The sequence below is a fragment of the Massilia sp. Dwa41.01b genome (genome assembly GCF_014171775.1).
GTDB lineage: Bacteria > Pseudomonadota > Gammaproteobacteria > Burkholderiales > Burkholderiaceae_D > Telluria.
Genome location: NZ_CP050454.1, coordinates 2,224,150 through 2,335,748 on the forward strand (window position 1 = coordinate 2,224,150; position 111,599 = coordinate 2,335,748).

The following is a 111,599-nucleotide window of genomic DNA, read 5'->3' on the forward strand; positions in this document are numbered from 1 at the left end:
GAGGTCCGCGCACGCTGAAGCACGCACATTGCGCACGGTACGTTAGGCGAATCGCGCGGTCCTCCGTTACACTACGCCTGTCAAGCTGTCAATCCAACCACGGTGCCGGCCGGTCCGGCGCTTAAAAAAGAATTCAAGAAAACGATTTGAAGCAACCTACTCATACCATTCCTAGCCGCGAGGAAATCCTCGGCGTGTTTCGTGATGCAGGCGCACCGCTCGACGCAGCAGCGCTTGCCCGTGCCCTGCAAGTCAAGCCGGCTGCCCAGGAAGTCCTGGGCCGGCGCCTGAACGCGATGGAGCGCGATGGCCAGATCCGCACCAACGGCAACGGCCTCTATATGCTGGCCGACCAGTCCGGTTTCATCGCCGGCAAGATCGCCGCGCACCGCGACGGTTTCGGCTTCGTCATTCCGGATGAACCAGGCGACGACCTGTTCTTGAACGACAAGGAAATGCAGAAGGTACTGCATGGCGACCGCGTCCTCGCGAAGATCGTCGGCACCGACCGCCGCGGCCGTCCGGAAGGCACCATCGTCGAAGTCGTCGAACGTGCCAATACCCACATCATCGGCCGCCTGCTCAACGAAGGCGGCGTCTGGATCGTCTCGCCCGAAGACCAGCGCATGAGCCAGGACATCCTGGTCGCCGGTTCCCCGGGCAAGGCGCGCGCCGGGCAGGTGGTGAGCGTCGAGCTGATCGAACAGCCGGCGCGTTTCCAGCAGCCGACCGGCCGCATCGTCGAAGTCCTCGGCGAACTGGACGACCCGGGCATGGAAATCGAAATCGCCGTGCGCAAGTTCGGTGTGCCGCATGTATTCTCGCCAGCCGCACTGAAGCAGGCGGGCAAGCTGCCGAGCGAAGTACGCGATGCCGACCTGGTCGACCGCGTCGACCTGCGCGATGTGCCGCTTGTCACCATCGACGGCGAAGACGCGCGCGACTTCGACGATGCCGTCTACTGCGAACCGGTCAAGGTCGGCGCCGAGGATGGCTTCCGCCTGCTGGTCGCCATCGCCGACGTCAGCCATTACGTGAAACCGAACGATGCGCTCGATGCGGACGCGATCGAGCGCAGCACCTCGGTGTATTTCCCGCGCCGGGTGATCCCGATGCTGCCGGAAAAGCTCTCGAACGGCCTGTGCTCGCTGAACCCGGCCGTCGACCGCCTCTGCCTGGTCTGCGACATGGTCGTGACCAGCGCCGGCGAAGTCACCGCCTACCAGTTCTATCCGGCCGTGATGCACTCGGCCGCGCGCCTGACCTATAACCAGGTGGCCGAAGTGCTGGCCGACCGCCACGGCGAGGAAGCCGCACGCCGTCCGGCCATCGTGCCGCACCTCTTGAACCTGAACGCGGCCTTCCACGCGCTCTTGAAAGCGCGCCACGAGCGCGGCGCCATCGATTTCGAAACGACGGAAACCTATATCGTCTGCAATGCGATGGGCAAGATCGAGAAGATCATCCCGCGCACCCGCAACGACGCGCACCGCCTGATCGAGGAATGCATGCTGGCCGCGAACGTCTGCGCCGCCGACCTCCTGATCCGCCACAAGCATCCGGGCACCTTCCGCATCCACGGCACCCCGACCGAGGAAAAGCTGAACCAGCTGCGCACCTTCCTGCGCCAGGCCGGCCTGAACCTCGGCGGCGGCACCAAGCCGACCGCGGGCGACTACGCCGCCGTCATGCGCGAGATCAAGGACCGTCCGGACGCGGCACTGCTGCAGACCATGCTGCTGCGCTCGATGCAGCAGGCCGTCTACAGCCCCGACAACGTCGGCCACTTCGGCCTGGCCTACGAGGCCTATGCCCACTTCACCAGCCCGATCCGCCGCTACCCGGACCTGCTGACCCACCGCGCCATCAAGGCCATCCTGCTGGGCCGCAGGTACGAGCCGAAAGGCATCGACGTCTCGAAGCTCAACACCACCGTCTCGAACGCCGTGCGCAAGCAGGCCGCGAAAGACAAGGCGGAAGGCAAGTCGAAGGAAGAGAAAGACCTGACCATCTGGGACGCGCTGGGCGTGCACTGCTCGGCCAACGAGCGCCGCGCCGACGAAGCTTCGCGCGACGTCGAGAACTGGCTCAAGTGCTTCTACATGCAGGACAAGCTGGGCGAATCGTTCACCGGTGTCATCGCCGGCGTCACCACCTTCGGCATCTTCGTGCAGCTCGACGAACTGTATGTCGAAGGCCTGGTGCACATCACCGGCCTGGGCCAGGATTATTTCCAGTACGACGAAGCGCGCCACCTGCTGCGCGGCGAACGCACCGGCAGGACTTTCGGCCTGACCGACCGCGTGACCGTGCAGGTCGCGAAAGTCGACCTCGAAGCACGCAAGATCGACCTGGTGCTGGCGGAGGAGGGAGCTGCCGCACCGGCGCAGCCGCAAGGACAGCAGAGCCAGCAGGACGGGCAGAATGCACGCGCCGACGGCGGCCGCGGCAACCGCGGCGGTAACGGGAACGCCAGCAACGGCGGGCGCGGCGGACAGCAGAAGCAGGAAGGCAATCGCGATGGCGGCCGCGAAGGCGGCGGCAAGCGTTCGCGCCGCAACCGCAGGAATGGCGGCGCCGCCAACCTGTCGACGCCTGGCCACCTCGACGAGCCGGCGGTCGACACGCTCGCACTGACCGCCGTGGCGGTGCCGCAGCCGCAGGTCGACGAAGCCGATCCGGACCAGCCGTCCGCGAAACCATCGCGCCGTGCCCGCAAGAACGCCGCGGCCGCGCGCCGCCGTGAGGAAGCGGAGACGGAATCGGCCGCGCAGGCAGCCGCAGCGGTCGTGGCCGCGGAGCCGGTTGCCACACCGGCGGCCGACGCACCCCGCCGCAGGGAGCAAGCCATCGCGCAAGGGACGCAAGAGCGCAACAGCTGATGCCGCCGCGTCGCGCCAGCGCGATGCCGAGGCCGCGGACGAGCCGGCGCCCCAGCCGGCCGCCGAGCCAGCACCTGCACCGGCAGCCGTCGCGGAAACGCCGCCGGCCGTCAAGCGTGCGCGCCGTACCAAGGGCGCGCAGGCTGCCGAGGACAGCGTTCCAGGCCCGGTGCCAGCTGCCGCGCCGGCAGCACCTGCGCTTGCCGAACCGGCAGCGGACACGCCAGCGGCCAAGCCGCGCCGAGCCCGTGCGGACAAGGCCGCCTCTCCAGCGTCGGAGGCCCCGGCAAAGAAGAGCACCGCAACAAAGAGCGCCGCGACCAGGACGCCTGCAGTCAAGACCGCGGCGACGAAGAGCACCGCAGCCAAGAGCACCGCAGCGAAGAGCACCGCAGCGAAGAGCACCGAAACCAGGAGCGCCGCCACCAAGAGCGCCGCCACCAAACCCGCCGCGAAGAAGTCGGTCGCGGCAGGCAGCACCACCTCCAAAACGAAGAAGAAGTAAGGCATGAAGAATAAAATGATTTTCGGCTTCCACGCGGTGACCTCGCGGCTGCGCCACGAGGCCCAATCGGTGGAAGAGATCTTTGTCGACGCCGAGCGCAACGACGCCCGCATGAAGGCCCTGATCGCGAACGCGAAAGAGGCCGGCGTGCGCGTCATGCCGGTCGACGCCGCCCGTCTCGACAAGATCGTCGGCACCCGCCGCCACCGGGGCGTGATCGCCTTTGCCAGCCAGCTGGCGCTGGCGCGCAACCTCGACGAGCTGCTCGATGCCATCGACGGCCCGCCGCTGCTGCTCATCCTCGACGGCATCACCGACCCGCACAACCTGGGCGCCTGCCTGCGCGTGGCCGACGGCGTTGGCGCGCATGCGGTCATCGTGCCGAAGGACCGCGCGGTTGGCCTGAACGCCACCGCGGCGAAGGTCGCCAGCGGCGCCGCCGAGACGGTTCCCTACATCACGGTGACGAACCTGGCGCGCACCATGCGCGACCTGAAGGACCGCGGCATCTGGCTGATCGGCACCTCCGACGATGCCGACAAGGGCCTCTACGAAGCCGACTTCACCGGCCCGACCGCGCTCGTCATGGGTTCCGAAGGCGAGGGCATGCGCCGCCTCACCCGCGAAACCTGCGATTTACTGGTGTCCATCCCGATGTTTGGCTCGGTCGAGAGCCTGAACGTGTCGGTGGCGTCGGGCGTCTGCCTGTACGAGGCACGCCGCCAGCGCGGAGCCTGAACGGGCTTGCGGAACCGGACCTTCCCGCGAGGTCCGATGCCTCCGGCAAATGGGCTGTCCGATTCTGTCGGCAGCCCATTTTTCGTTTTGGCGCCGTGAACATGGCATGCGGCCGTGCAAAATGTGGCCGGCACGCTACAGCCTGCTCATGCATGGCAAGTGTTGCGTAGGTGCAATTTGTGCCGCTGCCAGCGACGGATAATGGGTGCGCCTTGCCCCCCATTCCGACCCCGCTGGAGGAAACATGACTTCGCCTTGCTATCGCCCTTCAGGCCGCGTGCCGGCAGTGGCGTATCCGATCGCCTTCATCGTCTCCAGCGCACTGCTTCCGTTTGCGTGGCTGTACGCATGGCTGATCATCCATGCGCCTGTCGTCATCAAGGTGTTCATCGCCTTCGGCATGTCGTTCGCGATCGGCTGGCTGGTGAAATTCCTTGTTGCGCAGGGCAAGGTGCGCAATCCGGCCTGGGCCAGCCGCGCCGGCACCGTCCTGGGCCTGGCAGGCTGGTACCTCGGGTGGTGCGCGTGGGGAGCGCTGACGATGTGCGCACTCGGCCGGGAGGAGCTGGGCGTGATCGCCGGCCAGATATTCGTGAAGCTCGCCACGCAGCCGTGGTTGCTGTTCCGGCTTGCAGCCGACACTGTCCCCACCGGCACGACGAACCTGTCGGGCTGGCCGCTCAGCGGCATCTGGCTGGCCGGCGTCTGGCTGCTCGAACTTGCCATCCACCTGATGCTCCCGCCCTTGTTGGCACGCATGCGCGCGGAGGAGCCGTTCTGCGAAGCGACGAACGCCTGGGCCGAAAGAATCTTGGTCCGGCGCAGGTTCCATCCCGTCGACGCCGCCCGGACCTCGGCCTGGCTGGAAGCCGATCCCCAGGCCATCCGTGCCGTCCTGAGCCCGTCAGCGGCGGATGGGACCAAGAGCCACGCCGAGGTGATTCTTTACCGCGGCGGCGGGCTTGACGCCCATGTCTCGGTCACCAACGTGCATGTCAGTCTTGGCGAGAAAGGCCAGGTGAACAAACGGCGCGAAGCCGTGGTCGAGTACCTGCGCCTGCCGCACACGAACGTCGATGCGCTGGTCGGGGAGTTGCTTGGCCAGGCGCTGGGCGAGTTGGGCAGCGAAGCCGCTGCGGCACTGCCGGTAGCCCCGGGGCTTGCTGCTGCGCTCGCGCACCTGGAAGCGGGACGGCATGCCGAGGCAAGCGAGGCGGCGCTGCCGCATGTGGCCTCCGGCGATGTCGCCGTGCGCTCGGATGCGCGCAGGATCTGCGCGCTGGCCTGCTCGCGCCTCGGTCACTGGACGAGCGCGGCCCGCCATTTCGAGTCCCTGTTCGACGAGGAGCCGAGCGCCCACAATGCCCTGCAGCTGGCGACCACGACGGTCATGGCGGGCAGCTTGCAGGATGGCCTGGAGTGGATCGAGCAGGCCCTGGCGATCAATGCGCAATCCGGCGAATTGCCGCGCATGACGCTGCTGACGAGTTTCGTCACCGCCTTGAAACAGGCCGGACGCGCGGCTGAGGCGATGCCCTACGTCGACCAGATCCGCCTGGCCTACACCGAGCTCGGTTCGACCGACCCGACCGTCCTTTACGCGCGCTCGATGCCCTTCTTCAGCGCCTTCCTGGCCAACAGCCTCGGTTTCGTGCGCGCCGCGCTCGGGCCGGAGCAGGGCAGGCGCTGGTATGCCCACATGCTGCCGAGCCTGGACGCGGCCGGCAGGGCAGAGCTGGACGCATGGCTGGCCAGCGAATTCGGCCCGGCGCTCAGCCAGGCCTGAGGACTGCGGCGGCGACGGGCGGCCGCACCGACCCACGCTTGCCCGGGAGGCCGGTGGCGCGCCGAATCGCCGGCGTCGAAATCGGTCCTGTCCAAGCGGCCCCGCGGCGGATAAGCTACCATTGCCGCTGTTTTCATTCTGTCCTCATTATGTTTTACTCGTTGCGCGAAGATATCAACAGCATCATCGAACGCGACCCGGCCGCCCGCAACGGCTGGGAAGTGCTCACCTGCTATCCCGGCCTGCATGCGATCGTCCTGCACCGCTGGGCACACGCATGCTGGCGCATGAACCTGAAATGGCTGGGACGCTTCCTGTCCTACCTGGCGCGCGTCGTTACCGGCATCGAAATCCACCCGGGCGCCACCATCGGCCGGCGCGTCTTCATCGACCACGGCTTCGGCGTCGTCATCGGCGAGACCGCCGTCGTCGGCGACGACTGCACCATCTACCAGGGCGTGACCCTGGGCGGCACGACGCTCACCGCCGGCACCAAGCGCCACCCGACGCTCGAGCGCGGCGTGATCGTCGGCGCCGGCGCCCCGGTGCTGGGCGCCTTCACGGTGGGCGAATTCGCCAAGATCGGCTCGAATGCCGTCGTCGTGAAACCCCTGCCGGCCGGCGCCACCGCGGTGGGCAACCCGGCCCACATCATCCGCAAGGAAGACCAGTCGAGGAGTGCACGCATGTTCGCCGCCTATGGTGTCACGCCCAACGGCGACGATCCGCTCTCGAAAGCCCTGCGCGGCCTGATCGACCACGTCGCGCGCCAGGACGAGCAGCTCGAACGCCTGACGGCCACCATCCAGGCCGCCGGCATCGCCTGTCCGAACATGCGCGAGGGTGATAAACTCGATTCCGCCGAACTGAACCGGCTGGTCGACTGAGGAAATCCATGACTGACGAATCCATGAGCGCGGCGGCGGGCGATGCCGCCAATGCCGCCAATGCCGGCGCGAACGTGCTGGACCCATTCGAGATCCGCGTGCTCGCGGTGCTGGCCGAGAAAGAGGCGCTCACGCCCGACAACTATCCGATGACGCTCAACGCCATCGTCAACGGCTGCAACCAGCTTTCCAGCCGCGATCCGGTCATGCAGCTGGGCGAAGATACCGTGCAGGACACGCTGCAGCGCCTGACCGAGCGGCGCCTGGTGAACGCCGTGAGCGCGGCCGGCGCGCGCGTCATCAAGTACGAGCACCGCATGCGCATCAAGTGGACGCTCGAGCAGGACAAGGTGGCGGTACTCACCGTGCTGATGCTGCGCGGCCTGCAGACGGCCGGCGAAATCCGCACCCGCAGCGGGCGCCTGCACGAATTCAGGACGGTGGCCGAGGTCGAGGCCACGCTGCAGTTTTTGATCGACAAATACCCGCCGCTCGTGGCCAGGCTCGAGCGCGCCCCGGCACCAAGGAATCGCGCTATGGCCAGCTGCTCGGCGGCGAAATCTCCGCCGCGCGCGACGACTCCGCCTTTGGCGCCGCGGCGCCTGCTGCTGCGCCCGGCAGCCGCATCGGCCAGCTGGAAGCAGAAGTCGCCGGGCTGCGCGGTGAAATCGCCGAGCTCAAGGCACAGTTCGAAGCCTTCCGCCAGCAGTTCCAGTAAGCGGCGCTCCCCGCGTCAGCGCCCGGGGCGCTTGTCGGCCGCGGCCATCACCTTCTCGACGGCGGCGATCACGAGTTCCGGTTCTTCGAGCTCGATATTGTGGCCGCTGCGCGCCGTCAGCACTTGCGAGCCGTCGCTGAACTGGCGCAGGAAGTTTGCGTGCAGGCCCTGCTTGATCGCCACCGCTTGCGGGGCCTGGACGAAGAACTCGGGCTTCTCGGTCTGCTGCACCGAGGTCAGCACCACGGTCGGCACGTCCGGCAGCTTGCCTGCCAGCGCCAGCTTGCCGCTATCGAGCACGGGCTGCAGCAACCTCAATTCCGCCTGAAACCTGGCCGGGACAATGGCTGCGAACTGGCGGTCGTCGTTTGCGGCGCGTTCCGCGTCGAGCTTGCGCAAGGCTGGATTCAATCCCTCGTCGCTCGGGTCGACCAGCACCATGCCCGCCACCTGCTCCGGATGGCGCGCGGCGTAGCTGCGCACCAGCAGGCCGCCGTAGGAGTGGCCGACGAGGATGAAGGGCGGCGCCAGCTTCGCCGCTGCGACCAGCTGTTCCAGTTCCACGCTGTTCTGTTCGATGGTGCGCGGTTCCGGCCGCGCCTCCGAGCCGCCATGGCCGGCGCGCGAATAGGTGAAGACGCGCGCCTTGCCGGCCAGCGCAGGCGCCACCTTGCGCCAGGCGCGCAGGTCGGTGCCGAAGCCGGATTCGAAGATCACGGTGTAGCGGCCGCTGCCCGCGGTGGCGACCTGCGCCTGGTAGCTGGCGCCTGCCGCGGCGACCTGCTGGCTTGACGTCGGCAGCGCCGCCGGCGGCGTGGTCTGGGCCTGCGCCATGCAGGAGCACAAGGCCAGGACGCAAAAGCCTGCGATGCATGAATGTCATATCGTCTCGATTGTGTAGGAGGGGAGAGCGGCGGGAGCGCGGCGAGTCGCCGCGGTCCGCCAGGTGCCCCCACCGGATGGGCGGGGGCGGGAAGCGCATCGCCGGGATGTGCGCGGGGAAGATCAGCCTTCGTCGCGCCAGCGGCGCAGGCGAATCGCACCGGCGATCATCGCCACCCCTGCCACCACGCCCGCCCACAGGTCCGGCTGGGCCAGGGTCTTCCAGGAGTAGGCCAGGATGCCCAGCATGTCCGCGCCATGGTCGCCGCGCGGCAGTGCCGAACCCGCGTCCATCAGCCAGGTGCCCGGCACCAGTCCGAACAGGCAGATCTCGATGACCTGGTCCACCAGCCAGTCGGCGTTGATGGTGGTGCCGGAATACATGCCCAGCAGGTAGTCGAGCCACTTGAGCAGGACCGCCGTCATCAGCGGCACGCCGACCGCCCACAGGAACACCTTCGACTTCGCCCAGCTCGACACCAGCATCAGCCAGCCGGCAGTCGGCAGCGCCCACAGCACGTAGACAGGCACCATCGCCACCAGGTACAGCGGCGTCAGGTAGAGCTTGGGGTTGGTCAGCACGGCGCCGAACAGGTGCAGGCCGTGGTAGCTCGCCGCCAGGCCGGCCAGCAGCAGGATCACGAGCGAGGTCACGACCGCGATGCCGATGCTGATCAGGGGCGCCGCCACCAGCACCGTGGCCAGTTTCGACAGCACGGTCTGGGTGTCCGATATCGGCAGCGACTTCCAGAACAGGATGCTGCGGTCGCGCCGGTCGTCGTAGAGCGCGGCCAGGCAGTAGAAGAAGGCGACCACCGGCAGCACCACCAGGATCGGGGCGCCGACCGCGACGTAATTGCCCGCGGCCGTGTCCGCGATCTGCTCGCGCACGACGGACGTGATGGCCTCGCCGGCGTGCGACCCGTGCACCTTCGCATTGCCAATGGAAATGGTGACGTCGTCCCCGGCCATCTTGCCGCTGGCGATGCCGTAGCCGACGACACCGCCGATCAGCACCACCATGATGATGGCGGCGATGAGCGGCGCCCAGACGAAGCCGCCCTTGTGCTCCCAGAACTCGCGGCGGAGCAGCCATTTCATCGTATTCATGCGTAGGTTCCTTTCATCGTTGCCACAAACAGGTCGGCCACGCTCGGGTTGCGGGTCTCGCCCAGGGCTGCCAGCTGGGCGCGCGACACGCCGCCGGCACGTGCCGAATCGAACAGCATCACCGACTTGCCGAACACGGTGCGCTGGTCCAGCGGCTGCAAGGCGTTGGCGGCGGTGACCTTGTCGGCGGCGACCATCACTTCCACATAGCGCTCGCCGACTTCGTCCATCGAAGCGGCCAGCACGATCTTGCCGTCGCGGATGAAGAGCAGGTCGGTCAGGATGTGCTCGACTTCTTCCACCTGGTGGGTGGTGATGACGATGGTCTTGTTCTCGTCAAAATAGTCCTCGAGCAAGTTCTGGTAGAACTGCTTGCGGTAGATGATGTCCAGTCCAAGCGTCGGTTCGTCGAGCACGAGGAGCTTGGCGTCGATGGCCATGACGAGCGCCAGGTGCAGCTGCACGATCATGCCCTTCGACATTTCCTTGACCTTCATGGTCGGGGTCAGGCGGGTGTTGGCGATATAGCGTTCGGCGCGGGCGCGGTCGAAGCGCGGATGCACGCCGGCCACGAAGTCGATCGCATCCATCACCCGCAGCCAGCGCGGCAGGATGGCCACGTCGGCGATGAAGCAGACGTCCTGCATCAGGGCGTCGCGCTGGGTGCGCGGGTCCAGTCCCATCACCGACAGTTCGCCGTCGAAGGGCACCAGGCCCAGCGCCGCCTTCAGGGTGGTGGTCTTGCCGGAACCGTTGGGGCCGATCAGGCCGACGATGCGCCCGGCCGGGATCTCGAAGTCGATGTTGTCGATGGCGGTGCGCTTGCCGTAGCGCTTGGACAGGCCGCGGGCGGAAATGACGGCGCTCATGCCGATCCTCCCGGCTGCGCAGTGTGCAGCAACTGTTCGATGTTCAGGCCCAGCAGGCGGATGCGTTCCACCATGGCCGGCCATTCTTCGCGCAGGAAGCGCTCGCGTTCGCTTGCAAGCAGTTTCTCGCTCGCTCCTTCAGTGACATACATGCCTATCCCCCTTCGTTTTTCTACTAGGTTTTCGTCCACCAATTCCTGGTATGCCTTGGATACGGTGATCGGGTTCAGTTGGTACTCGGCCGCGACCTGGCGAACCGAGGGCAGGGCGTCGCCTGCCTTCAGGACGCCGTCGAGCATCATGCCGATGACGCGGTCCTTGAGCTGGCGGTAAATGGGTGCGTTGTCGTTCCAGCCGATATTCATCGCCGGTCCTCCTGTCGTCTCGTCCTTGCGGCGTGTAAGCGCATCGCTGTCTCCTGTGGTGGGTATCGCTGTGGTGTTGTAGTGAACTATAACAGCGCCACTCTTTACAGCAGCCGCAACGCGACGAACTGCAGGAAAACGGACATGGACGGTCGAAATTCGCTGCCGGGACGAAACGCAAGCGCTCCTGACAACGCTTTCAATGTCTTGCATCAGGACTCGATCATGTTCCGGATAACAACAAGCCATTATGGTCGATTTTTCCACTGGAAAACTCACCAAGGATTGCATGCCCCGTACAGCGCGCAAATGGCAGCTCATCAATAGAAATATTCAATCGATTTTGCGCGCACGATTGGACACACATTTGTCATTTTTATATTTCTCTTTTACTATTTTTTCCAGTAGGAACAGCGCACGTTGCGCCGTCCGGAAAGCGGAGAAAAGAATGATCATGAAGCGAACAATGAAGCCCATCGAATTTGCAGTCGCCACGGTACTGCTCGGCCTGTTGGGTGGTTGCGGCGGTGGTGGTGGTGGTGGTGGTGGCGGTGGTGGTGGCGGTACGACCCCGCCACCACCGGTCGCGACCGACTTCACCCTGGGCGGTACCGTCAGCGGCCTCGGCCAGGGCGCCAGCGTGACCCTGGCCAACGGCGGCGAGACCCTGCCGGGCCTCGCCAACGGTATATTCACCTTCCCCACCAAGCTCAAGGCTGGCGCCACGTACAACGTCACGGCGACGCCGCCGGCCGGCTACACCTGCAAGGTCAGCAACGGCGCGGGCACGATGGGCAGCGCCAACAACACCTCGACCGCGGTTGCCTGCGCACCGGTGCAGCTGGCCGGCGCCATCACCGCCCTGCAGGAACCGCAGGGTGTGACCGGCGACGCCAATGGCAACCTGTACGTCGTCGACGGCGGCCCGAACGCGGTCCTGAAGATTGCGCCTAACGGCACCGTGACCACGCTGGCCGGCGGCACCGCCAAGCCTGGCTACGCCGACGGTCCGGGCGCCACCGCGCGCTTCCGCTTCCGCCTCGGCAGCGACGTGCTGGTCGATCCGCAAGGCACCCTGTTCGTCTCCGACGAGTGCAACGGCATGATCCGCAAGATCGCCGCCGACGGCACCGTGTCGACCCTGGCCGGTTCCGGCACGACCCTGTGCAACAACGTCAACCCGGGCGCCATCGGCACCGGCAGCGCCGACGGTGTCGGTACCGCCGCCAAGTTCGAGCGTCCGAACCGCATGGTGTCCGACGGCGCCGGCGGCGTGATCGTGATCGATTCGCTGGCCCGCGCCTCGGTGCGCCTGGTGAACGCGAACGGCACCGTGACCACCCGTAGCTGGCCTGTTCCGGTCGGCCTGAACGCTGCTCCGACCTTCTATGCGCTGGCACGCGGCCTGGACGGCACGCTGTACTTCTCCGACTTTGAAAGCCGCATCTGGAAAGACGTCGGCGGCACCCTGCAACTGTTCGCGGGCGGCGCGGTCGGCATCGGCTCGCAGGACGGTACCGGCGCCGGCGCGCGCTTCTCCGCCATCACCGACATGGTGGTCGCGCCAACCGGCGACCTGTACGTCGGCGACTTCGCGATGGTGCGCAAGGTGACCACGGCCGGGGTCGTCACGACCGTTGCCGGCAGCCCGACGCGCGGCTTCGCCGACGGCCAGGGCACGGCCGCACGCTTCAGCTCGATCCGTTCGATCGGCCTGGACGGCGCCAACCTGATCGTGGTCGACAATGACCAGAACAACCTGCGCCGCGTAGGCATGGACGGCACCGTGACGACCCTGTCGGCAACCCCGGCACTGCGCGGCTCGCAGGACGGCACCGGCGCGGCAGCCCGCTTCAACTGGCACACCTCGCTGGCAGCAGACACGGTCGGCAACGTCTACATGGTCGACAGCATCACCCACGTCGTGCGCAAGACGACGCCGGACGGTGTCGTGAGCACCATCGCCGGCAAGTCGGGCGTGGCAGGCGGCGCGGATGGCGCGGCGGCTAGCGCCACCTTCAACAGCCCGCGTGCCATCGCGGCAGGCAGGACGGCTCGCTGTGGGTGGCCCAGGCGACGGGCCTGCGCCGTATCCTGAACGGCACGGTCAGCACCGTCGACCCGGCCATCTCGGCAACCAATGTCGCGGTCGACCCGGACGGCAACGCCATCGTCGTCTCGAACGGCCTGGTGCAGCGCGTGACCCCGCTTGGTGCCAAAACCGTGCTGGCAACCGCGGCGCAGGTGGCGACCCTGGTCGGCCAGCCGACCGTCAACTTCGCGCCGCAGGCCGTGGCCGTGAACGCCGCCGGCGACGTCTTCGTCTCCGACACCGGCACCGTGGCTGTCTACCGCATCACCAAGGCTGGCGTGCTGAGCGTGTTCGCCGGCACCCCGCTGAACGAAAAGGGCGATGTCGACGGTCCGGTGGGTACGGGCACGCTGGGCTTCTACGAGGTCGAATACATGACCATCGACGAAGCGGGCAACCTCTACCTGAGCGGCCAGGGCAGCGTGCGCAAGATCAGCCCGGCCGGCGTGCTGTCGACGCCTGACTACGGCTGGGGCAAGACGGTCATCGGTGCCGTCGCCTACTCGGGCGGCAAGCTGTACGGCATGACCCGCTACGCGCTGCTGCAGTCCTACCTGCCGTAATCCTGCAGGGTAAGTAGTCCGGCCTTCGGGGGAGTGGCGTGCAGGCGCCGCTCCCCCGAAGGTTTTTTTTCGCCTGTAGCGCCGGTTTTGATCGGGCGAGCGCAGGCGGCGCCAGGGCCGCTGGCTGCCGGGCTCGCTTTACCGCAAGTCTTGCTCGGGTGGTCTAGAGGGGCGTGCCGTCGACGGCGCGGCGGGTGATGGCGCCGTCGATCCCGACCGCGATCCAGCCGCCGCGCGCCGGGGTGGCGTCGCTCTCCCAGTCGGGCAGCACGTAGCGGCGACGGCTGCCGTGCAGGTGCAGGGCAGGGCGGTGGGTGTGGCCATGGATCAGCACATCGGCGCCGGTGGTGGCGAACACCGTCTCGATCGCTTCAGGCGTGACGTCCATGATGTCGTAGGACTTGGTGGTATGGGCTTCGCGGCTGCCTTCGCGCAGGCCGGCGATGATGGTCTTGCGCTGGGCCAGCGGCATGGCCAGGAACTGCGCCTGCCATGCTCGATTGCGCACCATCTTGCGAAACTCCATGTAGTTCGCGTCCAGCGTGCATTCGGCGTCGCCGTGCACGAGGGCGATGCGCTGGCCTTTGACCTCGACCACGTGCGGCTCGGCCAGCAGCGTCAAGCCCGCGGCCCGTGCAAAATCCGCGCCGACCAGGAAGTCGCGGTTGCCGGCCATCCAGTAGAGTTCGACGCCGGCGTCGGCGAGCGTACGCAGCGCCGCCACCACGCGGGCGTGGAAGGGCGTATCGAGGTCGTCGTCGCCGGCCCAGTATTCGAAGATGTCGCCCAGCAGGTAGAGCTGGCGGGTGTGCGCCGCGTGTTCGTGGAGGAAGCTGAAGAAAGCATCCGCGGTCGCGGCATGCGATTCCTGCAGGTGCAGGTCGGAGATGAAGAGCGCAAGCGTGCGCGCGGGAGTGGACATCGTGGTTCGGCTCCCGCGCGTGCGTGGTTTTACTGTACGACTTCGATTTTCTCGATGATCACCGGTTCGGCCGGCACGTCGGAGTGCATGCCCGAACGCGAGGTCTTGATATTGTTGATCTCGTCGACGACTTCAAGGCCCGAGGTGACCTTGCCGAACACGGCATAGCCCCAGCCGTCCTGGCCCGGGTAGTTCAGGAAGTCGTTGTTCTTGGTGTTGATGAAGAACTGGGCCGATGCCGAGTGCGGCGCCGAGGTGCGGGCCATGGCGATCGTGTACTTGTCGTTCTTCAGGCCGTTCTTGCCTTCGTTCTCGACGGTCGCGTCGGTCGGTTTCTGCTTCATGCCCGGCTCGAAGCCGCCGCCCTGGATCATGAAGTCCTTGATCACGCGGTGGAAGATCGTGTTGCTGAAGTGACCCTTGTTCACGTAGTCCAGGAAGTTGGCAACGGTCTTCGGTGCCTTCTCGGCGTCCAGTTCGACGGTGATGTTGCCCTTGTTGGTGGTCATGAGTACGGAGGTCATTGGGTGTCCTTTTTTGTTGGGATGCGAAATGTGCAACCGTTATTTTACAAGCTTATCGCCAGTGAGGATGGTCGCGGACCGAATCACGATCGGCGTCACCGGCACGTCCTGCATGCCGCGCATGTCGTCGGTGACCACATTCTTGATCTTGTCGACCGTCTCCTGGCCCTTCACCACGCGCCCGAACACGGTGTAACCGTGACCGTCCTGGCCCGGGTAATCGAGGCCGGCATTATCGTTGACGTTGATGAAGAATTGCGAGGTGGCCGAGTTCGGGTCGTTGGTGCGCGCCATCGCCACCGTGTAGGGCTTGTTCGACAGGCCGTTCTTCGCTTCGCTCGGGATGGCTTTCCTCACGCCGGGCTTGTCGACCAGCTTCTCGGTGTAGCCGCCGCCCTGGATCATGAAGTCGTTAATGACGCGGTGGAAGACCGTGCCCTTGTAGAAGCCCGACTTCACGTATTGCAGGAAATTGGCTGTGCTCTTGGGCGCCTTCTCCTGGTCGAGTTCGAGCACGATCTCGCCCATCGTCGTCTTGATCGACACCTGCGGGTGATCGGCCGCCAGGGCGGTGCCGCCCAGGCTGAAGGCACATGCCGCGGCGGCAACATAGGTCAGGAAGGAGCGGCGAATCTGTTTTTGTGCATGCATGGTGCATCTCCTTGGTGGACGTGGCGCAATGCCGTGTCAAGTCTTTTACAGAAAAATAAACCTGAGCCATATGCGGCCAGTCCGGATTTTATCAATGCTATACTTTGTCCAGAACGTCCCATTCTATCAAATAAGAACAACACAGAGGGTCAGGCGATCTCGACGCAAAGATGACTTTCCGGTGCCCGTCCATGCGGCGTAGCGCCTGTCTTCCGTATTGCTATGGGCGTCCGATCCCCTCTCGATTCATCACCACCAATGAGCCAATTAAAGATCTATAACACGCTGGCGCGCGAGAAGCAGGTTTTCGTCCCAATGCAGGCCGGCAAGGTCGGCATGTATGTCTGCGGCATGACCGTCTACGACTACTGCCACGTCGGCCACGCGCGCATGATGATGGCCTTCGACGTCATCTATCGCTGGCTCATGGAATCCGGGTACGAGGTCAAGTACGTGCGCAACATCACGGACATCGAGGACAAGATCATCAAGCGCGCCGCGGAAAACGGCGAAACCATGTCCTCGCTGGTGAACCGCTTCATCCAGTACATGGACGAAGACCTCGCCACGCTGAACATGCTGCCGGCAAGCATCGTGCCGCGTGCCACCGAGCACGTGCCGGGCATGCTGTCGATCATCGAGAAGCTCGAGGCCAAGGGCCTGGCCTACCGCAGCGACGATGGCGACGTGAACTACGCCGTGCGCCAGTTCGAAGGCTACGGCAAGCTGTCGGGCAAGTCGCTCGACGACCTGCGCGCCGGCGAGCGCGTCGACGTCAACACCGGCAAGCGCGATCCGCTCGACTTCGTCCTCTGGAAAGCGGCCAAGGAATCCGAGCCTGACGAAGCGAAATGGGATTCGAAGTGGGGCCGCGGCCGTCCGGGCTGGCACATCGAATGCTCGGCCATGTCCTGCGCCCACCTGGGCGAGCAGTTCGACATCCACGGCGGCGGCCAGGACCTGCAGTTCCCGCACCACGAAAACGAGATCGCCCAGAGCGAAGGCGCCTTCGGCAAGCCGATGGTGAACTACTGGGTCCACAATGGGTTCGTGCGCGTCGATAACGAGAAGATGTCCAAGTCCCTGGGCAACTTCTTCACCATCCGCGACGTCCTCAAGAAATACGACCCGGAAGTGGTGCGCTTCTTCATCGTGCGCTCGCACTACCGCAGCCCGCTGAACTATTCCGACGCCCACATCGACGACGCCAAGGGTGCGCTGACGCGCCTGTACACGGCGCTGGCCGCCGTCGACCTCGGCGACGAGCAGGTGCAGGTGGATTGGGACGAGGCGCATGCCGCGCGTTTCCGCGACGCGATGAACGACGACTTCAACACGCCGCTGGCCGTGGCCGAAATGTTCGACCTGGCCAGCGAAGTCAACCGCAGCAAATCGCTCGCCGCGGCGCGCCAGCTCAAAGCCCTGGCCGGCGTGCTCGGCCTGCTGTACCGCGCGCCGCAGGATTTCCTGCGCGGCGGCAGCGGTGATGGCGGCATGGATGCAAGCGCGATCGACGACCTGATCGCCCAGCGCGCCGCCGCCAAGAAGGCACGCAGCTTTGCCGAGGCCGACCGCATCCGCGCCGAGCTGACGGCGGCCGGCATCATCCTCGAAGACAAGCCGGATGGAACGACGGGTTGGCGTCGCGCATGATGGCAGCGGAAAAGGACAACGGCGGCGCAGCCGGGGACGACGCGCCCGGCCTCGAAGTGCCCGCCTACTGGGCCGAGGCCAGGCTGAACTGATGCGGCGCGACCGCATCATGAAGCGCCTCATCCCCCAGTTCGGCGACATGCACCTGAAAGGGCATCCCGACCCGTTCACCACGCTGGCACGCTCGATCGTCGGCCAGCAGGTCACGCCAAAGGCGGCCGATGCCGCCTGGACCAAGCTCAACGCGGCCCTGCCCAAGTTGACGCCCAGCGGCGTGATCAAGCTGGGCGCCGAGCAGCTGGGCGCCTGCGGCCTCTCGAAACGCAAGACCGAATACATCCTCGACCTGGCCGACCATTTCAAGGCCAAGCGGGTGCACGCCAACCTCTGGTCCGAAATGGACGACGAGGCGGTGATCGCCGAGCTGGTCCGCATTCGCGGCATCACGCGCTGGACAGCCGAGATGTTTTTGATATTTAATCTGTTGAGGCCCAATGTCCTGCCGCTCGACGACGCAGGCTTGATCCAGGGCATCAGCCAGAATTATTTCTCCGGTGAGCCGGTCTCGCGCAGCGATGCACGCGAGGTCGCGGCGAACTGGGAACCCTGGCGCACCGTCGCGACCTGGTACCTGTGGCGCAGCCTCGACCCGGCCGCCGCGACCGCCACGGCGTCCACCGGCACCGCCGGTACGGTAGAATAACGCCTGATCGCCGCAGGCTGCCGCACGCCGCGGCCACAGAACAACCCGGAGGTACAATGACTAAAACAACTTTCCTCAGCTTCGAGCAGCCTATTGCCGAGCTCGATTCGAAGATCGAAGAACTGCGTTTCGTCCAGGACGATTCGGCCGTCGACATCTCGGAAGAAATCGACCGCCTGGCCAAGAAGAGCCAGCAGCTCACCAAGGACATCTACGCCAAGCTGACGCCCTGGCAAGTCTCGCAGATCGCGCGCCACCCCCAGCGTCCGTACACGATGGACTACGTGAACGAGATCTTCACCGACTTCCATGAACTGCGCGGCGACCGCAGCTTCGCCGACGACCAGTCCATCGTCGGCGGCCTGGCACGCTTCAACGGCCAGGCCTGCATGGTCATCGGCCACCAGAAGGGCCGCGACACGAAAGAGCGCGCGATGCGCAACTTCGGCATGCCCCGTCCGGAAGGCTACCGCAAGGCCATGCGCCTGATGAAGCTCGCCGAAAAGTTCAACCTGCCGATCTTCACCTTTGTCGACACCCCGGGCGCTTTCCCAGGCATCGATGCCGAAGAGCGCGGCCAGTCCGAAGCCATCGGCCACAACCTGTACGTCATGGCCGAACTGAAAGTGCCGCTGATCGCCACCATCATCGGTGAAGGCGGCTCCGGCGGCGCGCTGGCGATTGCCGTGGGCGACGCCGTCCTGATGCTGCAGTACGCCACCTACTCGGTCATCTCGCCGGAAGGCTGCGCCTCGATCCTGTGGAAGACCTCGGAGCGTGCATCCGACGCCGCCGACGCCCTCGGCCTGACGGCGCACCGCCTGAAAGCCATCGGCCTGATCGACAAGATCATCAACGAACCGCTCGGCGGCGCCCACCGCGATCCGAAAGGCATGGCGCAGATGCTCAAGCGCGCGCTGGCCGATACCCTGCGCCAGTTCCACGGCATGAAGACCCGCGACCTGCTCGAAGCCCGTCACCAGAAGCTGATGGCCTACGGCAAGTTCAAGGAAACGACGCCGAGCGAAGAGTAAGCGGTAGCAGCCGTACCGAGAAAGTCGTAACGCGTGAGTCGTCCCCAAGCCGGGTCCGTCCCGGCCACCTTCGCGCGCGCCCTCGCGGCGCTGCGCGCGCAATCCTCTCCTTCCTCCATTGCGGTAGTGCAGCGGCGGCCTCGATTCGATGGTCCTGCTGCGGCTGGCCGCCGATTGGTGCCGCGAGCAGGGCGTCGCGCTGCACGTCTTCCACGTTCACCACGGCCTGAGCCCGAACGCCGATGCCTGGCTCGGCCACGTCGAGTCCGGCGCGGCGGCGCTGGCCTCGCCTGCGACCATCGCCGGGTGACGGTGGAGAAGGGCGGCGCCGGCGTCGAAGCCGCGGCGCGCAAGCTGCGCTACCGCGCGCTCGGCGAGATGTGCGCGGCGCACGGCGCCACCGTGCTGCTGACCGCGCATCACCTCGACGACCAGGCCGAGACCGTGCTGCTGCAACTGCTGCGCGGCTCCGGGCCGGCAGGCCTGTCGGGCATGGACGGCGCCAATGCCGCCCCGAGCTGCTCGGCAATCCTGACCTCATCATGGCGCGTCCGCTGCTGCCGCACGCGCGCCCGAGCTCGAAGCCTGTGGACGCCAGCAGGGATTATCTGGGTCGAGGACGAATCGAACCTGGATGCGCGCTACGCCCGCAACGCCTTGCGCCACACCGTGATGCCGGCGCTGGCGCTGGCCTTTCCGGGCTTTCAAGCCCGCTTTGCCCGTAGCGCGGCGCATGCGCAGTCGGCCCAGCGCCTGCTGGACGAGCTCGCCGCCAGGACCTGGTCACCTGCCTGATCGATGACGCGCTCGACGTCGCCCGGCTGCGCGCCATGAGCATCGACCGCGTCCATAACCTGCTGCGCCACTGGTTCAAGCAGCGCGCGCTGGCGATGCCCTCGACCGCATGGCTGGAAGAGATGGTGACGCAGCTGTTGGAAGCGCGCGAGGACGCCCAGCTGCTTGTGACCCATCCGACCTGCCACATCCGGCGCTACCGCGAGCGCCTGTACATCACCCCGAAACTGCCGGCGCTGGCCGGCATGCGCGACCCCGACGACGAGGGCGTCATCGAGAAGCTGGGCGAATCGTTTGTCTGGCGCGGCGAAGCCCGGCTGGCGTTTCCAGCTATGGCGGCGTGCTGCACTTCGAGCCTGCCGGGCAGGGTTTCGAGGCAGCCTGGCTGCGCAGCCAGCGGCTCGTCATCGACTTCCGCAAGGGCGGCGAGCGCCTCAAGCTTGCCGCCAACCGGCCGACGCGCAGCCTGAAGGCGCATTACCAGGCCTGCGACGTGCCAGCCTGGAGCGTATGCGCCTGCCCATCGTCAGCAGCGGACCGGACCTGCTGTACGCGGCCGGCCTCGGCATGGATTGCCGCCATTTCGGCGCGCCAGGCTTAGCGCTGATCGCTCTGCGCTGGGAATCAAGCGAGGCTTGAGGTCCGCCGGCAGCGGGCGTTCGCCCCGCCGCACCGCCACATTGTTGCGGATCGGGAGCCACTCCCGCGCACGCTCGTGCCCGCTAATATCCGAATAGTTTCTATGCGAAAAACGTATTACCTTATTTTCGTTTCGTATAGCTTTTGGAATTTCCTCTCTTGTGATTTTGCGATGCAACATGTTATTGTAGTTGCTCCCTTTTGATCTTCTACAAGCTGGAAAACATCCTGTTATGGCTTTAATTGTCCACAAATACGGTGGTACGTCGATGGGCTCGACGGACCGTATCAAGAACGTTGCGGCCCGCGTCGCCAAGTGGCATGACGCCGGATACAAGATCGTCGTGGTGCCCTCGGCAATGTCGGGCGAAACGAATCGCCTGATCGGCCTGGCGAAGGAAATCATGGCCGAGCCGGACCCGCGCGAACTGGACATGATCGCCTCCACCGGCGAGCAGGTGTCGGTAGGCCTGCTGGCGATGGCGCTGCTGGCCATCGGCAAGGATGCCGTGTCCTATACCGGCTGGCAGGTCGGCATCCGCACCGATTCGTCGTTTACGAAAGCGCGCATCCAGTCGATCGACGACTCGCGCGTGCGCGCCGATCTCGATGCCGGCAAGATCGTCATCATCACCGGTTTCCAGGGCGTGGATGAGCAGGGCAATATCTCGACGCTGGGCCGCGGCGGTTCGGACACCTCGGCCGTGGCAATCGCCGCCGCGCTGAAAGCCGACGAGTGCCTGATCTACACCGACGTCGATGGCGTGTACACGACCGACCCGCGCATCGTGGACGAAGCGCGCCGGCTGGAAAAGATCACTTTTGAAGAAATGCTGGAACTGGCTTCGCTTGGCTCGAAAGTGCTGCAGACTCGCTCGGTCGAGTTCGCGGGGAACTATCAGGTACCGACACGCGTGCTGTCGTCCCTGACCGACCCGCACATGCCGCTGCAAGAAGAAGCCAACTCCGGCACCCTGATTTCGTTTGAGGAAGAAACCAACATGGAACAAGCCGTCATCTCCGGTATCGCCAACCACCGTGATGAAGCCAAGATCACCGTCATGGGCGTGCCGGACAAGCCAGGCGTCGCCTTTCACATCCTGGGCCCGGTATCGGACGCCAACATCGAAGTGGACATGATCATCCAGAACCAGTCGGTCGACGGCAAGACCGACTTCACCTTCACGGTCTCGCGCAACGACTACCAGCGCGCCATGTCGGTGCTCGAAGCCCAGCGCGAACAGCTCGGCTACACCCGCCTGGTCGGCGACGCGAAAGTGTCGAAGGTCTCGGCCGTCGGCGTGGGCATGCGCAGCCATGTCGGCGTCGCCTCGGAAATGTTCCGCACGCTGGCGGAAGAGGGCATCAACATCATGATGATCTCGACTTCCGAGATCAAGATTTCGGTGCTGATCGACGAGAAATACATGGAACTGGCCGTACGCGCCCTGCATAAAGCGTTTGGCCTGGAGAAAGCTTAACTTTTTCCCATATTTTCCGCCGTGCGCCTTGACCAATCCGGCACCGGCGATTAAGATGCTTGCACTCAGCGCTAGCGCAGTCTGCTGGAGTTGATTGGAGACGTGGCCGAGTGGCCGAAGGCACATCCCTGCTAAGGATGCATATGGCTTATACCCGTATCGTGGGTTCGAATCCCACCGTCTCCGCCAGAGTTTCAAAGATAAAAGCCACCGCAAGGTGGCTTTTTTCTTTCCTGCGGCAGTTATTCTACCCGCCAGCCTCATTCCTTCACCGGCGCCCCCAGCGGCAAATAGCCCTCGAGCTGCCTGGTCGAGAAATCGCGCAGGCACACACGGCCGCAACTGGTCGAGGCCTCGTAAGCCCGGATCGAGCCGTTTCCCGTCGGGCTGAGCGAGACGAACAGTCGCACGTGGCTGCCAGGCTTGTTCATCGCATCTCCGGGCCTGAGTTCCGCGTAGGAGGGAAGTGGGCGGGCTACTTCCTTCAGGCGTGCCGTCGTACGGCGTTTGACATTCCAGGTCTGCGAGACAAAGCCCGAGCAGTCGACCCCGGCGGCGCGGCGGTCGACGCAGTCGCCCTTCCTGCACGTACAGATATTGCCCCCTGCATAGCCCTCGGCGGTGCGCTGCATGAACGCGGCGATTGTGATGTAGCCGCCCCAGTTGTAGGGGATACCGGTAACGCGCTTGCCCAGCTGGCCCTCGAGGTAGGCCGGCCTCAACCAGCGCTTGCCGCGGGCGGGTACGCAGGCGGAGACGGCGTCTGGCCGGTAGTTGGCGGAAGTGACCTGCCACTGCGCGGTGCGGTAGGCTTCCGCGGTCGACAGGATGGCGGCGCGGGTCAGGCCGGCGCCGGTCGACTCCCTGGGCCCGGTCGCGCTCGCGGGCGTCACCGCTCGAGCGGATTGGACCCTGCTGGGCGGCGATGCGCCGTATCGTTTCCTCCTGGCGCCGTGCGAACTGCGCGTGCGGGAAGGGGTTGAGCGACCACAGCCGCGTGCGATCGGGGTGCGATTCCATGAAGTACAGCGTGCCCGTGCGCGACAGGGCCAGGTAGCGGTTTGGCACGAGCTCGAGGAATTCGTCGGGAACGTCGTAGCCGCCGTCGAAGCTGCCGTCGCGTGCATAGCGCAATACCCACACCTTCGCCCGGCCCACGCCTTGCTGCTGCGCGAACTGCTCGGCACGCACATAAAAGCGTCCATCCTCATCCGTCCCCAGCAGGGCAACCGAGCCCAGCAGAGCGGGCGCAATGGCGATGGGCAGGCGCGTCATGCGTGGCGGCTCCCCCCTGCGCACTTCCACGCGCACTTTGCCGTCGTCGCCGCGCACGGTGCGGTATTCATCCGGTTGGCCCTCGCCTGACGCGGCGCGCAGCCAGCGCCCGGTGCCGGGTGTGCCGCCGCTGTTTTCCGGGGTGCCGTCGGTCTCGCCGATGCTGTCCTCCAGACCGCGCCGTTCGCCTCGAACATGGCGGTGGCGGCGGCCGCGGGCGCGGAGCTCGCTTCCGTCGACGCTCGGTCGAGCAGCTTGCCGGCGCCCGTGTCGCTGCCCACATACACGGGCTTGTCTTCCAGCACGTACACGGCCCGCCCCTGGCGGACGATGTCTTGCGCCAGGCTGTGTGGACGCAGCGGCGCGGCCAGTTCGGCCTTGCCCGTGGGCGAGACGCGCAGGACGCGGGCGTTGACTGCGTCCAGATCAACACGCCCTCGTTCCCGGACTCGACCAGGCCGGTCGGGCCGACCGCCGGCGCCTCCGGCGTGTGCTGGGTAATGCCCAGCTGCTGCGCACCGCTGCCGCGCGGGAGGTCTTGATCACCGTGCCGCGCGGGTCGCCGGTTGTCGGTGCCGCGGCCGGGGCCGCGCGCGTCGCCAAGGCAGAGCAGGGCGGACAGGAGCCACAGTGAACGGTTCAGTTGGCTTTTCAGGATGATGTTCAGACAATTCATTTGTCGAGCTCCTCGAGTACTTGCTGCATCCGTTTGACATCGACCGCCGTGTTGTAGAACTTCTCGCCCGCAGTCAGGCGCCGGGTGTATTCGCTCATGGTGATATTCGGGAAGCCCTTCACCTGTACACCGACGACGCGGCCGCTCGCGTCGAACAGGGGCGATCCGGAGCTGCCGCCCGCGGTATGGCAGGTATGCCGCAGGTTCGCGGCCGTCGCTTTGTTGTCCACGGCCTGGCAGTCGCGCGACAGCATCATCGGCAGGCCGCCGGGGTGATGGATGAGCTCGACCTTGACGGGCAGGGCCGCATTGACGTCGGCGAAGCGTGCCACGGGCCGCCCGGCCAGCAGGGGCAGGTCGGCAGGGGCGACCCTGAGCACGGTGATGTCCGGTGTCTTGTAGGTTTTCGCATCCAGGCAGCGCAGCGTCACTGGCGGCCTGGTGTCGCTCAGGTAATCGAGCAGGATGTCGACGTCGGCGCACGACTTTCCGCTGCGGCTGAACGCGGACGACGCTTCGATGCAGTGGTGGTTGGTCATGATCTTGCCCGGCGCCACCAGGAAACCAGTGCAGGAAGACATGTCGGAGGTGAACAGGAGCTTGACCACGCCCCGTGCGCGCTGCTGGGCCGGCGCCGCTTTATCCAAGTCGGCAATGCTGGCCCAGGGCTGGTCGACGGCGCCGATCGACAGCGGCCGCGGATCCCTGCCGCTGTCGGTGAAATAGTCGGACAAGGTGAGCCGCAGCGCGCGCGGCCGCGCCGGCGCTTCGACATATGCGCTGACCTCGCTTGCCTGGAAGCGCATGGTGACCAGCGGCCGCTCGGGATCCACGTCCAGCAAGGACAGGCGTTGCAGTTCATTGCCGGCTTCGTCGCGCACTACGATGAATGCGGTCTCCTTGCGGGGATTGCGCAAGCTTGTGAACTTCAGCCGGATGAAGCTGGCGTCGTTTGCCTTGATGGGCGCGCTGCGCCACCACACGGTGCCGCCGTAGTCGCTGTAGGTGGCCGTCAGACCGAGCGGATGGCGCTGTTCGAAGCTCGGTTCGCGGCCGCTCGCCGTCGTGACAGTCGAGGCCAGCATGAACAGGCAGAGCAGCGCGGCAAGGGTTCTTTTCATGGCAGGAGGTCTCCATCGCAGCCTTTGGTGAAGGAACAAGCCGTGTAGTCCTCGACATCGGCTACGGCCACCTTGGGCAGGCCGGTGAACGAAATGTAGGTGTCGCTGAACATCGCTGCGCTGTAGCGCTTGAGGACCTTGTTCTTGCGCACCACAACCCAGAAGCGCTGCTCTCCGTTCGGCAGCCTGGTGGCCTGCAGGCGCTTCACGTCGCGCATGACCAGCGACAGGCCGTTGACCGTGTTGCCCTGTTCGTCGAGGGCATAGGAAATGTTCACCGAGGTGCTCGGGCTGGCGTCGCCACGCAGTATGCAATTGCCCCTCGGGCAGGTGCCGGGACGCAGGCGCAGCACATCCTGGCTGAAATCGAGTGCCCTGGCAAAGTCGATCCGGCCAAAGCGCATCTTGCTCTCGAGCCCGTCGATGAAGGTGGATGTGAAGAGGATCCGGTGCTTGATCCGCCTGGCGTCGATCTTGGCCGTATCGCGCTCGACGCGCTCGAACAGGAGGGCCGCCAGGGCGGACACGTAGGGCGCGGCGAACGAGGTGCCGGCGTAGCGGGCGTAGCCGCCCCCGAACACGGCGCCGGTGGTATCGCCCACCGCCGCGACGTCGAACTGGATGCCGGAATTGGAAGAGCCGAGCAGCCTGCGCCCGCCGGCATCGAGAGCAACGACACTGATGACCGCATTCGCACCCTCGCCCTCGTTCGACCAGCATGCCGGTATGACCCGGCATGCGACGCCCTGTTTGTTGAAGTCGGTTCCTTCGTTGCCCGCCGCGGCCACGAACACGACCCGGTGGCCATAGCCTTCGACCGGCGAGATCACATGGGCCAGCTGGGTCTTGATGCCGTCCTCCTTCGCTTCATAGGCCTGGCTGATATTGACGACGCGCACGTCAGGCATGCCGATCTTGTCGGCCTCGGTCACGAACAGGTCCTTGTTGAGGTTATCCCCCACATGCTCGACCTGCCAGATCACGGCATCGGGCGCGGCACCGACGACGAAAGGCGGCGTGCTCTTGCCGACGATCAGGCTCGAGACAAAGGTCGCGTGATCGAAGGCGTCGCTCAGAAAATTGCGCAAGCTGCCGCACGTGGGCGAGGACGGTACCTTGCCCATTTTCGATACATCGATCGGCAGGGGCGTGTAGAGGACGATGGCGCTCTGGCCGCCGCGCTTGAACACACAGTGCGCTTTGTCGGCATAGCCATCCCAGACCCCGACGCCAAGGGGCTTATTTGGCATCACGCGCTGCGGGCCGCGCACGTAGTTCATTACCTGCAAGGGGTTGGGCGCAGGGCCCGCGCCGCTGCCGCTGCCGCTGGGCGCGCGGACGGCGGGGCACTCTGCTGCTTCAGGTGGATGGGCACGGTGGCGCGCATGTCGGAGCTCAAGCCGGACAAGCCGTTGCGCGCGCGAATGGCGTCGACGACAGTGTTGAAGACGTTTTCGATTTCCTTGCGTCTGGCGGGGTTGTCGCGGATGTGGATCTGGATCGACTTCGCCGGGAGCATCATGGTGGTCACGCCGTCCCGCAGTTCCGGCTTGCCGCCGGGATTGAGCCGTTCGATGACGCGCTTGCACCGGGCATCGAAGACGTCGCATCCGCGCAGGTCCCTGGTGACCTTCAGGGGAATGTTGTCGAGCTCGGGGTTCGCGACCACGCGCTTGCCGGCCAGGTAGGACTTGATCGGCACCTCGGGCAGGCAGATGATGTAGCGTGGCAGGCTGGCGTCGTCGCAGCTGAACTCCTCCGGCGAGACCGTGGTCGACCAGGGCAGCTTCTGCATGCGCCAGCTTGCCCGGCCCTTGACGACGGAACAGATGTGGCCGTTGCGCCTGCACAGCGATAGGCTCAACAGGTCGGTGACGACGCCTTTGGGCCAGCCGAGTTCAGCCTCGATGAGTTCGGCGGGATTCTTCGCCGACTTGTTGAGGAAAGCCTCCATGCGCAACAGGCCGCGGTCCACCAGTGCGCCGGTCACTTCCGCGGTGTTCTGCTCGAGGTTGCCACCCTCGAAACGCAGGTTCAGGCGATCGTCGTCGTGGGACGGACCCTGGGCCAGGGCGCCCAGCTGCAGCACAACCGGGGCGAGGGCGGCGCAGGCCCGGCGCCAGCCGCCTCCACCGAACCCGGAACGACGCGTCGACATACGAGCCACCTCGCCGTTGGCCGTTAACGATGGACCTTGATGGAAATGCTGCCGCCGGCCACGGGCCGGTCCGGGGAACGGAAGGCAGGCCGCCGCCGTTGCGTTCCGGCGTTTCTTCGGTTCCCGAACCGGCACCGCCTGCGCCGGCATTGCGCAGGCTGGCCACGAGTGCCGCCAGCTTCGCCTCGCCGCGCTCGACGATCGGCGCCAGTACGCGCTTGATCCGGTCCCTGTCTTCCGGCGACAGCGGCTTGAGCTTGCCATCGCTGCCGACGAACAGCGCCAGCCCCTGCAGGTTCTTCGCCAGCAGCGCCTGCTCCGCCGGGGTGGGTGCGCCCAACACCAGCCAGTAGATCAGGGCGACCTGTTCGGTTGTCACGGTCGGCTCGCCGATGGCACGGGCGATTGCAAAGCGGTCGGCGGCCGACAGCAGTTCCTCGCCCGTGGTCGAGGCGACAAACCTGGCGGTGCCGACCGACTCGTTGACCAGGCGGCGGATCGTTTGTACCTCGCACAGCTTGTCGTAGTCGCGCAGGATGCCGACCGCCGCGCCATAGCTCATCGCCGTCACCGGCGGCATGGCCGCGCGATAGGTAGTTTGGGCACCCTCGACCAGGTCCTGGATGCCGCTGATGTCGGGCGAAAACAGGAACACGTCCGCATAGGATTCGGTCGAGGCGCTGCCAAACGAGAACATGCTGGACGTAATCGCAATCGCCTTTGCGGAGACCCCGGTCACGCCTTGCAGGCCCGCGACCAGGCCGCCGGTCAGGCCCAGCTCCTTGCGGCCGAAGGCATAGCGCTGCGCGGCCAGGCCAAGGTTGCGGAAATACGCCTTGCACCCGATATCGGCCATGGCCATGCCGGTCTCGATGAAATTGCGCACGACGGTCGCATCCGAACGAGCCGCCTGCGGGGCGGACAGCGCCGCGTTGATGTCTTTCAGGGAGCTGTCGAAGGAGCGCTGCAGTTCGGCCACGGTGCTGGCCGAGATCGTTTCCGCCGGAGGCTGGATCGATGCGCACCCGGGCAAGAACATGAGGGGAAATCCGAACAGGATGGAACAAACGAACCGGTCGCCACGGAGTTTCATCACGCTTCCTTTGCCTCTGGTTGCGTTTCCCGGCTGGCGCCGGGGGCGCAACGCAGCTTGAGCCATCGATGCCGCACTGGCGCTGCTGGCAGGCCGAAGCGGTCCCACAGTCTGTATGCAGTCGAACTGGAAGTACTGGATGCGAAATCCAGTCTAATGTAAATACGGTAAAATTGTAGGACTGCGCCGACAAAATTTCGTCAAGATGTTGTTATTTCGACGTCACTGCCGGTCGCTCCCAAGGACTGCCGGGCGCGGGCGCTGGGAACGGCAAAGGCGCCGGAGATGTACAGGAAGGGCGCGAGCTCAGCGCGGACGGTGCTGGCGCCCGCTCGTCCGCATGCGGCTGGCGCGCCCCGGCAACGGGCGCGCCTGGGCCACCGCGAGATCGGTGGTCAGGCGGTGCAGCGACAGCAGATCGGCGCAGGCGGCCATCGCTGTGCGGCCGAGTTCGGCATCGCCGGCCTCGACGCGGGTTTCGATCGCGTGCAGCGCGCCGAGCAGGAAGGCGTTGTCGGCGCGCCGCGCCTGCAGGCAGTCCAGGCCCAGCATCTCGATAACGGCTTCCTCATGCGCCAGCTCGGCCTCGATGATGGCGACCACCCCCGCGAAGCCGCGCACGAATGCCGCCTCCGGTTGCTGGAAGAGCCCGTGCAGGCGCGCGAACAGCAGCTTGCGTGCACGGCGCAAGGCATGGGCGGCGACATGGGGCGCCGCGGGCATGTGCGGCGAAGGCATCTGGCAGACATGAACCGGCGTGGATCGGAAAGTTTGCGTCGGTCGGTGCAGGCACCTTTGATCTAGATCAAAGGTGCCTGTCGCCAGCAGCGCTCGCCCGCGTGTTCAGGCAAGCGTGGGCGCATCGCGAAACGGGCGCGCATCGATGGGGATGTCGATCAGGAAGGTGGTGCCGCGCTCGCGCGCACTGTCGAGCGCGATGCTGCCGCCATGGCTCTCGGCCACGCCGCGCACATATGGCAGGCCGATGCCCCAGCCTTTCTGCTCGCCGGCCCGGGCCGACTGGGCACGGCGGAACATCTGGAAAATCGATTCCTGGTCCTCGACCGGAATCGGGTTGCCTTCATTGTGGACCGACAGCAGCAGGCGCTCGTCGACGGACCGGACCCTGATGCGGATGGTGGTTCCCGGACTGCCGTATTTCACCGCATTGCCGACCATGTTCTCGAGCGCGCGCTTGAGCGCCGGGCGCGACCACCAGCCGAGCACCGGTTCGCCGTCCGTTTCGATGTGGTGATCGCGGGTGAGGGCGGCATCGCGGCACACTTCGCTCACGACCTCGCCGATGTCGAAGCGTGTCAGCTCCAGCTCGGGGCGTCCGTTACCGTGGAACAGCATCGAGTCGAGCAATTCGCGGATCAGGCCATCGGCGCGCCGGATGTTGCTCAGTACCTTGTCGGCGAATTCGCTGGTCCGCGCGGGGTCGGCGTTGCGTACGATGAGTTCGGCGGCCAGCGCGGCGGCATTGAGCGGATTGCGCAGGTCGTGCGTCAGCGCCGCGAGGAAGCGCTCGCGCAGGGCGCTGTGCACCGGGTGAAGGCGTTGACCGCATCCTGATGCCGCCATCGATCGCGTGGTGGATGGCCGCGGTTTCCCTGAGCGTCAGCGTGGCGCCGTCCTCCTGCAGCACCTCGAGGATGACACTGCGCAGGATCTGGTATTCGCCGATCAGCGCCTCGTGGTCGTAGGCGGACAGGCGTGCGCGCTCGCCGCCATGTTCGGCCGCGATCGTGGCGCCCGCCACCGCGTCCGCGCGCGGATAGCCGGGCGTCACCGCCTCGCAGATGTTGTCGTAGAAGGCCGGCAGCGTATCGACCAGTACCGGATGGCGCAGCGCATCGGCTTCCCCGATGGCGGCGCGCACGCGCTCTTCCCAGCGGGCGAACACCCGGTCGCGCAGTGCGAGCATGCGGCGGGAAGTGGGAGCAAGGTCTTGCTGGTCGGGTTTCTGGTCGCTGGCGAAAGTCATCGATTGGGCAGGACGCCGCCACCTTGCCGGTGGCGCATCTGTTTGATAATTATTGGAAAATTTACCACGGTGCGGCCGGAAGGCGGCGCCCGCCCTGCAGTGTGCGCCCGCCATGGGCAAGCAGCGGGGCCATGCCGGTGCCGGCAGGTACGCATGCCGGGATCGGGACGTGCATTCTTGCTGCTTGTCAACGCCAAGGGCCGGCCGCGATGGGAGCATGGATTTCGGTCCCGGACGCGTGGAGGAGAAATGGATGAGCTGCTACGGTATTTCGAGGAGGAGCTCGGCGTGTTTGGCGGCTACGCGCGCGAGTTCCGCAAGCGCTTCCCGAAGCCGGCAAGCGACCTGCACCTGGCCGGCGAAAGCTACGAAGACCCGAGCGTCGCGCGCCTGATCCAGTCGGTGGCGCTCCTGAGCGCGCGCATTCACAAGCGCCTCGACGACGACTACCCGAAGTTCACCGAGTCGCTGCTCGAGAGCCTGTATCCCCATTACCTGCGCCCGTTGCCCTCCTATTCGGTGGCGCAGCTGCTGGCCCCTGGCGCGGACGCTTTCTCGCTCATCGCGCGGGGAACTTCGCTGCGCAGTCATCCGGTGGGGGGCACGGTCTGCCAGTTCCGTACCGTCTATCCGGTGCTGGCGGGCCCGCTGCGCATCGTGCAGGCGTCCTTCAGCGTCCATGGTGGCGCGGCCGGGGCGCGTCTGCCTCGTGGCGCGAACGCCTTCATCGCCGTCGGCTTCGAGATGAAAGGTTCGCTGCGCGAACTGTGCGCGCGCGGCCTGGCGCCGATACGCGTGTTCGTCGAGGGCGACCCGTCGCTGCGCGCGGTCCTGGTCGACACCCTGTGCATGCGCGCCAGCCAGGCCTGGGTGCAAGGCGCGGACGGGCCATGGCTGGCGCTCGATGCGGTACCGCTGCGGCTGGCGGGGTTCGGCCAGGACGAGGCACTGCTGCCATTGCCGCAGCGCTCGCATCCGGCCTTCGGCCTGCTGACCGAATACTTCAGCTATCCCGAAAAATTCAACTTCATCGACATCGACCTGGAACAGGCGGCGCACCTGCTGGCGCCCGGCTGCACGCGCTTCACCGTGCACCTGGCGCTGTCCGGACTGCCCCTCGATTCCGACGCGGCGCGCATGCTGTCGGCGCTGTCGCCTGCCAACCTGCTGCTGGGCTGCACGCCGGTGGTGAACCTGTTCCGCAAGGGCGGCGACCCGATCCAGCTGTCGCATACGCGCGCCGAGTACCCGCTGGCGGCCGATGCGGCGCACGCGGCAGCCTTCGACATCCACAGCATCGACCGGGTTTCCCGGTGCGCGAACTGCGCGGCGCCAGCATCACGACCGAGTTTGCGCCGCTCTACGCGCTGCGCCATGGCCAGGGAGGCGATCACGGCCACTTCTGGGTCGCCCGGCGCGACGAGGCGCTGGCCGGGGTCAGTCCCGGCCACGAGATGCGCCTGGCCCTGCTGGACGCGGATTTCAATCCGGGCGATGCGGCCGGCGCCACCATATCGACCGAGCTGACCTGTACCAACCGCGACCTGCCTTCACAGCTGGCCCACGGCCTGCCCGGCGGCGACCTGGTGGCCGAGGCCGCCTCGGGCAGCCTGCCGCTGCGCCTGTTGCGCAGGCCGACGCCGAGCTACCGTTTCGGCAGCGGCCACGGCGCGCACTGGCGCCTGATTGCCCACCTGTCGCTGAACCACGCGGGCTTGAGCACGGCGAGCCTGCCGGAGCTGCAGCGCATGCTCGCGCTCTACGACCTGGCCCGCTCGCCCGTCGCACGCCGGCAGATCGCCGGCATCGGGGCACTGGAACACGGCACCGTGCGCGCCTGGTTGCCTACCCGTCCCGTGGCATCACTGATGCCGGGCGTGGGGATCCGCATGCGCGTCGACGAACGCGCTTTCGTGGGCAGCGGCCTGTACGTGTTTGCCCAGGTAATGGACCGCTATTTCGGCCTGAACCGGCAGCTGAACTGTTTCAGCCGGCTCCAGATCGTCTCGAGCCAGACTGGAGAGGAGATCCTCGCATGCGCCCCGCGCACCGGCGAAACGCTGCGGCCGTGATCGAGCGCCTGCTCGCCGCGCCCCACGAGTTCGAATTCGTGCAGGCCGTGCGCGTGCTGCTGGCCTGGCTGGCGCGGCAAGGCGTGGCGCCCGAGGCCGCCTTGCGCGAGCACCTGCGCTTCGAAAACAGCCTGCGCCTGGGGCTTTCCGCCGGCGCAGATCGAGGCCCCCGGTATGCGAGTCCGGGACCAGCCTCGTTGGTGTGGACGATGCTGGCGAGCCGGCGCCGCCGCGCCTGCGCATGACGCCTGCCTTCATGGGCCTGCTGGGCACCTGGGGGCAGCCTGCCGGCCCATGTAACCGAGCGCATCGCTGCCTGGCAGGCCGGGCACGATGACGAGGCGCCGCGCGCCTTTCTCGACATGCTGTCGGGGCGCATGCTGGCGCTCTTTACGAGGCCTGGTTCAAGCATCGCATCGAACTGGCGCCTGCGGGCGGCGCGGAGCGCCTGCGGCCCTTGCTGCTGGCACTGGCGGGATTCCCGGACGACAGCCGCGCCCTGGCCGGCAGCGTGCCCGCGCCGGAGGCCGGTGAGGTCGCCGCGCCCGCGGTACCCGCCGACCTGGTGGCGCACTTCGCCGGCCTGCTGCAGGGACGCCCCGTGTCGGGTGTGGTGCTCGAGCGGGTGCTGGCGAGTTACTTCGGGGTCGCCATCGCACTCGAGGAAGCCGTGGGCCACTGGAGCCGACTGCTGCCGGCGGAACAAAGCGCTGGGGACACACGCGCTGCTGGGCCAGGACACCGCGCTCGGCGAGCGCAGCTGGCGTCCCGACCTGCGCGCGCGCCTGCGCATCGGCCCCTTGCGGCGTGCCGCATTCGAGCGCTTCCTGCCCAGCGGCGAGTCGGCCGCGACGCTGCGGGCGATCCTGCGGGTGCTGGCGCCGCCTTGCGTCGAATTCGAAGTGCAGCTGGTGCTGTGCCGGAGCAGCGTCGGCCCCAGCTTCCTTGGCGCTGGCGGGGACGCGCCGCGTCTCGGCCGCGACAGCTTCCTCCTCACCGGCGCGGTGGCCTGCGACCGCGCCGACATGCGCTACGTCATCGCGCCGATGGCCGCGCTCGCGCCCTGAGCGGACGGCAGCAAGGCAGCAGGGCCGCCCGGTGAAGCGGCGGCCCCGCTATCGGCCACCGTGCCGGCGGCCATGGCGCTACTGCCCCTACTTCAGGATCAGGTTCGCAAAGTTGATCGACTCGCCGATGAAGGCGACCGCACATCCTTCCGCCGGATACTCGAAGTCGAAAGCGACCTTGCCCGCGGTGTCCACGCCGATCAGCTTGGTGACGGTTCGGCCGGCGGCGACCGAGTAGGTGACGAGGAAGTGGCCGGGCGCGCTTTCATAGACGCTCGAACAGATGTCGGAAAAAATCGCCGGTGTCGGCGAATAGGCCCAGGTCTCGGCGGCCGTGCGCGCCGTTTCATCGATGGTGTAGCGCGAAGGCGTGCTGTAGTCGCGCGTGACGCCCGGCGCGGTACCCGGCGGCTGGTTGGCGCTGCCCAGCCCGTTATTGAACAGCAGCAGCTCGCCGTTCGATGCCATCGACAGCGCGTGCTGCCCGACCGGCGGCTTGCCCGCCTTGAGCTTGAGCGCCAGTGCGCGTAGCGAAGGGTAGTCGACATACCAGTGCTTGCTGGTGTCGCCCAGCAGCCACTTGATGCGCCCGCTGGCGTAATCGAGCTTGACGACGAAGTTTTCGCGGCTGGAGATCAGGAGCGAATCGTCGGCCGGGACATAGACCGCCGAATTCATGTGGAACCAGTCGACGCCGTCGCGCACGAAATTCGACGGATCGTCGCCGCCGGCCTGCATGGTCGAACGGAAGATGGCGTTCAGGTCCCATTCCTTCAGTACCTCGCCGCCCGGGCCGACCTCGGCCAGGATGGACTCGATCTTCCGAATGCCGCCATCCTGCGCGTCGACTTCGGCGAGAAGCCCAAACTTGCCCAGCGCGAGGTCGTGGTGGAAGTTGGTATAGCGCGCGGATGCGAGCCGGGCGGAGGTGTAGGTGCCGTCGAGCCTCAAGCGGAAGAGCTCGGGCGCCGTCTGGCTACCGACGTAGAAGGAATCGGGCTTGAACACCGAGCTCAGGGAGTCGCCCGCGCGCGCGCCGAGCCAGCGCAGGTTGCCGTCGGTGTCGAGCACGGCTGGCGTGGCGAGGCCGTTCTGCAGCATCATGTAGTCGAAGCCAGGCACGGCTGTCGCGCTGCGCGCGGTGCGCACCTGGGGTGTACTGTAGCGCGCCCCCGGTCCCGTGTACGCGGGCGTGGCCACCGCCACCTGCAGGGCGTGGGTGGAATTGTCGTGGAAGGTGGCGGTGATGGAAACGGCGTTCTGGTACCCGGCGTACAGGCCGAACACGGCAAAGGCGAGCCGCTTGTCCGCCGGGCGCCAGGCGCCGTTGCGTTCGAGCCAGGCGCGGGTGTAGGTGACGGCGACCGGCTTCGAGAACGTTCCCGGCTTGGGCGCCACGGTGAATGCAATCCGGTCGAGGTCGTCGAAGTCCTTCATTTTCAGGGCGACGTTGGCGATGAACGGTGTCGGGCCGGCGCTTTGTTCGGCAAGGCCGACTTCGGCCTCTTCGGCCTGGTCTTCATCGAACTTGCTGCAGGCGCTGGCCAGCAGGCAGGCGCCCAAGACCATACAATGGCGCAAATGATGGCGAATAACGGGCTTCATGCATCCTCCAGGTTGACGGCATACGGATGGGTTATCTCTTCGATTTCCGCGGCCTGGCCGCGTTCCCCTGGCCGGCTCGCGATAGCGAATGGCGCAAGAAACCCGGCTGTCTGGCTTGACCTTCCCATCGTGGGAAGGACCAGGCTGGATGGATCGCAAGGAGATTACCTATGGAAAACAACACCCACCAGCATGAGGCTGCCCCTGCGGCAAGCTTTGATATTTCCGGCATGACATGCGCTTCATGTGTCGCGCGTGTCGAAAAAGCCCTGCGCGCGCTGCCGGGCGTGACCGACGCTGCCGTCAACCTGGCGACCGAACGCGCGACCGTGCGTGGCAGCGCCGCACCCGAGGCCGTCCTCGCGGCCGTACGCGCGGCCGGCTACGACGCCACGCCCGCGCCGGCACGCGGTGCTCCTCCGGCCGCAACGGGAGCGGCCGCACCGGTCCGCCATGCTGTTGCGCGGTGGTGGCCCGTCGCCGCGAGCGCGCTGCTGACCCTGCCGCTGCTGCTGCCGATGCTGGGCGGCCTGCTCGACCTCGAGTGGAGCCTGCCCGGCATCCTCCAATGGCTGCTGGCCACGCCTGTGCAGTTCTGGCTGGGCGCGCGTTTCTACCGCGCCGGCTGGAAGGCACTGCGTGCCGGCAGCGGCAACATGGACCTGCTGGTGGCGCTGGGCACCAGCGCCGCGTACGGGCTGTCGGTCTACCTGCTGCTGGCCGATCCACATCCCGGCCATGGCGCCCCGCACCTGTATTTCGAGTCCTCCGCTGTCGTCATCACGCTCGTCCTGCTCGGCAAGTGGCTGGAACGCCGCGCCAAGGGCCAGACGGTCGAGGCCATCCGCGCGCTCGAGGCGCTGCGCCCGCTCCAGGCGATCGTGCGGCGTCCGGGCGGCGACGAGCCCGTTCCCATCGACGCGCTGCGCGTAGGCGACCGGTTGGTGGTGCCCCCGGGCGCCCGGATTGCCGCCGACGGCCGCGTGCTCGAAGGCCGCAGCGCCGTCGACGAGTCGCTGCTGACCGGCGAAAGCCTGCCAGTGCCGAAGGCGCCCGGCGACAAGGTAGCGGGCGGCGCGATCAATGCCGACGGCGTGCTGCTGGTCGAGGTGGGCGCCGTCGGTGCCGATACCATGCTGGCGCGGATCATCCGCCAGGTCGAGGATGCCCAGGCGGTCAAGGCGCCGGTGCAGCGCCTGGTGGACCGCGTCAGCGCGGTGTTCGTCCCCATCGTGCTGCTGGTCTCGCTCGTAGCCTTCCTCGGCTGGGGCATGGCCACCGGCGACTGGCAGGCGGCGCTGCTGCACGCGGTGGCGGTGCAGGTGATTGCCTGTCCCTGTGCGCTCGGGCTGGCCACGCCGACCGCGATCATGGTCGGCACCGGCGCCGCCGCCCGCCACGGCATCCTGATCCGCGATGCCGAAGCGCTCGAGCTGGCGCACGCGGTGGACACGGTGGTGTTCGACAAGACCGGCACCTTGACCAGGGGGCGGCCGCGCGTGCTCGCCCTCGAAGGCGACGACTCCGCGCGCCTGCTGGCGCTGGCCTGGGCCGTGCAGCGCCACAGCGAGCATCCGCTGGCGCAGGCGGTGACCGAGCATGCACGCGCGGCGGGTGCGGCATCGCCCGACGCGCTTGAGGCGCAGGCGCTGCCGGGGCGCGGGGTGCGGGCGGAAGTCGAGGGCGCGACCGTCTGGCTGGGCAGCGAACGCCTGATGACCGAGTTGGGCGCGGCGACCGATGGCCTGCGCGATAGCGCCCGCCGGCACGAAGAACTCGGCCGCAGCGTGTCCTGGCTCGCGCGCGCGGGACGCCACCGGCAAGGCCGGCGTGCTGGGCCTCATCGCCTTTGGCGACGAGATCAGGGAAGGTGCCGCGCAGGCGGTATCGAGCCTGCAGGCAAGGGGTGTGCGCGTCATCATGCTAACGGGCGACAATGAGGGCGCGGCGCGCGCGGTGGCGGAGGCGCTCGGCATCACGCACTACCAGGCCGGCGTGCTGCCGGAAGAGAAAGCCGAGGCGGTGCGTGCGGCAATGATGCGCGGAGCGACCGTCGCCATGGTCGGCGACGGCATCAACGATGCACCGGCGCTCGCCGCGGCCCATGTCGGCATCGCCATGGGTGGGCTGGACGTGGCCATGCACACGGCCGGCATCACGCTGATGCGTCCCGATCCACGCCTCGTGATGGACGCCATTGTGATGTCGCAGCAGACCTACCGCAAGATCCGCCAGAACCTGGGCTGGGCCTTTGCCTACAATGTCGTCGGCATCCCGCTGGCGGCCTTTGGCCTGCTCAACCCGATGCTGGCCGGCGCCGCCATGGCATTCAGTTCGGTCAGCGTCGTGAGCAACGCCTTGCTGCTGCGCCGCTGGCGCCCGGCCGCCGTCCAGCTACCAGTCACCACGGGGGCCGAAGCGCCCCAAACCAAAGGAGAACAGAGCATGTATGAACTGACCGTCGAAGGCATGAGCTGCGGCCACTGCGTGAGCCGCGTGACGAAAACCGTGCAGGAGATCGACAGCGGGGCGCAGGTCGCGGTCGACCTGCAATCGAAGAAGGTACGCATCGACAGCGCGGCCGACCTGGAGCGCATCGCGGCGGCGATCGACGCGGCCGGCTATCCAGTGACGGCGCGCTCGGCGGCGTAGGGTGGACGGCTCCGTGGTACTGCATGCGCACCTGTACCGGAAGAGCCGTCCACGCGTTCAACACCGGTAAGCAGGCCGCGCGACTCCCGTCACCCGTGGCTGTGCTTCACAGGCTTGCGTACTGACACCGCGCCAGTCGGGGCGGCCTGGCCGTTTCCAGGCGCTTGCGGCGCCGGCGGCAGTTCCCCGGTCCACTCGCGCGCGACGGTCCCGGCGGGATGCTGGTACCAGCCCGGGTCGCGGTAGTCTCCGCGCGCCAGGCCCTGGCGCACCTTCAGCGTCGTGAACATCCCGCCCATTTCCAGGTTGCCGAAGGGCCCGCGCCCGCTCATCATCGGCAGCGTGTTTTCCGGCAGCGGCATCTTCATGTCGCCCATCGAGCCGCCTTTTTCGCCCATCACCATGTAGCCCGGGATCAGGTCGTTGATCTTCTTCGCCACGCCGCGGTGGTCGACGCCGATCAGGTTCGGCACGTCGTGCCCCATGGCGTTCATCGTGTGGTGCGACTTGTGGCAGTGGAAGGCCCAGTCGCCCGGGTTGTCGGCCACGAACTCGATGGCGCGCATCTGGCCGACACCGATGTCCACGCTCACCTCCGGCCAGCGCGCCTCGGGCCGCACCCAGCCGCCGTCGGTGCCGGCGACCTCGAAGCGGTGCCCGTGCAGGTGGATCGGGTGGTTCGTCATCGTCAGGTTGCCGACGCGGATGCGGACCCGCTCGCCCAAAGTGGCCACGAGCGGGTCGATGCCGGGGAAGACACGGCTGTTGAAGGTCCACAGGTTAAAGTCGAGCATGGTGTTGGTGCGTGGCGTGTAGCTGCCCGGCTCGATGTCGTAGGCGCCCAGCAGCATCACGTAATCGCGCCCGACCGCATGCTGGCGGATGTCCTTCGGATGCGTGACCCAGAAACCCATCATCCCCATTGCCATCTGCTGCATTTCATCCGCATGCGGGTGGTACATGAAGGTGCCGGCATGGCGCGCGACGAATTCGTAGACGAAGGTCTTGCCGGGTGCGATGCCGGGCTGGGTGAGACCGGTAACCCCATCCATCCCGCAGGGCAGGATCTGGCCATGCCAGTGGATGCTGGTGTGCTCGGGCAGCTTGTTGGTAACAAAAATGCGCACCCGGTCGCCCTCGACCACTTCGATCGTCGGGCCCGGGCTCTGGCCGTTGTAGCCCCACAGGTTGGCCTGCATGCCGGGTGCGAGTTCGCGCACGACGGGTTCGGCCACCAGGTGGAATTCCTTGACGCCGTCCTTCATGCGCCAGGGCAGGGTCCAGCCGTTGAGGGTGACGACCGGGTTGTAGGGACGGCCATTGGGCGGCGCCAGCGGCGCGGCGGTGGCGCCGGACGCCTGGGTCGGGGCTTCCGGCAGCGTGGCGGCGCCGGCCTTGCTGACCTGGGCGGCGCCCACCAGCGCGGCGGCGCCGCCGAGGAATGTGCGACGTGATGTCATTGTGCGTGTTCCTTGTCGTGCGAATGTTGGGTGGTCGGGGCGGCAGGCGCAGGCGGGGCAGCCATCGCCGGCCCGAGCGGCCCGCCGAGCGCCTCCTCGAGGTCGGCCTCGGCGCGCCAGTAGCCCTCCAGCGCACCGATGTAGGCGTTGACGGCGCCGGCCTGCTCGCGTGCATCGGCCAGCAGTTCGAATGTACTGGCGAGCATGCCGTTATAGCGCAGCAGGGTCTCGTGCGAGATCTGCTTCCTGAGCGGCAGGACGGCGTCGCGGTAGTGGCGCGCCAGGTCCCAGGCGGCGCGATAGCCCGGTAGCGCTCGCGCGCCTGGCTGCGCGCCCTCACCGCGGTGTCGGCGACCTGGCGCAGCGACTGCATGTAGAGGGCTTCGGCCCGCGCCACGCGTGCGCCGCCCCAGTCGAACAGCGGCAGTTCCAGCGCGATCTCGTAGCCGCGTGCGCGTGGCTCGCCGGTTTCGCGTTTGGTCTCGACGCCCAAGTCGAGCACGTTCACGAAGCGCGTGGTGCGCGTCAAGCCCAGGCTGGCGGCCAGGCTGGCGCTTGCCTCGCGCGCGGCCTGCACGTCGAGCCGGCGTGACAGTGCCAGGCGCTCGGGTTCCGGGGATCGAGCGGCGCCGCCGGCAGGTCGGGCAGGCGCTCGGGCAGGGTGAAGGAGGTGTCCTGACCCCACATGCCCAGCTGCCGCGTCAGCGCTTCGCGCGCGGCGACGGCTTCCCTGGCGGGCGGGTCAGGCTCGCGCTGGCTTCGGCATAGAACACCTGCTCGCGCGCTTCGTCGAGTTGACTGGCATTGCCGGAGCGTGCCATCCGCCCCATCAGCTCGGCACTGGCGTCGGCCGCGGCATTCACCCGGCGCGCATAGTCTTCTTCGCTGGCGCGCGGCCACCGCCTCGACCCAGGCGCGCCGGGTTTCATAGGCGTGTTTTTCGATTTCCAGGCCGACCGCCAGCTTGGCTTCCTCGAAGCGCCGCCTTTCCATGCGCGTCGACAGCGGCAGGGTCAATGCCTCCAGCAGGCCAAAGCTGAGCGAGCGTTCGATGTCGACGACCCCGCCGCCAGCCAGGCGCTTGAACCCGAAGGAGGGATTCTGCAGCCGCGCCGCCTGCGCCAGCTCGGCCTGGGCGATGCCGACCTTCCAGTAGCTCGCCTGCAGGCCCGGATGGTTCAGGAGGGCGATGCGCACGGCGGCATCCTGGTCGAGCGGCCGTGCCAGCAGTGCCCGCACCGTGTCGGCCACTTGCCGCTCGTCGGCCGGGTTGCGCGCCAGGACCGGCTGCAGGTTGGCGCGCGTGCGCGCGGCGTCGGCAACGGTGTCGAAGCCGCCGTCGGGCGTCACGCTGGCGCAGCCGGCCAGCAGCAGGGCGCCGACGAGCGTGGAAAGCGCCGCGCGCGTCACGGCTGCGCTCCATGGGCATGTGCGCCGCCAGCGGCCGGCGAGCATGTCGACGCGCTCGCCATGTCTTTGCCAGCGCAGCAGCCGGACTGGCAGCAATCGGGCTTGCAGCAACCGTCTGCGCAGCATCCGTTCGAAGCGCCGGCAGCTTGACCAGCCATGCACGATGGCGGTGCGGCCGCGTTCAGGGCCGCCAGTACTTCAACTGGCCCGGCCTTCTTGCAGCAGCCACCGCAGGAAGCAGCTTCGTGCGCGGCGGCCATGCGATGGGCCGCATGCGGATCGGGAGTGACGTTTGGTGCGGCCGCGCCGGCCATCCCCTTGCAGCAGGCGCAGCCGCCATGCGCCGCGCCGCTTCCATGCATGGCGTGCGTGCGATGGCCGGCGTGCGGCTCGGCTGCCGCGACCGGAAGAGCGGGGGCAGCCCCGTGTGCGGTATGGGGATCCGGGGAGGGGCCAGCAGCATGGCCGGCGTGCGGGTCGGGAGCGGCTGCCGAACCGTGTCCGGCATGCCCGGGGGCGGACGCCGGAGCCGGCGCAGCGGCGCCGTGGCCGGCGTGGGCATCGCCGTGACCCGCGCCGCCCATGGTCAGCATCATCGAATTCGTGGCCCCGACGATGCGGTTCTGTTCGCGCCAGCCGCGATCCGGGCTGGCGGCGGCTGCGGCAGGTGCGCGGTAGCGGGCGGCGTCGACGTAGCGGACGGCGGGGACCTGGGCGTCGGCCGCGGCGGCTGGAATCGACGGCTGGGCGGGTGCGGCGTGGGCAGCGGCCGCCAGCAGGCAGGGCGCGGCCACGCGGAAAAGCGTGCGTGCGAAAGTCATGACATCCTCGTGTGAGACGATTGGTACGGCCGCGCGTGCGCTGACAGCGCAGCCACGGGCGGAGCGAACGGCAGGAGAATCAGGCGACGGGGAGGCGGGGAGGTCGTTCGGGCAGGGCCAGGTCGACCGAAGGCACGTCGCCGTCGGCGAAGGGCACCGTCCAGGCCGGCGGCGCGTGCACCGCGAGCGCCGGCAGGGGAGCCGGGACAATGGCGGCGCCGATCGAGCAGGCCGCGCAGGCGCTGCACTTGCCGGCGCCATGATGGGTGCCGGCAGCGTCGTCGTGCATGGCGGCCATGGCGGCGTGATCCATGCCAGTGGCCATTGCCTGCATGTGCTCCGCATGCGCATCGCCGTGCGGGGCGGCAGCGGCAACCGTACGCGCCCGTGGCCCGCTGCGCAGCCGAGCATGGCCGCCGAGGCGAAGCCCGGAAAGGGCAGCGCCAGCAGGACGAGCCAGACGATCAGTGTACGCAGGGTGGTGTTCACCGGATTATTCTAGCACGCGCCGGCAAAGCGAAACCCGGCGGTTGCCAGCGTCAATACGGGCTGTTACTATCTTGCTTTTTAGATAATCCGCATTCGGAAAGAAGCGAGGACGCCCGCATGGCCTGGATTGCCCAGCTCTTGTTTCCGCGCCGCAGGAGAAACCGGCGCGAGCTGGCCGCGCGGGCCATGGAAGTGGTCGCGCGGGTGCTGTTCGACGTCGGCGTCGACCGTTTTCGCAAGGGTTCCCTGCTGGTCGACGCCGAATTCCGCGTGCGTTTCGTCAGCGGCGACGTCCCCGGGCCCGTCCTTGCCGCCGTCCAGGTCGCCAGCCTGGCACAGGCGCGCGCGCTGCCTCTTGAGCTCGACCGGTCGCCGCTGGGCGCGGCGCTGCTGAAACGGCGCGTGGCGCTGGTGGTGCAGGAGTGGCTGGGCTGCGTGCTGGCCCAGTCCGCCGAGCTGCGCGCGCTGCCGGCGCGGCGTCAGCCGGTGCTTCTGCGGAAGGCCGCGGCCTCGAAATAGACCCGGCTGATCGCGGGGTCGAAGGCGGCCACCGTCGCCTGCAGGCGCTCGATCGCCACGTCCACCTCGTCGATGCGCATGCCGCGCCGGAAGCGCACGGCGGCCGTCAGCAGCACGTCGTCCGGCCCCAGCTGCATCGTCATCAGCTGGCCGACCTTCTCGATGTCGGGGTCTGCAGCGAACAATTCCTTCAGTTTCCCGGTCTGCTCCACGCCCACGCTTTCGCCCACCAGCAGGCCGCCCGTCTGGCGTGCCAGCGTGAAGGCCGCGCCCACCAGCAGCAGGCCGATCAGGATCGAGGCGATCGGGTCGATGGTGGGATTGGCCAGCAGTTGGCCAAGCAGGATGCCGCCGGCCGCCACGACGATGCCGAGCAGGGCCGCCGTGTCTTCGATGAAGACCGTAAACACCGAGGCATCCTTGCTGGCCTTCACGGTCTGCCACAGCGTGGTGCCCGGCTGGCGGCTGCTGTTCAGTGCGCGCCTCGACACGTTCCAGCTGTATCCTTCGAACACGAAGGCCACGCCCAGCACGACATAGTTCCAGAACGGGTCGCCCGCCGGCGCCGGTTCGCGCAGGCTGTGGATGCCGTGGTAGATCGACAGGCCGCCGCCAAGCGAGAAGACCGACAGCGCCACGATCAGGGCCCAGAAATACACGGCCTTGCCGTAGCCGAAGGGGTGGCGCGCATCGGGCTTGCGGGCGGCGACCTTTTCGCCCACGAGCAGCAGCAGTTCGTTGCCGGTGTCGACCGCCGAGTGGATGCCTTCGGCCAGCATCGCCGCGCTGCCGGTCAGGGCGGCGACGACGAATTTGGCGGTGGCGATGCCGAGGTTGGCGACGATGGCGGCGTAGATCACCTTGCGGCTGTCGCCCGCGGGCGGCGTTTCCTTGTTTGCGGTCATGGATGAGCGGGGAGGTTCGGTTGAAGCCTAGTCTAGCCAATTCGCGGTTCTCGACGAGCGCGGCTGGAAATGACGATCGCGTCCGGGATAGCTGCGCGGTTCGCTCGTCCTCCGGCACAGCAGGCATGGCGGGGGCGGCATGAGCGTACGCAACCTGAACCGCCTGCTGGCGCCGCGTTCGGTGGCGCTCATCGGTGCTTCCGAGCAGCCGGGCAGCCTGGGCGCGACCCTGCTGCGCAACCTGGTCGCCGGCGGCTTCAAGGGCGGCATCCACCCGGTCAATCCGAAGTACACGGAGCTCGGCGGCCTGCCCGCGGTGGCAAGCGTCGCCGAACTGGACACGGCGCCGGACCTGGCCGTGATCTGCACGCCCCCGCCACGGTGCCGGGCATCATCCGCCAGCTGGGCGAAAAGGGCACGCGCGCGGCCGTCGTGCTCAGCGCTGGCCTGGCGGAAGCGCGCGACGAGCGCGGGCGCTCGCTCAAGCAGGTGATGCTCGACGCCGCCAACCCCTACCTGCTGCGTATCCTGGGCCCGAACAGTGCCGGCCTGCTCACGCCCGGCCTGGGCCTGAACGCGAGCGTGGCGCACAGCGGCGCGCTCGCCGGGCGCATCGCTTTCGTGTCCCAATCAGGCGCCCTGATGACCGGGGTGCTCGACTGGGCGCGCTCGCGCGGCATCGGCTTTTCGCACTTCATCGCGCTGGGCGACTCGAGCGACGTCGACCTTGGCGACGTGCTCGATTACCTGGCCAGCGACGGCGCCACAAGCTCCATCCTGCTGTACGTCGAAAACCTGCGCTACGCGCGCAAGTTCATGTCGGCGGCGCGCGCCGCGGCGCGCAGCAAACCCACCGTGGTGCTCAAGGCCGGGCGGGTGAACGGGGGCGTACGCGCCGCCGCCAGCGAGAGCGGGGCGCTGGCCGGCATGGATGACGTCTTCGACGCCGCCATCCGCCGCGCCGGCATGCTGCGCGTGCCCACCACCGAGGGCCTGTTCGCGGCCGCCGAAACCCTGGCCCACGCCAGGCCCTTGTACGGCGAGCGCCTGGCCATCGTCGCCAACGGCGCGGGCCCGGGCGTGCTGGCGCGCGACGCCCTCGTCTGCGGCGGCGGCAGCGCCGCCGTGTTCGCGCCCGAGACGGCCGAACGCCTGGCCGCGTTGGTCCCGGCGGGCGCGGCGCCTGCCAACCCGCTGAACCTGCACGGCGGGGCCGAGCCGGAGCGCTACCGCCAGGTGCTCGAAGTATTGCTGCGCGACCCCGGGCTCGATGCGGTACTGGTGATCCATGCCCCCACCGCCACGGTCGACAGCGCCGACGTCGCCGACGCCATCGCCCCCGTTGCCCGCGCTGCCTCGCGCAACGTGCTCTCGTGCTGGCTGGGAGGCGACTCGGTGGCACCGGCACGCGCGATCGCCTCGCAGGCCGGCATGCCGACCTATGCCACGCCCGAGGATGCCGTCGCCGGCTTCCTGCAGATCGTCCACTACCGCCAGAACCAGAACCTCCTGATGCAGGTGCCGCCCTCGGTGCCCAGCGCCCTGGCGGCCGAGCGCAGCACGGCGCGGGCACTGGTGCGCGAAGCCCTGGCGAGCGGGCGCCACCTGCTGTCCGATCCCGAGACCAAGGCCATCCTGCGCCTCTACGGCATGGCGCTGGTGGAGACCCGGCCCGCGTCCAGCGTCGAGGAGGCGGTGCTGGCCGCCCGCGGCATCGGCTTTCCGTCGCCGTCAAAATCCTGTCGCCGGACGTGATGCACAAGTCCGATGTGGGGGGCGTGGCGCTCGACCTCGATTCCGAGGAAGCCGTGCGCGCCGCCGCGGGACGGGTGCGCAGGCGCCTGGCCGAGCTGCGCCCGGATGCGCGCTTCGAGGGTTTTTCTGTGCAGGCGATGGCGCGCCGCCCGGAAGGCCACGAGCTCATTTTGGGTGCCGCACTCGACCCCGTCTTCGGTCCGGTCATCCTGTTCGGCCAGGGCGGCATTGCCGTGCAGGTGGCGAACGACCATGCGGTGGCCTTGCCGCCGCTGAACGCGGTGCTGGCGCGCGACATGGTCGAGCGTACCCGCGTGGCGCGCCTTCTGGCCGGCTACCGCAACCGCCCGCCGGCCGACATGGACGCCATCCTGGCCGCGCTGGTGCAGGTGTCGCGGCTGGTGGCCGACATTCCGGAAATCGTCGAACTCGACATCAATCCGCTGCTGGTCGACGCCAGGGGCGCCATCGTGCTCGACGCGCGCATGCGCCTGGCGATGGCCGACCGCTCCGGCAGCACCCTCGACCGGCTGGCAATCCGCCCTTATCCGCGCGAGCTGGAGGAAACCATCGCCTGGGACGGCGGCAAGCTGCTGCTGCGTCCCGTGCGTCCCGAGGACGGGCCGGCCCACCTGCGTTTTTTCGACGCGCTCACGCCCGACGACGTGCGCTACCGGATGTTCGTGCGCATTCGCGAGCTCCAGCCCTCGCAGCTGGCGCGCTTTACCCAGATCGACTACGACCGCGAGATGGCCTTCATCGCCACCCGTCCGGGACCCGACGGCCTGCCCGAGACGCTGGGCGTGGGAAGGGTGGTGGCGGACCCCGACAATATCAGCGCCGAGTTCGCGGTGACGGTGCGCTCGGACCTGAAAGGCCTGGGGCTGGGACGGATCCTGATGGAGAAGCTGATCGCCTATTGCCGCTCGCGCGGCACCCGCGAAATCGTCGGCGAAGCGCTGCCGCAGAATAACCGCATCATCGGGCTGGTGAAGAAGCTCGGCTTCCAGGTGATGCCGGCGGGGGAAGAGGGCGTGCGTTCGTTCAAGCTGACTTTGTAATGAAAGAACATTTCATTGGTGGCCGGGGGATGAAATAATGTTTCGCTCTCGTAGGGTGGGCTCCGCCCACGCGGAAACATCGGTTGAAAGATGGGAACGGGGCCGCGAGCTAGCAGAGGCTGCATCCGCGTGGGGCATTGAAGCCGGGGGGGGGCTTGAATGCGAAGCCCACCCTACGGGAGGGCGCGGGCTGTTGGAACACGACCGCAGCCACATCAACGCCGGAAGCGCACGTCCTCGGTCACCACCTTCATCTCGCCCTTGGGCTTCTTGGGCTTTTTCGGCTTCTTGACGACCTGGCCGCTGGCGTTCGTTTCGGGCACGCGGTGGTCGGGCTCGAAACCGGCTTCCTCGACGCGTTTCAAGGTCTGCCCCGTCAGCAGCTCGATGGCGGCCAGCTGCTGCACCTCGTCGGCGCAGACCAGCGAGACCGCTTCGCCGGAAGCGCCGGCTCGGCCCGTGCGACCCGAGCGGTGGACGTAATCCTCGGCCACGATCGGCAGGTCGACGTTGACCACCACCGGCAGGTCGTCGATGTCGAGGCCGCGCGCGGCGACGTCGGTGGCGACGAGCACCTTCACTTCGCCCGCCTTGAAGCGCTCGAGCGCGCGCAGGCGTGCCGGCTGCGGCTTGTCGCCGTGGATGGAATCGGCGGCGATGCGCTTCGCCTGCAGCAGCTCGACAAGTTCGTCGACACCGCGGCGCGTCTTGACGAAGGCCAGCACCTGGCTCCAGCCATGTTGTTTGAGCAGGTGCAGGAAGAGCTCGGGTTTCCGCTTCTTGTCGACCGGCACCGCCCACTGCCTGATCGCCTTGACCGTGGTGTTGCGCGGCGCCGTCTCGATGCTGACCGGATCAAGCAGCAGCTTTCCCGCCAGCGCGCGGATGGCATCGGAAAAAGTAGCGGAGAACAGCAGCGTCTGACGGGCCTTGGGCAGCGCCGCCAGCACCTGGTCGAGCTCGCGCGAGAAGCCGAGGTCGAGCATGCGGTCGGCCTCGTCCAGCACCAGCATGCGTGTGCTGCCGAACTTGAGCGCGTTCTGGCGATACAGGTCGAGCAGGCGGCCGGGCGTGGCCACCAGCAGGTCGACGCCCTTGCGCAGGCGCATCATCTGCGGATTGATGCTGACGCCGCCGTAGGCCACCATGGTCCGCAGCGGCAGGGCACCGCCATAGGCCTTGAAACTGTCGTGCACCTGTTCGGCCAGTTCGCGCGTGGGCACCAGCACCGGGCGCGCGCCGAGTTGCTGGCGAGCGGGTCGCCTTCCATGGTCAGGCGCTGCAGCAGCGGCAGGGCGAAGCCGGCGGTCTTGCCAGTGCCGGTCTGGGCCGCGGCCATGACGTCGCGCCCGGTCCAGCACGGCGGGGATGGCCTGGGCCTGGACCGCGGTCGGGTTCTTGTAGTTGAGCGATTCGAGGGTGCGGACGATCTGGTCGATCAGGCCGAGCGAGGCAAACGACATGGAAACCTTGGAGCAAATTGAACAGCCGACAGTGTAGCCTGCCGTGCGCGTGCGAGCACGGTTTCCAGCACGCGCGCCTGGGCACACGACGGTCGCAAGCGCCCAGGTTCACAGATATGTCTGGCGTGCGCGGCGCCACGTGCATGCCTGGCGCACGTAGGGCGGCCGGCGGCGCTGTCCTTAGAGCCTATCCCGGTAGTCCGGAGTCGCTGCTGGCGCGCCTGACAAACGCGTGCTGCGTTGCTCGTCGTTGCATGGCCAGCCATGCGGCCTCCTCGCGCCTTGCCCGCGCTTGCCATGCATCGCCACCAGCTTTCCCCGGACTACCGGGATAGGCTCTTAGAAATCGACGAACGAAGCAAGCACGCAGCCCGTGATCGGCTTGACCGGTTCCTGGCGCCCCTGGCAGCCACCGATGACGAGACAGGCGAGGGCGATGGCGCCCCAGCGCAGGACAGGTTTCATGACGCTTCCTCCTCCGACTTCATGATAGCGCGCCCCGTGCGCCACGCAAGCGCCGCACGTCAGAAGCGGTAGGACAGGCTGGCCCGCAATACCGGATAGACCTTGTAGTCCGATACGTCGCCGGCCAGGCGCGCCTGTTCCTCGGCAACGTCGCTCGCCAGGCGCTGGCATACGGCGGTCGCCACCGTGCAGTTGAGGCTGCGCAGGCTGACGCGCGCCGAGCCACGGTAATAGGCGCCCAGGTCGCCGCCGAAGCTCCAGCCGCGCTCGTCGCTCAAGGCATTGCCCCAGCCGATGCCGAGGTAGGGCGCGGCCTTGCGGAAGTCCACCTTGCCGACCAGGATGCCGACTTCGGCGATGTTGTACTGGGTGCCGTTGAGGCGGAAGGTCGACAGGCCGTTCGGCTCGGCAACGGCGTCGAAGCGCGTATTGTTATAGATGACGCCGCCCGTGAGCCGGAAGCTGCTGCCGGCGCGCGGATACCAGTCGAGCAGGGCGTCGACCGTCTGCAGCTTGCCGTCGAGGTCGTACTCGAGCTGGCCGGAACTGCGGGTGAAGTCGTGCTTGAAGTAGTTGACGCCGAGCCGGCCATTGAGCGAGGAGGCCAGCGGAAAGCTCAGGTGGGCGCCGACGCCGGTGCTGCCGGCATCGAGGCTGGCCCCGACCTGGGCCGCGGCGGGCGTGGCGGCCATGAGGCAGGCCAGCATTGCAGGAATGAACGGATGTTTCATGAAGACCCTCGTCGCATGACATGTCGTTGGGGTGATTCTAGCGGCGACCCTGTCGTAAGCGCACCACTGCGCCTATTCCGCGCGACAAGTCGACGCGCCAAGTCGGCGCGCCAAGTCGGCGCAACAAGTTGTAAATGTGTGTTGCAGCGAACAAAGTTTTTACTTTGGGCCTGATACAGTACGCCTTACATGACAACGAGAGGACCTTTCATGAAATCCCCACTTCGCTTCCTTCTTGGCGCCGCCTTGCTGGCTGCAGCCGCCACGCCGGCCCTGGCCCAGACCAATGTCAGCATCAGTATCGGCCAGCCCGGCTTCTACGGCCGCCTGGACATCGGCGACTTCGGCCAGCCACCGGTCGTCTACACCCAGCAGCCGGTGGTCGTGGTGCGCGAAGTGCGCCACGTGCGCGCCGAGCCGATCTACCTGCGCGTGCCGCCCGGCCACCGCAAGAACTGGTCGCGCTACTGCGGCCGCTATGGCGCCTGCGCGCGCCCGGTGATGTTCGTGCGCGACGACTGGTACACCAACACCTATGCGCCGCGCTATCGCGAGCGTCACCACGGCTACCGCGAGCCGGTGCGCGAAGTGCGGGAAGTCCGCGAAGTGCATTATGTCGAACACGATCGCCATGACAGGCACGACAAGCACGACAAGCACGACAAGCATGACAAGCACGGCGGCGGCCACGGCCATGGCAACGGTCACGGCCGCGGCCATTAAGTAGGCAGCCCGTCCCTGCGTCCGCGCCCACGCCGGCGCGGATTTTCCTCCGGGTGTACACTTGCCATATCGCCAATGTGCTGGCATTGCCGGCGGGCGCAACGGACGGAGGATGGCTTGCAAAGCGAAATCGTGATCGTCGGAGGCGGGGCGGGCGGACTGGAACTGGCCTGTAAACTGGGACGCAAGCTCGGTCCCTCGAAGGTGATGCTGGTGGACTGCCGGCTCTACCACATCTGGAAGCCTTCGCTGCACGAGGTGGCGGCCGGCACGCTCGACATCCACCAGGAGGGCCTCTCCTACCAGATGCTGGCCCACGATAACGGATTTACCTTTGTCTACGGCCCGATGACGGCGCTCGACGGTGCCGCGCGCAGCATCACCGTGGGCGCCGTGCGCGCCGCCGATGGCGAAGACGTGCTGCACGAGCGCCGGATTGCATTCACTTCCCTGGTGATCGCCGTCGGCAGCACCTCGAACTACTTCGGCGTGCCGGGCGCACGCGAACACACCATTTCCCTGAACGCCACCGAAGACGCCGAGCGCTTCCGCCTGCGTCTCCTGCGCCTGATGGCCGTGGCCGAGCAGGCGCGCGAGGAACGCGAGCGCGCTGGCGGCGGACAGGACGACGCCCCGCTCGACATCGTCATCATCGGCGGCGGCGCCACCGGCGTCGAACTGGCGGCCGAATTGCGGGAAGCATCGGGCGTGTACGCCACCTACGGCTTCACGCGCCTGCAGGTGCAGCGCGACGTGCGCATCACCCTGCTCGAGGGCGCACCGCATCCCTGGCGCCGCTGCCCGAACGGGTCTCGAGCGCTGCCCTGAAGCTGCTGGGCGAACGCGGCATCAAGGTCGTGAACGACTGCCGCGTCACGGCCATCGAGCCCGATCGCGTGCTGGACAATGCCGGCAACGTCTATCCAGCCAGCCTGTGCGTGTGGGCTGCCGGCATCCGCGCCCCGGAGCTGCTGGGTTCGCTCGGCCTGCCGACCAACAAGGGCGGCCAGATCGAGGTCGACACCCACCTGCGCGTGCCGGGTCCGCCCGGGCATCTACGCTTTCGGGGATTGTGCCGCCTGCATCGATGCGGAGGGCAAGCCGGTGCCACCGCGCGCCCAGGCCGCGCACCAGCAGGCCGACTACCTGGCCGACGGTTTCCTGCGCCGCGCCGCCGGCAAGCCACCCGGGGACCTTCCCTACCGCTACCGCGACTACGGCTCCCCTGGTTTCGCTGGGCAAGACGACCAGCGTCGGCAACCTGATGGGTTCGCTGCGCGGGGCAAGCTGGTTTGTCGAAGGGATGATGGCGCGCCTGATGTACACCAGCCTGCACCTGCTGCACCACAAGGCCGTGCTCGGCACGATGCGCACCGGCGTGCTGGCGCTGGCGCGCTTCCTGGTCAGGCGCGCGACGCCGCTGGTGAAGCTGCATTGAAGGAACCGGCACGCCTTGCCGGCGTGCCATGGCCGCCCGAGGGATTCAGGCCGGTGCGTGGCGCGGCAGGATCATCGTCAATGCCGCGCCGCCCTCGCGCCCCGTTTCCAGGCTGACGCTGCCGCCGAGGGCACGGGCGCGTTCGCGCAGCAGGCGCAGGCCGTGGCAGCGGAGCGACTCTGGCTGGCCGTTCGCCATGCCGGCGCCGTCGTCGCGCACGGTCAGCATCAGCTGGTCGCCATCGTCGTCGAGGATGACGTCGATCGTGCGCGCATTCGCATGGTGCAAGGCGTTGCGCAGCCCTTCCTCGGCGCAGCGCAGCAGGGCGACGTTCTGGGGGCGCGTATAGGCGTCGTCGTCGTCGGGCAGGCTGACGCGGGCCGTAATGCCATGCTCCAGGCTGAATTCGGCCACCAGTTCGGTCAACGCGGCCTTGATGCCAAGGAACTCCAGCTTGTCGTTCCACAGCGTCAGCTGCACCTTGCGGTTGGTCTCGATGATGCCGTTGAGCAGGCTTTTCATCTGGTTGGCCCGGTCCACCGCCTTGGCATCGGTCAGGCCTTTCGACAGCAGGCCCAGGTGCATGGTGAGGGCCGTCATCGACGAGCCGAGGCTGTCGTGCAGCTTGCGCGCGAGCAGGCGCCGGTCGTCGTCCCAGCAATTCATCAGGTGGGCGACCAGCTCGGTCAGCGCGGCGGTGCGTTCGGCAACCTGCCGTTCCAGTTCCGGGTCGAGGTGCTGCGGTTCCGGTGCGGTCATCGTGGGCTCGGTGAATGTTTCCCAAATCATACAACAGCTTCGCAGAGGGAGTGCGCACTGAGGTGCTCGGCGCCGCGTGTCACGCCCCGGAGTGTGGAAGGGCAGGCACAGCGTGCGCTGCCGAACGGTGTAACGCGGCATTTGGCCTCACGCTGGAGCCCTGGACTTCTTATTCAATAAACAACTCTGGGAGCTAGCATGCCAAACAATACCGAGACGCCCATCGACGCCATCACCCTGCTCACCAAGCAGCACCGCGAAGTCGAGGACATGTTCGAACAATTCGAAAAGATGACCGACCGCGCCAAGGTGAGCAAGAAGAAGCTTGCCGACCAGATCTGCAATGCCCTGATCATGCATACCACCATCGAGGAAGAAATCCTGTATCCGGCTACCCGCGAAGCGAGCGAGGAAACCGAGGACATGGTCGACGAGGCCGTCGTCGAGCACGCCTCGGCGAAAGACCTCATCGCCCAGGTACAGGAAATGGATCCAGGCGACGAGCTGTACGACGCCAAGGTCAAGGTGCTGGGCGAAATGGTCGAGCACCACGTCAAGGAAGAAGAGGAAGAAATGTTCCCGAAACTGCGCGAACTGAAGCTCGACCTGGCCCAATTGGGCGCCGAGATGGCGGCCCGTGCCAAGGAAATCCAGGCAACGATGTAAGCGTCCTGCGCCTGCCGGACAAAACAGAACGGCGCCCTCGGGCGCCGTTTGTTCGTCTCGGGGATGCCGCGCTCAGCCGGCGGGGGCCGGCAGCGGTGCCGGTTCGCCCAGCGCGCCCAGCAGCTGGGCGATGTCCACCGGTTTCACCAGGTGCATGTCGAAGCCTGCTTCCAGCACGCGGCGCTGGTCCTCGGCCAGGCCATAGCCGGTCAGGGCGATGAGGCGCATCGCGCCCGTTGCCGGGTTGGCGCGCAGGCGCCGGGCAACCTCGTAACCGTCGATGCCGGGCAGGTCGATGTCGACCAGCGCCACCGGGGCAGGTGGGCCGTGGCCAGGCTGACGCCGTCCAGCCCGTCGGCGGACTGCAGTACCGGGTAGCCATAGACGTCGAGCATGGTGGCCATCATCTCGCGGCCGTCTTCGTTGTCTTCGATCAGGAGCACCGAGGGCTTGGCCGCTTCGTTTTCCATGACCATGGCGGCAGGCGCGGGCTGGTTCACCTGCTGCGCGCGCGGCAGGCGGATGACGAAGGCACTGCCGGCGCTGGCGCCGCCGCTGCTGGCGCTGACGCTGCCGCCATGCAGTTCGACCAGGCGCCGTACCAGCGACAGGCCGATGCCGAGGCCCCCCGGGCGCGGTCCAGGCTGATCGTGCCCTGCACGAACACGTCGAATACGTGCGGCAGCAGGTCGGGCGCGATGCCCACGCCGGTATCGCGTACGGAGAGGAGCACTTCCTCGTCCTCGGCGGCGATCGCGATGTCGATGGTGCCGCCGGCCGGCGTGTACTTCAGGGCATTGTCGATCAGGTTGGTGGCGATCTGCTCCAGGCGGGTCGGGTCGCCGTCGACCCAGTTCGGCGCCAGGTCGACGTTGATGCGGTAGCCGGCGGTGCGGCCGGTGGCGCGGAAGGTATCGAGGCAGGCGCCGACCAGGCTGGCATGTCGACCGGTTTGCGTGCCAGCAGGATCTTGCCCGACATCGCACGCGACAGGTCGAGCAGGTCGTCGACGATGCGCGAGAGATGCTGGCTCTGGCGCTGGATGATCTGGCGCGCGCGCGAAGCCATTTCGGCGCGGGCGCCCGGCATGTCGATCAGGGCGGCGGCGCTGGCAATGGCCGACAGCGGGTTGCGCAGCTCGTGGCCGAGCATGGCGAGGAATTCGTCCTTCGCATGGCTCTTGCGTTCGGCGGCCTGGCGGTCCTCGATCTCGCGCATCAGGCGCTCGTTGGTACCGGTCAGCTCTTCCGTGCGCTGCGACAGCTTCTCGGTCTGCCGGCGTAGCTGCTCGTTCTTGTTGGCCAGGGCAACGAAGACCGACACCTTGGCATGCAGGATCTGCGGGATCACGGGCGTGAACAGGAAGTCGGCGGCGCCGCGCTGGTAGGCCTTCAGGCGGTCGATCTCGTCGGCCAGGAAGGCGGTGACGAAGATGATCGGGATGTCGGCCGAGCGTGCGCGCTGGTGGATCGCCTCGGCGGTCTCGAAGCCGTCCATGCCGGGCATGTTGACGTCGAGGATGATGACGGCAAAGTCATGCAGCAGCACCTGGCGCAGCGCTTCCTGGCCGGAACGCGCGGCGAGCACCGAATAGCCGGTTTCGTCGGCCCATTGGTCTAGCAGGCTCGTCAGGGCAAGCAGGCTGGCGGCATCGTCGTTCACGACGAGGATCTTGGGTTTGTCAGTTGTCGGCACGTCGTTCCTGCTGGTTCGTCGGAGTGTGGCCAAAATTATCGCGGGTGTGAAAGGATAGCAGACCGGCTTTGTTTTCCAAAGTAAAGACAGGTCAACGGGACTCGCGCTCTGTTAGAAATGATAGCACGGCAATTTACAATGTCTTGTGGCAATTGAGGGCGAGTGTTGCGCGGCTGTCGCCCAAGCCTGTGGTTTTCGTGTTCGACACCGCACATACGGTCCCGGCCCGCTATGCGATAGTGGAACCGTGTCCGGTTCAACCGTGTCTACGGTGGATGACAGGCCGCTCACTTAAGAGGAAAAACATGGATATCAAAACCATCGTAAACGAGCAGTACCATGGCAAATCGCTGGCCGAACTGGCCGATAGTCCGCTGACGGCCCTGGTTGGCGTCGGCGAGAAGGAGGCCAACGCCCTGCGCGAGGCCTTCGGCGTGACGACCGTGCGCCAGCTGGCCCAGGTCAAGATCGTCGCCAACGCCGTCGCCATCGACATGATGGCCGATGCCGAAGCGGCCACGCCTGGCGAAGTCGCCAAGGAAACCCTGCTCGACGACGCCGTCGAAATGACTTTCCCTGCCAGCGACCCGATCTCGGTCGACGCCGGCATCACCCGCATCGAAGTCGCGCCCGAAAAGGTCGAGGCCTCACGCGACCACCAGAGCGCCGTGTCGATCGCCGCGCACAACGAGGAAGCCTCGGGCCAGGCCAACGTCGGCACCGGCGGCACCGCGTCGAAGGACGTCGGTACGGCCTGAGTTCGATAGTGGATCGGCGCTCACCGGCGCCTGCGCCTGGCAACGGCGCCCTTGTTCCGCGGTAGTTAGCGGGGCGGGGCGCCGTTTGTTCGGGGGTACCGGGGTATCCGGTTTTCGTAGGGTGGGCTCTCGAGCCCACGCGGTCCAGGATGTGGAGGTATCGGTACAGCAGCCAGCGGGACTAGCTGTGAACGTTCGCGTTTCATGGAGTGCCAGCTATCGGCACCGCCGGGGTGATGCGAGCCTTGCACCGCGTGGGCTCGAGAGCCCATCCTACGACGGCAAACGCTGACGCGTTCCGCCGGCATTCCCTCAGCGGTGCGGCACCAGCTCCGCCGCCTGCTTGGCGGGCGTCTTGACCGCCACCTGGCGCGAGCCCGCGGTGGAGCAGAAGCGATTCTTGCCGGCGCGCTTGGCTTCATACAGCGCATAGTCGGCGATGCTGATCAGCGCGTCCACCGATTCGGCGTCGTCGGGATAGATGCTGATGCCGATGGAGGTCGACAGGCGCAGCGTCAGGTCGTTGATGAAGAAGGGCTCGGACAGCGCTTCCACCAGCTTCGAGGCCGGGCCTTGCGCATCCTGCAGGCTGTGGATGTCGCCCAGCACGACCATGAATTCGTCGCCGCCGAGGCGCGCGACCGTGTCTTCCTTGCGCGACGAAGCGAGCAGGCGCTGCGAGACCATCTTCAGGATCTCGTCGCCATAGGCATGGCCGTAGGTATCGTTGATTGCCTTGAAGCCGTCGAGGTCCAGGTACATGATCGCCGCCTTCGCATGGCTGCGGTTGGCATGCTGCAGGGCGGTTTCGATGCGGTCTTCCAGCAGGCGCCGGTTCGGCAGCCCGGTCAGGGCGTCGTGCAGGGCCAGTTCCTGCTGGGCCTTCGAATACTGGGCCAGTTCCTTGTAGAGCAGGCGCACTTCCAGCATGTTGTGGATGCGCTTGTGCACTTCCAGCAGGTCGAAGGGCTTGCTGATGAAGTCGCGCGCGCCGGCCTCGAGGGCCGCGATCTTGAAGCTGGGCTGGGCCGTCAGGGCCAGCACGGGCAGGTAGCCGCCTTTTTCGATTTCCTTCAGGCTTTTCATGACCTGGAAGCCGTTCAGGCCGGGCATCTGCAGGTCGAGCAGGATGAGGTCGTAGTTGTGCTCGCGGTGCAGCGGGCAGACCTGTTCCGGCTCCATGGTCGAGCTGACGTTGGAGTAGCCCTCTTCGCGCAATATCTCTTCCATCAGCTCGATATTGTCTGGCGAATCGTCTACGACCAGGATTTTGGCGTTCAAAATGTCTTGTCTGCTCGGCATGCTTCTTCTCGTCGAAATAGGTACTGGAAGGAAACAAATTTCATACAGGAATCCAACTTTCCCACTCCAGGTAGTCTAGCAAAGACCCAGGAATTTCTTGTAGGACAGCGCCGCGTCGGGTAGTAGGAACTTCACAATCGTGCCCGGCCGCTTGGCGGACGCACCAGAGAAGCGACCGCGGCGATCAATTCGCTCGGTTCGACCGGCTTGGAAATATGCGAAGAAAAGCCCGCTTCCAGGGCGCGCAGGCGGTCTTCCGAGCGGGCAAAGGCGGTCAGTGCGACGGCCGGCAGCAGCCCTCCACGGTCGCGCGGCAGGGCGCGTACCCAGGACAGCAGTTCGAAGCCGTCGACTTCGGGCATGCCCAGGTCGGAGATCAGGAGGTCGGGCATGTCGGCCTGCAGCGAGGCAAACGCTTCGCGCGCGCTGGCGGCGATGCGTACCCGCGCCTGGCAGTCGGTGAGGATGCGGGCAATCAGCTCGCGCGCATCGCGGTCGTCGTCGACCACCAGCACCGAGGCGCCTTCCAGGTCGCGGTAGGTGAGGTCGGGCGCGGTCGGCGGTGGCGAGCCGAGAGCCAGGCCGCGGCTGCGCGCCGTGTTCGGAACAATCTTGGCCAGCGGGAGCTCGATCGTGAAGCTCGCACCCCGGCCTTCGCCGGCACTCTCGGCGCGCACGGTGCCGCCGTGCTGCTCGATCAGGTGCTTGACGATGGCCAGGCCCAGGCCCAGCCCGCCGTGGCGGCGCGTCATCGAGGCGTCGGCCTGGCGGAAGCGCTCGAACACGTGGGTGATGAATTCCGGCCCGATGCCGGCGCCGGTATCGCGCACGGTCACCATCACCGAACCGTCGCGCTGGCCCAGTTCGACCGTCACCAGCCCGTCGCGCGGGGTGAACTTGATCGCGTTCGAGAGCAGGTTCCACACCACCTGCTGCAGGCGCGCCGGGTCGCCGGCGATCATGCCCGGACTGGCCTCGTAGCGCTTCTCGATGCGGATGTTCTTGGCCTCGGCGGCCGGGCGCACGGTGTCGATGGCGGCATCGACGAAGCCCTGCGGGCTCAGCGTCTGCATGTCGAGCAGCACCTTGCCCGACGTGATGCGGCTCATGTCGAGCAGGTCTTCGATCAGCTGGGCCTGGGCGCGCGCATTGCGTTCGATGGTCTGCAAGCCGCGCTGCAGGTCGTTCTGGTCCTTGCCGCCGCGGCGCAGCACCTGTGCCCAGCCCAGGATGGCCGAGAGCGGCGTGCGCAGTTCGTGCGACAGGGTGGCCAGGAACTCGTCCTTCATCTGGCTCGAGCGCTCGGCCTCGGCCCGCGCCTCGCGTTCGCTCTCGAGCAGCACCTTGCGTTCCTCGGCCGCCTGCTGGGCCGCTTCGTAGAGGCGCGTGTTGTCCAGCGCGACGGCGGCCTGGGCGGCGATGCCGGCCACGATGCGCTCGGTGCGCTCGGTGAACACGCCCGGTTCCGGATGGCCGAAGAACATCGTACCCATCGGTTCGCCCGAGGCCGCCATCACCGGAACCGAGAGGTAGCTGCGCACGGCGGGCTGGCCGGACAGCGGGGTGAACTGGGTCGGACCCTGGCCATAGCGCGGGTCGTCCGTGATGTCGCTCGAGCGCACCAGGCCGGTGCCGCGGAAGCTGGGGCCGAACAGGGCGGTGGCCTGCGGTTCGCCGAAGCTCTGGAATTCGTTGGCGACGCCGCCGGACAGGGTGTAGAGCGAGAACGTCGGCCCCTTCGGCTTCCTTGCCGTGATAGAAGAAGCCGGCGAAGCGCGCGCCGGCGATGCCGCTGGCGGCCTCGACGGCCACTTGCAGCAGCGAGCGCAGGTCGCGCGTGGAAGCGAGGGCACTGCCGGTGTTGTTGAGCAGTTCGAGCACCTTCGATTCGTCGCGCAGGGCTTGCTCGACACGCTTGACCTGGTCGACGTCGGTGTTGGTGCCGAACCAGCGCACGACCTTGCCGTGGCGGTCGCGCACGGCATTCACGCGGGTCAGGAACCAGCGGTACTGGCCATCGGCGCCGCGGATCGGGTATTCCATCTCGAAAGGCGCGCCGCTCTCGATCGAGGCGCGCCAGTGTTCGCGCATGGCGGGCAGGGCATCGGGCTCGACCGTGTCTTGCCAGCCCCAGCCGGTAGCAAGCTCGGGCGTGGTGCCGGTGTACTCGTACCAGCGCTCGTTGAACCAGACGATGGCACCGTCGGCCTGGGCCATCCAGGCCAGCTGCGGGATGGTATTGGCCAGGGCGCGCAGGGTTTCCTCGCTCTGGCGCAGGCTGTCCTCGACGTTCTTGCGGCTGGAAATGTCCTGCACGACGCCGGTCATGCCGATGATGCTGTCGCGCTGCTGCGGGTCGGCATGGTTGGCGCGGCCCACCAGCGCGATCCAGCGCGCCTGGCCGCCGTCGGGCAGCAGGCGGCATTCGATGTTCAGGTCGGTATGGGCGGCAAAGGCATGCAGCACTTCGCGGCGCACCGATTCGCGGTCCTGTTCGTCCAGGCGCGCGCAGGGCCGGCCAGGAATGGGGAACTTCCGGCTCCAGCCCGAGGATGGCGGCGGCGCGCTCGCCCGGGATCAGGCGGTCGCTGGCCGCATCCCAGCGCCAGTCGCCGAGGCGGCCCGCGGCCAGGGCCACCTGCAGCCGGTTGTTGCTCTCGATGAGGGCCTGCTGGTCGGCGCGGCGGCGCGTGATGTCGTGGAAATACAGGGTCAGGCCATCGGGCGAGGGATACATGCGCGCCTCGATCCAGCAGGCCAGGCGCGGGTAGAAGAACTCGCGGCTGCCGGTCTGGCGCGAGGCCATCGCCCGTTCCAGTTCGGTGGCGAGATTGCTGCCGCGCAGCTCCTCGAACTCTTCCCACAGGTTATTGCCGAGGAGGCCAGCGCGGGTCTTGCCCAGCGGCGCCAGCAGTTCCAGCGCGCGGCCGTTGATGTAGGTGATGCGCCAGTCGAAGTCGACCGCGCAGAAGGCATCGGTCAGGCTCTCGAGCATGTTTTCCATGCGCTCGTTGGCCTGGCGCAGGGCTTCCTTGGCGGCCATGAGCTCGGCCTCGGCATTGCGGCGTGCCGCCAGGGCGTGGCTCGCGTTGCGCACTGCGGCCGAGCGCATCAGTTCGAGTTCGTCGGGCTTGTCACTCATGCCAGGCCCTCCACGGTCGCGGCGCACGCAGCGCAAGCCGGTCCGGCGTGGACCGGCACGGTGGCGGAAGGCGCAGCGGATGCGGTTGGGCGAAGGTCATGATGGTCAAGCTGTCGGCAACGCGCAAGGACGCCGCGTGCCCTGGCTCCCGGCCATTCTAGCCCAGCGGCCGGGCGCTGTCGCACACGCTGGTGCAGCACTCAGGCGCCCGTCCGCAATTGGTCGGCCACCTTGTGCAGGGCGTCCTGCAACTGGTCGAGCTCGTATGGTTTCTGCAGTGACTGGTAAGGGAAGTCCAGGTGGCGCAGCAACATGTCGCCGTAGCCGGAGGCGAAGATGACCTTCAGGTGCGGATGGCGCACCAGGGCTTCGCGCGCCAGGTCGACACCGGACATGCCGGGCAGGCTGACGTCGGTGAAGAGCACGTGGTAGCGGCGCGCGCCCATGCGCTGCAGGGCGTCTTCCGGGTGCGCCGTGCCTTCGGCCTCGTAGCCGAAAGCCTTGAGCATTTCGCACACCCGGTATTGCGAGTCGAGGTTGTCCTCGACCACCGGGGATCGACAGGGTGCCGGAATCGGCGGCCGGTTCCGCGGAGGCCGCACGCGTTGCCGGGGCCAGCGCGCAGGCGATGCCGCCCACGGTGGCGCCCTCGGTAAACAGCGGCGTGAAATACAGGTCGTAGCGCTCGGACGCGCCGCCGAAGCCGACGGCCGCTCCCGCTACCAGTGCCGCCTCGCCGCGCCAGGCGCGCGCGGCGCCTTCCTGCGCGGCGGCGAGCGGCGGCGGCAGCACCGGCGGCACCGAGCCGCCCGGCACGTGGCCAAACGCGGGCCCGGCCACGGCTCCGTAGGCCTCGTTGCACAGGACCGCCGACTGCGGCCCCCATTGCAGCAGCATCGGCAGCGGCGTATTGAACATCAGGTCGGCCGCTACCCGCAGCGGCTGCGGCCAGCCGGCCGGATCGCCGAGCGAGGTGGCGCTCCAGTCATAGGCGGAAACACTGCGGGCAGACATACCGGAAGAAAGCATGGGAAACGGCCTGTTAAATATTCGAAAACATGGTCGAATCGTACACTAAATGCGCAGCGGTTGGCGACGCGTCCGTGCGTCGCGGCCGGCGCGCGGCATCAGGGCAGGCCATGGCCGGCGCCGGCACAGGCAATTGCCTCCTCCAGCCTGTCGTTCCCCCAGAACATCTCGTCGCCGGTGAAGAAGGTCGGCGCGCCGAAGATGCCGCGTGCGGCGGCGGCCTCGGTGCGCTCGCGCAGACGCAGTTTCGCCTCCGGGGCCTGGGCAGCGTCGAGGAGCGCCTGCGCATCGGGCACCAGGCCGTCCAGGGCATCCAGCACGGCCTGCGCGTCGTCGATCTCGCGGTCCTCCACCCAGTTCTGCAACATGACACGGCGGCAGAAGGCACCCATCCGGGCTCGTGCACCGCCAGGGACGCCACCCTCATCGGCAGCAAGGCGCGGCGGGGAAAGGCCGAGGGCTTGCACCATGGCAGGCCGAGGCGCGCACACTGGCGTTCCATGTCGCGCCACATATAGCGGCCTTTCGCTTCCTGCAGCACGAAAGGCGAGGTGTTCCAGCCGAGTTCGCGGAAGATCGGGCCGAGCAGGAAGGGGCGCCATGCGACGGCGACCCCGGCGGCGCGCGCCAGGTCCTCGATGCGCATGACGGACAGGTAGCTGTAGGTGCTGCCGAACTCGAACCAGCATTCGATGGCCACGGGGCCGGTCGCGGTGTCGCGGGATGGCAAGGCCGTCTCCTGTGGCGCCCGGGCGTGGGCATCGAGCAATGATAGCAGCAGCCCGAGGCGGCACGGCGGCAGGGCGCCAGGGCCAGGGGCAAAAAAAAGCCCGCTGCGGGAGCGGGCTGAATCTATTTCCGAGGAGGAATATAGAGGAGACAGGAAGGATTATGCTGCTGCGCAATAATTATTTCCAATTTATATTCGCAATGACTGTCATTGACGATTCATATGGCTCGTGAGAGGGCCGCACGGGAGCGCATTTGCTTGGTGCATCGCAGAAAATGTTTTACCATGGCAAATATGTCACGACAGTGTAGTTCGCCTGCCGCAGCCCGGCTGCCCCTATCGCCACATTCGTCAAGGGTAGGCGGGCCTGGCCGCGACCCGGCGCGCGCGCGCGCCGGGCCGCGGCCAACGGAGCTGCTGCAAGCGGCCATGGCGCGATATCATGAGCTCGATGTGCAAGCCGCCGCGCCATGGCCAGGACGGCCCGCGACGATGCACACGTTCCAGCAACCGAACCTCGGCCGATGATTCGACACCGTCTCTCTTCTTTCTTGCCCGGGCGCCGTGCCCCGGGCATGCGCCTGGCCGGCTGGCTGCTCGCGTGCGCCGCGGCCGCGTGCGCGGCGGCCGCCGTGGTGCCGATACCGGTGCTGGCCCAGAGCGCCGGCAGCCTGGCGCTGGAACGCCGCGTCAAGGCCGCCTTCCTCTACAAATTCTGGGCTATGCCGAGTTTCCGGCGGGTGCCTTTGCCGACCAGGGCGCGCCGGTGACGATCGGTGTCGTCGGCTCCGACGAGATGGCGGCCGAACTGACCCGCGTCGTCGCCGGGCGCCAGGTCGGCGGACGCGCCCTCGTGGTGCGCTCGCTGCGCGAAGGCGAGCTGGTCCGCGCCGGTGCACCTGCTCTTCGTGGCCGGCAACGACAGCGCGCGCACCGGCCGCATCCTGCGCGCCGCCCCCGGCGCACTGCTTCCCGTCACCGAGTGCGATCTCGGCCTGCAGCAGGGCAGCGTGATCAATTTCAGGATAGTCGACGAGCGCGTACGTTTTGACGTGTCGCTCGATTCGGCGGAAAAGAACAATGTCAAACTCAGTTCGCGGCTGCTGACCGTGGCCAACCGCGTGGTAAAAGGAAATAGTTGATGAATGCACGCGATAGCGGCACCGTCCGTAGCAAGCTGATCAAGATGGCGGTGTTCACGACCCTGGCCGCACTGCTGTCGGCCTCGATCGCCATGCTGTTGCTCGATTTGCGCACCTTCCAGCGCTATTGGGTCGACGACCTGGGCACCCAGGCCGACATCATGGCCAGCGTTACCGCGCCGGCGCTCGCCTTCAACGATGCGGCCGCCGCTACCCAGCAGCTGGCCGTGCTGCGCGCGCGTCCGCAAATCCTGGCCGGCGCCGTTTACACGAATACCGGCGTGCGCTTCGCCACCTATGCCAAGGCCGGTACCGAGCAGACCCTTCCCGCGCGGCCGCAGACGAACAGCTACCGCATCGACCACGGCGAACTGGAAGTCTGGCGCGCCATCGTCGAGAACGGCGAAGCGGTCGGCACCCTCTACCTGCGCTCGCGCTATGGGCTGGTCGACCGCCTGCTCAACTACGGTGCCATCCTCGGCGGCGTGATGCTGGGCGCGCTGGTGGTGGCGGCGCTGGTGGCTTCGCGCCTGCAGGCGGCGATCACGCGCCCGCTCGAAGCCGTGACGAACGTCGCACGCCAGGTAATGCAGCGGCGCGATTTCACCCTGCGCGTACCGGGCAACAACAGCGGCGAGATCGGCGTGCTGGTCGATGCCTTCAATGACATGCTGGCCGAGATCGGCCGCCGCGCCGAGGCCCTGCAGACGGCCAACCGCACGCTCGAACGCGAGATGGACGTGCGCCAGAAGGCCGAGCAGGCGCTGATCGTGGCCGACCGGCGCAGGACGAATTCCTCGCCACCCTGGCGCACGAGCTGCGCAATCCGCTGGCGCCGATTCGCACGGCCTGGACATCCTGCGCATCCGCAGCGGCGACGCCCAGGCCACCCAGCGCGCCACCGACATCATGGAACGCCAGCTGCGCCAGATGGTGCGCCTGGTGGACGACCTGCTCGACGTCTCGCGCATCAATACCGGCAAGTTCGCCATCAAGATGGGCCGCGTGGAACTCAAGGCGGTCGTGAACGACGCGCTGGAAGTGGTGCGTTCCTACATCGAACTGCACGGCCACGAGCTGGCCATCGACCTGCCGGACCGGCCTGTGTTCCTGCACGGCGACGCCACGCGTCTGGCCCAGATCCTGTCGAACCTGCTCAACAACGCGGCCAAGTACACCAACCGCGGCGGACGCGTCAGCTTGTCCGCCCACGTCGAGGACAGGACCCTGGTACTGGACGTGGCGGACACCGGCATCGGCATCGCGCCGGACATGCTCGACTCGGTGTTCGAGATGTTCGTCCAGGTCGATTCGACCCTGGAGCGCACGAATGCCGGCCTGGGCGTGGGCCTGTCTCTGGCGCGCAAGCTCGTCGAGCTGCACGGCGGCAGCATCGCCGCCCACAGCGAGGGCCTGGGCCGCGGCAGCCGCTTCACGGTGCGCCTGCCGATCGTGGTCGAGCCGGAACTGCCGGCCAAGCCGACCCCGGCGGCCTTCATCAGCACCGAGACCTACCGCATCCTGCTGGCCGACGACAACGTCGACTTCGTCAACAGCATCGGCGCACTGCTGACCGCCATGGGCCACAGCGTGGTGATCACCCATAACGGGCCCGACGCGCTGGCCGCCGCGGCGCGCTTCTGTCCGGACTATGCGTTCCTCGACATCGGCCTGCCGCAGATGTCGGGCTACGACCTGGCGCGCGGCATCCGCAAGCTGTCCTGCGGGGCCATGACCACCATGATCGCCGTCACTGGCTGGGGCCAGGAAAAGGACCGCCAGCTGGCCTTCGAGGCCGGTTTCGACCACCACATGGTCAAGCCGGTGCGCTTCGAGCAGATCGAGGAAATTCTCGGCAACCGCAGCATCATCAAGAAGCTGCGTACCTGAGCCTGCCCCGGCAGGCGCCGGGCGGCAGGGAAGGAATGAACGACGGGGATGCAGGGCACCCCCGTCGTTCCGCCAGCGGTCAACCCGGAGGGTCAGCCGCGCCTGGCTTTGCGGCGCCGTGCCAGCAGACCCAGCACGCCCAGGCCACCCAGCATCATGCCGTAGGCTTCGGGTTCGGGAACCGGTGCGAGCATCATGGCGCCGCCAAAGGAAGCGCCATCGTCCGACACCATATTTCCGTTCACCCGGATGGTGTAGTCGCCGGCAGCCAGGTTGCCCCCGGCCACGGTCCAGACATCGGTCGCCCCGGTACTCATCGAGGTACCCTGGCTGATCAGCGTGTCGTTGCCGTCGTACAGCCACAGGCCGGTGATGTCGAGCCCGACGTCGGCGGAGCGGCTGACCGAAGCGACGATCGCATCGAGGTTCATGCCGACGGTACCGTCGACGGTGAACGTGAAGCGGTCGGCGAAGGTGCTGCCGCTGTTGCCTTCCTCAAAGCTGTCGCCGAAATAAGCGCTCATGTCGACCAGGTCGAGCGCCTGGGGCGAGTTGCCGATGACTTGCGCGAGCACCGGCGCCGAGCCGAAGGACGCGCTCGCCAACACGATTGCAGCAATCAAAGATTTTTTCATATCAACCTCACGAAAGAATCCAGTCGCGTCATGCGGCTGGGTTGTAGCAATCGGGGGACTTCATGCTAGCAAACGCAGGGAGGCGCGCGCGACGATTGCAAGAGGTGTGACTGTGCGGCGACAGTTGCTGCGTAAAAGAAATATTCAACGGTGATGCCCATGTACCCGTCGGTTTCATAGGAGAGCAGTGCCGGATCAATTGTTGAGTAGAAAATGCGATCGCATTGCTGTGATGCTGTCAGCCTATGCCTACATAAAGAGAGGGGGGAATCCTTGGCAGAGCTAAGCCAGATTTAAGACTGGCGTATGTTTGCTCAGCAAAAGACGGGTGTGCCGGGTAGAAGCTGGGGAGTGACAGAAGAAACAGACGGGAGAAAAGAAAAATGGCCCAGAATCGCTTCTGAGCCATTTTCTTGAAACTGATGGTGCGGCTGGCAGGAATCGAACCCACGACCCCTTGGTTCGTAGCCAAGTACTCTATCCAGCTGAGCTACAGCCGCCCGAGGCACGCATTATAGCGGCACCTGGCGGAAATGGGAAGAGGCCTGGGGCAGGCGGCTTTGCCCTGGCAGGAACATCGGGTTGGCATCGATGCCGCCTGCGCGTCCAGCCACCCTGCGATTCAGCGTGCCCTCTGCAGTCGAAAGAACAGGAGGTCCGTCGAAACTGCCCCGGCCGCCGCGACGCGACAACGAAAAAAGGCCAGATCTTGCGATCTGGCCTTCGTATTCGTGGTGCGGCTGGCAGGAATCGAACCCACGACCCCTTGGTTCGTAGCCAAGTACTCTATCCAGCTGAGCTACAGCCGCCCGAGGCACGCATTATAGCGAAGTGTGCCGCGCTTGGGAAGCGCTTATTGCATGTCGGAAAATCGCATGGGAAGCGCCGTAAGTCGCGACATGGAAAGGGGCGCGACAAACGAAAAAGGCCAGATCTTGCGATCTGGCCTTCGTATTCGTGGTGCGGCTGGCAGGAATCGAACCCACGACCCCTTGGTTCGTAGCCAAGTACTCTATCCAGCTGAGCTACAGCCGCCCGAAGCACGCATTATAGCGGGGCAGTGCGCAATTGCCAAGCTTTCCATCAGGGCGTGTCCGAAAGGGGCCGGGAAGGCGGCAGGCGGGCACCCCGGATGCGATGAAAAGCGGGCAGGTTCCCGTGCAGACGGGCCGGAAATGAAAAAGGCCAGATCCTGAGATCTGGCCTTTGTATTGGTTGGTGCGGCTGGCAGGAATCGAACCCACGACCCCTTGGTTCGTAGCCAAGTACTCTATCCAGCTGAGCTACAGCCGCCCCGTGAGACGCATTATAGCAGTGGCATGTTATTTGAGGAAGTCTTAATTTATTACAACTCGCAGGCCGGCTCTGGTAGATTGAAGCACTCTGTATTCGATCCAAGAAGACTATGTTGGGGTTCATGAAGCGCGTCCTGTCCCTGCGGGCGCGCCTGTTGCCGGCGGCGGGCCTGGCCGTCCTGTTCGCGGTGTTTGCCAACGACGCGCTTGCCGTGGCGCGCAACCTGCGTTTCGAACGGGTGTCGATCGAAGACGGCCTGTCGCAGGAATCGGTCATGAACATCCTGCAGGACCGCCAGGGCTTCATGTGGTTCGGCACCCAGGCGGGGCTGAACCGCTACGACGGTTACCGCATGACCGTCTACCGCAGCGACCCGCGCGATCCGTCCTCCCTGCCCGACGGCTATGTCAACGCGTCCTTCGAGGACGCCGAGGGCCGCCTCTGGTTCGGCACCAAGGGCGGCCTGGCGCGCTTCGACCCCGCGAGCGGCAAGTTCGTGCGCTACGCGCTGCGCGACGCTCGCGCCCCAGGACGGCAACCGCAGCGTCAACGCCATTGCCGCCGACCGCCGGGGCGCACTCTGGCTCGGCACCAGCGAGGGGCCTGAAACGTTTCGACCCTGCCACTGGTGCCTTCAGCACACTGCACCGGCTCGATGGCGGCAGCGACGATGTCGTCAGGGCACTCGCCTTCGATGCCCGGGCACCCTGTGGATCGGCGGCGCCGGCGGGATCGGGCGCCTGGCGCCGGGCGCCACCCGCATCGCATACCTGCCGGCGCCAAGCGACCCGCGCCGCTCCCGCATCCTGGCCCTGTCGATGGGGCCGCGCGATACGCTCTGGGTCGGCAGCGAAGCCGGGCTCGAAGCATGGAACGTCGCCACGCCCCAGCCGGAGCGCCGCGCCGTCACCGCCGCCGAGGGCCTGGGCGAGGTGCGCGTGCTGGCGCTCTACCACGATCCTGGGGCACGCTCTGGGTTGGCACCGATTTCGACGGCCTCAAGTGGCGCGACCCTGCCAGCGGCCATTTCGTTTCCTACCGCAGCCAGCCGCTCGACCGCACCACGCTGTCGGACAACCAGATCGTGGCGGTGCGCATTGACCGTACCGGCACGCTCTGGGCCGGTACCCGCTTCGGCGGCGTGAACCGCACCGACCTGGCCAGCGGCGGCTTCTCCCACTACAGCTTCCGGCCGGAGAGCGGTTTTCGCAGCGGCTACGAGAAGGCGCGCGACGTCGCCGTGCGCGCCGACGGCAAGCTCTGGCTGGCCACCACCGGCGGCGGCCTGGTGCTGGTCGACCCGGCCAGCGAACGCACCGAACAGCTGCGCCACGTCCCCGGACGCGCCGACAGCCTTCCGGACGACGTCATCCACAGCCTGAGCGTCGCCGAGGGCCGGCTCTGGGTCGGCAGCGCCGGCGCCCTGGCCTGGTCCGGGCTGGCCGGGGGCGCTTCCGCCGGGTCGAGCTGCCCGGGCTGGGCACGGCCACGGTGCAGGGCGTGGTGCGCACGCGCGACGGCGCGCACTGGGTGCTCACGCGGGCCGGGCTGTACCTGCTGGGGCCCGACCTGCGCGTGCGCCGGCACTGGCAGCACGACCCGCGCGACCCGCGCAGCCTGGGCGACAACACCGTGTTCGCGCTGGCCGAAGACCGCGCCGGCATCCTCTGGCTCGGCACCGACAATGGGCTCGACCGTTTCGACCGCGGCGAAGGCGTGTTCACCCATTTCCGCCACGATGAAGCGGACCCGGACAGCATGCGCAACAGCCGCGTCTACGACCTGCTGTACTCCAGCCGCGGCGAACTCTGGCTCGGCACGGCAAGCGGCCTGCACCGCATGGAGGGCGGCGCCAGGCCGGCCTTCCGCTTCATGCCGGTATCGAACGCGCGCGTGGCCACGCCGATCGGCGCGATCCTGGAAGACCTGCAGGGACGCGTATGGGTCAGCACCACCGACGGCATCAGCCGGCTGGAGCCGGGCAGTGGCGTCTTCAAGCACTACACCGCCAAGGACGGGCTGCCGGGCGGCAGCTATTTCGTCGGCTCGGCCGCACGCGGGCCCGATGGCCAGCTGCACTTCGGCGGCGTCAACGGCTTGAGTTCCTTCCTGCCGGATGGCATCCGCGACAACCCTTATCCGCCGCTGGTGCGCATCACCGATTTCCTGGTGGCGAACAAGCCCCACCCGCTGCCCGGCCCGGTCGGCAGCATCGGCCAGATCACGCTGTCGCACCGCGAATCGGCGTTCTCGCTGGAGTTCGCCGGCCTGCATTACGCCGCCCCGGCCAGCAACCGGTATTCCTACCGGCTCGAGGGCTTCGACGAAGCCTGGGTCGACACCGATGCCACCAAGCGCTTCGCCAGCTATACCAACCTCGACCCCGGCAACTACGTGTTCCGTGTCCGTGCCAGCAACAAGGACGGGGTCTGGAGCGAGGCCCCGGCGGCGCTGACGATCACAGTGACGCCGCCCTGGTGGAAGACCTGGTGGTTCCGCCTGCTGGCCACGGCGCTGCTGGCCAGCCTCGGCGTGGCCGCCTACCGGCTGCGCGTGCGCGCGCTGGTGCAGCAGAAGGGCATGCTCGAGCGCCAGGTCGGCGCCCGCACCGCCGAGCTGGTACTGCAGAAGGACGCGGCCGAACGGCGCAAGCGCGAAGCCGAGCAGCTGGGCGAGGCGGCCGACCAGGACGGCGCAACATCGCCCTGCTGTCCGATATCGGCCGGCGCCTGACCGCCAACCTCGATACCGAGGCCATCATGACCACGCTCTACGAGCACGTCCAGGTGCTGATGGACGCTCCGGTATTCGCGGTGGCGGTGGCGCGGCCCGACGGCGAACAGTTCGATTTTCCCTATGCCGTCATCGAGGGCCGCCGCTGCAGCGGTGGCGCGCGCGAACGGCGCGACCCGCGCCAGCTCGCTGGCTGGTGCCTCGACCAGGCACGCGAAGTCTTCATCAACGACCTGGCGCGCGAGTCGGCACGCTACCTGCCGGCGGCCGAGCCGGATGCGGTGGCGGCGGCGACGCTGCCCTGCGACGGCGAACCGTCCCGGCCGGACGCGCTGCCGCGTGCGCTGATGTACGTGCCGGTGACGGTTGGCCAGCGGGTGCTGGGCGTGCTCTGCGTGCAGAGCTTCCGGCCCGCCGCCTACCAGCGCATGCACCTCGACATGCTGCGCACGCTGGCCGCCTATGTCGGCGTGGCGCTGGACAACGCCCAGGCCTATCGCCAGCTGAAGGATGCCCAGGCCCAGCTGGCGGCCCAGAAAACTCGCTTCGCTCGGCTCGCTGGTGGCCGGCGTGGCGCACGAACTGAATACCCCGATCGGCAACAGCCTGCTCATGGCCAGCACCCTGCAGGAAAAGACCTGCCACGTGAAGGCAGCTTTCGAGGCCGCCACGCTGCGCCGTTCGGAACTGGCCGGCTACATTGGCGCGGCCGAGGAGGCGTCGGCGCTGATCGTGCGCAGCCTGCATGGCGCCGCCGAGCTGGTGGGAAGCTTCCGCCAGGTGTCGGTCGACCAGGCCAGCGCCGCGCGGCGCCGCTTCGACCTGGCCCAGGCCAGCGGCGAAATCACGGCCACCGTCATGAACAAGGTGCGCCTGGGCGGCCACAGCCTGGTGCTCGCGGTGCCCGAGGGGATCGTGATGGACAGCTATCCCGGCCCCCTCGGCCAGGTCATCATCAACTTCGTCAACAACGCGCTGCTGCACGCTTTCGACGAGCCGGGCGGCAGCATGCGCCTTTCGGCCGATCCGATCGACGAGGCCTGGGTGCGCATCGTCTTCGAGGACGACGGCCGCGGCATCGCGCCCGCGCACCTGGCCCGGGTCTTCGATCCCTTCTTCACGACGCGCATGGGGCAGGGCGGGACGGGCCTGGGCCTGAACATCGCCCATACGATTGCCACCACGCTGCTGGGCGGCAGCATCCGTGTCGAAAGCACGCTCGGCGAGGGCACGCGCTTCATCCTGACGCTGCCGCTGGTGGCGGCCGAGGCGCGGCCGGTGGAAGAAGAAGGGCGCCTGCCGGCCTAGCCCGGCTCTTCCTGCCGGCGCCGCGAAACGGCGGCGCCGGTGTTGCACCGATGCCGCGCCGGCCGCCGTCGCGATCGGGTCGGCGCTAAATATTATTGTTAGGAAATTATGGATGTGTCAGCATCCCGTTTTGTTCTTTTGAGAAACGGTGGAACAGGGCATGTCTGAACAGCTTTTGGAAACGAACCCGGGATCCGGGATGCATCCCTTCGGTGAGGCGATCGAGAACACCTCCGGCATGGGCAAGTTCCATGCGTTGCCCGACGGTGTCGCACGGTGGTCGTGGGGCGGTTTCGTCTTCAGCTGGATCTGGGCCGTCTGCAACGGCAACTGGATCGGCCTGCTTGCCTTGTTCCCGGGCATCGGCTTCGTCATGCGCATCGTGCTGGGCGTGAACGGGCGCAAATGGGCATGGCAGAACCGCCGCTGGGACAGCGTCGCGCATTTCAACCGCGTCCAGCGGCGCTGGAGCATCGCGGCCCTCGTCTTCGGCCTTGCCATCCCGGGGATCGGCATCGTGGCGGCGGTTGCCATTCCGATGTACCAGGACAGCCAGTACCGGGCGCCGCTGGCGGCGGCCCATGGCTATGCGAACGAGGCTGCGCAGGCCGTGGGGCGCCATATCGCCGCACACCGCGCCCTGCCGCGCGACCTGGACGAAGCCGGCTTCCAGGCGCCGCTGCCGGCCAGCGTCGACCACCTGGCGATCGACCCGCGCAGTGGGCAGCTGCTGGTGACGGTCAACGTCGGCCGCCTGCGCGGCAAGACCTTTTCCCTGGCCCCGACGCTGGAAGCCGATGGCAGCATCAGCTGGCGCTGCCTGTACGGCGAGATCCCGCGCCGGCAACTGCCGAAGGCGTGCAGTTACAACGTGGCCGATCCGTTCGCCCTGTAAAAAAAACTACCCGACCAGGTTGATCGCCCGCCCGGCCTCCCAGGCCTCGATGTTATCGACCAGCATGTCCGCCAGCGTCTGCATTGCGCCGCCGCTGGCCCAGGCGACGTGTGGGGTGAGGATGAAGTTCGGCAGGCGCAGGCCGAGCAGGGGATTGCCAGGGGCGGGCGGTTCGAGGCTGAGCACATCGAAGCCCGCACCGCCGACGCTGCCCGCCATCAGCGCCGCCGCCAGGGCCGCTTCGTCGACCAGTCCCCCGCGCGCGGTATTGATCAGGAGGGCAGTGCGCTTCATGAGGCCCAGTTCGCGTGCTCCGATGAAGCCCCGCGTTTGCTCGTTCAGGGGCAGGTGCAGGCTCACCACGTCGGCGCTGGCCAGCAGTTCGTCCAGAGGCACCTGCGCGACGCCATCGACATCGATCGGCGAACGCGTCGCGGTACAGACCTCCATGCCGAAGGCCTGGGCGATGCGCGCCACGCGCCGGCCGAGGGCGCCGAAGCCGACGATGCCCAGGCGGCTGCCGGCCAGGTCGCCGATCGGATGGTCCAGCAGGCAGAAGCGGTTCGAATGCTCCCAGCGCCCGGCCTCGACGTCGGCGACATAGGCGCGCAGGTTGCGCCGCAGCGCCAGCATCAGGGTGAAGCAGTGCTCGGGCACGGACGCGAGGGAATAATTGCGGATGTTGACGACCTGGACGCCGCGTTCGCGGCAGGCGGCCAGGTCGACATTGTCGGTACCGGTGGCGGCAATGGCCACCAGGCGCAGGTCGGGCAGGCGCGCCAGCACCTCGGCACGCAGGGGCACCTTGTTGGTGACGGCGATGCTGGCCCCCTGCAGGCGTTCGCGCACCTGGTCGGGGGCGGTGGCCGGGTAATCGCGCCATGCGTGCGCGAAGGCCGGGCGGCGCAAGCGGGCGTTCAGGCTGTCGCGGTCGAGGAAGACGATGCTGTGCATGGCGCGTGAAGTCAGGTTGGATGGCCGATTGTAGGCCATGGCTGGCCAGGACGAAAAAAAGACAGGGCGAACCCTGTCTTCCGGTGCTCGGGGCTTGAGCGGTGGGTCTTATTTGCTTGCTGCGGCGGTGGTGTCCGCCTTGTGTTCCGCGCTGTCGGCCTTGTGTTCGGCCTTGTGTTCCGCGGCGTCGGCCTTGGCTTCGGCCTTTTTCTTGGTGGCTTTCTTCTCTGCCTTGGCCTTGGTCTTCGCGGCGTCCGCTTTCGCGTCGGCGACGTCGGCTTTCGCCTCGGCCTGGGCCTTTTGTACCTTCGCATCCGCCTTCGCAACATCCTTGGCTTCCTGGGCTTCGGCCTTGGCCGCCGGAGTAGTCGCCTGGGTCGCGGCGGTCTGTGCGAATGCCGAGGTGGCGAACAGGCCGGCGATCAGGGTAGCGACGATTTTGCTCATGGTGATCTTTCCTTCAGTAGTGGAAAAAGGGTGGTTCCCCGGGTGAACGCCTGGGCGGGCCGTCCGGTGCTACTGTGCCCTTAACGTGGGCCGCTTCGAAGGCGTTGACGTGCTTTTACATCCGGTTACAAACGGCCCCTCACGCCACCCGGGCCCGACGGTTAGCTGCCGTACAGTCGCGCCGCGCCGTGCGTCCTAGACTGGCCGCACCAGGATTCGCAGGAGCCAGCCATGACCGACGCCCTCAAGCTGTACAAAGAAAAGCGCGACTTCACGATCACCTCGGAGCCCGCGGAGGGCGGCGAGCCGGGCCGCGAGGCGCTGACCTTCGTCATCCAGAAGCACTGGGCCAGCCGCCTGCATTACGACTTCCGCCTCGAACTCGACGGCACCATGAAGAGCTGGGCGGTGCCGAAGGGCCCCAGTTACGACACCCAGGACAAGCGCATGGCCGTACACGTCGAGGACCACCCGATCTCCTACGCCGACTTCGAGGGCACGATCCCCGAAAAGCAGTATGGCGCCGGCAAGGTCATCATCTGGGACAAGGGCACCTGGACGCCGGAAGGGGACCCGCACGAGGGCTACCGCAAGGGCAACCTGAAGTTCGAGCTGAAGGGCCACAAGATGCACGGGCGCTGGGTGCTGGTGCGCATGAAGGGGCATGGCGACGAAAAACAGGAGCCGTGGCTCCTGATCAAGGAAAAGGACGACTATGCGCGTCCGGCCGAGGAATACTCGGTGGTCGAGGAAATGCCGGACAGCGTGAAGTCGTTGCCGATGCCGGGCAGCAGCGAAAAAGTCCCGGCCAAGGCGCGTGCCAGCAAGGCGGGCAGGGCGACGAAGGCAAAAGCCGACGCGGCCGCGGAAGAAGCGGTGGCGGAAGGCGTGGCCGACGAGACCGGCGGTAAAGGCACGAAAGCGGCCAGGAAATCCGCTTCGAAGCCGGCCGCCAAGGCTGCGGCCAGGCGCGGCGCGAAGCCGGCATCGGCCGCGGCGCTTCCCGCCGGCGTCGTCGAGGTCACGCTGCCCGAGGAATTTGCCCCCGAACTGGCCACCCTGGTCGACAGCCCGCCGGCCAACCCCGAGGAATGGGTGTTCGAGGTCAAGTTCGACGGCTACCGCATGCTCACGCGGATCGAGAACGGCGCCGTGCGCCTGATCACCCGCAACAACAACGACTGGACCGACAAGCTGCGCCCGTTGCAGGAAGAGATCGCGCGCATGGGCATGCCGGACGGCTGGTATGACGGCGAGATCGTCGTCCACGATGCCAACGGCCGCCCGAATTTCGGCATGCTGCAGCTGGCCTTCGACGGCAGCCACGGCGCCGACATCATGTACTTCCTGTTCGACGCGCCCTACCTGGGCGGCTACGACCTGCGCAACGCCGCCCTGGTCGACCGCCGTGCGCTGCTGGAAGCGGCCCTGAAAGGCGCGAAGCGCTCTGAAAAAGTGCGCTTTTCCGACGAATTCGGCACCGATCCGGAAGGCTTGGTAGTCGCCGCCTGCAAGATCGGCCTGGAGGGCGTGATCGGCAAGCGGCGCGATTCGCGCTACGTATCGCGCCGCTCGCCCGAGTGGATCAAACTGAAGTGCGGACTGCGCCAGGAATTCGTCATCTGCGGCTACACCGACCCCAAGGGCTCGCGCACCGGCGTCGGCTCGCTCCTGCTCGGCACCTACGACCAGGAGGGGGTGCTGCGCTATGCCGGCAATGTCGGCAGCGGCTTCAATGCGGAGAGCCTGCGCGAAGTGACCGCGAAGCTGAAAGCGCTCGACACCGACGTCAGCCCTTTCCCTCCGCGCTCGGTCCCGGGCCGCAAGCACCACTGGGTCAAGCCCGAGCTGGTGGCCGAAGTGAGTTTCTCGGAGTGGACCAATACCGGCTCGGTGCGCCACCCGGTATTCCAGGGCCTGCGCAAGGACAAGCCGGCAAAAGGCATCACGCGCGAAGTCGCCAAACCCGTGGAGGAAGTCGAGATGCAGGACAATGCGCAGAACGCGGCCGCGCCCGCGAAAAAAGCCGGCAAAAAGAAAGCAGCACCAGCTGAAGCTGCCGTAGCGGCGCCGGCGGGCAAAGGCGACGAGACCGTCGCCGGGTTGCCCGCCACCCTGAAGGTCACCCACGGCGAGCGCGTCGTCGACGCCAAAAGCGGCGCCACCAAGATGGACCTGGTGCGCTTCTATGCCCAGGTGGGCGCGCTGATGATGCCGCACCTGAAACGGCGCCCGGTGTCCCTGGTGCGAGCGCCCGCCGGCATTGCGGGCGACCTGGTCTTCCAGAAGCACGCCGACATCAAGAAGCTGCCCGGCATGAAGCAGATGGACACGGCGCTCGACCCGGACCATCCGCCGATGCTGGAAGTGGACAACATTGCCGGCATCCTGGCCGCGGCGCAGTGGAACGCGATCGAGTTCCACACCCAGAACGCCACCAGCAAAGCCTACGAGACGCCCGACCGTTTCGTCTTCGACCTCGACCCGGGCGAAAGCGTCGAATGGGCGGCCATGCAGGAAGCCGCGCAGCTGATGCGCGCTTTTCTGGAGGAGCTGGGCCTGCCGGCCTTTCTGAAAACCAGCGGCGGCAAGGGCCTGCACGTGGTGGTGCCGGTCAAGGGCGGGCTCGACTGGGACACCGTGAAGGGCTTTTCCCAGGCGGTGGTGAAGCACCTGTCCTCGACGCTGCCGGACCGCTTCGCCTTCAAGAGCGGCGCCAAGAACCGGGTGGGAAAAATCTTCATTGACTACCTGAGGAACGGCCAGGGCGCCACCACCGTCTGCGCCTGGTCGGTGCGGGCACGGCCCGGCCTGGGTGTGTCGGTGCCGCTGGCATGGGATGAACTGGCCGACCTGAGATCGAGCGACCAGTGGAACGTGATGAACATCGGCGAGCGGATTGAAGTCGGCAACGCGCCCTGGGACGGCTACGACAAGGCGGCCCGGACGCTGACGGCGGCAATGAAGAAGCTGGGCTACAAGCCCTAAGAGCCTATCCCAGTAGTCCGGGGAAAGCTGGTGGCGATGCATGGCAAGCGCGGGCAAGGCGCGAGGAGGCCGCATGGCTGGCCATGCAACGACGAGCAACGCAGCACGCGTTTGTCAGGCGCGCCAGCAGCGACTCCGGACTATCGGGATAGGCTCTAAGTACTCACCCAAAAATAAATGTGTTTTTGGCTTCCAGAACCGGCGCGTTGCTGCGTCGGCTCGCGTCCGCTTGCGGGGCAGTGCTCGCACTGCGGCGCACTCGCCGCCTTGCACCGCATCCGAACCGGCACGTCCGGTTCTGTTTGCCAAAACTCACATTTATTTCCGGTTGAGTACTTAGCTACCGAGCCTCGCGCGCCCCGCAACTGCGCCCGGGGACATCCTCATCGATACTGCCGGGGCGAGCCGCCAGGACAATCCGCTGGCGCGGGCTCAGCGCTGCTTGTTGATGAACCCCGCCACCCGTGTCAGCGCAGCCGGTGCGATGGTCTCGTCGATCGTGGCATATTCGGCGGTGCCACCCGTCTTCGCGGTCTGGAACAGGTGGTTCAGGCCGGGGAGGATGGCGCTGTCCGCGCGGCGGTTGCCGCCTGCGCGCAGGGCCGCCGCAATGCCGGCGATGTTTTCCGTGGCCGGTACCGGGTGGTCGAGGCTGCCATTGAGCGCCAGCACCGGCGCGCGCACGGCGCGCCATTCGCGGCCCGGATCGGCACTCAGGACCGTGCGCAGCCGGGGATTGCGTGCTTCCTCCAGGCGCAGCGAACCATGGTGCATGTTGTATTTCTTGAGCAGCGCCTGCGCTTCGGGCTGCGCTTCCTGCAGGCCCTTCAAGACCGCCATGCGCGCATCGGCATCGGCTTCGTCGACGACGATGCGGTAGTAGCTGGCGGCATAGGCGACGATGCGCTCGGCTTCTTCAGGCGTGGCGCCGGCGTCGCGGCTCTCGATGCGGTCCTGCAGCAGCATGTTCTGCAGGCCGGGCAGGCCGACGCCCGCCATCGAGACGACGAAACCGACTTCGCGCGGAGCGCGCGCCGCAACCGTGGCGGACAAGCTCGAGCCTTCGGAAAGGCCAATCAGGCCCACTTTCGAGAACTGACCCCTGGCGCGCAGCGCACGTACGGCGGCATGGGCGTCGTCGGCCAGCTTGTCCCGGGTCAGGGTGTTGAAGTCGCCGCTCGAGCGGCCGTTGCCGCGCTTGTCGTAACGCAGCACCGCAATGCCGTGGCGCGCCAGGTAGTCGGCCAGCACACGGAAGTGCTGGTGCTCGGCGATGTCGGCGTCGCGCGTGGACGGGCCGCTGCCATGCACCAGCACCACGGCCGGCGGACGCTTGGCCTTCGCCGGCAGCGACAGCGTCGCGCCCAGCATGACGCCATCGCCGCCGGGAATGGCCAGGGTTTCGTCGCGGTAGGGGAAGGGGGCCTGGGGCGTCTGCGGGCGCGCCTTGCGCGGGAACTCGGCGACCTGGCGCAGCGTCAGGGGAAACTCAGCGCCGCCCTGCTTCCAGGTGCCCTTGAAATGGTCGCCTTCCCAGGTCATGGCCAGGGTGCCGAAGCCCAGCACCAGGTCCACATTGGCGCCGTCTTCCTTGACGCTCTTGAGCGGGATATCGTACTGCCCCTGGTCGGGACTGGCCATCGAGGCCCAGGCCGCCCCGTCGGCGGGTGAAGACGTCGGCACCGAGACGCAGGGTAGGGCCGTCCGGGATCGTGATCGCTCCCATCCAGCGGCCGGGGTGATCGGCCAGGACGCCGGCCTGGGCTGCCGCCTGCGCGGCCAGGAGTGCGGCGAATGCCACTGGCTTGAGGATTGCCGTCTTCATGTCTCTGCTTCCCTTCATTGTCGTGATGACGCCTATTCTAGGTGACAAAATTTCCTCCAGGTAAATTAATCGATATGCATGTGATAACGCGGCGGCGAGGGGGAGCGCGCAGCCCGACAAGAAAGCGCTGTGGGATGCGCACTGTGTAATTTCGACAGTCTGTTCTGACCAGAAGAGCAATAGCGCAGTCGCCAAACCGAGGGGTCGAATGGCAGCGGAATGTTCGCGATGAACGCTTTGCTTCGCGCCGATGCTCATGAAGCAGCTGGAGAAAATGTACGCCGACTTGCCGGAAATTATCGAAAAGGAAGATCTGGCACAGCACTCGAAGGAGGAATTCGGGCTTGTATGCTCGAACTTCCCGGCCATACTCGAGCAGGAGCGGTGGGATTTTGAAAAATATCACGCGCACGAGCTGGCCACGGTCCGCCGGGGACCCCCTCGGTAAGCCGTTAGCGCCTGCACATCCAAGGATAATCGTCTGCTCGCCGGTGCTCTTGAAGCCGGCCTCGACAGGTGGCCGCGCTTCCCGATTCCCGCGATCTTTTTAGCGAAATTGGCTAGCTCTGCCAGCGTTTCCGAGGCGCCTGGGCGCCCGGCTCACTGCGGTTTCACCGGCCACGCCGGACGTCGGTAACAAGCACCGGCAGGGACCACCCGCCGCCCATGTCGATTCCGCGGCACATGCCCGTCGTGCCTTTTTCGGTCTGGATGAAGCGCTTGCCGTCCCAGGTCCATTCGTCGATGTGCATGCAGTCGTAGCCTCCGCCCGATCCCGAGGCGCTGATCTTCCCATCCGCATAGTCCGTGCCCATGGTCGAGACGAGCCTCGGCGCGAAGGGTGGACGCTCGTTGACCGTCCAGTAGGCTTCTCCGGTACCGGCCGCCCCCATCCAGCAGGTGGCCGATGCCAGGAGCGTTCCCTGCGACAGGCGCTGCAGGCTCACGGAATCGGGCTCGCCGCCCGCCTCGGCCATGGCGGGACAATTGTCCCCGACGGAAGCGGCCAGGGCTTTGCGGAGCGATGCCAGGTTTGACGCGGACAAATCGACGGGCTGGTCGACGGGCGCGACCTTTGCCGCGACGACGACCGGCGCCGGCACGGCTGGCAGCACCGTGCGCTCGTCCTTGCTGCCCTTGCGCACGAGCGCACCCGGCGTGCCGAGGCGGCCCGGAACTCGTCCATCTTCAGCAGGACCGCGGCAGCACCCTTGTCGGACAGCCGCCAGGTCCGGCGACCCTCCGTCCATTCGATCGTGCTGCGGCGAAGCAGGGCCGGCAGCAATGCGGCCGTTTGCGCGGGTGCGAGCGCCGTGAACCACTTACCTTGCGGAAGCACGACCTGTCCGGCCGGCTTGCCGTCGATCCGCATGTTCAGGGAGCGCCCGGGCGGAACCTCCGCGTCGTCTTCCCCGTAGTGGCCGACATGGATCTCGCTCGAGACGGGCTGGTCCGGCCCGGCTTTCCGGGTCAGCAGGACCGACACCGGCAGCGTCTTGCCGGGCGCGGCGTCGTCGCCACTGTCATCGTCCGCGATGCTCTGGTAGCCGGCGGCGCGGCAGGTACGTGTGTTGTCGCAGGCGAGCTCCCAATCCTCATGGGTGAAAGCAATGCCGCGGGGTGCGTTCGCCAGCGCGGGATGCGCGAACGCCAGCGCGGCGACGAGCGCGTAAATGCCCCTGACCAGGGCCGTGCGGGGTGTGACGATGTCCATATCTTTCCGGGGTTCAGGGCCTGACGCCATAGCGGTCGATGAAGCGGTTCACGCCGCCCGGGTCGCGCGCCAGCCAGGCTTGCAGTGCCGGGCGGTAGGCTCCGCGGTACATCAACAATAGCAGGGCCGGCTCGAGCTGGCCATCCTTTGCCATGGCCTGCAGCCGGCGCAGTGCCGGGTCGCGCGTTTGCTTGTCGGGTGTACTGCCGAGATCATCCAACACCTGCAGGGCGCGGCGCCAGGCATGCAGCTCGACCTCGAAAGCCGAAGCCTGCTTGTCCTTTACGGCGCGCGCTTCGATTTCGCCCAGCGCCAGGGCCAGGCGGAAGCTGCCTTCCGGACCGTCGCTGCGGCCGACGACATCCTGGTCGAGCACGACCCTGTCCTTGCCGTCCTTGTCCTTCGACACGCTCACCCCGCGCCGGAAGCGCAGCGGACTCAAGGGCAGGCCCATGGCGTCGCGCAGTGCGGCCAGCTTGCCCCAGCTCGGCTGCTGGGACGGATCGGCCGCGATGGCGGCAAGCAGGGCCTTGTCGGCGGATTCCCGTTTGCCCTGGGCGACGAGGGAGTCGGCGAGGAAGCGCCAGGCCTGTGGATTATGCGGCTCGATCTCGGTTGCGCGGCGAAACAGCGGCTCGGCCTGGGCATACTGTTTCTGGAAGAAGTAGCAGTCGCCGGCGCCGACCCAGGGTGTGGAGGCCTGCGGGTCGAGCGCCATGGCTTGCTGGTATTTCGCCAGCGCCTCGGGATACTTGTGTTCGGAAAAGAAAACCTCGGCTTCGTCCAGCGCCGTCCGCGCAGCGGCGTTGGGCTGGTGCACAGGCGAGGGAGTGTCCTCGTCGAGCTTGCGCAGTGCCTCATGGGCCAGCACGTCGTCCGGATCGAGTTCGAGGGCGCGCTGAGCGAGGCCGCGCGCATTCTTGCGCAGGCTGTCGGCCTGTTCGGGCGCCGCCGACTTCGACAAGTCCTGCAGCAGTCCCGCCGCAACCGACAGCGGCAGGGACGACTGCGGGGCGCCGGCACGGGCAGCCTCGAAACTGGCGAATGCTCCCTTGTACTTGCCCTTGGCGACCAGCGCATGGCCGTCGTCAATGCGCTTCAGGCAGGCGTCGTCGCAGGTGGTGGTGGCCCAAGCCGCGGGAAAGAAGGCCGCCAGGGTGGCGGCCAGGAGTGGTTGACGTAGCATCGCGGTCCTCGAAGTGAAGCCGTATGCTAACCCGGCAGGCGCTGCCGGTGTCTATCGAATTATCACGAATGCAACCCACCGGCCGGGGAGCCGGCCGGTGGGCCGCCGCAGGCGCAGGCGCCCGCTTCCCAGGCACGATTCAATAGCGGCGCGTGGTGGTGCCGTTATAGGTCTGCTTGAATGCCCTGGACTGGATTTTCTTCCAGATGAACGTTGCAATTGCCATCATGATCATCTTGCGCATACTGCCTCCTTGTCGAATGGCGACGCCAACGCCGCCGGTGTGAATGTGCTCCTTGCCGCGGGCGAACAAAAACCGTCAGCCCGGCGACTCGTTCTTGAAAATGCCCCGGATGTTCATCGCCATCAGCGCCACCTGTAGCGAAATCAGGGCCCATGCTTCGTCGTGCACGCCCCAGATGATCCACAGGACGTTACTGAGGATGAACATCCAGAAGCCGAAAATCCGCTTCCCGGCTTTTTTCGAGCCGATCATGAAGGCGGCGTAGAGGCTCACCGCCATGGCGGGCCATTGCAGCAGGTCGATCCAGTCACCCATCCCTCAGGCCGCCTTCCTGCGCCGTGCCGGTGCCTTCTCGGCGACGGCCTTCGCGGCAGGCTTTTTCGCCGCCGCTTTCCTGGCAACCGGCTTCTTCGCGGCCGGCCTGGCGCGTGCGGCTACCGCTTCCTCTTCCTCCGCGTGGGTAGCAGCCTTGCGTTTGCCCGGGGCCGGTGCGTCGTCATCGCCTTTGCGCGCGGCAGGCTTCGGCGCGCGCTTCGGCGGTGGCGGCTCGTCGTCGTCCTCGTCGTCGGTCGCCGCCGCTTTTCCCGGCTTCTTGCCGAGGCTGGCCTGCAGCAGCGAGACCAGGTCGATGACATTGGTCGCCCTGGCCGGCCTTTCTTCCGGATCGGGCATGGTGATGGTCTTGGTCTGCCTGGCCTTGATCTTCTTCTCGATCATGGCCAGCACGTCCTCGCGGTAGGTGTCGTGGTACTGCTCCGGCTCCCAATCCTCGGCCATGCCCTGCACGAGGGCCATCGCCATCTTGAGTTCCTTGTCGGTGACGGCCGCATTCTTCGTGTCCTTCGTCGGGATCTTCAGTTCGCCCGGGTCGCGGATCTCGTCGGCATAGCGCAGCGTGTTCATGACGATGGTGTCGCCCACGCAGACCAGGGCCGCGAGGTGCTGCTTGACGCGGATGACGACGTGGGCGATGCCGATCTTGCCGACGCGCTTGAGCACGTCGCGCAGCAGCGCATATACCTTGTCGCCGCCCTTGCCGGGCGCGAGGTAGTAGGGCTGGTCGTAGTAGAGGAGCGGAACATCCTCCGCGTCGACGAAGGCGAGGATGTCGATGGTCTGGGTCGCTTCCGGATTGGCGCGGCGCAGGTCCTCGTCGGAGAGCACCACGTATTCGCCGTCCGCGTATTCGTAGCCCTTGATGATGTCGTCCCAGGACACTTCCGCATTCGTGTTCTTGTTGTAGCGCTTGAACCCGATGGGCGAAAAGTCGCGGCGATCCAGCATGTGCAGGTCGAGCCCCTTGTCGCTCACCGCCGGGTACATCTCTACCGGAATATGCACCAGCCCGAAGCTGATGGCGCCTTTCCACATGCTGCGTGCCATGGGTTCTCCTCGTACTATTCTTATTCGCCGACGCTGCCGGTGACCGGCAGCACGATGCCCGTAATGTAGCTCGAGCAGGCGTTCGAGGCCAGGAACACGTAGGCCGGCGACAGTTCCTCCGGCTGGGCGGCGCGGCCATAGGTGGTGCTCTCGCCGAAATGGACGATCTTGTCCGGCGACTGGTCGGCCGGGTTGAGCGGGGTCCAGACCGGGCCGGGCGCCACGCAGTTGACGCGGATGCCCTTGTCCAGCAGGTTGGCCGCCAGCGACATCGTGAAGGCGTGAATCGCGCCCTTCGTCGACGAATAGTCGAGCAGCATCTTCGAGCCCTTGATGCCGGTGACCGAGCCGGTGTTGACGATCGCCGCGCCGCGCTTCATGTAGGGCAGGGCAGCCTTGGCCATGTGGAAGTAGCCGTAGATGTTCGTGCGGAAGGTCTCGTCGAAGCGTTCTTCGGTGATGTCCGCGAGCGAACTGGCGTGCATCTGGAAGGCGGCGTTATTGACCAGCACGTCCAGCCGCCCCCATTCGGCCACCACCGCGTCGACCGCCTGCTGGCAGAACTGCATGTCCTTGACGTCGCCGGCAATCGTCACGCAGCGGCGGCCTTCGGCTTCGACGCAGCGCTGGGTTTCGGCCGCGTCCTCGTGTTCGTTCAGGTAGAGGATGGCGACGTCGGCGCCTTCGCGCGCGAACAGCACCGCCACGGCGCGGCCGATGCCGGAGTCGCCGCCGGTGACGATCGCGACCTGGCCTTCCAGCTTGCCGCTGCCCTTGTAGCTTTCGGCCATGAAGCGCGGCTTGACCTCCATCTGCGCTTCCAGTCCGGGTTTGGCCAGGTGCTGGGAAGGCATCGGCGGCACCGGCTGCTGGGCGCCGATCTGCACCGGCTTCTCGCCTTCCTGCTGGCCGGCGCTGGCGTCAAGCTGGTCCTGGCGGTTCTGGATCGCCTTCTGGTGGTTCGCTACATCGTCCTGGTTTGCCATCGCACTTCCTTTCCTCTACTCGTGTCGGGACCGCGCCAGTATCGGCCGCCCGCCGGCGCGCGACGGTGCGGTTCCACACACAGCGCGGCACTTCGCCGCTCCCGGCCGCCTTCCGCCCCGGATGCTGCGGGTTTATGTCAAAATTGCCACTGCCCCGCATGCAAATGCGTATCAAGGAGAAAACATGTCCGACCAGGCTGCCATCGGCTTGCTGCTCAGCCAAACCGAAGAGCGTCGCGCCGAGCTGGAGGCTGCCTGCGCGGGCGGGTTCGCGCGCCTGCTGTCGGCCGGCGACGCCGCGGCAGTGCGCGCGCGGCTGGCAAGCGAACGGGTCGACCTGCTCGTGATCGACCTCGAGGGCTTCGATCCGCTGCTCGACCGCGAGGCGCTTGCCGGCCTGGTGGCGGCGCGCGCCGGTGCACCTGCTTTTGTCCTGTGTCCGTTTGCCAATGCGCGCTGGCTGCCGCTCCTGATGGCTGCCGGCCCGATCGGCTATGCGATCACGCCGCTGGCGCCGGCAGAAGTACCAGTAGCGCTTGCCGCCTGCCTGGCCGGCCGCGCGCCCGCGGCACCCGGGCTGTCCCCGCAACTGGCGGCGCTGCGCGCGCTGGTGCGAGCGGCACTCGCGCCGGAGCAGGACCCCGCGACACTCGGCGAGCGCCTGTGCGCGGCCCGGGCGCATGGCCGGGCGTGGTCCATGCCGGCCTGTTCGAGCGCGAGCCCGGCGGCGAACTGCGCCTGGGCGCCCAGCGCGGCGAACCCGCACTGGACCTGGCGCGTGTGCTCGGCCGCGGCGAGCGCCTGCTGGGGTCGCCGCTACGTGCCGTCTTTCCCGGCCTGGTGGCGGCCGCCGCCGACGCGGTCGTGCTGCTCGATGTTGTGGCGAAGGCAGGCGATCCGTCCATGGCCGCGGCCCTGCGCGCGCACGGCGTCGACTGCGTGCTGGCACTTCCGGTTCCCGGCAGTAGCGCGGGCGAACCGCGCGGTGCGCTCTGCCTGTCGTTCAAGGCGGCGCCGCCCTTCACGCACGAGGAATTCGCGCTCTTGCTGGAACTGGCGGAGCTCGCCGGCATCGGGCTGCGCCTGGCGGACTTGCAGGGCGAGCGCGCCGGCATGCTGGCGCGCATCGCCCAGCTGTCGACGATCGACGCGCTCACCGGCGTGGCCAACCGCCGCCATGGGGAATCGCTACTGGAGGCCGAGGTCAAGCGCGCGCGCCGCTACGGCCTGCCGCTGGCGGTGATCGCCTTCGACATCGACCGCTTCAGCGAGGTCAACGCCCGTTTCGGCCACCCGGTCGGCGACCTGGCCCTGCGCGCCGTGGCCGAGGCGACGCAGAAGATGCTGCGCGGCAGCGACATCCTGGTGCGTGCCGGCGACGAGGAATTCATCGTCATCGCGCCGCACGCGAGCGCTGCCGATGGCCTGAAGGTGGCCGAGAAGCTGCGCGGCGCGATTGCCGCTACCGTCATCCCCGGCGTCGACGGCGTCACTGTCAGCCTGGGCGTGGCGGCGCTGGGCGAACAGGAGAGCGCCGACTCGCTTGCCGTACGGGTCAACGCCGCCCTGGCACGCGCCAAGCGGGCGGGTCGCAACGGCGTCGAACTGGCACTGCAATAGCGTACGTGGCGCGCCGGATGGGGCGCTGCCGAGGGTAAGCCCGGCCCCGTGTTACCCTTGCGCTTTTGAAACGGACGAGCAATGCTGCACTGGTTGAGGCACTACCGGCGCGCGCTGCTGCCCGGCGATATCAGCGCCGGCGTGGTGGTGGCGATGATGATGATCCCGCAGGGCATGGCCTATGCGCTCGTCGCCGGCTTGCCCCCCGTGGCGGGCATCTATGCCAGCATCCTCCCGCCCGTCCTGTACGCGATCTTTGGCAGCAGCAATACACAGTCGGTCGGCCCGATGGCCATCATCTCGCTGATGACGGCGTCGAGCCTGGCGCCGCTAGCGGCCCCCGGCACCCCCTTGTACGGCATGCTGGCCGCGCAGCTGGCCCTGCTTTCCGGTGTGGTTCTGCTGGCCTGCGGCCTGCTGCGCATCGGTTTCATCGCCAATTTTTTCTCGCGCCCGGTGATGAGCGGTTTCACCATCGGTTCGGCCATCGTGATCGCGCTCGGCCAATTGCCGGTACTGCTGGGCGCACCGCTGTCGTCCCTGGCAGGGGCGCGGCCGGCGAGCTGGCTGCTCGGCCTCGGTTCGCTGGCGGTGCTGCTGCTGGCACGCAGCCATCTCGCGCCGCTTCTCCGCCGCTGCGGGGTGCCGGCCAGTGGCGCGGACATCGGGGTGAAACTCGTGCCGATGGCCGTGGTGCTGGGTGCGACCGCGCTGGTACCGCTGCTGGGGCTGGACGCGCTCGGCGTGAAAACGGTCGGCGCGGTGCCGGGCGGGCTGCCCGTGCTGAACCTTGGCGTATCGCGCGAGCACTGGCAGCCGCTCTTGCAGCCGGCGCTGCTGATCGGCTTCATGGTCTTCCTCATCAGCATGTCGGGCGCCCAGGCGCTGGCGCTGAAACGCGCCGAAAAATTGCACAGCAACTACGAACTGCTCGGCCTGGGCGCAGCCAACCTGGGCAGCGCGCTCAGCGGCGGGTTTCCTGTCACCGGCAGCATCTCGCGCTCGGCGGTGAATTTCGCCGCCGGCGCCAACACCCAGCTGGCCAGCCTGATCACGGCCGGCTTGCTGGCCCTCGCCCTGGTGGGCCCCACCGGCTGGCTCGCGTCGTTGCCGCTGCCGACGCTGGCCGCGACGATCATCGTCGCCGTGCTCGGCATGCTCGACACCGGTACACTGCGCACCGCCTGGCGCTACGACCGCGCCGACGCCGCCGCCCTGCTGGCCACTGCCGCCGGCGTGCTGCTGCTGGGCGTGGAAGCCGGCGTCGTGATCGGGTAGCGCTGTCGATGGGCGCCCTGATCTGGCGCGCCAGCCGGCCCCACATTGCCGTGCTCGGCCGCATTCCCGGCACCGAGCACTTTCGCAACATCGAGCGCTACGCCGCCGACACCACGCCCGGCTTGCTGTTGCTGAGGGTGGATGCGGGCCTGTTCTTCGGCAATGTCGAGGCCGTGAACGAACGTATCGAGGACGAACTGGCCGCCCATCCCGGCACGCGCCACCTGGTGCTGGTGCTGTCGGCCGTGAATGCCATCGACACCTCGGCGCTGTTCGCGCTCGACGAACTGAACACCATGCTGGGCACGCGCGGCGTCGCGCTGCACCTGGCCGAGGTAAAGGGGCCGGTGATGGACCGGTTGCGGCACAGCGCGCTGCTGGGGGCGCTCAGCGGCGAGCTGTTCCTGAGCACGGCGATGGCCTGGGACGCATTGTCGGGCGAGGGCGGCTGAGGGCGCGGCCAGGCAAGCATCGGATTCGGCTGGAACTAGGGGGAAGTCGAGGAAGCCGGATGATGGATGAGCGGCGTGCGGAGGCCGGCGCCTGAAGGGCAGCGCTCCGCTTCGTACCAGTCCTCGTCATGACCGGATGTCATCGGTATCCGCCTCTCCACACCATGTTGATAATTTTCTGACATTATCTCTGATGATGGCCGGGTTGGCGGCACATGCTGGCTGTTCGCCGGTAGGCTGCAATCCTGCTCGCGCCTTGCCTGCCCGCTTCGGCCAGCTGCCGGTCGAGTGGCGGGTGTCAGGCGGTGGCACTGGCAGGTGATTCCATTTCGGTGCATGCTTCTTGAGATGCACCACATCGGTGCATGGTCAGCCCGCGAACCGGCTGCGTGCGGCCGGAAAAACTGGCACGATTCCTGCTGCGCTTGAAGCAAAGGAGAATGACATGCAGATTCGAATGCTCGATGCCACGGCCGTGGCGACCCATGCGCTGCAGTTGCGCGGGCTGTTGCAGGATGCGGTCGCCCATGGGGCCTCGGTCGGCTTCGTCACGCCGCTGAGCGACACACTGGCAGACGCATATTGGCGCGAGGTGCGCGAGGCCGTGGCGGCGGGCGGCCGCATCCTGCTGGTGGGCTGGCGCGACCATGTGCTGGTTGGCACGGTCCAGCTCGACCTGTGCACCAAGCCGAACGGCAGCAACCGGGCCGAGGTGCAGAAACTGCTGGTGCACAGCGGCGCGCGCCGGGGCGGGGTGGCAACGGCGCTGATGGAGGCAGTGGAAGTGCAGGCGCTGGCCTTGCGCCGCGGCCTGCTGTATCTCGATACCGAAGCAGGTTCGGGCGCCGAAGCGCTGTATGGACGGATGGGTTACACGAAGGTGGGCGAACTGCCCGAATACTGTGCGACCCCGGCAGGCGCCTGGCGTGCCACCGCCATCTATTACAAGACCCTGTTCGTGCGCGAGCGCCAGGGATCGCTGCAGGGGTGAGAAGACAGTGCGCCGTGCACCGGCGAACGCGCTGCCCTTGCAGCCCGCCGGACCTGGCCGGCCTCTCAGGAACTGCTCTTGCGGCGTTCCGGGCCCGTATGGGGCGGCGCGAGCTGGATCGGTGCCGCGTTGCCCGGGTACAGCGCCGTGACGTCCTTGTAGACGGCGGCGATCGCGGCCATGTCGGCATCCTGGTCGCCCGTGAGGCGCAGGTGATCGATCAGGCACAGTTCCTTCTTGCGATAGTCGAGGTAGACCAGCATCAGCGGCACGTTCGCTGCGCTTGCAAGGTGGTAGAAGCCGCTCTTCCAGTGTGGGCGATAGCCGCGCGTGCCTTCCGGCGTGATCCCGACCCAGCACCATTTCTCCGCCAGCATCTGCTCGGCCAGCTTGCGCGTTGCGCCCATCGGTGCGCGGCGGTCGACCGCGATGCCTCCCCAGTAGCGCATCAAGGGGCCCGTGGGGCCGCGGAATAGCGAATCCTTGGCCAGCCAGCGAAATGGCAAGTCCAGCGCCCATTTGCCGAGCAGGCCGATCAAAAAGTCCCAGTTCGAGGTGTGCGGGTACACGACAGCGATGCCGTGCGGACCAGGCAGGGGCCGGAAGCGCATTTTCCAGCCAAGCAGCGTCAGCATGCGCAGCGCGGCGCGCTGGCTCCAGGTGGGCAATGCCGCGGGATGCAGCTGGTAATCACTCATGTTTTCTCCGTCGGCCCCTTGTCTAGCCGCCATCTGGTCGATCGGTTATCTTCTGCACAAGAAAATTTTCTTACCTTGTGGAAAACGAAGCGGAGGATTCTATAGCGGAGAAGGGAGGGCGACAAGCAAAAAAACGGGTCTTGCGTGGAGCGGGACCGTGTCGTCCCGCTTCCTGTTTCAAGCTTGCCATCCCTTTTCAGCCGGATACACGATGGATATCGCCATCCATCATAGGCTGCGCTGCAGTATTCCGCGCAAGGCACGCGATGCGTTCGGCGCCGCAAGTCGCTATTCGCGCCGCAAGTCGCGCTTCGCGCGTGGCCGGCCAGGTGGCGGCAGTGCCGGCGCGCGAGGAAAAGGGATGCATGCTGGCGATCGCGGGGGATGCGCCTGCGCGAGGCGGTGCGAAGCAGGGAAAGCCTGACTGGCGGGCTGGGACTGGGCGGCCGGAATGTCGTCGACGACGCGTCGATCGATGCCGTGCTGGCACATCCAATCCTGCTGGACCGCCCATTCCTGTCATCGCCGAAGGACCTGCGCCTGTGGCGCCCGTTGGCTAGTTCTGGTGCTGGAAAGCGCCGATGTCCACGCCCCCGGTCTTGCCATGCGCCTTGCCCAAAAGGGCCTGGCCAGGCTGGTCGAGGGAGATGCCCTTGCCGATTGCGGGCGAGCGCGCGCTGAGGCGGAAGTCGGGCGTTCCGGTGCGGCTGTACTCGACGAAGGCGGGTTCGGCCGCGATGGTGCCGACGTGCTCGCGCCCTGGCGGCAGGCGCCAGTCGGCCACCGCGTTCTGGAACACCAGGTTGTGGCGGTACTGGTTGTTATCGCCCGTGACGCCCTGTTCGAGGATGCCATGCTTGTTGTCGAAGACGATGTTGTTGGCAACGAGCGTGTGGTCGTTCGGCCCTTTCGCGTAATAGAAGTCGCCGCCGCCCACGACGATGCCCGAGCCCGAGGTGGACACCGTGTTGCCGGTGATTTCGACGCGCTGGGCGTCATGCCACAGGTGGATGCCGGCGCCCGAGACCCGATAGACCAGGTTGTTGCGGATGCGCGCCTGGGTGCTGACGTAGATACCGTGGTGGAAGCGGCACTCGAGCGGCCCGATGTCGTGCACGTTGTTGCCGATGACGTCTGCGTGCTTGCCCTTGTAGTAGCTGTCCACGCCGATGCCGGAGCCGCCGGCACTCTCGCAGGGCACGTCGAGGCCGACATGGTGCACGTGGTTGTCGCGGATGCTGTTGTGCGAGCCGCCGTTGTAGATGCCGCTGAGCCACTTGCTGCCGCTCTGGTACTGGTTGCCGTCGATCTCGAAGCCGACGATGTCGACATAGCTGCCGCGGTTGTCCCAGGCACTGGTGGTGCGCGAATCGAGCGGCGGCACGATCTTCGCTCCCCAGCGCTCGGACGACTGGAAGATGATGCGCGCTTCCATGCTGCCGCTGGTATTGGTGCGAAAGCCCCCCGTGTACTGGCCGGGTGCCACGTAGACAGTCGTGCCCGCGGTCACTACCTGGGCCGCGCGGCCAATGGTGCGGAAGGGCTCGGCCTGGGTGCCGGGGTTGGCGTCCGATCCGTTGGGGGCGACGTACAGGTTGGTGCGCACGACTTCCGGGACCACCAGCTGCTCGGACGAGCCGTCGCGCAGACGGCAGCCGTCGAGTCCGAGCAGGAGCGCGCAAAACAGGACCGCGTGCCAGGCATTGGCGGGATTGCCATGGGCGCGGGAAGAGGGCGTGGAGCGGGGGGCTGGACGTGGCATGGCGTTCTCGTGGACGGCGGACACCGCCCAAGTGTCGCCCGGCAGGCACGTCTCCCGGCCCGGTTTCCTCAAGTTTGCCTTTGAGCGCACGCAAGATGTGGTACCCGACCCCATGCATGCAACGCGGGGGCGGCGTCGCCGCGAGGCCGAGCCCCGGGCGGCGCCCGATGCGGCAGGGCGCGGCCGAGCCGGCCGCAGGCGGGGACGCCATGCCCGTGCGGCGCGCCCGCGCAAACGCAGGGCAGGCAGCACTGCGCCGCAGGGGCACGGTACTCCGGCAGGGCCACGGGCAGCCGCGTGCAGCTCCCCGCCCGCGTTCAGGCTGCGGGCACCACTCGCGGCATGTATGCCTCGATAAATTCGGGCGGCATGCGGCGCGGGCGGCCGCCACTGATGTCGATGCAGACCAGTTCCCAGCGTCCACGCAGGACCGTGGCGCCGTCGCTGTCGCGCACCAGCTGGAAGCGGCGCTCCATCGACAGCTTGCCGTCGCCGCCCACCAGCCAGGTGGCCAGGGTCAGGGCCTCGCCGAGCACGGTCGGCAGCAGGTAGTCGTATTCGCCGCGCCGGATCGCCATGGCCCGGTCGAGGCGCCGATAGTCGGCAATGGACAGTCCCAGCGCTTCGGAATGGGCCCAGCCGGCCTGTTCGCACCAGCGCACGTAGACCGCGTTGTTGGTGTGATTCAGGCCATCGATGTCGCCGGACTGCGGCGCCAGGGCGAGCGTAAACGGTTGCGGATAATCCCAGTCCAAGTGCTTTCCTTTCGTGTCGGACTGCCGGCCCCGCGGTCGGACGCGAGGACAGGCAGGCCCGCCATTCTAGCGGCTGGGAACGCATGACGCCCGCCCTCAGTCGAATTCGAGCAGCAAGCCCTGGTGGTCCGAGCCGGTGCGGGCCTCGTCCACTGCCATGCGCCGCACCCGCGGCGCCAGGTCGCTGCTCACGAAAGCGAAGTCGAAGGTGAAGGGCGTGCCGGCGCCCGGATTGCTGTCGCGCAGCCCGACCGTGGGCGCATGGGCGCGGCCGGGATGGACCAGGTGCCAGGCATCGCGCAGGGCGGGTGTGCCATCGGTAAAGGGCGCCAGCAGCAGGGCATGCTCGCTCGAGTCGGGCAGCATGTTGAAGTCGCCTGCGAACACGGCCGGGACCGGCCGCGCCGTCGCCGCGAATGCGCCGGCATCCCCCTTGCCCGGGCGCGGGTGCAGGGCGTGCAATACGGCTTCGCGCTGCAGCGTGCGAAGTTGCGCGACCTGGGCCATGCGCTGGAGCGGCGAAAAATACTCGAGGTGGCAGGACAGCACGCGCAACAGGCCGCGCGGCGTCTGCAGCGTGAGCTCGAGTGCGCAGCGCGGCATGCTCATCACGCCGGGGTCGCTTGGCCAGGGCAGCGAATGGCGCAGTACCTGCAGGACGGGATAGCGCGAGAACACCATGCTGCCCAGGCGTTGGCGGCTGCCGTCGGGCGCCAGCGTATCGACGGCGACGCAGGCCATGGGCGTATAACCAGGAAAGCGTGCAGTCAGTTCGGCAAACTGGTCGCCGCCGGGGCTGCCGTCGCGGGCGGGAAATCCGCTGGCCACTTCCTGCAGGCAGAGTATGTCGAAATCGGAGAAGCGGTCGAGCGCAGCGGGGACCTGGCCGACGTCGGCGCCGCCTTCCGGAGTGCGGGCGGACTGGATATTCCAGGTGATGAGCTTGGGCATGTTGGTCCTCCTTGATATGGTCCAAGTCTAGGCCGCGCGCGACGTCCGGATCTGATTTCGCTCAGCCGTGCGCACCGAACCGTTGCGACGGCGGGAGGATCAAACGAACGTGCAAAAGGCAAAACGGACGCGCCCGAGTGGTAACGCCTGACGCGTGACGCAGGGCGGGAAGGAATGCCAGGAAGTCCATGAGCAATGCAAGGCGCGCTGTGCCGGAAGGGAGGGCCGGGTGTTTACGATTGTTCTGCTGCTGTACCTGCAACAGCAAACCGAGGTCACGCTTGCCGGCAGCAGCCTGCGCGGCGTGTACGGTACGCGCGCGGAATGCGAAGCGGCCGCCGTGCGCTCGCGCGGTCCCCTGCCGACACCGCGCGGCTACGCGGCCGCATGGCACGATGCCCAGTGCCTGCCGATCAACCGCGAGGTACGCGTCGATGAACTGGCTGCCCAGGATATCGGCAAGCTGTTGCAGGGACAGGTGCCGCGCGACTGCGGTGCCAGTGGTGCGTGGCGGCGCATGTCCGAGCTGTGCGAGGCGGCGACCGGTGGCGTGCGCGGGGGCGGCGCGCTGCCGCGCACGCGCTAAGCGTGCACTGGAGCGACCGGTCTCGCCTGCAGCGCGCCTGGCGGTCAGCCGGCGCTGTGTGAGCCGAGGGGCAGGTGCGCGTCAGTCCGCGCGGGCGCGCAGGCGTGCTGGTTGATGGACGCGCCCAGCTGGCGCTGCCCGGTTTCGTGGTGGTCGAGTTCAGCTGGCGGTGTTCGGGTTGGCGGTGGCCGGGGCCCGGGCAGCACTGCCCAGTCCCGTGGTGGCGGGCCCAGCCGACGCCGCGAGGGCTCGTAACAGACAAGCCCAGCTGGCGCGGCGAGGGCTCGTCATGGACAAGCCCAGCTGACCTTGCAAGGGCTCCTGGTGAGCAGGCCCGGCCGACGCCGGACCGGCTTCTCACAGCCTGGTCCAGCTGACGCCGACAGGGCAGTCCGCCATGACCCCTGCGGAGCGGCCGTCCGCCGGCCCCAGGCCGCCGACGCTGCCGCTACGATAGCAGCGCACGCGGCTGCCGACGGTCTTGCGGTAGATCGTCACGCCATCCGGCGCGGTGTACCTGGCAAGCGTGACGGCGCCGCCGGGTTCGGCATGAGCGCCCGCGACGGCCTCGGCAAAGCGCTGCCATTTACGGTCGGGCTCGGCGGTGATGGGGCTGCCGCCCTTGCGCAGCTCGCGGTCGATGCGGCCGGCCATGCGCCGCGAGCTGGCGAGCAGGTCGCCCGGCAAGCGTGTCGATAGCGTTGACGCGGAGGGGGCTGTGCTGTCGGACGTGTTTGCCGTTGGTCCGCCTAGGTCGAGCGTGACGGCCGTGTCGCTGGCGGCGGCATTCGCCTGTGCGGTCTCCATGCCCGGCGCTGCGGCAGCGTCGGCCTGCTCCGGCAGGTCGGCTGGCGGCGGGACAAACACCGGCTCGGTCCGCGCGGCGTCGGTCTGCCGGGATGGACCCTGCTGGGGCGCGCGCTGAGGCGTGCGCACAGCCGCGGCGCGCGGTGCGTCCACGGGAGCGAGCAAGAGGAAAGTCGAGGCCGGCTCGCGCGCGGCCGGACGAAGGGCTGGGCGACCCGCCCCCCATAGCCAGCCAGGCCAGCACCAGCAACAGGTGCAACCCGACCGTGAGCGCCAGCGGTCCCCCGAGGGCGCCTGGCGACCGTAGGCTGCGCCACATCCGGCGCCGTCTCCGCGCACGCCGTCCGGCAGCACGCCGTCCAGCAGCACGCCGTCCAGCAGCACGCCGCCCCCTGCACAACGTCCCCGGCGCTCCGTCCTGCAGCACGCCGTGTTACTGCGTCGCCGTCAGTGCCTGGCGGATGCGCACACAGCGCTCGTCCTCCTGCGCGCGTCGAGCAGGGCGCGGCGCGTACCCGCGGACAGCTCCTTCATCAGCTCGGCGGCCTCATTCAGGCGCTTCACGCTGGCCGGGGTGCAGGCGGTCGGAATCAGGGTGCCGGCATACGAGCGCATGTAGACGGGGCCGGCTGCCTTGTCGATCGCCGGCAGCTGCGCCAGGCGGGCAACGGCGGTCTGCTCGGCCAGGGCCTTCTGCTCCGTCGGGTAGAGCGAGTACATGGCAGTGCGGATCTTCGAGAATGGCAGCGTCGTCTGCAGGTTCTGCACCGTGCCGAGCCACTCGGTCTTGGTCGCCGGGTCGGGACGCACGACGGTGGCAGCGAGTGCCGCGGCCTGGCCGCTGTCGGACTTGTCGCGTGCTGCTTCCGCCTCCACCAGCGCGGCGCGCCCGATGGTTGTAGCGGTTCAGGCGGGCGATGATGGCCCAGCGCAGGTCCTGGTCGACATTCAAGCCTTCGACCGTCGTGCCGCCGGCAAGGACGTCGGCCAGGCGGCCGAGCGCCGCCGGCGTGCTCGACAGGGTCAGGTAGCTGTTGAACCAGCGGCGCTGGAAGTTGCTGTTGCCCTTGTTGGCGACTACACCGTTCCAGGCCATCTCTTCGAGTTGCACCCGGGTCTGCTGCGCCCAGCGGGTCTGCAGGCCCATCGCGTCGAGGTAGCCTTTCGATGCGCCCACCTTGCCCAGCACATCGCCCAGCAGCGTGTAATCCTTCTCCAGCGGCGCGTTCACGAGCGCGGTCTTGATGAATTCGTTCAGCGGCAGTTTGCCGTCGCGCACGCCATCCCACAGGCTTTGCCAGAGCATCGTGCGCAGCAGCGGTTCCTCCACCTGTGCCAGGTGTTCGCGCGCGGTGGCAAACGAGCGCCCGTCGAGCTGCACCTTCACGAAACCCCAGTCCTGGTAGTTCGGGTAGACCAGGTCCGGGCAGGCGCTGCCCACCAGGCCAGGCACGCGGGTCGATGCGCCCGAATAGGTCACGGCCGCGGTCTGCGCCGGGACCAGCTTGCCGCCGGCGAGGGTGAAAGTGGCGACCTGGACGCGCTGTTCGCGCAGCGTCGGGAATTGCCGGCTGGGCGCCGTTTGCGCCAGCGTGAAGGCGCTGATCTTGCCGGCCTTGCAGCTGAAGCTGGCGGCGATGGTATTCACGCCCGGTTCGTACAGCCACTGGCGCGTCCAGCCGGACAGGTCGCGTCCCGCCGCCTCGCCCAGGCTGCGGATGAAATCGTCCAGCTTCGCGTTGCTGTAGGCGTACTTGGCCAGGTAGTTGTGCACGCCTTTGCGGAAGGTTTCCGCGCCCAGCAGGTGACGCAGCTGCATCAGGGTCGAGGCGCCCTTCGAATAGGTGATGGCGTCGATATTGTCGAATGCGTTCGCCGTCGACGGCACCGGCACCTCGATCGGGTGGGTGGTCGTCTTCTGGTCCTGCTCGTAGGCGGCCTGCTTGCCCGACGAGTAAAAACTCTGCCAGGCGTCCTTGAACTCGGTGGCCTCGCTTGTCGCCAGCGTGCCCATGAAGGACGCGAAGCTTTCGTTCAGCCACAGGCCGTTCCACCACTGCATGGTGACGAGATCGCCAAACCACTGGTGCGCCATCTCGTGCATGATCACCGAAGCCAGCGACTGGCGCTGGGCGTCGGTCATTTTCGCCTTGTGCAGGAAGCGGCCCTCGGCAAAGGTGATCGCACCGGCATTTTCCATGGCACCGTAGAGGAAGTCCGGCACCAGCAGCTGGTCGTATTTTTCGAACTGGTAAGGGATGCCGAAGTAGTTGTCGAAGAAGGCCAGGCCGTCCTTCGTATAGCGGAACCAGTCTTCCGGCGTCACCTGGGCGGCCACCGACTGGCGTGCCAGCAGGCGCATCGGGTACTTGCCGCTCTTGTCTTCCCACACTTTATAGGGGCCGGCGTGCAGCGAGAAGTTATATGGACTCAGCTTTTTCGATGCCGGGAAAGTCCAGCGGCGCATGCCGTCCAGTTCCTCGATCTTCGTTTCTCGCGTGGTCGAGACCACCTGCCAGTCGGCCGGCGCCGTGGCGGTGACCTGGTAGGTCGCCTTCAGGTCGGGCTGGTCGAAGACGGGGAACATCTGGTGGGCGGCGGCCGGCTCGAAGTGCGAATAGGTATAGACGCGCTTGTCGACCGGGTCGACCATGCGGTGCAGGCCTTCGCCGTTGGTGCTGTGCAGGCGCTCGTAGGCGATCACGACCTGGTTGCGGCCCTTGACCAAGTCGGCGGCGGCGATGGTGATGAACCAGTTGTTGTACTTCGCATCGACTGTCTTGCCGTTGACGCTGACCGATTTCACCGTCGCCTTGTCGAGGTCGATCGTCAGCGGTGCCGTCGCGTCAGCCAGGTCGAAGCTGGCGCGCGTCACGCCACTGAAGCTTTCCTTGCCGGTGAGCGTGAACTCGAGCGCGTAGTCGACGTTCGACACGCGCGCCGAACGCGCGGCGGCGTCGACCTGCGACAGGAAGGCGTTGTCGGCACGCGCTGCCGGGGCTGCCGGGGCTGCCTGTGCACCGTGAACGGCGCAGGCGGAGGCGACCGCCAGGGCGAGGATGCGTGGGGCAAGGAAGCGTGCGATGGGGCGTGATGCGAAAGTGTTCAAGGGCAGTCCTGGTGAGCGCGCGCCGCCGACCGGCGCGCCTTGCGAATCGCGCAAGAATACCACGCAAGGCAGGGCGGCTCCAGTGGCAGTGCACGACGGGTTCGCGCTGTATTGACGGGCGCGGCGGCGCGCGCACGGTGCCCGTGGCCGGGAAAGCCGGTGCTATACTTGCGCCCATTTTTCTTCACCGCGGGCAAGTCCCGCATCGAGCGCGACGGAGTCGGGATGAGCTGGATTTACCTGGTGGTGGCAGGCTTGCTGGAAGTGGCCTGGGCGGTGGGCCTGAAGTACACCGAGGGCTTCACGCGGCTGTGGCCGTCGGTGTTCACGCTGGTGGCGATGGCGGCCAGTGTCGGCATGCTCGGCCTGGCACTGCGGCACCTGCCGCTGGGGACGGCCTACGCGGTCTGGACCGGCATCGGCACGATCGGCACGGCCGTGTTCGGGATGGCGATGCTGGGCGAGCCGGCCGGGGCGCTGCGCATCGGCTCGATCGGCCTGATCGCGCTGGGCATCGCGGGCCTGAAACTGCTGACGCCGGGATAAGAAAAAGGCCGCCCGGCATCCTCGCGAACGAGGCGCCCGGGCGACCGGTTGGTCACACTCGGCGAAACGCGGCAAGCATCAACAGGAATCAGCGATAAAACGCTTCGACCTTGCCCTTGAGCTTGATCAGCATCGGCTTGCCCTTGCGGTCGAGGACCTTGCCGGCAGCGACCTTGATCCAGCCTTCGCTGATGCAATATTCTTCGACGTCGTGGCGGTCCTTGTCGTTGAAGCGGATGCCGATTTCCTGCTGGAACACATCGCGGTTGTGGAAAGGGCTGCTCGGGTCGATCGAGAGCCGGTCTGGGAGTGGGGGGAGGGTAGCGGTATCGTTCATGGTGGCGAATTATCCACCAGAACCGCGCCGCGTACAACGCTGGCGCGTGCGCAGGCGCGCCGCCGCTCCCGATCCGGGCGGCCACTAGGCTGCCTTGATCCCCGCCAGTAGCTGGTTCAGGCTGTCCAGGTCGATCGGTTTCGTCATGTGGTGGTCGAACCCGGCCTCGCGCGAGCGTTTGCGGTCTTCCTGCGCACCCCAGCCCGTCACCGCCGCCAGCACCGTGCCCTCGAGGTCCGGCAGCTGGCGCAGGGCACGCGCCACTTCGTAGCCGGTCATGCCGGGCATGCCGATATCGAGCAGGGCCAGGTCCGGCGGCAGCGCGCGCGCCGCCGCCAGCGCCGCCGTGCCGTCGTGCACCGTGCTGACCTGGTGGCCCCGGGATTGCAGCAGCTGGGCCAGCAGGTCGGCGGCATCCTGGTTGTCGTCGGCAACGAGGATGCGCAGCGGCCCGCGCTCGCCCTGCGACTGCGCGTCAGGCGTGGCGCCCTGGGGTGCCTGCGGCTGGTCCGGCGCCAGCGGCAGGCGCAGGGTGAAGGTGCTGCCCCGGTTCGGGCCCTCGCTCACCACGCTCACGGTGCCGCCATGCTTCTGGGTCAGGCGCTTGACCAGGTTCAGGCCGATGCCCAGGCCCCCTTGCGCATAATCCATGCCGTGGCGGCCCTGGTTGAACATCTCGAACAGGGTCGGCAAGGCCTCGGGGGGGATGCCGATGCCGTTGTCGCTGACGCTGACGACGGCGCTGCCATCCTCGCTGCGCACGGAAAGCGCGATGCTGCCCCCGCCCGGCGTGTATTTCGCCGCATTGGTCAGCAGGTTGCCCACCACCTGGGCCAGCCGGTTGGCGTCGGCGTCGAGTTCGACCGGCGTCTCGGGCATGTCCAGCGTGAAGCGATGCCGCTTTTCGTCGATCAGCGGCACGGCGGTCTCGACCGCTGCCCGGATCACGTCCTGCAGGGCCACGCGCGTCTTCTTCAGTTCGACCTTGCCGCTCTGCACGCGCGCCAGGTCGAGCAGGTCGTTCACCAGGTGGACCAGGTGATTGGTCTGGCGCTCCATCATGTCGCGCACCTTCGCTACCGCCGCCACATTGTCGGGACGGAGGCGCATCAGGTCCAGCCCGGTCCTGATCGGCGCCAGCGGGTTGCGCAGCTCGTGCGCCAGGGTCGCCAGGAATTCGTTCTGGCGCTGGTTCGCTTTCGACAGGTCGGCCGCCAGCGTGCGCAGTTCTTCCTCGGCGCGCCTTTGCTCGGTGATGTCGCGAAACAGCACCGCGACCTTGTCGCGCGAGGTTTCGTCGGCACGGGCAATGAACACGTCGAACCAGCGGCCCGGGCCGCGGCCTGCTGCACCATGCGCTGCGGCTCGCCGCTGGCCGCTACCTGGGCGGACACGGCGTTCCAGTGCTGCTCGATACTCGGCGCCATGTCGCGCGCACTCTTGCCGACGGGGTCGAGCAAGCCGGTATGCCGCTCGAAGGCGGGATTGGCCTCGAGGAAACGGTGGTCGACCACGGTCCCGTCCGCGCCATGGACCAGCTCGACGACGCAGAAGCCCTCGTCCATCGAGGTCAGCAGCGTGCGGTAACGCTCTTCGCGCAGGCGCAGCTTCTCGTCCATCTCCTTGCGTTCGGTAACGTCGAGGACGGTGCCGACCATGCGCCGCGGCCTGCCCCTGTCGTCGCAGTGCAGGGCGCCAGTGAACTCGAACCAGCGCAGAGCGTGGTCCGACGCCCGGTAGAAACGGCCCTCGTAGCGGAAGGGCTCGCCGGTTGCCAGCGTGCGGGCCATGGCCGCCTGGTAGGGCGCGATATCGTCCGGGTGCACCAGTTCGGTCAGCAGGCGCACGGTGTCGACCGGGGCGCCGTCCCGGGGAATGCCGACCATGTCGTAGAGACGCTCGTTTTCCCGGGTCGGGTTCTCGTCGTCGGCACCCCAGCTCCAGATGCCGAGGCTGGCGGCATCGGTCGCCAGGCGCAGGCGCTCGGCATTCGCGCGCAGCGAGATCTCGGCGCGGCGCCGCGCGGTGATGTCGATCACGATCGCCAGGATGCTGGTGGGCCGCGTCGCCCCCGGCTCGACGATGGGCGCGACCATCTTCGCGGCCCACACCTCGGTGCCGTCCGGCCGCAGGTAGCGGTTCTCGACCTCGAAGGGCGTGCCGCTGGCCAGCATGCGCTCGATCAGGGCGGTGTTTTCGCGCCGGTCGTCGGGGTGGATCAGGCCGTCGAGCGGATGGCCGACGACCTCGTCCAGCGGACGGCCGACGATCGCGCAGAACTTCTCGTTGGCGCGCACGACGCGGAAATCCAGGCCGGTTTCCGCAATGCCGGCGGCGGTCTGGCCGAACAGCGACCGCAGGTGCGCTTCGCTGCGGCGCAGCTCGATGGTGGCGGCCTCGACGCGTTCTTCCAGGGTATGGTTCAGGCGCCGCACATCCTGCTCGGCCTGCACCCGGCTGGTGGTTTCGATCACGGTGCTGCTCATGCCGGCGATGGCGCCCGTGTCGTCCCGCAGGGGCGAATAGAAGAAGCTGAACCAGGCCGGATCGCAGCGCCCGCCGCGCTCGATCGGCAGCTCGATGTCTTCGCGGTGGAAGGCTTCGCCGGCGTACGCGCGCTCGACCAGGGGCCCTACGCGCGACCAGACTTCCGGCCAGACCTGCTCGACCGGCCGGCCCAGCGCCCAGGGATGTTTTTCGCCCAGCAGGCGGGTATAGGCTTCGTTATAGATGAGGACGCGCTCGGGGCCCCAGGCAATGGCCATTGGAACGAGGCTGTCGAGCATCATGCCCGTGTTGGCGCGCAGCGAGGACGGCCAGCCGGCGATTTCTCCGAGCGGAGTACCGGCCCAGTCGGTCCGGTTCAGCAGGGAATGAAATGCGGAGACCTCAGGAAAGCTGCTTTGATGCACGTGTGGATCCATTGTTCACCGGTGTTCTCTTGCGGCACGTGATGATCATGGATCATACCGCTAAACGGGGCATGCCTCCATTCGTGCCGGGTGGGCGCGTGCATGACCGCGTTGCCGCATGCCTGCCGTTGCCAGCGGTTCAGCTACGTCCGAACTGCGGGTTCGGACGGGTCAGGTAATACCATTCCGAATTGGCGCGCGCCCTGGCATCGGGGAACAGGATGCGGCCGCTGAACTCGGCCAGGACCGGGGTGCCGTCGGCACGGGTACCGATCTGCTCGCCTTCCTCGACGGGATCGAAACTGGCCCAGGGCTTCACGAAGGCGTCGTCGGCATGCAGCTTGTCGTGCACGACGACCATCTGCAGCGCTTCCATCTCGTCGAAAGGCAGCGGCTCCGGGTCGGGCGCGTCGATCAGCTTCAGGTGGGCCAGCGTGTTCATGATCGCGCGGTAGGCCACCTCGGGCGCCTGCGGATCGAGGTGCTGGCCGCACTCGAGCGTGAGCGCGTAGCCGCCGGTGGTGCGCATGTATTCGGTGGTGCCGACGCCATAGCGCAGCACGGTTTCCAGTTCCGCCGCGTCGCCGCGGGTACGGCGCTGCACGCCGCCGCCGTAGGCCGCCATCCAGCCCGTCACGAAGCGGCGCACGCCCGGGCGCCGCGCCAGTGCGCGTTCCTTCTCGGCATGGGCGAAGGGCTCGAGCGGACCGTCGTTGTTCAGCGGCCCGACCATGACGAAAGGCTCGCCCTTGGCGGCATTAAAGGAGTGCAGGTCGAGCAGCACGTCGTGCTGGGCCAGCAGCGGGCACAGCCAGTTGGCGATGCGGTCCTCGAAATCCTGCGGCGCGTCTTTCGGGAACAGGTTGCGGTTCAGGTTACGGTCGCCGTTGCGCTCGTTCCTGGCATAGGCCAGCGGATTGACGATCGGCACGAAGGTAAGGCTGCCGGCGACGATGCGCAGCTCGCCGCTGTCGAGCTGGGCCATCACGCGGCGGATCGCTTCCACGCCGCAGATCTCGTTGCCGTGGGTGGCGCCCATGATGATGACGCTCGGGCCTTCGCCCAGGCCGGTATAGTTGACAAACTTGAACTGCAGATTCGGTTCGGAGCGCATGTAATGGTGACCCGGGGAAATATCAGTGTCGACATTTTATGCCGAAACCCTGGCAGGCGTCGGACACGCATGGCATCATCCGCGACTCCTATTTTGCTTCCTGTAATCATGTCCAGCGCCAGCGCCCCGCGCGCAACCACCCCCAGCACGCGCCTTCCGGGCCTGGATACGCTGCGTGCGCTCGCCGTCACCCTGGTCGTGCTGCACCATTACACGCTGTTCGTCTCGAACGATGACTACACCTTCGGCTGGGTCGGGCGGATCGGCTGGATCGGCGTCGACCTGTTCTTTGCCCTGTCCGGCTACCTGATCGGCAACCAGATCTTCGCCGGCTTGAGGAGCGAGGCCGGGCTGTCGCTGCCGCGCTTCTACGCGCGCCGGCTGCTGCGCACGCTGCCGAACTACCTGGTCGTGCTGCTGGTGTATGTGCTCTCGCGCGCCGTGCGCGAGGAGGCGCCGCTGCTGCCTTTGTTTCGTTACCTCAGCTTCACCCAGAACCTGGGCCTGGCGCCGGGTACGGCCTTCTCGCACAGCTGGTCGCTGGCGATCGAAGAGCAGTTCTACCTGGTCCTGCCCGCGCTGGCGACCCTGGGACTGTGGTGGGGACGAGGGAAGGGCATGCGCCTGGCCTGGACGGCACTGGCGCTGGTGGTCCTCGGCGGCATGCTGCTGCGCGCCCAGCTGTGGCTCGCTCACGTGGATGCGCACAAGTATGGGATTTACTTCTACTACAAGCTCATCTATTACTCGAGCTTCTGCCGGCTCGACGAACTGGTTGCCGGCGTGGGCCTGGCGCTGCTGAAGAATGCCCACCCCCGATGTGGACGCGGCTGCGCGGGCACGGCAACCGGATGCTGGCGGCCGCGCTGCTGGTGCTGGCGCCGACGGCCTGGCTGTTGCTGGGCGACCGCTACGGTTTCGCGGCTACCGTGTTCGGCTACCCGCTACTGGCGCTGGGCTTCGGACTCCTGATCCTGGCCGCGCTGTCCGGGCGTTCCTGGCTCGGACGCCTGCGCATTCCCGGCGCCGCCAGCCTGGCCCTGTGGTCGTATGCGCTCTACCTGGTCCACCGCGGCGTCGGCGCGCTCGCCGCGCCGTTTCTTTCCCGCCCGGGCTTTGGCCCCCAGACCCCGCTCGCGATCGCCCTGATCCTGCTGCTGTCGGTGCTGGCCGGCTGGCTGCTCTACCGGCTGGTCGAGACGCCCTTCATGCGCCTGCGCGAGCGCCATGTCCCGTGCAACCTCAAAACGCCAGAACTCAGTCCCGCGCCTCGATGACGTCGAAGGCCGCCGGCATGGCGCCCGTGTAGGCGAGGGTCGCATGCACGCGCTCGCGCATGTCCTGGCCAGCACTCGCTTCGATGGCGGCGCGCAGGCCCGGCCGCGCTTCCCGCGTGTGGGGCTGGCGTAGGCTTCGACCAGTAGCGCGACCAGGTTGGTGGGGGCGCCGCAGCTGCGGCGCAGGCTGGTATCGATCACGCCCAGCAGCGTGCGCTGCATGGCCGGGGTCGGGTTCTGGATGTGGGCGAACACGCTCGGCGTGTTGGCGATGGCCTCGCACATGGTCCGTTCGATGGCTTCGGGCTTCAGGTCCGAGGCGATGTCGAAGTAGCGCCGGTCCCAGCGCGTACGCGCGTAGGGATGGCCGGCGGGGAAACGGTCGATGGTCTCCAGGCCGAGCCGGTGGCTGGCGCGCGAGAGCAGGTCGAGCAGGACGGGCATCAGGGGCATGGCGTGTGGCGGAAAGGTCGCATGGCGCAAGTGTAGCGCATGCCGGGGTGGGTCATCCGGGCTACACTGGTGGCGTGATTCCGGACGATGCCAAAGGAGGCCCGATGTCCACCCGACTAGCATCCTGCAGCTGCGGCCAACTGACGGCGAGGGTCAGCGGCGAACCGGTACGCGTCTCGGTCTGTCACTGCCTGGCCTGCCAGAAGCGCAGCGGCAGCGTGTTCGCCGCGCAGGCGCGCTTTCCGCGCGAAAACGTGGCTGTCAGCGGCCAGGCGACGCAGTTCGAAAGGGTGGGCGACGCAGGTTCGCGCGCCACCTTCCGCTTCTGCCCGCACTGCGGCGCCACCGTGTATTGGGACGCGCAAGGCCTGGAAGCGTTTCTCACGATTCCCGTCGGCGCCTTTGCCGACCCCGGCTTTCCGGCGCCGAACGTGTCGGTGTACGAGGAGCGCATGCACCCCTGGGTGGTGCCGCCCCCGCATGCCGAACATCATCCTTAAGCGCCGAAACGCCCGGCGCGGAAATCCTCGACCGCCTGGTGCAGCTCGGCCTGGGTATTCATCACGAAGGGGCCGTACTGGGCGATCGGCTCGCCCAGCGGCCGGCCGGCGATCAGCAACAAGCGCGTCGGCGCGCCGTTCTGCGCCGCCTTGACGACGACGCCGTCGCTGCCGGCGGCATTGTCGAGAATGGCCATGCGCGTCTGGCCGATACCCTTGCCGCCGACGATGGCTTCGCCGCGGAACACATACAGGAAAGCGTGATGCCCGGCCGGCAGGCGCTGCTCGAAACTGGCGCCGGGCGGCAGTGCGATGTCGAGATAGACCGGCTCGGTGCCTTCGCGCTGGACGGCGCCCGCCACCCCATGGCTGCTGCCGGCGATGACCTGCACCGTCGCGCCCGATGCCAGCGTGAAGCGCGGCACCTCGCCGTTCGGGATGTCGCGGTACCAGGGCGCGCGCAGCTTGTCTTTCGCCGGCAGGTTCAGCCACAGCTGGAAGCCTTCCATCAGGCCTTCGCTTTGCTCGGGCATTTCGGAGTGGACCACACCGCGGCCAGCTGTCATCCACTGCACGCCACCGTCCGTGACCAGGCCTTCGTTGCCGGCGCTGTCGCGGTGGCGCATGCGCCCGTGCAGCATGTAGGTGACGGTCTCGAAGCCGCGGTGCGGATGCTCGGGAAAGCCGGCGATGTAGTCGCCGGCCTTTTCGCTGCCGAAGGCATCGAGCATCAGGAAAGGGTCGAGGCGGCGCTGCAGGGTCTGTGTGAGGACGCGGTTGATCTTCACGCCGGCGCCGTCCATCACGTATTGGCCGGCGACGATGCGTTCGACGCCGCGCGATACGGCGACGCGTTCGTGGTTTGCTGCCTGGGTCATCGTCTTCTCCTTTTTTGCTTGCGCCGCCGTGCGGCTTACGCCAGGGCGGCTTCGATGGCCGCGTCGGCCTCGGCCCGGCCCTTCGCCGCGGCGTCCGGGCCCATCGCCTGGCCGGCCGAGTACACGAAAGTATGGTCGGTCATGCCCAGGAAGTTCAGCAGCATGCGCACGAACGGCACTTGCGGGTCGGCGTCAGCCGGGTAGATGCCGCCGCGGGAGGTCGCGACGAAGACTTGCTTGCCCTTCAAGAGGCCTTCCGGGCCGGACTCGGTGTAGCGGAAGGTGACACCGGCGCGGGCGATGGCATCGAACCAGCTCTTCAGTTGCACCGGAATGCCGAAGTTGTACATCGGTGCGCCGATCACGACCACGTCCGCTGCCTGCACCTGGGCGATCAGGGCGTCGTCCAGGGCCACGCGCGCGGCCTGCTCGGGGCTACGCTGTTCAGCCGGGGTGAACAGGGCACCCAGCGCGGCTTCGTCCAGTTGCGGGTGCGGATTGCGCGCCAGGTCGCGGCTGACGACGGCCGCGTCCGGGTTGGCGGCGGTCAGCCTGGAGACGATGCTCGCGGCGACACGGTTCGATTCGGATTCGGCACCGCGCAGGCTGGAGGTGATGTGCAGGATATTCATGTTCGGTCTTCCTCTTGGATGATTGATGTGTCGATGGGTCCACTTTATCAATTCCAAAAACGTGTCGGAAGACCTTAGAATGGATAACATTATTCAACCAATGGAACAATCGCCATGGAAGTGGAACCGAATGACTTGTTGCTGTTCGCCCGCATCGTCGAGGCCGGCTCGTTCAGCGCGGCGGCACTGCGGGTAGGGCAGCCGAAGTCGACGGTGTCGCGCCGCATCGCCCAATTGGAAAGTACGCTCGGCGAACGGCTCCTGCAGCGCACCACACGCAAATTGATGGTGACGGAATTCGGCGCCAGCCTGCTCGAACACGCGCGCAAGGTGGCCGACGAAGCCGAGGCTGCCGGGGCGCTGGCCCAGCATCGCCAGGCTGCGCCCAGCGGGCGCTTGCGCATCTCGCTGCCGGCCGATTTCGCCAACCTCGGCATGAGCGCGATGATCGGGCGCTTCCTCGATCGCTATCCGGCCGTGAACGTCGAACTCGACCTGTCGCCGCGCCGGGTCGACCTGGTGGCGGAGAACTTCGACATCGCCATCCGCATGGGCGACCTGCCGGACGATTCCTCGCTGAACGCGCGCCGCGTCACCCTGCAGCGCTTCGGCCTGTACGCCTCGCCCTGCTACACGGCGCTGCGCGGCCTGCCCGAGCATCCGGACGACCTGCTGGGCCACGACCTGCTGTGCCTGCTCAGCCGCAGCGGCGGCGCCGTGCCCGGGTGCTCCAGCGCGGCAAGGTGCGCTGGGAGCGCGTGCCGCCGGCGCGGCTGACGGCGAACTCGCCCGACCTGCTGGCGCGCATCGCCTGCAGCGGTGCCGGCATTGCCGCCAGCTCGGAACTGTTCGCCCAGCCATTGGTAAAAAAGGGGGAGTTGGTGCGGGTACTGCCGGAGTGGGACTTGCCGGCGGCAACCGGCTGGGCGGTCTTCCCGGGCCGGCGCCTGATGCCGGCCAAGACCCGCGCTTTTCTCGACATGATGGACGAGATGTTTTGCGGCGAAGTGGCCAGGTCCGGCTGAGGAGCTGACCCCTTGAAGGGAAACGATGGCGCGCGCGGCGCCATCGGGTCTCCAGGCTGGGCGCCTGGATTACTGGGACGGATCGTTCGATGCGTCCAGCGCGAGCAGCTTGCCGTCTTCGAAGACGTCGCCGTCCTTCAGTTCGGCCGTGGACATGCCGCCCATCTTCGGCAGTTCCAGGGCGATGCGGTCGCCGCGCTGGGTGTAGCGGCCTTGCGGCGCGCAGGTGCCGAATTCCGGCGTCGTCTTCACGTCGCTGCCGTCGATGAGCAGGAAGAAGAACAGGGTTTCGCAGCTGTTGCCGCGTCCGCCGCTGCTGGCCATCAGGATCGCTTCGCGTCCCTGCGACAGGGTGAAGCTGCGCACCGGGAATTGCCAGGGCGCGTCGTTGCCGTCGAAGAGGGCCTTGCCGTTGAGCGTTACGCGTCGCTCGTCGAACTCGCCGCTGCGGACCAGTGGACCGGCCGAGGTGGCCAGCGCCGTCGGCAGCGAATCGGCGTTGCTGTCGATGTTGCCGCTGTCGCTGACTTGCGCTGCCTGGGCAGGCGCGGCGGCCGCGGCGGCGGGTGCCCTCGGGGGCGGCCGGCTCGGCGTTGGCGGCGATCGCATCCTCCAGCGAGACCTCGGCCGCGGCCTGCTGGGCGCGGTTCTTGTATGCGACATACGAGGGGATGGCGACCGCTGCCAGGATGCTCAGTCCAAGGATGCCGACGATCAGGCCGACGCCCCAGCGCGACCAGCTTTTCTGGACCCGGTTGAAATGCTCCAGGCTTTGCCAGTGGCCGTTCTTCCAGGCCATCTCGCGTCCCTTGATGCCGAGCCAGATCGCGACACCGAAGCCGACGTAGGGCACCAGGGCCAGGAGGCCGATCCAGGTGCGGTTGCCGATCGCCCAGATCCAGTTGAGGAGGAAGGCGCCCCAGCTCCAGCCCGCGACCCCGTCCGGTACGGCCGGCTGGGCCATCGGGTAAGGCTGCGCAGGCGGCGGCACCTGTGCGGGCGCGGGGGCCGGCTTGTCGAGGCGAGGCAGCGGGGGCGGCAGGTCCGATGGCGGGGTGCCTGCGCCCGGCGGGTTCACGGGGGCGTTGCCGGCGCTGCGGCAGGGTCCAGCGGCTTGCCGCAGCGTTGACAGAAGGCGCTGCCCTCGACAGCCTGGGTGCCACAAGAAGTACAGAACATGTTCATTTCCTTAGGTAAAAGCGCGGCATCCGACCGCATCGATACGCGCATGGCGCTGCGTGTGCGGGCAGGCGGATGCCTGAAAAAAAAGGGGTGGCGAGTGCCGCGGTCTCGTGCGAACGGCTTCAGTCGACGAAGTTGCCGATGAGGGCCAGCAGGGCAATGACCGAGAGGATGACGGCGGCAATCGCCATCTTCTTGCCGGCCTCCTGGTTGCGCATGCTGACGATGCCGAACACGAGGCCGATGACGCTGAAGAGGAAGATGCCGGTGGCGGTATCGTGGTCCAGCGGCGCGTCGTCGAGCAGGGCCATCGCGCTCAGGAGACCGCAGATCAGTCCGCCGATCGGCAGCCACAGTCCGGGCTCGCCCGGCCTGGCCACCGCGGCAGGCGCGGCGTGCTGCAAGCCGCCGCACTGGGGGCAGGCGGGCGCCGATTCGTGGATCTCCTTGCCGCAGCATCGGCAAAACATCATTCCCGGTAACTTCATGCCCCAATGTCTCCAGTCGTTTCATGGACGCGCGCAAGCTGCGCGAGTTGCGCCATTTTAACGGGTGTTGCCTATCGGAAAACTATTGAATTGTCACAGGGCGGTGAGGGGACACATGCGGAGGGTGAGGCGGGGGTGCCTGCCGGTGTGGAAGATCGAGAACGCGCGGCAGGCACGCGGATGAGGGCCGCGCGCCAACGACCAAGCGCCAGGCAGCTTGGCGCCCGTTCCTGCGCTGGCCGGCGAGTGTCGGCCGACCAGGCCGATCAGGCCGGCCGGTTGCCCATCATCTCGCCCAGGCGCACCTTGCGCTCCGGCGCCCAGTCCGGATTGAAGGCGATCGTCTTTTCCTTGAACAGCATCACGACCGTCGAGCCCAGCAGGAAGCGGCCCATCTCTTCGCCCTTTTTCAGGACGACCGGCTGCGAATCGTAGGTCCACTCCGAGATGCGGCCGTTGCGCTGCGGGTTGACGACGCCATGCCAGGGCGTGGCCATGCTGCCGACGATGGTCGCGCCGACCAGCACCATCACGAAGGTGCCGAACTGTTCGGACTCGAACACGCACACCACGCGCTCGTTGCGCGCGAACAGGCCCGGCACGCCGCGCGCCGTGGTCGGGTTCACCGAGAACAGCGCGCCCGGCACGTAGATCATGCGCGTCAGGCGCCCGTCGCAGGGCATGTGCAGGCGGTGGTAATCCTTCGGGCTCAGGTACAGGTTGGCGAAGCTGCCGTGCTGGAAGTGCGCCGCGAGCGTGGCATCGCCGCCGACGAGCTGGGTGGTGGTGAACTTGTGGCCCTTGGCCTGCAGGATATGGTGGTCGTCGATCGCGCCGAACTGGCTGATCGCACCGTCGACCGGGCAGACGAAGTCGGCCTGCGCCAGCGGGCGCACGCCATCCTTCAACGGGCGGGTGAAGAACTCGTTGAAGCTCGGGTAGCTGGCGATGTCCGAATTGGCCGCCTCGTCCATGTTGACGCCGTACTTGGCGACGAACCAGCGGATCAGGCGGGTCGTCATCCGGCCCCCGCGATGGCCGGCGACGCGCCCGGCGAACGAGGTCAGGGCCTGCTTGGGCAGGACATATTGCGGCAGAACTTTGAAGCGGTCGGACACGGTGGCAACCCTGATAACGAGTGACGATGGCGAATTATAAATAACGGACGTGCTGATGCATATCACTGTTTGCACCCGTCCATTCACCGCAGTGTAGCGCATCGGGCCGGGCGCGCAGGCGCGGCTTGCCCCGGAGGGCAGGTGCTGTTGGCGCATGCATATCGAAAATAAGTGCCCGGAAGCATCGCAAGCTTCCCGAACTCATGGACAATACCGGCTCGTTACCTTGTTCGATTGATATGCATATTCTTTCTCCGCTCCGCCTGACTTTCATGGCTGCCACCCTCGGCGCCGCCTTTCCCGCCCTTGCCCAGGACACGGCCGCCGCCGCCAAACCCGACACCACGACATCCGCGCCCGCCCAGCCCATCCAGAAGGTCGAAGTGCGCGGCGGCGCCGACAGCTATGACCCGCGCCGCGACGATACCGCCAGCAAGGTCGTCATCGGCCAGGAAGAAATCGCGAAGTATGGCGACACCAGCGTCGTCGACGTATTGAAGCGCGTGCCCGGCATCACAGTCAGCAGCCCGAACGGACGCGGCGGCGAAATCCGCATGCGCGGCCTCGGCGCCGGCTATACCCAGATCCTGCTCAACGGCGAACGCGCCCCGGCAGGCTTTTCCATCGACCAGCTCTCGCCCGACGTCATCGAGCGCATCGAGGTACTGCGCGCGGCCAGCGCCGAATATTCGACCCAGTCGGTGGCCGGCACCATCAACATCGTGCTGAAAAAAGCGATCCGCAGCGGCCAGCGCGAATTCAAGATCGGGGCGCGCGCCGGCCAGTTCCGCGGCCCGACGGCCAACATGCAGCTCTCCGACAAAGCCGGCAGGATGTCGTATTCGATCGCCGGCAGCGTGATGCACGAAACTTTCGACCGCAGCGCCGTCAGCGACGAGGCGGCCTTCGGCCCGGACGGCAACCCGATCCTCGTCCAGCACACCGACGGCGTCGAGGACGGGCGGCTGAACCTGTTCAACCTGGCGCCGCGCCTGAACTGGACGCTCGAGAACGGCGACACCGTCACCTCGCAGAGCTTCGTCAACGTGGCGCGCTTTCGCAACCACGGCGTCGACACGACGGCCAGTGTGCTCGGACCTGTCGCGCCATACCCCGTGCTGGACGAGGCCATGCGTTCGGACAACGACGTGCTGCGCACGGAGCTGAACTGGATCCACAAGATGGCCGATGGCGCCAAGCTCGACGTCAAGGCGGGCCTGGTCGGCGGCCGGAACACCACCATCATGCGGCGCTGGGCCGCCGTGCGCCCGCTCGACAACGTGGTGCGTTCCGACAGCGAGGAGCTTGGCGCCACCACGGTCGGCAAGTACAGCAAGACGGTGGCAAAGGGCCACGCGTTCGCCACGGGCTGGGATGCCGGCTGGTCGGTGCGCGAGGACGAGCGCCGCGAAAGCGAGACGGGGCGTCCCGTTTACCCGGAACTGCCTGGCGGCGAACAGTTCGAGGCGGAAGTGTCGCGCCTGGCCGTGTATGCCCAGGACGAATGGAGCTTGACCCCGCGCTGGTCGGTCTACCTGGGCGCGCGCTGGGAAGGCATCCGCACGCGCACGACCGGCAATACCTTCGATACCGGGCGTTCCAGTTCGAACGTGTGGAGCCCGGTGCTGCAGACGCTGTGGAAGATCCCGGAAACCAAGGGCGACCAGCTGCGCTTTGCCCTCACGCGCACCTACAAGGCGCCGCCGCTCACCAGCCTGATCCCGCGCCGCCAGACGGCGGTCGACAACCGCTCGACCGATCCCGATTACGCCGGCAACCCGGACCTGAAGCCCGAACTGGCGCTGGGCCTGGACGCCTCCCGGGAACACTACTGGGCCGAGGGCGCGCTGCTGTCGGTCAGCGGCTCGGTGCGCCGCATCGACGACTACACGCGCTGGCTGGTCGCCTTCGACGGCGCGCGCTGGGTGGCGATGCCATCGAACGCCGGGCGCGCCATCACGCGCGGCCTGGAAGTGGAAACGAAGTTCCCGCTGAAAGCGCTCCTGAAGGATGCGCCGGCAATCGACCTGCGTGCCAGCGTGGCGGCCAACTGGTCGCGCGTCGATGGCGTACCGGGACCGGACAACCGCCTCGACGGCCAGAATCCGCTGTCGGCCAACCTCGGCATCGATTACAAGCGCGGCGACCTGACGACGGGCGCCAGCTTCGCCTGGAAGGGAGGCGCAAACCTGCGCCTGTCGGAGCGCCAGACCAGCATCCTCGAGAGACGGCGCGACCTGGAAGCGTATGCCCTGTACAAGTTCAATCCGAAGCAGCAGCTGCGCGTGGCCCTGTCGAACATCCTGGGCGAGGACTTCGTCAACCGCGGCAGCTTCCTGGAAGAGGGGCGCGGCCTGGTGCAACGGAACGCGCGCATCGAGGGCGCACCCAGCCTGCGCGCCACGCTGGAACTGAAATTCTGACGGGAGGCGGGGCACGCGCCCGGCCTGCGGCCGAATGAAAAAGCCGCCTTTCGGCGGCTTTTTCCTGCTTGCTCGCGACAGGCCGGGCGCTTGAGCGCCGGGCTGCCATGATCAGCGTACGCGACGGCGACGAACCGCGGCCACGCCGAGCAGGGCGACGCCGAACAGCGCGACCGAACCTGGCTCCGGCACTTCGCTGGCGATCTTGAACTGGCCGTTGCCGCCGATGAAGAAGTGGTCGCCGGCGACGTTCTTGTAGCTGCCCTTGCCGCAGCCGGGACCCTTGAAGCCGGCCAGGCCGCAGGCCACTTCGCTGAACCAGGCGGCTGCCTGGACGCGAGGTGGTGCTGGCGTTGGTGAAGGCGAAGGCGTCGACCGCGAAGCGCGACAGGTCGTTGCCCTGGCGGTCGAAGAAGTAACCCGCTGCCAGCATGCCCGGCTGCGCCGAGGCGAAGACGCTGACCTGGCCGTTGCTGAGCGGGCTGCCCTTGGCGTCGACGTTGCCGCCGCCGCCCATCAGGACGTCGAACGAGGCGATCAGGTTGCCCAGGTTGGCACCGTAGTAGCCCGCGGTCGAGCCATACTGGCCGGTCACCGGGTTCTGGTACATGCGGATGGTGCCGCCGGTGAACGTGAAGTCCTTGCCGTACGTGCCGGTGCCATAGGCGACCAGCACGGCGCTGATGTTACCGCCGGTGTAGTTCAGCGGGAACAGCTTGCCGTTGCTGTCGGCCTGCGACAGGTTGAACACGGCGTGTTCGGTGAACGTGAACGAGGTGGCGCTGGTGGCCTTCAGCTGGATGAAGCCGCTGCCGTTGATGTCGAGGTACTCGCCGATATCCTGGCCTTTATGGTACCCGCCACCATTCGGATTGAATACCCAGTCGTTCAGGATCGGCGCTGCCTGCGCGGCGCTGACGGACACTGCGAGGGCTGCGGCGCAGCCGAGTTTTTTAAGGAAGGTCATTGTCGTGTTCTCTGTGTGTGGAAATCCCGCGTCTTTACATGCAAGTAGCATGCCAGCAGGAAATTTCCCAACAGAATCAGCTACTTGCGGTTACAGCCACCACCCTCAACTTGCCCGCTGTAAAGTTTGCCGACACGAAACTAGCCGCCAGTTTCACCCTGCCACTCGTCCGCAAATGCGTTGCGAAACGATACCAGCATGGCCACGCGCTCCCCGGCCAGCGCCCGGCCCGCCGCAGTCTGCATCGTTGCCGGCAAGCCTGCAAGCTTGCAGGAGATATGGTCGA

95 protein-coding genes, 5 tRNA genes and 23 pseudogenes (1 of these 123 running past the window's edge) are annotated in these 111,599 nt (G+C 67.3%); 53 read left to right on the top strand and 70 right to left on the bottom strand.

What is annotated here, in order from left to right:
* The first annotated feature begins 146 nt into the window (after positions 1 to 146).
* From rnr to G4G28_RS10170, 6 genes and pseudogenes are all read left to right on the top strand, one after another.
* A complete protein-coding gene (gene rnr, locus G4G28_RS10145; protein ID WP_183108311.1) occupies positions 147 to 2,882 on the top strand; it encodes a ribonuclease R in 2,736 nt (911 codons plus the stop codon).
* A complete protein-coding gene (locus tag G4G28_RS10150; RefSeq protein ID WP_183108312.1) occupies positions 2,806 to 3,387 on the top strand; it encodes a hypothetical protein in 582 nt (193 codons plus the stop codon). The genes rnr and G4G28_RS10150 overlap by 77 nt, the downstream gene beginning before the upstream one ends.
* 3 nt (positions 3,388 to 3,390) lie before the next feature.
* Positions 3,391 to 4,125, top strand: a complete 735-nt coding sequence (gene rlmB, locus G4G28_RS10155) for a 23S rRNA (guanosine(2251)-2'-O)-methyltransferase RlmB (protein ID WP_182988183.1) — start codon at positions 3,391 to 3,393, stop codon at positions 4,123 to 4,125.
* A gap of 244 nt (positions 4,126 to 4,369) precedes the next feature.
* Positions 4,370 to 5,911: a M48 family metallopeptidase gene (locus G4G28_RS10160; protein ID WP_183108313.1), complete on the top strand. Its 1,542-nt coding sequence runs from the start codon at positions 4,370 to 4,372 to the stop codon at positions 5,909 to 5,911.
* A gap of 149 nt (positions 5,912 to 6,060) precedes the next feature.
* Positions 6,061 to 6,798 carry a serine O-acetyltransferase gene (gene cysE / locus G4G28_RS10165; RefSeq protein ID WP_183108314.1) on the top strand — a complete coding sequence of 246 codons (738 nt, stop codon included), beginning with the start codon at positions 6,061 to 6,063 and terminating at the stop codon, positions 6,796 to 6,798.
* A gap of 8 nt (positions 6,799 to 6,806) precedes the next feature.
* Positions 6,807 to 7,516 (top strand): annotated as a pseudogene (locus G4G28_RS10170) (YceH family protein).
* Positions 7,517 to 7,531: 15 nt separating this feature from the next.
* Here the strand turns inward: G4G28_RS10170 and G4G28_RS10175 are convergent.
* From G4G28_RS10175 to G4G28_RS10190, 4 genes are all read right to left on the bottom strand, one after another.
* Positions 7,532 to 8,350 carry an alpha/beta fold hydrolase gene (locus G4G28_RS10175; protein WP_183108315.1) on the bottom strand — a complete coding sequence of 273 codons (819 nt, stop codon included), beginning with the start codon at positions 8,348 to 8,350 and terminating at the stop codon, positions 7,532 to 7,534.
* Positions 8,351 to 8,521: 171 nt separating this feature from the next.
* Positions 8,522 to 9,508, bottom strand: coding sequence for a hypothetical protein (locus tag G4G28_RS10180; RefSeq protein ID WP_182988187.1), 987 nt, complete (start codon positions 9,506 to 9,508; stop codon positions 8,522 to 8,524).
* A complete protein-coding gene (locus G4G28_RS10185; protein ID WP_182988188.1) occupies positions 9,505 to 10,377 on the bottom strand; it encodes an ABC transporter ATP-binding protein in 873 nt (290 codons plus the stop codon). Before G4G28_RS10185 ends, G4G28_RS10180 begins: the two co-directional genes overlap by 4 nt.
* Positions 10,374 to 10,742, bottom strand: a complete 369-nt coding sequence (locus G4G28_RS10190; protein WP_182988189.1) for a GntR family transcriptional regulator — start codon at positions 10,740 to 10,742, stop codon at positions 10,374 to 10,376. Before G4G28_RS10190 ends, G4G28_RS10185 begins: the two co-directional genes overlap by 4 nt.
* 466 nt (positions 10,743 to 11,208) lie before the next feature.
* Between G4G28_RS10190 and G4G28_RS10195 the strand changes: the two genes are divergently transcribed.
* Both G4G28_RS10195 and G4G28_RS10200 read left to right on the top strand, forming a co-directional pair.
* A complete protein-coding gene (locus tag G4G28_RS10195) occupies positions 11,209 to 12,840 on the top strand; it encodes a hypothetical protein (protein WP_183108316.1) in 1,632 nt (543 codons plus the stop codon).
* Positions 12,807 to 13,397 carry a hypothetical protein gene (locus G4G28_RS10200; RefSeq protein WP_183108317.1) on the top strand — a complete coding sequence of 197 codons (591 nt, stop codon included), beginning with the start codon at positions 12,807 to 12,809 and terminating at the stop codon, positions 13,395 to 13,397. Before G4G28_RS10195 ends, G4G28_RS10200 begins: the two co-directional genes overlap by 34 nt.
* Before the next feature lie 163 nt (positions 13,398 to 13,560).
* On the opposite strand, the gene G4G28_RS10205 is transcribed toward G4G28_RS10200, so the two are convergent.
* The 3 genes from G4G28_RS10205 to G4G28_RS10215 are packed head-to-tail and all read right to left on the bottom strand — an operon-like array spanning position 13,561 to position 15,494.
* Positions 13,561 to 14,319 (bottom strand): UDP-2,3-diacylglucosamine diphosphatase, encoded by a 759-nt coding sequence (locus G4G28_RS10205; protein WP_182988193.1) that lies wholly within the window; start codon positions 14,317 to 14,319, stop codon positions 13,561 to 13,563.
* Between the two features lie 29 nt (positions 14,320 to 14,348).
* Complete coding sequence (locus G4G28_RS10210) at positions 14,349 to 14,843, bottom strand: peptidylprolyl isomerase (RefSeq protein ID WP_182988194.1); 495 nt, start codon at positions 14,841 to 14,843, stop codon at positions 14,349 to 14,351.
* 39 nt (positions 14,844 to 14,882) lie between these two features.
* Positions 14,883 to 15,494, bottom strand: a complete 612-nt coding sequence (locus G4G28_RS10215; RefSeq protein ID WP_182988195.1) for a peptidylprolyl isomerase — start codon at positions 15,492 to 15,494, stop codon at positions 14,883 to 14,885.
* A gap of 258 nt (positions 15,495 to 15,752) precedes the next feature.
* On the opposite strand from G4G28_RS10215, the gene cysS reads away from it, so the two are divergent.
* The 8 genes and pseudogenes from cysS (at position 15,753) to G4G28_RS10245 (ending at position 21,988) form a co-directional block, all read left to right on the top strand.
* Complete coding sequence (gene cysS, locus G4G28_RS10220) at positions 15,753 to 17,147, top strand: cysteine--tRNA ligase (protein WP_183108318.1); 1,395 nt, start codon at positions 15,753 to 15,755, stop codon at positions 17,145 to 17,147.
* Positions 17,147 to 17,850, top strand: a pseudogene (locus G4G28_RS10225) (DNA-3-methyladenine glycosylase). The gene cysS and the pseudogene G4G28_RS10225 overlap by 1 nt, the downstream one beginning before the upstream one ends.
* 56 nt (positions 17,851 to 17,906) lie before the next feature.
* The gene (locus G4G28_RS10230) at positions 17,907 to 18,884 is read left to right on the top strand and encodes an acetyl-CoA carboxylase carboxyltransferase subunit alpha (RefSeq protein ID WP_182988196.1); all 978 of its coding nucleotides are present in this window, start codon (positions 17,907 to 17,909) and stop codon (positions 18,882 to 18,884) included.
* Positions 18,885 to 19,032: 148 nt separating this feature from the next.
* Positions 19,033 to 19,679: pseudogene (tilS, locus tag G4G28_RS25710) on the top strand (tRNA lysidine(34) synthetase TilS).
* 35 nt (positions 19,680 to 19,714) lie between these two features.
* Positions 19,715 to 20,149 carry a TilS substrate-binding domain-containing protein gene (locus G4G28_RS25715; RefSeq protein WP_229507991.1) on the top strand — a complete coding sequence of 145 codons (435 nt, stop codon included), beginning with the start codon at positions 19,715 to 19,717 and terminating at the stop codon, positions 20,147 to 20,149.
* The gene (gene tilS, locus G4G28_RS25720; protein WP_229508071.1) at positions 20,086 to 20,280 is read left to right on the top strand and encodes a tRNA lysidine(34) synthetase TilS; all 195 of its coding nucleotides are present in this window, start codon (positions 20,086 to 20,088) and stop codon (positions 20,278 to 20,280) included. The genes G4G28_RS25715 and tilS (G4G28_RS25720) overlap by 64 nt, the downstream gene beginning before the upstream one ends.
* Before the next feature lie 271 nt (positions 20,281 to 20,551).
* Positions 20,552 to 21,799, top strand: coding sequence for an aspartate kinase (locus G4G28_RS10240; protein ID WP_182988197.1), 1,248 nt, complete (start codon positions 20,552 to 20,554; stop codon positions 21,797 to 21,799).
* A gap of 96 nt (positions 21,800 to 21,895) precedes the next feature.
* Positions 21,896 to 21,988: transfer RNA gene (locus G4G28_RS10245), tRNA-Ser, on the top strand.
* A gap of 71 nt (positions 21,989 to 22,059) precedes the next feature.
* Here the strand turns inward: G4G28_RS10245 and G4G28_RS10250 are convergent.
* Positions 22,060 to 22,692 carry a hypothetical protein gene (locus tag G4G28_RS10250; protein WP_183108319.1) on the bottom strand — a complete coding sequence of 211 codons (633 nt, stop codon included), beginning with the start codon at positions 22,690 to 22,692 and terminating at the stop codon, positions 22,060 to 22,062.
* Positions 22,693 to 22,960: 268 nt separating this feature from the next.
* Between G4G28_RS10250 and G4G28_RS10255 the strand changes: the two genes are divergently transcribed.
* Positions 22,961 to 23,164: a hypothetical protein gene (locus G4G28_RS10255; RefSeq protein WP_183108320.1), complete on the top strand. Its 204-nt coding sequence runs from the start codon at positions 22,961 to 22,963 to the stop codon at positions 23,162 to 23,164.
* A gap of 582 nt (positions 23,165 to 23,746) precedes the next feature.
* Here G4G28_RS10255 and G4G28_RS10260 read toward each other — a convergent pair.
* The 7 genes and pseudogenes from G4G28_RS10260 to G4G28_RS28975 form a co-directional block, all read right to left on the bottom strand.
* The gene (locus G4G28_RS10260; RefSeq protein WP_182988199.1) at positions 23,747 to 24,871 is read right to left on the bottom strand and encodes a serine protease; all 1,125 of its coding nucleotides are present in this window, start codon (positions 24,869 to 24,871) and stop codon (positions 23,747 to 23,749) included.
* Positions 24,868 to 26,121 carry a S8/S53 family peptidase gene (locus tag G4G28_RS10265; protein WP_183108321.1) on the bottom strand — a complete coding sequence of 418 codons (1,254 nt, stop codon included), beginning with the start codon at positions 26,119 to 26,121 and terminating at the stop codon, positions 24,868 to 24,870. Before G4G28_RS10265 ends, G4G28_RS10260 begins: the two co-directional genes overlap by 4 nt.
* A gap of 29 nt (positions 26,122 to 26,150) precedes the next feature.
* Positions 26,151 to 26,825, bottom strand: coding sequence for a hypothetical protein (locus G4G28_RS10270; RefSeq protein ID WP_183108322.1), 675 nt, complete (start codon positions 26,823 to 26,825; stop codon positions 26,151 to 26,153).
* The gene (locus G4G28_RS10275) at positions 26,770 to 28,068 is read right to left on the bottom strand and encodes a hypothetical protein (RefSeq protein WP_183108323.1); all 1,299 of its coding nucleotides are present in this window, start codon (positions 28,066 to 28,068) and stop codon (positions 26,770 to 26,772) included. The genes G4G28_RS10270 and G4G28_RS10275 overlap by 56 nt, the downstream gene beginning before the upstream one ends.
* Positions 28,069 to 28,428: 360 nt before the next feature.
* Positions 28,429 to 28,860 carry a hypothetical protein gene (locus G4G28_RS10280; RefSeq protein ID WP_210283290.1) on the bottom strand — a complete coding sequence of 144 codons (432 nt, stop codon included), beginning with the start codon at positions 28,858 to 28,860 and terminating at the stop codon, positions 28,429 to 28,431.
* A 105-nt stretch (positions 28,861 to 28,965) separates the two neighbouring features.
* Entirely contained in the window at positions 28,966 to 29,490 is a 525-nt protein-coding gene (locus tag G4G28_RS10285; protein WP_183108324.1) for a sensor histidine kinase KdpD, read from the bottom strand.
* A gap of 51 nt (positions 29,491 to 29,541) precedes the next feature.
* Positions 29,542 to 29,706, bottom strand: a pseudogene (locus tag G4G28_RS28975) (histidine kinase dimerization/phospho-acceptor domain-containing protein); the annotation flags it as partial.
* 652 nt (positions 29,707 to 30,358) lie between these two features.
* Here G4G28_RS28975 and tssF point away from each other — a divergent pair.
* The 4 genes and pseudogenes from tssF to tssG all read left to right on the top strand — a co-directional run.
* Positions 30,359 to 31,369: pseudogene (gene tssF / locus G4G28_RS27450) on the top strand (type VI secretion system baseplate subunit TssF); the annotation flags it as partial.
* Positions 31,370 to 31,422: 53 nt separating this feature from the next.
* Positions 31,423 to 32,181 (top strand): type VI secretion system baseplate subunit TssF, encoded by a 759-nt coding sequence (locus G4G28_RS27455; protein WP_267875275.1) that lies wholly within the window; start codon positions 31,423 to 31,425, stop codon positions 32,179 to 32,181.
* Positions 32,178 to 32,426, top strand: coding sequence for a hypothetical protein (locus tag G4G28_RS10300; RefSeq protein WP_210283291.1), 249 nt, complete (start codon positions 32,178 to 32,180; stop codon positions 32,424 to 32,426). Before G4G28_RS27455 ends, G4G28_RS10300 begins: the two co-directional genes overlap by 4 nt.
* A gap of 63 nt (positions 32,427 to 32,489) precedes the next feature.
* Positions 32,490 to 33,248 (top strand): annotated as a pseudogene (tssG, locus tag G4G28_RS10305) (type VI secretion system baseplate subunit TssG).
* Positions 33,249 to 33,335: 87 nt separating this feature from the next.
* On the opposite strand, the gene G4G28_RS10310 reads toward tssG, so the two are convergent.
* Positions 33,336 to 34,817, bottom strand: a complete 1,482-nt coding sequence (locus tag G4G28_RS10310) for an aryl-sulfate sulfotransferase (protein WP_182988204.1) — start codon at positions 34,815 to 34,817, stop codon at positions 33,336 to 33,338.
* Positions 34,818 to 35,023: 206 nt separating this feature from the next.
* Here G4G28_RS10310 and G4G28_RS10315 point away from each other — a divergent pair.
* Positions 35,024 to 37,505 (top strand): annotated as a pseudogene (locus G4G28_RS10315) (heavy metal translocating P-type ATPase).
* An 89-nt stretch (positions 37,506 to 37,594) separates the two neighbouring features.
* Here the strand turns inward: G4G28_RS10315 and G4G28_RS10320 are convergent.
* From G4G28_RS10320 to G4G28_RS10335, 4 genes and pseudogenes are all read right to left on the bottom strand, one after another.
* Positions 37,595 to 38,965, bottom strand: a complete 1,371-nt coding sequence (locus tag G4G28_RS10320) for a multicopper oxidase family protein (RefSeq protein WP_182988205.1) — start codon at positions 38,963 to 38,965, stop codon at positions 37,595 to 37,597.
* Positions 38,962 to 40,420 (bottom strand): annotated as a pseudogene (locus tag G4G28_RS28980) (TolC family protein). Before G4G28_RS28980 ends, G4G28_RS10320 begins: the two are co-directional and overlap by 4 nt.
* A complete protein-coding gene (locus G4G28_RS10330; protein WP_183108327.1) occupies positions 40,372 to 41,196 on the bottom strand; it encodes a hypothetical protein in 825 nt (274 codons plus the stop codon). Before G4G28_RS10330 ends, G4G28_RS28980 begins: the two are co-directional and overlap by 49 nt.
* A 79-nt stretch (positions 41,197 to 41,275) precedes the next feature.
* Positions 41,276 to 41,509 carry a hypothetical protein gene (locus tag G4G28_RS10335; RefSeq protein ID WP_183108328.1) on the bottom strand — a complete coding sequence of 78 codons (234 nt, stop codon included), beginning with the start codon at positions 41,507 to 41,509 and terminating at the stop codon, positions 41,276 to 41,278.
* A 293-nt stretch (positions 41,510 to 41,802) separates the two neighbouring features.
* Between G4G28_RS10335 and G4G28_RS10340 the strand changes: the two genes are divergently transcribed.
* Positions 41,803 to 42,204 carry a hypothetical protein gene (locus G4G28_RS10340; RefSeq protein ID WP_183108329.1) on the top strand — a complete coding sequence of 134 codons (402 nt, stop codon included), beginning with the start codon at positions 41,803 to 41,805 and terminating at the stop codon, positions 42,202 to 42,204.
* Here G4G28_RS10340 and G4G28_RS10345 read toward each other — a convergent pair.
* Positions 42,165 to 43,109 (bottom strand): cation diffusion facilitator family transporter, encoded by a 945-nt coding sequence (locus G4G28_RS10345; RefSeq protein ID WP_182988208.1) that lies wholly within the window; start codon positions 43,107 to 43,109, stop codon positions 42,165 to 42,167. The two genes, G4G28_RS10340 and G4G28_RS10345, sit on opposite strands and share 40 nt — an antisense overlap.
* Positions 43,110 to 43,248: 139 nt before the next feature.
* Between G4G28_RS10345 and G4G28_RS28165 the strand changes: the two genes are divergently transcribed.
* The 3 genes and pseudogenes from G4G28_RS28165 to G4G28_RS28990 form a co-directional block, all read left to right on the top strand.
* Positions 43,249 to 43,602: a CoA-binding protein gene (locus G4G28_RS28165; RefSeq protein WP_308602181.1), complete on the top strand. Its 354-nt coding sequence runs from the start codon at positions 43,249 to 43,251 to the stop codon at positions 43,600 to 43,602.
* Positions 43,603 to 43,751: 149 nt separating this feature from the next.
* Positions 43,752 to 44,066, top strand: a pseudogene (locus tag G4G28_RS28985) (GNAT family N-acetyltransferase); the annotation flags it as partial.
* Between the two features lie 146 nt (positions 44,067 to 44,212).
* Positions 44,213 to 45,925 (top strand): annotated as a pseudogene (locus G4G28_RS28990) (GNAT family N-acetyltransferase); the annotation flags it as partial.
* A gap of 215 nt (positions 45,926 to 46,140) precedes the next feature.
* Here G4G28_RS28990 and G4G28_RS10355 read toward each other — a convergent pair.
* The 3 genes and pseudogenes from G4G28_RS10355 to G4G28_RS10360 form a co-directional block, all read right to left on the bottom strand.
* Positions 46,141 to 47,388: pseudogene (locus tag G4G28_RS10355) on the bottom strand (DEAD/DEAH box helicase).
* A gap of 339 nt (positions 47,389 to 47,727) precedes the next feature.
* Complete coding sequence (locus tag G4G28_RS27460; RefSeq protein ID WP_267873614.1) at positions 47,728 to 47,853, bottom strand: hypothetical protein; 126 nt, start codon at positions 47,851 to 47,853, stop codon at positions 47,728 to 47,730.
* A 59-nt stretch (positions 47,854 to 47,912) separates the two neighbouring features.
* Positions 47,913 to 48,584, bottom strand: coding sequence for a hypothetical protein (locus tag G4G28_RS10360; RefSeq protein WP_183108330.1), 672 nt, complete (start codon positions 48,582 to 48,584; stop codon positions 47,913 to 47,915).
* 210 nt (positions 48,585 to 48,794) lie between these two features.
* On the opposite strand from G4G28_RS10360, the gene G4G28_RS10365 reads away from it, so the two are divergent.
* Positions 48,795 to 49,307, top strand: a complete 513-nt coding sequence (locus G4G28_RS10365; RefSeq protein WP_182988211.1) for a hypothetical protein — start codon at positions 48,795 to 48,797, stop codon at positions 49,305 to 49,307.
* Positions 49,308 to 49,382: 75 nt separating this feature from the next.
* Positions 49,383 to 50,745, top strand: a pseudogene (locus G4G28_RS10370) (NAD(P)/FAD-dependent oxidoreductase).
* 45 nt (positions 50,746 to 50,790) lie between these two features.
* Here the strand turns inward: G4G28_RS10370 and G4G28_RS10375 are convergent.
* A complete protein-coding gene (locus tag G4G28_RS10375; protein WP_182988212.1) occupies positions 50,791 to 51,504 on the bottom strand; it encodes a sensor histidine kinase in 714 nt (237 codons plus the stop codon).
* Positions 51,505 to 51,702: 198 nt separating this feature from the next.
* Between G4G28_RS10375 and G4G28_RS10380 the strand changes: the two genes are divergently transcribed.
* Entirely contained in the window at positions 51,703 to 52,170 is a 468-nt protein-coding gene (locus tag G4G28_RS10380; RefSeq protein ID WP_182988213.1) for a hemerythrin domain-containing protein, read from the top strand.
* A gap of 72 nt (positions 52,171 to 52,242) precedes the next feature.
* On the opposite strand, the gene G4G28_RS28995 is transcribed toward G4G28_RS10380, so the two are convergent.
* The 5 genes and pseudogenes from G4G28_RS28995 to G4G28_RS29015 form a co-directional block, all read right to left on the bottom strand.
* On the bottom strand, positions 52,243 to 52,482 hold the full coding sequence (locus G4G28_RS28995; RefSeq protein WP_374039779.1) for a response regulator: 240 nt from the start codon (positions 52,480 to 52,482) through the stop codon (positions 52,243 to 52,245).
* A complete protein-coding gene (locus G4G28_RS29000) occupies positions 52,380 to 52,670 on the bottom strand; it encodes a hypothetical protein (RefSeq protein WP_374039810.1) in 291 nt (96 codons plus the stop codon). The genes G4G28_RS28995 and G4G28_RS29000 overlap by 103 nt, the downstream gene beginning before the upstream one ends.
* A 66-nt stretch (positions 52,671 to 52,736) precedes the next feature.
* Positions 52,737 to 52,844: pseudogene (locus G4G28_RS29005) on the bottom strand (hypothetical protein); the annotation flags it as partial.
* Positions 52,845 to 52,885: 41 nt separating this feature from the next.
* Positions 52,886 to 53,047: pseudogene (locus G4G28_RS29010) on the bottom strand (ATP-binding protein); the annotation flags it as partial.
* Positions 52,975 to 53,865 (bottom strand): response regulator, encoded by an 891-nt coding sequence (locus G4G28_RS29015; protein WP_374039780.1) that lies wholly within the window; start codon positions 53,863 to 53,865, stop codon positions 52,975 to 52,977. The gene G4G28_RS29015 and the pseudogene G4G28_RS29010, both read right to left, overlap by 73 nt.
* Positions 53,866 to 54,170: 305 nt before the next feature.
* Between G4G28_RS29015 and G4G28_RS10390 the strand changes: the two genes are divergently transcribed.
* A complete protein-coding gene (locus G4G28_RS10390) occupies positions 54,171 to 54,623 on the top strand; it encodes a hypothetical protein (RefSeq protein ID WP_229424969.1) in 453 nt (150 codons plus the stop codon).
* A gap of 312 nt (positions 54,624 to 54,935) precedes the next feature.
* Here the strand turns inward: G4G28_RS10390 and G4G28_RS10395 are convergent, their stop codons facing one another.
* The 6 genes and pseudogenes from G4G28_RS10395 to G4G28_RS10415 all read right to left on the bottom strand — a co-directional run bounded on the left by G4G28_RS10395 (position 54,936) and on the right by G4G28_RS10415 (position 60,742).
* Positions 54,936 to 55,925, bottom strand: a complete 990-nt coding sequence (locus G4G28_RS10395) for a diguanylate cyclase domain-containing protein (RefSeq protein ID WP_182988214.1) — start codon at positions 55,923 to 55,925, stop codon at positions 54,936 to 54,938.
* A gap of 131 nt (positions 55,926 to 56,056) precedes the next feature.
* The gene (locus tag G4G28_RS10400; protein ID WP_229507992.1) at positions 56,057 to 57,778 is read right to left on the bottom strand and encodes an ATP-binding protein; all 1,722 of its coding nucleotides are present in this window, start codon (positions 57,776 to 57,778) and stop codon (positions 56,057 to 56,059) included.
* Positions 57,779 to 57,881: 103 nt separating this feature from the next.
* A pseudogene (locus tag G4G28_RS25725) lies at positions 57,882 to 58,253 on the bottom strand (PAS domain-containing protein); the annotation flags it as partial.
* A 409-nt stretch (positions 58,254 to 58,662) separates the two neighbouring features.
* Positions 58,663 to 59,067: pseudogene (locus G4G28_RS28180) on the bottom strand (PAS domain-containing protein); the annotation flags it as partial.
* 200 nt (positions 59,068 to 59,267) lie between these two features.
* The gene (locus tag G4G28_RS10410; protein ID WP_183108331.1) at positions 59,268 to 59,618 is read right to left on the bottom strand and encodes a response regulator; all 351 of its coding nucleotides are present in this window, start codon (positions 59,616 to 59,618) and stop codon (positions 59,268 to 59,270) included.
* 576 nt (positions 59,619 to 60,194) lie between these two features.
* Positions 60,195 to 60,742: pseudogene (locus G4G28_RS10415) on the bottom strand (2-hydroxychromene-2-carboxylate isomerase).
* A gap of 608 nt (positions 60,743 to 61,350) precedes the next feature.
* Here G4G28_RS10415 and G4G28_RS10420 point away from each other — a divergent pair.
* The 5 genes and pseudogenes from G4G28_RS10420 (at position 61,351) to G4G28_RS10440 (ending at position 63,858) form a co-directional block, all read left to right on the top strand.
* Positions 61,351 to 61,596, top strand: coding sequence for a hypothetical protein (locus tag G4G28_RS10420; RefSeq protein WP_183108522.1), 246 nt, complete (start codon positions 61,351 to 61,353; stop codon positions 61,594 to 61,596).
* Positions 61,593 to 61,646: pseudogene (locus G4G28_RS29020) on the top strand (hypothetical protein); the annotation flags it as partial. The gene G4G28_RS10420 and the pseudogene G4G28_RS29020, both read left to right, overlap by 4 nt.
* Before the next feature lie 88 nt (positions 61,647 to 61,734).
* A complete protein-coding gene (locus G4G28_RS29025; protein WP_183108332.1) occupies positions 61,735 to 61,968 on the top strand; it encodes a YfiR family protein in 234 nt (77 codons plus the stop codon).
* Positions 61,969 to 62,129: 161 nt separating this feature from the next.
* Positions 62,130 to 62,591: pseudogene (locus G4G28_RS29030) on the top strand (CHASE sensor domain-containing protein); the annotation flags it as partial.
* Positions 62,592 to 62,877: 286 nt separating this feature from the next.
* Positions 62,878 to 63,858 carry an ATP-binding protein gene (locus G4G28_RS10440; protein ID WP_183108333.1) on the top strand — a complete coding sequence of 327 codons (981 nt, stop codon included), beginning with the start codon at positions 62,878 to 62,880 and terminating at the stop codon, positions 63,856 to 63,858.
* A gap of 92 nt (positions 63,859 to 63,950) precedes the next feature.
* Here G4G28_RS10440 and G4G28_RS10445 read toward each other — a convergent pair whose 3' ends face one another.
* The 5 genes from G4G28_RS10445 to G4G28_RS10465 form a co-directional block, all read right to left on the bottom strand.
* A complete protein-coding gene (locus tag G4G28_RS10445; protein ID WP_182988218.1) occupies positions 63,951 to 64,493 on the bottom strand; it encodes an FxDxF family PEP-CTERM protein in 543 nt (180 codons plus the stop codon).
* 423 nt (positions 64,494 to 64,916) lie between these two features.
* Positions 64,917 to 64,993: transfer RNA gene (locus G4G28_RS10450), tRNA-Arg, on the bottom strand.
* Positions 64,994 to 65,225: 232 nt separating this feature from the next.
* Positions 65,226 to 65,302: transfer RNA gene (locus G4G28_RS10455), tRNA-Arg, on the bottom strand.
* Between the two features lie 149 nt (positions 65,303 to 65,451).
* A tRNA-Arg gene (locus G4G28_RS10460) sits at positions 65,452 to 65,528 on the bottom strand.
* 181 nt (positions 65,529 to 65,709) lie between these two features.
* Positions 65,710 to 65,786: transfer RNA gene (locus tag G4G28_RS10465), tRNA-Arg, on the bottom strand.
* 112 nt (positions 65,787 to 65,898) lie between these two features.
* Between G4G28_RS10465 and G4G28_RS25740 the strand changes: the two genes are divergently transcribed.
* Complete coding sequence (locus G4G28_RS25740) at positions 65,899 to 66,396, top strand: two-component regulator propeller domain-containing protein (RefSeq protein WP_229507994.1); 498 nt, start codon at positions 65,899 to 65,901, stop codon at positions 66,394 to 66,396.
* Positions 66,344 to 66,934 carry a hypothetical protein gene (locus G4G28_RS25745; protein ID WP_229508072.1) on the top strand — a complete coding sequence of 197 codons (591 nt, stop codon included), beginning with the start codon at positions 66,344 to 66,346 and terminating at the stop codon, positions 66,932 to 66,934. The genes G4G28_RS25740 and G4G28_RS25745 overlap by 53 nt, the downstream gene beginning before the upstream one ends.
* 70 nt (positions 66,935 to 67,004) lie before the next feature.
* Here G4G28_RS25745 and G4G28_RS25750 read toward each other — a convergent pair whose 3' ends face one another.
* Positions 67,005 to 67,316, bottom strand: a complete 312-nt coding sequence (locus tag G4G28_RS25750) for a hypothetical protein (protein WP_229507995.1) — start codon at positions 67,314 to 67,316, stop codon at positions 67,005 to 67,007.
* Between G4G28_RS25750 and G4G28_RS25755 the strand changes: the two genes are divergently transcribed.
* The 4 genes and pseudogenes from G4G28_RS25755 (at position 67,293) to G4G28_RS10475 (ending at position 70,725) form a co-directional block, all read left to right on the top strand.
* Complete coding sequence (locus tag G4G28_RS25755) at positions 67,293 to 68,522, top strand: triple tyrosine motif-containing protein (protein WP_229507996.1); 1,230 nt, start codon at positions 67,293 to 67,295, stop codon at positions 68,520 to 68,522. The two genes, G4G28_RS25750 and G4G28_RS25755, sit on opposite strands and share 24 nt — an antisense overlap.
* 59 nt (positions 68,523 to 68,581) lie before the next feature.
* Positions 68,582 to 68,947, top strand: a pseudogene (locus G4G28_RS25760) (GAF domain-containing protein); the annotation flags it as partial.
* A gap of 85 nt (positions 68,948 to 69,032) precedes the next feature.
* Complete coding sequence (locus tag G4G28_RS25765; protein ID WP_229507997.1) at positions 69,033 to 69,830, top strand: sensor histidine kinase; 798 nt, start codon at positions 69,033 to 69,035, stop codon at positions 69,828 to 69,830.
* A 199-nt stretch (positions 69,831 to 70,029) separates the two neighbouring features.
* Positions 70,030 to 70,725: a pilin gene (locus tag G4G28_RS10475; protein ID WP_183108334.1), complete on the top strand. Its 696-nt coding sequence runs from the start codon at positions 70,030 to 70,032 to the stop codon at positions 70,723 to 70,725.
* A 6-nt stretch (positions 70,726 to 70,731) separates the two neighbouring features.
* Here the strand turns inward: G4G28_RS10475 and G4G28_RS10480 are convergent, their stop codons facing one another.
* Positions 70,732 to 71,679 (bottom strand): D-2-hydroxyacid dehydrogenase, encoded by a 948-nt coding sequence (locus tag G4G28_RS10480; protein ID WP_182988220.1) that lies wholly within the window; start codon positions 71,677 to 71,679, stop codon positions 70,732 to 70,734.
* A 108-nt stretch (positions 71,680 to 71,787) separates the two neighbouring features.
* Complete coding sequence (locus tag G4G28_RS10485) at positions 71,788 to 72,126, bottom strand: hypothetical protein (RefSeq protein WP_182988221.1); 339 nt, start codon at positions 72,124 to 72,126, stop codon at positions 71,788 to 71,790.
* A gap of 231 nt (positions 72,127 to 72,357) precedes the next feature.
* Here G4G28_RS10485 and ligD point away from each other — a divergent pair, with 231 nt between their 5' ends.
* Positions 72,358 to 75,114, top strand: a complete 2,757-nt coding sequence (ligD, locus tag G4G28_RS10490) for a DNA ligase D (protein WP_183108335.1) — start codon at positions 72,358 to 72,360, stop codon at positions 75,112 to 75,114.
* A gap of 432 nt (positions 75,115 to 75,546) precedes the next feature.
* On the opposite strand, the gene G4G28_RS10495 is transcribed toward ligD, so the two are convergent.
* Complete coding sequence (locus tag G4G28_RS10495; RefSeq protein ID WP_183108336.1) at positions 75,547 to 76,797, bottom strand: alpha/beta fold hydrolase; 1,251 nt, start codon at positions 76,795 to 76,797, stop codon at positions 75,547 to 75,549.
* A gap of 398 nt (positions 76,798 to 77,195) precedes the next feature.
* On the opposite strand from G4G28_RS10495, the gene G4G28_RS10500 reads away from it, so the two are divergent.
* Entirely contained in the window at positions 77,196 to 77,387 is a 192-nt protein-coding gene (locus tag G4G28_RS10500; RefSeq protein ID WP_182988224.1) for a hypothetical protein, read from the top strand.
* Positions 77,388 to 77,550: 163 nt separating this feature from the next.
* On the opposite strand, the gene G4G28_RS27465 is transcribed toward G4G28_RS10500, so the two are convergent.
* The 6 genes and pseudogenes from G4G28_RS27465 to G4G28_RS10525 form a co-directional block, all read right to left on the bottom strand.
* Positions 77,551 to 78,189, bottom strand: a complete 639-nt coding sequence (locus G4G28_RS27465; RefSeq protein ID WP_267875277.1) for a DUF1176 domain-containing protein — start codon at positions 78,187 to 78,189, stop codon at positions 77,551 to 77,553.
* Positions 78,174 to 78,683: pseudogene (locus tag G4G28_RS27470) on the bottom strand (DUF1176 domain-containing protein); the annotation flags it as partial. The pseudogene G4G28_RS27470 and the gene G4G28_RS27465, both read right to left, overlap by 16 nt.
* Entirely contained in the window at positions 78,667 to 79,839 is a 1,173-nt protein-coding gene (locus tag G4G28_RS10510; protein ID WP_183108337.1) for a tetratricopeptide repeat protein, read from the bottom strand. The pseudogene G4G28_RS27470 and the gene G4G28_RS10510, both read right to left, overlap by 17 nt.
* A gap of 319 nt (positions 79,840 to 80,158) precedes the next feature.
* A complete protein-coding gene (locus G4G28_RS10515) occupies positions 80,159 to 80,398 on the bottom strand; it encodes a hypothetical protein (protein WP_182988227.1) in 240 nt (79 codons plus the stop codon).
* Positions 80,399 to 80,401: 3 nt separating this feature from the next.
* The gene (locus tag G4G28_RS10520) at positions 80,402 to 81,466 is read right to left on the bottom strand and encodes a Ku protein (RefSeq protein ID WP_183108338.1); all 1,065 of its coding nucleotides are present in this window, start codon (positions 81,464 to 81,466) and stop codon (positions 80,402 to 80,404) included.
* Positions 81,467 to 81,486: 20 nt separating this feature from the next.
* Positions 81,487 to 82,452 (bottom strand): SDR family oxidoreductase, encoded by a 966-nt coding sequence (locus G4G28_RS10525; protein ID WP_182988229.1) that lies wholly within the window; start codon positions 82,450 to 82,452, stop codon positions 81,487 to 81,489.
* Positions 82,453 to 83,115: 663 nt separating this feature from the next.
* On the opposite strand from G4G28_RS10525, the gene G4G28_RS10530 reads away from it, so the two are divergent.
* The 3 genes and pseudogenes from G4G28_RS10530 to G4G28_RS10540 all read left to right on the top strand — a co-directional run bounded on the left by G4G28_RS10530 (position 83,116) and on the right by G4G28_RS10540 (position 86,793).
* Positions 83,116 to 84,072, top strand: coding sequence for a GGDEF domain-containing protein (locus G4G28_RS10530; protein ID WP_183108339.1), 957 nt, complete (start codon positions 83,116 to 83,118; stop codon positions 84,070 to 84,072).
* Between the two features lie 81 nt (positions 84,073 to 84,153).
* Positions 84,154 to 85,802, top strand: a pseudogene (locus G4G28_RS10535) (SulP family inorganic anion transporter).
* Positions 85,803 to 86,247: 445 nt separating this feature from the next.
* Positions 86,248 to 86,793 carry a GNAT family N-acetyltransferase gene (locus G4G28_RS10540; RefSeq protein ID WP_182988230.1) on the top strand — a complete coding sequence of 182 codons (546 nt, stop codon included), beginning with the start codon at positions 86,248 to 86,250 and terminating at the stop codon, positions 86,791 to 86,793.
* A gap of 65 nt (positions 86,794 to 86,858) precedes the next feature.
* Here the strand turns inward: G4G28_RS10540 and G4G28_RS10545 are convergent, their stop codons facing one another.
* The 4 genes from G4G28_RS10545 to G4G28_RS10560 all read right to left on the bottom strand — a co-directional run bounded on the left by G4G28_RS10545 (position 86,859) and on the right by G4G28_RS10560 (position 90,959).
* Positions 86,859 to 87,491, bottom strand: a complete 633-nt coding sequence (locus G4G28_RS10545) for a 1-acyl-sn-glycerol-3-phosphate acyltransferase (protein ID WP_182988231.1) — start codon at positions 87,489 to 87,491, stop codon at positions 86,859 to 86,861.
* A gap of 556 nt (positions 87,492 to 88,047) precedes the next feature.
* On the bottom strand, positions 88,048 to 89,253 hold the full coding sequence (locus G4G28_RS10550; protein ID WP_182988232.1) for a right-handed parallel beta-helix repeat-containing protein: 1,206 nt from the start codon (positions 89,251 to 89,253) through the stop codon (positions 88,048 to 88,050).
* Between the two features lie 317 nt (positions 89,254 to 89,570).
* Entirely contained in the window at positions 89,571 to 90,008 is a 438-nt protein-coding gene (locus G4G28_RS10555; protein WP_182988233.1) for a thioesterase family protein, read from the bottom strand.
* A 96-nt stretch (positions 90,009 to 90,104) separates the two neighbouring features.
* The gene (locus G4G28_RS10560) at positions 90,105 to 90,959 is read right to left on the bottom strand and encodes an endonuclease/exonuclease/phosphatase family protein (RefSeq protein ID WP_183108340.1); all 855 of its coding nucleotides are present in this window, start codon (positions 90,957 to 90,959) and stop codon (positions 90,105 to 90,107) included.
* A 229-nt stretch (positions 90,960 to 91,188) separates the two neighbouring features.
* Here G4G28_RS10560 and G4G28_RS10565 point away from each other — a divergent pair, with 229 nt between their 5' ends.
* Entirely contained in the window at positions 91,189 to 91,545 is a 357-nt protein-coding gene (locus G4G28_RS10565) for a hypothetical protein (protein WP_183108341.1), read from the top strand.
* 357 nt (positions 91,546 to 91,902) lie between these two features.
* Here the strand turns inward: G4G28_RS10565 and G4G28_RS10570 are convergent, their stop codons facing one another.
* Together G4G28_RS10570 and pepN are read right to left on the bottom strand one after the other, a co-directional pair.
* Positions 91,903 to 92,412, bottom strand: a complete 510-nt coding sequence (locus G4G28_RS10570) for a hypothetical protein (RefSeq protein ID WP_183108342.1) — start codon at positions 92,410 to 92,412, stop codon at positions 91,903 to 91,905.
* A gap of 487 nt (positions 92,413 to 92,899) precedes the next feature.
* Positions 92,900 to 95,461: an aminopeptidase N gene (pepN, locus tag G4G28_RS10575; RefSeq protein WP_229507998.1), complete on the bottom strand. Its 2,562-nt coding sequence runs from the start codon at positions 95,459 to 95,461 to the stop codon at positions 92,900 to 92,902.
* 225 nt (positions 95,462 to 95,686) lie between these two features.
* Here pepN and sugE point away from each other — a divergent pair, with 225 nt between their 5' ends.
* Positions 95,687 to 96,007, top strand: coding sequence for a quaternary ammonium compound efflux SMR transporter SugE (gene sugE, locus G4G28_RS10580; RefSeq protein ID WP_182988237.1), 321 nt, complete (start codon positions 95,687 to 95,689; stop codon positions 96,005 to 96,007).
* An 88-nt stretch (positions 96,008 to 96,095) separates the two neighbouring features.
* Here the strand turns inward: sugE and G4G28_RS10585 are convergent, their stop codons facing one another.
* The 4 genes from G4G28_RS10585 to G4G28_RS10605 all read right to left on the bottom strand — a co-directional run bounded on the left by G4G28_RS10585 (position 96,096) and on the right by G4G28_RS10605 (position 100,370).
* Complete coding sequence (locus G4G28_RS10585; RefSeq protein ID WP_182988238.1) at positions 96,096 to 96,344, bottom strand: DUF3297 family protein; 249 nt, start codon at positions 96,342 to 96,344, stop codon at positions 96,096 to 96,098.
* Between the two features lie 84 nt (positions 96,345 to 96,428).
* The gene (locus G4G28_RS10590) at positions 96,429 to 97,571 is read right to left on the bottom strand and encodes an ATP-binding protein (RefSeq protein WP_229508073.1); all 1,143 of its coding nucleotides are present in this window, start codon (positions 97,569 to 97,571) and stop codon (positions 96,429 to 96,431) included.
* Positions 97,454 to 99,256, bottom strand: coding sequence for a PAS domain S-box protein (locus tag G4G28_RS25770; RefSeq protein ID WP_229507999.1), 1,803 nt, complete (start codon positions 99,254 to 99,256; stop codon positions 97,454 to 97,456). Before G4G28_RS25770 ends, G4G28_RS10590 begins: the two co-directional genes overlap by 118 nt.
* Positions 99,257 to 99,395: 139 nt before the next feature.
* Entirely contained in the window at positions 99,396 to 100,370 is a 975-nt protein-coding gene (locus G4G28_RS10605) for a succinylglutamate desuccinylase/aspartoacylase family protein (protein ID WP_183108344.1), read from the bottom strand.
* A gap of 108 nt (positions 100,371 to 100,478) precedes the next feature.
* On the opposite strand from G4G28_RS10605, the gene G4G28_RS10610 reads away from it, so the two are divergent.
* Complete coding sequence (locus G4G28_RS10610) at positions 100,479 to 101,342, top strand: acyltransferase (protein ID WP_229508000.1); 864 nt, start codon at positions 100,479 to 100,481, stop codon at positions 101,340 to 101,342.
* Here G4G28_RS10610 and G4G28_RS25775 read toward each other — a convergent pair.
* Entirely contained in the window at positions 101,315 to 102,100 is a 786-nt protein-coding gene (locus G4G28_RS25775; protein ID WP_229508001.1) for a hypothetical protein, read from the bottom strand. The genes G4G28_RS10610 and G4G28_RS25775 overlap by 28 nt on opposite strands.
* Positions 102,101 to 102,204: 104 nt before the next feature.
* On the opposite strand from G4G28_RS25775, the gene G4G28_RS10620 reads away from it, so the two are divergent.
* Entirely contained in the window at positions 102,205 to 102,600 is a 396-nt protein-coding gene (locus G4G28_RS10620; RefSeq protein ID WP_182988242.1) for a GFA family protein, read from the top strand.
* Here G4G28_RS10620 and G4G28_RS10625 read toward each other — a convergent pair.
* Positions 102,597 to 103,478 carry a pirin family protein gene (locus G4G28_RS10625; protein ID WP_182988243.1) on the bottom strand — a complete coding sequence of 294 codons (882 nt, stop codon included), beginning with the start codon at positions 103,476 to 103,478 and terminating at the stop codon, positions 102,597 to 102,599. The two genes, G4G28_RS10620 and G4G28_RS10625, sit on opposite strands and share 4 nt — an antisense overlap.
* A gap of 35 nt (positions 103,479 to 103,513) precedes the next feature.
* Positions 103,514 to 104,110 carry an FMN-dependent NADH-azoreductase gene (locus G4G28_RS10630; protein ID WP_182988244.1) on the bottom strand — a complete coding sequence of 199 codons (597 nt, stop codon included), beginning with the start codon at positions 104,108 to 104,110 and terminating at the stop codon, positions 103,514 to 103,516.
* 114 nt (positions 104,111 to 104,224) lie between these two features.
* On the opposite strand from G4G28_RS10630, the pseudogene G4G28_RS10635 reads away from it, so the two are divergent.
* Positions 104,225 to 105,135, top strand: a pseudogene (locus G4G28_RS10635) (LysR family transcriptional regulator).
* A gap of 69 nt (positions 105,136 to 105,204) precedes the next feature.
* On the opposite strand, the gene G4G28_RS10640 reads toward G4G28_RS10635, so the two are convergent.
* From G4G28_RS10640 to asd, 4 genes are all read right to left on the bottom strand, one after another.
* A complete protein-coding gene (locus G4G28_RS10640) occupies positions 105,205 to 105,744 on the bottom strand; it encodes a hypothetical protein (protein ID WP_183108345.1) in 540 nt (179 codons plus the stop codon).
* Between the two features lie 465 nt (positions 105,745 to 106,209).
* Entirely contained in the window at positions 106,210 to 106,365 is a 156-nt protein-coding gene (locus G4G28_RS29035; protein ID WP_374039781.1) for a zinc-ribbon domain-containing protein, read from the bottom strand.
* Positions 106,366 to 106,439: 74 nt separating this feature from the next.
* Entirely contained in the window at positions 106,440 to 106,805 is a 366-nt protein-coding gene (locus G4G28_RS10650) for a DUF4190 domain-containing protein (RefSeq protein ID WP_182988248.1), read from the bottom strand.
* Between the two features lie 266 nt (positions 106,806 to 107,071).
* Entirely contained in the window at positions 107,072 to 107,923 is an 852-nt protein-coding gene (gene asd, locus G4G28_RS10655; RefSeq protein WP_182988249.1) for an archaetidylserine decarboxylase, read from the bottom strand.
* A 272-nt stretch (positions 107,924 to 108,195) separates the two neighbouring features.
* Between asd and G4G28_RS10660 the strand changes: the two genes are divergently transcribed.
* Positions 108,196 to 110,346: a TonB-dependent siderophore receptor gene (locus G4G28_RS10660; RefSeq protein ID WP_229508002.1), complete on the top strand. Its 2,151-nt coding sequence runs from the start codon at positions 108,196 to 108,198 to the stop codon at positions 110,344 to 110,346.
* Between the two features lie 111 nt (positions 110,347 to 110,457).
* Here G4G28_RS10660 and G4G28_RS29040 read toward each other — a convergent pair whose 3' ends face one another.
* Entirely contained in the window at positions 110,458 to 110,655 is a 198-nt protein-coding gene (locus tag G4G28_RS29040; RefSeq protein WP_183108348.1) for a PEP-CTERM sorting domain-containing protein, read from the bottom strand.
* Here G4G28_RS29040 and G4G28_RS29045 point away from each other — a divergent pair.
* The gene (locus tag G4G28_RS29045) at positions 110,630 to 111,361 is read left to right on the top strand and encodes a hypothetical protein (RefSeq protein ID WP_183108349.1); all 732 of its coding nucleotides are present in this window, start codon (positions 110,630 to 110,632) and stop codon (positions 111,359 to 111,361) included. The two genes, G4G28_RS29040 and G4G28_RS29045, sit on opposite strands and share 26 nt — an antisense overlap.
* 92 nt (positions 111,362 to 111,453) lie before the next feature.
* Here G4G28_RS29045 and G4G28_RS10675 read toward each other — a convergent pair whose 3' ends face one another.
* On the bottom strand, positions 111,454 to 111,599 hold the final stretch of the coding sequence (locus G4G28_RS10675) for an HD domain-containing protein (protein WP_183108350.1). It continues 520 nt past the right edge of the window; only the last 146 of its 666 coding nucleotides appear in the window; its start codon lies off the right edge, out of view; it ends in the stop codon at positions 111,454 to 111,456.

Bases quoted from the DNA above. Each gene is read 5' to 3' on its own strand.
- G4G28_RS10310 (WP_182988204.1), bottom strand. From the start codon at position 34,817: ATGGTCTTGGGCGCCTGCCTGCTGGCCAGCGCCTGCAGCAAGTTCGAT.
- G4G28_RS10345 (WP_182988208.1), bottom strand. From the start codon at position 43,109: ATGACCGCAAACAAGGAAACGCCGCCCGCGGGCGACAGCCGCAAGGTG.
- G4G28_RS10610 (WP_229508000.1), top strand. From the start codon at position 100,479: ATGTCCAGCGCCAGCGCCCCGCGCGCAACCACCCCCAGCACGCGCCTT.
- G4G28_RS10160 (WP_183108313.1), top strand. From the start codon at position 4,370: ATGACTTCGCCTTGCTATCGCCCTTCAGGCCGCGTGCCGGCAGTGGCG.
- G4G28_RS10275 (WP_183108323.1), bottom strand. From the start codon at position 28,068: ATGTTCTTGCCCGGGTGCGCATCGATCCAGCCTCCGGCGGAAACGATC.
- G4G28_RS10270 (WP_183108322.1), bottom strand. From the start codon at position 26,825: ATGGAGGCTTTCCTCAACAAGTCGGCGAAGAATCCCGCCGAACTCATC.
- G4G28_RS10520 (WP_183108338.1), bottom strand. From the start codon at position 81,466: ATGGCACGCAGCATGTGGAAAGGCGCCATCAGCTTCGGGCTGGTGCAT.
- G4G28_RS25775 (WP_229508001.1), bottom strand. From the start codon at position 102,100: ATGCCCCTGATGCCCGTCCTGCTCGACCTGCTCTCGCGCGCCAGCCAC.
- G4G28_RS10545 (WP_182988231.1), bottom strand. From the start codon at position 87,491: ATGAGTGATTACCAGCTGCATCCCGCGGCATTGCCCACCTGGAGCCAG.
- G4G28_RS10330 (WP_183108327.1), bottom strand. From the start codon at position 41,196: ATGACTTTCGCACGCACGCTTTTCCGCGTGGCCGCGCCCTGCCTGCTG.
- G4G28_RS27465 (WP_267875277.1), bottom strand. From the start codon at position 78,189: ATGGACGGAGGGTCGCCGGACCTGGCGGCTGTCCGACAAGGGTGCTGC.
- G4G28_RS10365 (WP_182988211.1), top strand. From the start codon at position 48,795: ATGAAATCCCCACTTCGCTTCCTTCTTGGCGCCGCCTTGCTGGCTGCA.
- G4G28_RS10445 (WP_182988218.1), bottom strand. From the start codon at position 64,493: ATGAAAAAATCTTTGATTGCTGCAATCGTGTTGGCGAGCGCGTCCTTC.
- G4G28_RS10485 (WP_182988221.1), bottom strand. From the start codon at position 72,126: ATGAGCAAAATCGTCGCTACCCTGATCGCCGGCCTGTTCGCCACCTCG.
- rlmB (WP_182988183.1), top strand. From the start codon at position 3,391: ATGAAGAATAAAATGATTTTCGGCTTCCACGCGGTGACCTCGCGGCTG.
- G4G28_RS10320 (WP_182988205.1), bottom strand. From the start codon at position 38,965: ATGACATCACGTCGCACATTCCTCGGCGGCGCCGCCGCGCTGGTGGGC.
- G4G28_RS10510 (WP_183108337.1), bottom strand. From the start codon at position 79,839: ATGCTACGTCAACCACTCCTGGCCGCCACCCTGGCGGCCTTCTTTCCC.
- G4G28_RS10230 (WP_182988196.1), top strand. From the start codon at position 17,907: ATGACTAAAACAACTTTCCTCAGCTTCGAGCAGCCTATTGCCGAGCTC.
- G4G28_RS10560 (WP_183108340.1), bottom strand. From the start codon at position 90,959: ATGCCCAAGCTCATCACCTGGAATATCCAGTCCGCCCGCACTCCGGAA.
- G4G28_RS10180 (WP_182988187.1), bottom strand. From the start codon at position 9,508: ATGAATACGATGAAATGGCTGCTCCGCCGCGAGTTCTGGGAGCACAAG.
- G4G28_RS10620 (WP_182988242.1), top strand. From the start codon at position 102,205: ATGTCCACCCGACTAGCATCCTGCAGCTGCGGCCAACTGACGGCGAGG.
- G4G28_RS10280 (WP_210283290.1), bottom strand. From the start codon at position 28,860: ATGCCTTCGCCGCACATGCCCGCGGCGCCCCATGTCGCCGCCCATGCC.
- G4G28_RS10265 (WP_183108321.1), bottom strand. From the start codon at position 26,121: ATGCCAAATAAGCCCCTTGGCGTCGGGGTCTGGGATGGCTATGCCGAC.
- G4G28_RS29035 (WP_374039781.1), bottom strand. From the start codon at position 106,365: ATGCGCGTATCGATGCGGTCGGATGCCGCGCTTTTACCTAAGGAAATG.
- G4G28_RS10205 (WP_182988193.1), bottom strand. From the start codon at position 14,319: ATGTCCACTCCCGCGCGCACGCTTGCGCTCTTCATCTCCGACCTGCAC.
- G4G28_RS10475 (WP_183108334.1), top strand. From the start codon at position 70,030: ATGCATCCCTTCGGTGAGGCGATCGAGAACACCTCCGGCATGGGCAAG.
- G4G28_RS10395 (WP_182988214.1), bottom strand. From the start codon at position 55,925: ATGCCGAGCAGACAAGACATTTTGAACGCCAAAATCCTGGTCGTAGAC.
- G4G28_RS10550 (WP_182988232.1), bottom strand. From the start codon at position 89,253: ATGCCACGTCCAGCCCCCCGCTCCACGCCCTCTTCCCGCGCCCATGGC.
- G4G28_RS25715 (WP_229507991.1), top strand. From the start codon at position 19,715: ATGAGCATCGACCGCGTCCATAACCTGCTGCGCCACTGGTTCAAGCAG.
- cysS (WP_183108318.1), top strand. From the start codon at position 15,753: ATGAGCCAATTAAAGATCTATAACACGCTGGCGCGCGAGAAGCAGGTT.
- ligD (WP_183108335.1), top strand. From the start codon at position 72,358: ATGACCGACGCCCTCAAGCTGTACAAAGAAAAGCGCGACTTCACGATC.
- G4G28_RS10640 (WP_183108345.1), bottom strand. From the start codon at position 105,744: ATGCGATCGCCGCCAACGCCGAGCCGGCCGCCCCCGAGGGCACCCGCC.
- G4G28_RS10605 (WP_183108344.1), bottom strand. From the start codon at position 100,370: ATGCGCTCCGAACCGAATCTGCAGTTCAAGTTTGTCAACTATACCGGC.
- G4G28_RS27460 (WP_267873614.1), bottom strand. From the start codon at position 47,853: ATGAAACCTGTCCTGCGCTGGGGCGCCATCGCCCTCGCCTGTCTCGTC.
- G4G28_RS10260 (WP_182988199.1), bottom strand. From the start codon at position 24,871: ATGAAAAGAACCCTTGCCGCGCTGCTCTGCCTGTTCATGCTGGCCTCG.
- G4G28_RS10585 (WP_182988238.1), bottom strand. From the start codon at position 96,344: ATGAACGATACCGCTACCCTCCCCCCACTCCCAGACCGGCTCTCGATC.
- cysE (WP_183108314.1), top strand. From the start codon at position 6,061: ATGTTTTACTCGTTGCGCGAAGATATCAACAGCATCATCGAACGCGAC.
- G4G28_RS10515 (WP_182988227.1), bottom strand. From the start codon at position 80,398: ATGGGTGACTGGATCGACCTGCTGCAATGGCCCGCCATGGCGGTGAGC.
- G4G28_RS10215 (WP_182988195.1), bottom strand. From the start codon at position 15,494: ATGCATGCACAAAAACAGATTCGCCGCTCCTTCCTGACCTATGTTGCC.
- G4G28_RS28165 (WP_308602181.1), top strand. From the start codon at position 43,249: ATGAGCGTACGCAACCTGAACCGCCTGCTGGCGCCGCGTTCGGTGGCG.
- G4G28_RS10380 (WP_182988213.1), top strand. From the start codon at position 51,703: ATGCCAAACAATACCGAGACGCCCATCGACGCCATCACCCTGCTCACC.
- G4G28_RS10360 (WP_183108330.1), bottom strand. From the start codon at position 48,584: ATGAAACATCCGTTCATTCCTGCAATGCTGGCCTGCCTCATGGCCGCC.
- G4G28_RS10195 (WP_183108316.1), top strand. From the start codon at position 11,209: ATGAAGCCCATCGAATTTGCAGTCGCCACGGTACTGCTCGGCCTGTTG.
- G4G28_RS10375 (WP_182988212.1), bottom strand. From the start codon at position 51,504: ATGACCGCACCGGAACCGCAGCACCTCGACCCGGAACTGGAACGGCAG.
- G4G28_RS10210 (WP_182988194.1), bottom strand. From the start codon at position 14,843: ATGACCTCCGTACTCATGACCACCAACAAGGGCAACATCACCGTCGAA.
- G4G28_RS10525 (WP_182988229.1), bottom strand. From the start codon at position 82,452: ATGGCAAACCAGGACGATGTAGCGAACCACCAGAAGGCGATCCAGAAC.
- G4G28_RS10190 (WP_182988189.1), bottom strand. From the start codon at position 10,742: ATGAATATCGGCTGGAACGACAACGCACCCATTTACCGCCAGCTCAAG.
- G4G28_RS10420 (WP_183108522.1), top strand. From the start codon at position 61,351: ATGATTCGACACCGTCTCTCTTCTTTCTTGCCCGGGCGCCGTGCCCCG.
- G4G28_RS10650 (WP_182988248.1), bottom strand. From the start codon at position 106,805: ATGAAGTTACCGGGAATGATGTTTTGCCGATGCTGCGGCAAGGAGATC.
- G4G28_RS10175 (WP_183108315.1), bottom strand. From the start codon at position 8,350: ATGGCGCAGGCCCAGACCACGCCGCCGGCGGCGCTGCCGACGTCAAGC.
- G4G28_RS10500 (WP_182988224.1), top strand. From the start codon at position 77,196: ATGAAGCAGCTGGAGAAAATGTACGCCGACTTGCCGGAAATTATCGAA.
- G4G28_RS10390 (WP_229424969.1), top strand. From the start codon at position 54,171: ATGGATATCAAAACCATCGTAAACGAGCAGTACCATGGCAAATCGCTG.
- G4G28_RS10625 (WP_182988243.1), bottom strand. From the start codon at position 103,478: ATGACCCAGGCAGCAAACCACGAACGCGTCGCCGTATCGCGCGGCGTC.
- G4G28_RS10660 (WP_229508002.1), top strand. From the start codon at position 108,196: ATGGCTGCCACCCTCGGCGCCGCCTTTCCCGCCCTTGCCCAGGACACG.
- G4G28_RS10335 (WP_183108328.1), bottom strand. From the start codon at position 41,509: ATGGATCACGCCGCCATGGCCGCCATGCACGACGACGCTGCCGGCACC.
- sugE (WP_182988237.1), top strand. From the start codon at position 95,687: ATGAGCTGGATTTACCTGGTGGTGGCAGGCTTGCTGGAAGTGGCCTGG.
- G4G28_RS10630 (WP_182988244.1), bottom strand. From the start codon at position 104,110: ATGAATATCCTGCACATCACCTCCAGCCTGCGCGGTGCCGAATCCGAA.
- G4G28_RS25740 (WP_229507994.1), top strand. From the start codon at position 65,899: ATGTTGGGGTTCATGAAGCGCGTCCTGTCCCTGCGGGCGCGCCTGTTG.
- G4G28_RS10240 (WP_182988197.1), top strand. From the start codon at position 20,552: ATGGCTTTAATTGTCCACAAATACGGTGGTACGTCGATGGGCTCGACG.
- G4G28_RS10185 (WP_182988188.1), bottom strand. From the start codon at position 10,377: ATGAGCGCCGTCATTTCCGCCCGCGGCCTGTCCAAGCGCTACGGCAAG.
- G4G28_RS10480 (WP_182988220.1), bottom strand. From the start codon at position 71,679: ATGCACAGCATCGTCTTCCTCGACCGCGACAGCCTGAACGCCCGCTTG.
- G4G28_RS10440 (WP_183108333.1), top strand. From the start codon at position 62,878: ATGGAACGCCAGCTGCGCCAGATGGTGCGCCTGGTGGACGACCTGCTC.
- G4G28_RS10340 (WP_183108329.1), top strand. From the start codon at position 41,803: ATGGCCTGGATTGCCCAGCTCTTGTTTCCGCGCCGCAGGAGAAACCGG.
- G4G28_RS25765 (WP_229507997.1), top strand. From the start codon at position 69,033: ATGCCCAGGCCCAGCTGGCGGCCCAGAAAACTCGCTTCGCTCGGCTCG.
- G4G28_RS10540 (WP_182988230.1), top strand. From the start codon at position 86,248: ATGCAGATTCGAATGCTCGATGCCACGGCCGTGGCGACCCATGCGCTG.